We start from the raw sequence: 115,068 nt of genomic DNA, 5'->3' as shown, positions 1-115,068 counted from the left end.
TTTGTAAGTCAGTCCACCGAAAATCAGGTAAAGTGCTCCGCGAAGGGTTCTGCCGCTGCTAGAACAGTGAGCACCGGTATAACCGATGAGGAGTGCTAACCAGAATATTTTAAGGCCGGGCTCCTTTGATTTGTGATGGGAGTGGCCTTTTGTGGGCTCGGTTTCGGGCTTGGGCGTTTCTGGCTTGATTTCAGGTTCGGATTCGTTCTCCGGTGAATCTTCCGCTCCGTAGTTCGGGTTCGGTGCATCGCACCAGAGGCACTTGGGCATGTCGTCTTCGTATTTTCGCTTGCACTTTGGACAAATCATTATGCTTTTTTACCTTATGCTAATCTTTGAAATTCTCGACATCCCATTATCCAGAATTTCCTTTCGGATATATACACCTTGTTCGCGCGGTCTGGCCTTGAGCATCTGGCCGTTTACGCTGAAGTATTCCGTGCGGACGACCTTGCCTGCGAAATTGAGGTCGCGCGCGATACTGCCTGCGATTTCAGTCTTGCCGGTGTCAATTGTAGAGGTGTCCGGCTCCACATAGGGCTTGTCCGGGTCGTCTACCACAAGCTTGATTCTCGCCCGGCTCTTGCATCCGGTCTCGTTCGTGTAAACGACAGTGTAGTAACCGCTAAAGTCGCCGTCCACGTTCTTGAGCGAGTTTTCGCGAGTCGTCGACTTGAATCCGTTCGGGCCTTCCCAGTTCCAGATCTTGCCGTCCCAGGGGTGCGGGCCGAACTGCACCGTAGCGCCCTTTGCGACATTCAGGTCAAGCGTTTCGTTCCAGCCGCCATCATCGACCTTCACATAGGGAATAATCTTCGTGCCGCTGCAGGGGCCAACAACCTTCTTCCCGTCGCACACGCCTATGGAATCGGGAATATCGATTACCCGCGGTTCAAAGTCCGGAGTGGGGAAGGCCTTCATGAGTTTTGCAGTCTCTTCGGCGGTAACCGGGAGGATTGTCCCGTGGCGGGGCGTGAAGGCGCCGCTCGTCTTGGTGTCCTGCACGAACTTGAAGTTTTCGAGGTCGGGGCTGCTCGTGAACTGGTAATGCCCGTTCATGTAGCAGTCATACATGAGCACCCAGCTGTTCTGGTTGATTAGCTTGAACACGCCTGCGCCTTCCACGGCCTCGGTCGTCTGCTGCAGGGCCTTGCTCGGCTTGCTCCACTGCGAACCGCTGGCGGCTCCGCTCTTGGGCATGAGCGAACTTGCGGTCACCTTGCAGATGCCGCCGTCGCCTTCGTTCTTGTAGAAGGCGTGGTAGAACTTGTCGACTGGGTTGTAGACGATGTCCATGTCGATAGTCGACTTGCCGCGGTCAAAGAAGTGCTGCGGGTCGCCTTCCAAGTCGGTAAAGTCCTTGTTTGAGTAGGCATAGAATACCTTGTCGTAGCTGATGGTGCCATCGTTGGTCAGCAGGGAGAAGTACACGAGCGGGCGGCCCTTGGTGCCGTCACCGTTGTCGTAGGTGTCGTCCCAGAATGTTTCGGGGGCCCAGACACGGGTCACGTTCGCGAAGTTCTTGCCCTTGTACTTGTCGGGGAAATGTACGGTGGCGTGTTTCCAGCTGATAAGGTCGCGGGACTTCATGAGCACCATGCCGCGGTTGCTTGCCCAGCCCTCGGCGCTCTTCATGTCGGTGTTCACCATGTAGAACCAGCCGTCGGGAGCACGCAGCACATGCGGGTCGCGGAGCCCCTTCTTGATGCTTACCGTGTCGGCGGCCACCACGCGCTTTCCGTTGTTCATGGCGGTAAAGCTGTAGCCGTCGTTGCTCAGCGCGTAGTAGATATTCTCGTTGTCGTTGGCCGGGAAATACGCGAAAAGGTAGTTGGAGTAGGGTTCATACCCGTGGATGGAAACCTTGATAGCTACGTCCTGCGTCTTAGCTCTCATGGCGTCGTGGACGGTCGCCGTGAGGGTCACTTGCTTATTTTCGCCCACAAACCTGCCGTTGACGTGGCCGTCGTGGCCCAAAAATAGTGTGTCGCTGCTTTTCCAGGTGATGGGGAAGGTTTCCCCGGCAAGCTTTATGGTGTCGAGGAGGCTGAGGTCGGTATACAGGTCGTTGGCCGAGTTGCCTAAACTCCGGCTTACGCTGTCGACAGCGCGCCAGAAGGGGGTGATATCGTCCTGTGCAGAAACAGCGCCGGCACAAAAAAGAAGCGCTATAATTTCCCTTTTTACCCAAACCTTGGCCATCTTGGACTCCTTTTTACTTCCCTTAATATAATTTTTTTCAATTTGGCGTAATCCCCGTCGCAGATTTTTGTATTTACAAATAATCAATGCAAATAGCGATATAAAAGTAAGCTTTTGGTAATAAAACTGAGTCTGTCAAGGCATTGCGTTTTTTTTCCTTATTCCACTTTGGAATAAAACAGGCTGTCTTATTTTGTTTTTTGAACATATATTTGGGCATATGGAACAGGCTAGAGCCAAGATACTTGTAGTTGACGATACCAAGACCAACATTGAGGTCCTGGAAGGCGTTTTATCTGTACATTACGATGTTTTTGTTGCGAAAAACGGGCGCAAGGCAATCGAAATTGCCGAAAAAGTACACCCGGACCTTATTTTGCTCGACGTGATGATGCCCGAAATGAACGGTTACGAGACCATGAGGGTAATGCGCGCGCACGAGGACCTGAAGAATATTCCCGTATTTTTCCTGACGGCAAAATCCGATAGCGAGAGCGAGCAGATTGGGCTCGACTTGGGTGCTGTCGACTACATCGGCAAACCGTTTAGCCCGCATCTGGTGCTCTTGCGCGTCAAGAACCAGCTCGAATACAAGCGGCAGCGCGACCACTTGCACGACCTTGTGGAAGAACGTACCGCAGACCTGCGTAAGACCCTCAAGGTGATGCTGACGAGCCTCGGTTCGCTTGCGGAATTCCGCGACCCCGAAACGGGCGAACACATCAAGCGCACGCAGATTATTGTGCAGAGGCTTGCAGAAGTCCTGATGAACAACCCGAAGTACGCGCAGGCTATTCCGAACAGCCAGTACGTGGATTTCTATGCGACGGCGGCCCCCCTGCACGATATCGGCAAGGTGGGTATCGAGGACGAAATCCTGCGCAAGCCCGCAAGGCTTAACGAGCAGGAGCGCGAAATTATGCGCAAGCACCCGAAGATGGGTTACGACGTGCTCATGGATGCCACCAAGGAACTGCACGACAACCCGATGGTGAAGATTGCGGCTGATATCGCGCTTGCACACCACGAACGCTGGGACGGTCTCGGTTACCCGAACAAGCTCAAGGGCGAAGAAATACCCGTGGGAGCGCGCCTCATGGCGGTAGCCGACGTGTACGATGCCCTCGTGTCGAAGCGCCCGTATAAGGACCCTTACCCGCACAAGGTTGCCGTCGATGAAATTGTACGCGAAAAGGGGACGCAGTTCGACCCGGAAGTGGTCGATGCATTCCTTTCTATCGCCGATGAATTGCCCAAGCTTTACGAACAGTTCAAGGAAAATGCGAATTGACAAGAAACCTGGCAAATACAAAGCGCCGTAAGCTCAGCTGGCGTATTTCTTTTGTCTACACGATACCGCTCGTAGTCGCGACGGTAATGCTTGTCTTTGCGTTCCTTTTCTATCTCGAGAATACGCTCGTTTCTACGGCCTACAGCAGTTCCGAAATGATGCTCCACAAGACCGTGGAATCGTGTGAATCCATCATAAACAAGCGTCAGGGGGAATTCGCCAAGTACATTTCCAATGTGGGCACGGTAACCAAGCAGAACGCTAAATCGCTGCTCACGAAGCGCGTCCTGAAAAAGGACGACATGGTCGATATGTTCTTCGGTTCCTCCGACGGCGAATACATCAGTGCGCGTGGCATTGCGCTCGACAAGGGTGTATCTGAATTCCGCACCAAGGACTGGTACCTGGAGGCGTCCCGCAACAAGGGTATCGCCATAACGGGGCCGTCGTACCGCAAGTCAATAAACAAGAAGGTCATTACGATTTCACAGGCGGTTCGCGACAAGAACAACAACGTGAAGGGCGTTGTCGCCGAGGATGTTGACCTGGAAATTATCGAGAATTCCTTGAGCGAGGGTGTAGACAGGACAGAGGGTGGAGTTATCCTCCTGCTCGACAACAACAGCAACTTTATTGCGCATTACCCAGAACAGTCGAACCTCGGCAAGATTGACCTTGACAGCATCGCGACGCTGCTCGACATGATTTCGAGCCAGTTTGATGTCGATTCGCTCCTGATGTACGGGAACGGCAACGTGCTCCGTTTCGAAAAGACGAACAACCATCGCCAGAGTTTCGTGTTCATGGTTTCTGCCATGAAGAAGAACCCGTACTACGTTGTTCGCATTCTGCACCAGAACTCCGTCGTGACCAAGTTTAGCGAGCGCTTCAAGGGAATTAGGCTCGCCCTTATCATTGCAGTCATCGTGCTCATGTCGCTTGCGGGGCTATTGGCGCGAATCCTTTTCAAGCGGTTTATCGAGAAAGACCTTAAGGATAGCGTTAGCTCAAGTACCCTTTTCGATACGCTGCTTTCGAGCCCAAACATGACGCTTATCCTCACGAATGAGAACTTCGATATTTTGCAGGCGAGCAGCAACGTGGTGGAGTTCTTCACCGGCGGAATGGAAGACATCAAGGGCGAAGTCCTCTGGAAATACATATCTTCGGAGCAGTTCAAGAAATTTGCGCATCACGTTGCCCTGGGCGGGGAACTTCACCCGAGCGAACGCAAGACAGTCGTGATGGTCAAGAATTCGAAGGGGGAGGAATACTGGTGGAGCATCTTCTTCCAGTTCCTTTCCGAAGACGACGGCAGTATCCGCTACCTTTTCATGATTGACGATGCCACGAGCGGCATCCAGAAGGATACCATCCTCGATACCATCATGCTATCGGCGGACCGTTCGCTCCTCATGATTTTTGACCGTACGCTCCACATCAAATACATGTCGAAACAGCTGGGCGATATTTTCCAGAAGGATTGGCGCGAACTTCTCGGGCTCTCGCTTACCGAACTTGCTACCTGCGGCATTCCTGACAACGTAATGAAGGAACTGGTGAAGGCGTTCCGCGACCGCGAAACCTGGAAGGATTCCTTCATGATGCCTTCGAACGAAGGGCGTGGCGAAATCTGGTTCCGCGGCGAGGCGGTAACGCTCAAGGCCGAGGAGGCCGTTGTGGGTTACATGTTCTCCATGACGGATATTTCCGAGATTATCGAGGCCCGCGAGATAGCGGAACAGGCTACCCAGGCGAAGAGCGAGTTCCTTGCCAACATGAGCCACGAAATCCGTACCCCGATGAACGCGATTATCGGCATGGCGCACCTCATTGCCGAAACCGAACTTTCTGAACGCCAGCGCGGATTCGTGGAACGCATCAGCCATGCGGCAAAGTCCCTGCTCGGCATCATCAACAATATTCTCGACTTCTCGAAGATCGAGGCGAAGAAGCAGGAACTCGAGGTTACGCAGTTCGTTCTGCAGGACGTCATCAGCGAGGTGGCCGCCCTTGCCGAAGTGCGCATTGCCGGTCGCCCGATAGAACTGATTGTTGATGTCGACCCGGATATCCCGGAAATCCTGATGGGCGACCCGCTCAGGCTTTCGCAGATCTTTACGAACCTCGTGAACAATGCCACAAAGTTCACCGAGAAGGGCGATATCACGCTCCGCGTAGAACTTGAGAATATCACCGAGAAGAACGTGCGCCTTGCCTTCAGCGTAAAGGACACGGGTATCGGCATGACGCCCGAACAGCTCGGCAGGCTATTCAACGCGTTCACGCAGGCGGACGGCTCGACCACCCGCAAGTACGGTGGTACCGGCCTCGGGCTCGTTATTTCCAAGTCGCTTGTGGAACTTATGGGCGGCAAGATGCAGGTGGAAAGCACCTCCGGAGTGGGTTCGCGGTTCTTCTTCAGCATATCGCTCCCGATTGCCCCGAATGCGGGCGAACCCAAGTGGAAATCCGTCCATTCCTTCGACGGAAAGAACGTGCTGCTCGTGGACGACTGCGCGAACATGCGTGCGGTGCTCCGGCATATCCTTACCAAGCTCCACTGCGTCGTGGAAGAGGCGTGCTCTGCCGCAGAGGCGTTCGACTTAATCCAGGCACACGAAGAAGCGGGTGAGGCCCCGTACGACTACTTCCTTGTGGATTACAAGATGGGGCTCGAAACCGGGTTTGATTTTGCGAAGGGCATTCCCGAAAAGATGCAGATTATCCCGAAGATTCTCATGCATCCGCTTCACTTTGAGGAAAGCGAGCACGAAATGGCGCTCATGCTGGGCTACAACAGCTGCCTGCCCAAGCCCCCGCAGATAAGTTCCGTGCTTACCGCGCTCCAGGAATCCATCGGGCTTAAGCTCACTTACCAGCAGGTGGCAAAGAAGGAGAAACGCAAGGTTTACTTCAAACCCGCAAAGATTCTCCTGGTCGAAGACAACCTCATGAACCAGGAACTTGCCGTATCGCTCCTTAACAGCGTGGGCCTTACCACGATGATTGCGAACAACGGTAAGGAAGCGCTCGAACTCCTGAAGCCCAATTCGTTCGACCTCGTACTCATGGACCTGCAGATGCCTGTGATGGACGGCCTTACCGCCACGAAAGAAATCCGTGCGAAGGAAGAGGAATATTTCAAGAAGGTTCCGATTCTTGCGATGAGCGCACGAGCCTTCCAGAAGGACAAGGAAGAATGCTACGATGCCGGCATGAACTCGTATATCGTGAAGCCAATCGACCCGACGCTCCTGTACGAAGATCTGGCCAAGTACCTGCCGATTGCCGCTGAAGGAGCGGTTCCGCAGAACAAGACCGTCATTGCAGAGGACAACCAGCTGAGCGAAGACGAAGCGAATTTTGTCGCACAGTTCTCGAAGGTCCGCAACTTCGATGCGGCGGCGGGCTTGTACCACGCAAACAGCAACAAGAATATCTACATGAGAATCCTTCACGGGTTCGTGCGTGACTACAGCGGCAACAACTTTGAACTCCGCAAGCTTATCGAGACGGCGAAGTTCGAGGAGGCGACACGCATTACGCATACCATCAAGGGGCTCTGCGGTACAATCGGTTCTAGCCATGTGCAGTCGCTCGGTGCCAAGGTGGAGGCGACGCTCTCGCAGAAACAGCAGAATTTCGAGGAATACAATGTCTTTGAAGCGGCGTTGCATGACCTTATCGAAGACCTGAACGTGGTGCTGAACGACCTCGATATGGATCAGGCGCAGCTACCCGCGCAGAAGAAGGAAGACCCGCAGGCGGTAGAGAAACTCAAGAATGCGATTGCAGACCTCAAGGGCGCTCTCGACTCCTGCTCTTCGACGCAGTGCAAGAGAATCCTGGATACGCTGGAAGGCATCGCCTTTGCGAAGGATGTAGATGCCCTACTACAGAAGATTGTGAACCAGGCCGATGATTATGAGTTCAGCGAGGCGGCAGAAACGCTTGCTGAACTTGAAAAATCAGTAGGGTAGTTTGGATGTCATTCTGGAGCCGTAGGCGATAGAATCCAATGCGGTTTTCTATCTAAAAAATCATCGCCGCGATAAACGCGAGTGCCACGATAACGGCGGCCGCTATGGCGAGCGGGTTCGCCTTTTTCTTCTTGTTGCCGTATTCGTCCGTTCCGAATTCATTTTCCACAATTTCGTCGTAGTCCGGCGTTTCGAGGTCGGTAAATTCTGCGCCTTCTTTCCAGCCGGTATTGGCGTCGCTTCCGCAATGCGGGCAGAACGTGGCATCGTCTTTCAATTCAGAGTGGCAGTGAGGGCAGAGCATGGAGATGTGAGATGTGGAGTGTATAATGTGAAGTGTGTAATGTGGGATGATGTTGTCATGCCCGCGGCTTGTAGTGAGCTTGTCGAACTAAGGCGGGCGTCTTTTACTTGCTGAATTTATAACGGCCTAGCAGGTCGAAGTAGCGGGCCCTGGGGGAGATTTTGACGGGCTTGACTGTTTTGTGGAGGGTGGTTGTGTTTTGTTCTTCATTAAAAACAAATGTTTCCGAATAATAAAAATCACCTTCTTTTGTGGTCATTGAATAACCTTTTTCGTTGGAACTGTATAATAGCGTTTTTTGAATTTCTCCATTTTCTTCAATGTTATAGCATTTAGAATCATCGGTTGAATCAGCAACATAGAATATTTTTATTATACTTGTGTCAGATTCGTAAATAGAGGTTCTTTTTAAAATGACAGAATCTTGCTTTAAAATGTATTCATAATGCGATGTTAATTTGTTGCTGAAATAAAGTTTGGATACATAATTATTTGTCGCTTTTATTTGACCGCTTTTGATAACTTCGCCATTTCGATAGTTTTCAAATTTGAAACATATGGTATCTTGATTGCTACAATTATGGGTAATTGATTCCAAATTTTGTTTCTTTAAAACGGTTTCATTGGTGTCACTATAAAAGTAAATTGTTGAAGAATTTGTTTCACCTTGAAAGAGACTTGTCGTTTTTATACTATCCAGTATTTCATTACTGTAAAAATACTTGATATAGTTTTCTAATTCTGAATCTTTCGAATAGGTTGAGTCTATTTTGATGTCAAATATTTTGTGAATATCTTTGCTGTTTTCTAATTTGAAATAAGCATCCGTACATGTATTTGCCGAAGCTGCTTCATTCAAGGCGAAAACGGCAACAGAAACTAGAAATAATGATTTGCGAATCACGAAAGACCTCCTTAATTTGCTTTAAATATAATTTTTTTTAATAAAAATTCAGCGGAGAAGACATCAAAAAACACCCCGGATATTTCCGAGGTGTTTTTAAGCTTTTGGCTTTGTTGCGAGAGCGAGGCGATATCACATTTTTAATCTGCGATAGAGCCGAGCGGTCTCATTACAGCTTGTTGTTGGAACCAAGAACGTCGACGATCTTGTGTTCGTACATCTTCTGCATGTTTTCGCGAGCCGGCTTGAGGTACTGGCGCGGGTCGAAGTGTTCCGGGTGTTCGTCGAAATACTTACGGATAGCGGCAGTCATGGCCAAGCGGCTGTCAGAGTCGATGTTGATCTTGCAGACAGCGGACTTGGAAGCTTCGCGGAGCTGTTCTTCCGGAATACCGACGGCATCCGGGAGCTTACCACCGTGGGCGTTGATGGTATCGACTTCGTCCTGCGGGACAGAAGAAGAACCGTGGAGCACGATCGGGAAGCCCGGGAGCTTCTTTTCGATGGCGTGGAGCACGTCGAATGCCAGGGGAGGCGGAACGAGCTTGCCAGTCTTCGGGTCGCGAGTGCACTGTTCCGGCTTGAACTTGTAAGCACCGTGGCTGGTACCGATGGAGATAGCGAGGGAGTCGCAGCCCGTACGGGTAGCGAAGTCGATCACTTCTTCCGGCTTGGTGTAGTGAGATTCTTCAGCCTGGACTTCGTCTTCCACACCGGCGAGCACGCCGAGTTCAGCTTCGACGGTCACGTCGTGCTGGTGAGCGTATTCAACAACCTTCTTGGTGAGGGCGATGTTGTCTTCGTACGGAAGAGCGGAACCGTCGATCATCACGGAAGAGAAACCGTTGTCGATGCAGTCCTTGCAGAGTTCGAAAGAGTCACCGTGGTCGAGGTGGAGCACGATCTGCGGATTGGCGCAGCCGAGTTCCTTGGCGTATTCAACAGCACCCTGGGCCATGTAGCGGAGGATGGTGCCGTTGGCGTAGTTGCGGGCACCCTTAGAGACCTGCATGATCACCGGAGACTTCTGCTTGACAGCAGCCTGCACGATGGCCTGCATCTGTTCCATGGTGTTGAAGTTGAAAGCCGGGATGGCGTAGCCACCCTTAACAGCCTTTGCAAACATTTCCCTGGTGTTCACCAGGCCGAGTTCCTTGTAAGAAACTGCCATTTGTTTTACCTCTTGATTCTTTGGCGACTTGCATCGCCGGTTAAAAGTTACGGGGCTAAATTTAGCAAATTGGCGGGGGTTTGTCCACCAATTTCGTCGCCGTTCCGCGTATGCCTGTCCGATTTTCCTGTTTTTACTTGCGCGCCTTGCTGGAGGAATGTATATTAGTGGAGGTGTCTGGTTTTAAGGAGTATCTATGCTTTTCAAGAGAAGCCTGCTAGCGGTGTCGGCCATTGCCTTTATGGCGGTATTTTCGCATGCCGAGGTCACCTACACGCTCCACAAGTCCGCTAATCCGACTGCCGACGAGCAAGACGCCTACAAGCGCATTACGGCCGTGATGGATTCGGCGGTCAAGCTCTACAATACCTACTCGAACCTTTCGAAGTTCATCAACGTCTACTACGCGCCGGGCGTACCCACAGCCGAGGCGAGCAGCAACGGCGACCTCCGGTTTGGCGAAAACCGCAGTTACATGGTGGTGCCCACGGCCATGCACGAGATGGCGCACACTATGGGTGTCGGGACAACGTCGGAGTACGCGGCAACGTGCGTGGATGGAGTCTTCAGGGACGACAAGGTCCAGGCGAAACTTCGTGAAATGGATGGCCCGAATGCGGAACTCCATTGCGACCGTCAGCATATATGGCCGTATGGCCTGAACCAGGCGAGCGAGGCCAAGTCCGAGCAGGACCTGATAAACCACGTGCTTCTCGTGGAAACCATTTACCAGCAGTTGTTCAAGATCGCGTTTTTCAAGGAGGGGAGGATCAAGTCCCTCGGCGAAACAAAGAAATGCATGGGAATTACATCTAGCAATGCGCTCGAACTCATGGATTGTAGCGATACGGCTACCTTCGTGAAGATTTTCTCAGTGGGCGATAACCCCGTTACATACTACATTCAGCTCGGGAGCCGCGTCGTGGATATCCCTAACGAATCTACGGCCGCTGGCATTGTTGCCTCGACCTACGGCTACAACGGCGGGGCTCACCAGCGTTATACCTTTGACGATGCTGGAATCAATACGCCGAATGCCTTCTTGCTCAAGAACTACAAGAGCGGGCTCTACCTGCAGGCGGTGGGCACGCAGGTACAGCAGAACCGCAAGGTGGACCGCGACGAATCCTTCATCTGGAAACTCGAGGAGGCAGGCTCGAAGCCCGATACATCTTCTGCGGGCGATACGAGCGTCGTGGATACGGGCAAGGTCGTGCCGGAGGATTCTACCGGCGACACGTCATCCGTGAAAATCGTGCGCCTGCGGGATACTCGTGTAGACATCGCTCCGGCCAGGACGTTCGACCTGAAGGGGAGGAGTGTCCGCGGGCAACCGCTCGGCCGCAACCGCAATACGCATAAGGTTCTTTTCCAGAAGTAGAACGTCACACCGCAGTCGCGTAGCGACAAGAGTGTCCACTGGCACCTTCGGTGCTTACCCTCATACAAAAAAAACGGCTCGAGTGGAGCCGTTTTCTAAAAGTTTGTCGCGAGTTGATTACACGCCGAAGGCTGCATCTGCGGCAGCGGCATTTTCAGCGATGTTTTCGGGAGCGGCGGCCTCAGCCTGGGCTTCCTGAGCGGCGGCAATGGCTTCTTCAGTCACGTCGTTGCTCTTCTTTTCGCTCATGGAGAGCTTGCCTTCCTTGAACTTGTACATGGCAATCGTGGTCGGCTTCTTGTTCAGGTGGATGTAACCCTGGCTGGCCTGGTTGTTCACGAAACGTGCTTCCTGGGCCATCATCACGACAGCGCGGAACACAGAACCTTCGCATTCCTTGCTTGCGTAGATATCGTCAAGATAGACTCTCTGATCGGACATCGGGTACCTCCGAAAAATTTTAGAAGAGGGAGAGGGATTCGAACCCTCGTTACCGTAAAGTAAACACGCTTTCCAAGCGTGCGCCTTCAACCACTCGGCCATCCCTCCAGGATGTGAGGCCAAATATAGATTGATTTTTGGCTCTTGTCAACCGATTTTGGCCATTTTTTGCAAAAATTTGCGAAAAAAAAGATATTTCTTTCGTCTTTCGTCTAAAGTCTCACCTTCGGTGGGGCGTTCTTTCGTCTAGTTCAGTTCGTCCCAGACGACCTGCATGAGCGGTTCAAGCGTCCTGGGGGAGAAGTCGAACTTGATATTTGCGGCCTCGAAGAGTTCCTTCACGGGGCGGCTGCTCCCGAGGCTTTCGGCACGGAACAGGTCGTCGATGGCCTTTTTCGGGTCTTTCTTGAAGTTCGCCCACACCTGCAGGGCCCCAATCTGGGCGATTCCGTACTCGATGTAGTAGAACGGGCACTCGAAAATGTGGAGCTGCTTCTGCCAGAGGTTGCGGCGCACGGCCTCGAGCCCGGTGTAGTCCACGCCCGCATCGTAACGGTCCATGATTTCGGTCCATATATCGCTGCGGTCGCTCGCCGTATGTTCGGGGAAGTTGTAGAGCCTGTGCTGGAAGCTGTCGACGCTCGCGACCCACGGGAAGAGCCGTATAACGTCTTCGAGTTCGCCGATGGTGCTGCGTTCGATTGCATCGCGGTCATTGCCGTAGAAGGGCTTGAGGTTCGACATGCCGATGAGTTCCATGCTCATGCTCGCGACTTCGGCAAATTCTGCGGGTACGTCGCGGTACGGGAAAATCGGCTGGCCTGCAAGCGCGAACTGGTGGAACGAGTGTCCCGACTCGTGTAGCAGCGTGTATATATCGCGGTCCGTGCAGGCAGAATTCATGAAGATGAAGGGGAGGCGGCTCTCGTCAAAACCAATTTGGTAGCCACCCGGGGCCTTGCCGAGCCTGGAATCCGGGTCGATGAGTTTTTTCGCCTGCATCTCGCGGGCCCACTTGCCAGCCTGCGGGTGGATGCTCTCGAATATCTGGTCTACCTTCTCGATGAGTTCGTTGCCGGTAGCATAGGGCTTGAGCGGGGCGCGGTCCAGTGGGTCTACGTTCAGGTCCCACGGGCGCAGGCGTTCAAGGCCCATCTTCTGCGCGCGCTTCTTGTACATCTCCTTCTGGAGGGGGAGGACCAGTTTCTCGATGCTCTCGTGGAAGGCCTCGCAGTCGGCAGGGGAGTAGTCGAAGCGGTGCTTCGCGAGGAATATGTAGTCGATAAAGTCCTTGCAGTGTGCGTTTTTCGCCACCTGCTTGCGGATTGCAAAAAGGTTGTCGAACGACTTGTCGAGCGCGTCCTTGTCCTGGAGGCGGCGTTCCCACATCGTTCGCCAGGCACGTTCACGCAGCTCGCGGTCCGTGCGTTCCATGTAGGCGGCCATCTGCTGCATTGTCTTGGTTTCGCCGTCAAATTCGACGCTCATGCCGCCGGTAATCTTCTGGTACGCCTGGATTTCCTTGTTCTCTTCGGTCTCGAGCGCGATATTGTCGGGGGAGAACAGGTCCAGAGAAACCTGCACGCCCTTGAACCACTCGCCAAATTCGCCCTGGAGCGCATCCTTTGCCGGGTGGGCGACGAGCTTCTTGTTCAGCTTGTCGTCGTACTCGTTCATGATGGGCTGGATGTTCTCGACAAAGTCCGTGTAGGCCTTGGCGGCTTTCTCGTCGGCGGTATTGCAGGTCATCGCCACGTAGCGGCGGCAGCTCACTTCGCCGAGCACCGATTCAAGTTCGCTCCAGTCCAGAATCCACTGGCGGAGTTTCGCGGAATCTACGGGAATCTCGCGCTGCAGCAGGTGCCTGTAAAGTTTAGAAACCTCGTGGGTGTCATCGACGTTCAAGTTTTCGGGAACATACGTGCGGTTCATTTTTCCTCCGGTTAAAGCCCGCCGACCCAGTCGTTCAATATACTGTTCAGGATGGTCTGCCTTACGTTGTCTTCAATGGCGACCATTTCTTCGTGCGAAATCGTGCGGGAATCGTTGAAGTCAAAGGGCACGGATTCGCCTTCCGGGCCGAGCGCCACAACAAGCTTGCCTGTGGCCTTGACTTCCTTGATTTCTTTGAATTTGAAAATTCTCTTGTCCAGCGGGAGGCGCGTGGAAAGCCGCACCTTGTTCTCGCCGGGGATAAGCGTGACGGAATCCTTCAGTTCGAGCGGCAGGTCCATGAGCGTGTCGAGCGATACGTGTGCGGTAAAGTCACGCAGCCAGAGTGTATCGACGTCGGAATTTTTCACGTCGAGGACGACGCCCAGGTATGCGTACCCGAGATCGATGTTGACGATGCCCTTCGCGAGGTTCTGCACGAACGCGACGACATTCGGGTTCGGCAGGATTCCTCCGACAATCGCTCCGCCGAGCTGCTCGACGATGTCGGGACGGATCTCTACCGAGTCGAGCGTAATCTGCCGGAAATCCACCTTCATGTTGCGCATGATGCTCGCCGCGTCGAGTTTGCGCGTCACGGCGCAGCCGTCCATCAGGGCGACGGCGATGAGCAAAAGGCAGGCGATTGTGGCGATTTTCTTCATTTTTCAACAATATAATAAAAAGGACATATACTTATCGTGAGGCAGGCGCGGAATGTACAGCAATTGGCGTTTTTAATTAAATATCCCGTATTTTGGCGTTATTGTATTGCCGATAATGCGTATTATGTAAACTAGATATTGGGAATTTAATCAGGGAACGGAGGCTAGCCGCTTCTTGCCACCATTCCCCAGCGAATGTTGAGGATCCAGGCTCAAGGGCGGCGTTTTATTTTGAAACCTTCATTTTTGCATACCAACCTTATCGTTTCGAGCTCTTTGGTATGTAATTACAAAAAATAAATTTGGGGCTTACATACCAAATGCTGTATTTTGGTTATCTGGTATGTAAAAATTGAGGCATTTTGTCAATTTTTTGCCCTCAAAAAGATCTTTTTTCTGATTTTAGAGAAAAAAAGATACAATTTTTTGTCTTTTAAGGCTGATTTTACATATCAAAATGTGTTTTTCCTTCATTTAGTATGTAAAGTCAAAAAAGCCTGCGTTTTCCCCAGGAATCCCCTGCTTTAAATTGGCATATTTTTTGCTATCTTTGGCGCAGAAAATGTAAAACAGATGTCCCGCGGGCAGTATTCCGGCGGACAATTAAACAGGAAAGTATTGAAATGGCAGAAGATTTGAATCAGCAGGAACCGACCGCAGAAGAAAAGGCAAAATTCGAAAACGACGTGCTCAAGGCCGCCGAAGACGCTATGAAGATGGATGGTTCGACAGGCTCACCAACCGAGAACAAGGCCGACGCATCTGACCAGGGTGCTGGCGAAGCCCAGGACGAAGCAACCGCTGATAAGCCCGCCGAAGCCTCTGCCGAACAGCCGGCCGAACCTGCCGCGGCTCCGGACCCGACAGAAGTCCTGAAGCGGCAACTGGCCGACGCCAACGACCGCAACCTGCGCCTGATGGCCGAATTCGACAACTACCGCCGCCGCACCGCCAAGGAACAGCTCGAACTCATCGAGACCGCGAACGGCAAGCTCCTCGAAAAGCTCTCTGAAGTGCAGGACAACTTCGAGCGCGCCTTCGCAAGCGAAAACAAGGCCCAGGATTTGGAAGCCTTTGAAAAGGGCATGCAGATGATTTACAACCAGTTCGCGAAAATTTTGACCGACGCGGGCCTCGAGCAAATCGACCCGACAGGCGCGGAATTCGACCCGAACATGCACGAAGCCCTGATGCAGCAGCCCAGCGAAACCGTGCCCGAAGGCCACGTGGTCACCGTGTTCCAGAAGGGTTACAAGCTCAAGAACAAGATCTTGAAGACCGCGAAAGTCATCGTCTCTTCCGGAAAATGACACCCATTCGGCAAGCTCAGGGCAGGCTCCATGTCATCCTGAGCCCTTCGGCAAGCTCAGGGTAAACTCCGTCGAAGGATCTCCGAGCGACACTCCCCCGCTTTTTAGGCACAGCTACGCTTTGTACTGTGCCATTTTTTCGTGCAATTCCAAAAAATAGTCGAAATCGCTGTGGAAAAGCTTATCCTGAACCACGCGATATTTTTCCCATTCCGTGATGGCGTGGGCCTGGGCCACTTCCATCGAAATCTTACCCGCATTCGTCAAAAGTTCGTGTTCCGTTGCCTCAAGAATGCGGTCAAGGTGCCTCGCCCAGTCTTCCATCGTCATGGGAATGTGCCTTGCGGCCTGCATTTCTGCAAAATCCAGATAACCCGAGACAATCAGCTCCAGGGCCTTGAGTTCATCTTCTTCAAGATAATTCTTTGCAACAATTACGTCGGACTGAAGAATTTTGCCCTTTGGAGATGCCGCCCAGGTCTTTAACCCCATGTGCTCCTTTTGGCTGTCAGCCCGTTCTACAATGAGTTCCGCCGCCGTATGGCCGTGAATCGCCCAGTGGAGTTTGTTTTGGACTTTCTTGAAAAAATCCCGGGTGATTTTTGCAGAGGGATCGTAATCTAACGCAGTCGAATAGATATCGGTCACCTTCTGGTAAAAGCGTCGCTCCGACACGCGGATTTCTCGAATGGCTTCCAATTGCCGCTCGAAATAGTCTTCGGTAAGGATTGTCCCGAAATTCTTGAGCCGCTCCTTGTCCATGACCCAGCCCTGGATGGTGTAATCCTTGACAATTTGCCCCGCCCACTTGCGGAACTGCACCGCCCGCTCGTTGTTGACCTTGAACCCCACGGCAATAATCATCTGGAGGTTGTAGTGCATTATTTCACGGGAAACCTGTCGTGAACCTTCTGTTTGAACTATCCGAAAATTTCGGATAGTTGGATTTTCGGGCAATTCACCATCTGCCAGAATTTTTGAAATATGGTCATTAACCGTACGCACATCGACCCCGTACAGTTCTGCCATCATTTTTTGCGTGAGCCATACGTTTTCGTCTTCGTAACGCATTTCGACGCTCTGTTCGGAACCGCCCACGGCAGCCACATAAGTCAAGTATTCTGCAGCGGAACTGCAGATAGACACGGGATTGATTTTTTGACTATTTTTGCTCATTTGAACACTAATATATATAAATTGAACTCCCCTGTCAATAGCCGGAGGGGACAATTGTATAAGACTCAGGGGTTTTCTGTTCGTTGTGTAATGGTTGAATAACCATCACTTTTAAACTGTAAAATTTTAAACAAAAAATCAAAAAATCGGCATTCCATACGGAATGCTATTGAGGGTTATTATGTCCAAAAGAATTTGTCCCTTTTTTAGTTGAAAATCCAGGTCTCCAACTGGTGTAAATCTAGGCTATTAGCGCTTCATTGTCAAGTAATTTCATGCTCTTTTCCCGAAGTTTTTCGACAAGTTCGGGGATTTCCGCATAGCCGTCCAACCGTCTCCAGTTCTTTTCGCGGTGGAGGACCTCAGCGGCCATCCAGCGTTTGAACATTCCAATGTCCCTGTAGCGCTTCACGTTCTTCTCGATGGCGTCGAGACCGTTGAAGGTGGACTCGATTATGTTGGTCGTTATGAGCGACTTGCGCAGGAGCGCGGGGATGCCCAGCCGGTGGACCGTAAGCAGCCTCTCGCCGCCCTCGGAAAGCGATTTGGCGGCACTCGTGTTTATGCCTTCGAGCCACTCGTGGACCTTGAGAAGTTCCCTTCTCGCGTCCTCGTAGCCCACCATCCCGATGGCGTTGTTGTAGCGCCTGTCGAACTCGGCCCGGTACATCTCGGGCAGATGGGACTCGACGTTGCGCCTCTTGTGGATCACGCAGCGCTGGTGCTTGAGGTCCTTGCCGAAGCGGTCCTTGAGGGCGCGGTTGAGGCCCGTCCCGCCGTCGGTCACGAAGATGATGTCGGGGTGCAGGGCGAGGCCCCTGCTCTCCATGTCGGAAAGGAACGAACGGCACATTTCGGTGTTTTCCGAACTGCCCTGCCAGAGGCCAAGCACGCGCTTGTAGCCTTCCGCGTCAACGCCTATGGCGGCCATCACGACCTCGCCGCAGCGATGCATTGCGTCCATGAAGACGGCAACCGCCTCGAAGTCCTCCAGCCTGCGCTCGTTCAGTTCCTTCAGTTTCCTTGTGCATGCGGCAACGACCTTGCGCGACACCGACGACTTGCTTACGCCGAACGCCTCCCCGGCAGTCGAGAACACATCCTCGTAACGCCTCCCGGACAGGCCTGAGAGGCATGCGTGCAGCAGGTGCTCGGAGAACGCGTCGGGGTCTTTCAGACGGGCGTAGATACGCGATTTGACCTCGCCGTTTTCGTCCCTGAGCCTGGGTACGCGCACCTTCGCCTTGCCACCCGCGATGTACACGGAACCACCCTGGCTGGACCACTTCTTGAAGCCCTTCCTGGGGTGGTATGCTGCACCGCCGAGCTGTTCCCTTTCGGCCAGGAGTATCGCCTCCACGAGCCTTGCGCCCATCTCCCTCGACAGCGCGTCAAGGCAGCTTTTCCCCTGTTCGGCAAGGTCGGCCAGAACCACCCCGACACTGGTCGAAATGTCGATTTCTTCGCGGCGGACGATTGACAGTTTGGGGGTTCTTTTTGTACTTTTCATCATGGTGGTTATCCTCTTGCTTGGTGTTTTTTTGCTGAACCAAATTTACAAGTTGGAGACCACCTTTTTCTTTTTGGTTGCAGAAATTTCAACTAACTTTGGGGCATCTTCGTCCAAAAAGTTCAATAAGAAAAATTCCACCCGCAAGAACTACAAAATGGACGCCTAAAGGCGTCTACGGCTGCGTTCGGTCATGCCCAAACGCAAGCGTTTTGACGTCTACGACGTCCGTAGCTGCGGCTCGATAATGCAAAAACAAGTTTTTTGCGCTATCTCGCCTTGCATCCTTTTGTCGCGACACTCACTTGCACGCTACTGAATCTCTCGATAAACTCGATTGTTTTGTTAAATGAACATGGTAAAACAGGTCGGGATATGCTGCACCTGTTCGTTGTGGCCCAGGTCCTTGGTGTATATCAGGTAGCGGTCTTGTATCCGTTCGCTGAATTTTTTACAGAAGGCATCGAGCGAATCGTGTGTCCTGTATCCGGAGGACTTGACTTCGATAGGGCAAATCTTTTTCCCGCGCGAAAGGATGAAGTCAATTTCGTAATTGTGTTTTTCGTCTTGTGCCCAGGTGTGGTAAAAAAGCTTATCGCCCTTGGCCGTTAGCATCTGAGCCACAAGATTCTCGTAAACGTAGCCCAGGTTTGCGGACAGTTTATCCGAAAGCATTCGTTCGTAGATGACATTTTCGGTAAAGTTTTTGTCCCAAAATGCAAGTGTCACGAACAACCCCGTGTCGCAGACAAATAATTTGAACCGCTCTTGATTCTGTGTCAGGGCCATGCCCACATTGGGATCGTCGCAATGGTAGCAGACATTCACTGTTTTGCTGTCTTCGAGTTGTTGCAGCAGGCTGTTTTCTCCAGCTTTTCCGACTTTTCCAATGATGCTAGATGTCACGTAGCGGTTCGCTCCACGACTGAGTTGTGCGGGAATGCTTTCAAACAGTTTTGACATGTTCCCTGACGGGTCCAATTTCAAAAAATCTTCGGTGTAAAGCTTTATGATTTTACGTTTGATTGCATCGACCTTGCGCAGGTCGTTTGTTTCTAGATATTCGACGACGGCTTGTGGCATTCCGCCGACTAGCGCATAAAGCCGTAGGCCGCGCATGGTCGTCCTGAATGCGGCACCGAGCGGCAACTTCCTTTCGAAGAACTTGCTCAGCGCGGGTATGGTCACTTCGTCATTCATTGCCCAGCGGAATTCCTCGAAATCCATGGGGTGCATTTGTAGTCGGTCTTCTTCGCTGGGAATGGTGATACTTTCCGTATTTTTCTTGATGCTGATGAGCGACCCCGTTTCGATGTAGTCGTAGCGTCCGTCTGCGACCAGGTACTTTATGGCCTGCCGCGCGTTGGGGCATTTTTGGACTTCGTCGAAGATGATTACTGATTTGCGAGGTCTCAGTGACTTGTGGAAAATCGCCTGTAGTCGCAGGAAAATGAAGTCCAAGTCCATGAGGTCGTCGAACAGGGATTTGACTTCTTCGGAGGCCTTATTGAAGTCGATAAGGATGTATGTTTCGTACTCCCTAATGGCGAATTCTTCGACAATGGTGGATTTCCCGATTCGGCGGGCTCCTTCAATAAGTAAGGCAGTCCGACCCTTGCTTTCGGACTTCCATTCAAGCATTTTTGCGTAAATTTTGCGTTTAAATGTAAATTTCGGCATATTTTATCCCCCGAACATGTCTAAATATACATAAATTTTTCTTTTCCCGAAAATTTATTTTGAGCAAAACCACCTTTTCCCGCAAATTTTTACATTAAAAATTCGACTTTCCCCGTAAATTTATAATCCAGCAGTTTACGGCTGATTCGGGGCCGGAATAGCCCGACAGAGCCCCGACTTATTTTGCTCATTTGAACACTAATATATATAAATTGAACTCCCCTGTCAATAGCCGGAGGGGACAATTTGTGTGAAAATAAACTAAATTTGGGGTGTAGATTTTTGAGGTTACCGGAGGTCTTATGAATTACGTCATTGCGAGTGTAACGAAGCAATCCATCTTCTTGACTTTTTCCATTCTCCTAGCCCTGCTCGCAGCATGTGGCGATGAATCCTCTTCTTCTGTTTCGCCGGAACCTCGCCAGTGCGAGGAACAGAGCGATGACTGCGATAATGTAAGTTCTAGCAGTGAAAAAATTTCCAAAAATTCTTCTAGCTCGCAAAAGAGCGCCGATAAGGACAAGTCTTCTTCTAGTGAGAAGAGTGCGAAGGAATCCAGTTCTTCAACTGCAACTGTGAAAAATTCTTCTAGTTCTGCTGGCGACAACAAGAGTAGTTCTTCAATCAAAAAAGAAGACTCTAGCAGCAGCGAGGAGGTTAAACAGTCTTCTTCGAGTGTTGTTATGTCGAGCAGTTCTGTAGACATTGTCAAATCTAGCAGTAGCGGGATTGTTTTTGACACGGCACGATTCTGTACACCAGGGTATTCTTATTGTGATAGATCTCTTGGCGCCGATAGTGTTCAGGCTGGGGCTTATAAAAAATTTACCGACACTCGTAACGGTAGGACATATTATTACTTGACAATTAACGGTGTTGATAAGAATAAAAAGCCTGCCTCTGTTACGGTAATGGCAGAAAATTTGAATATTGGTGAAATGGTTGATGGTGAGGATGATCAAGAGAATGATGCGAAAATAGAACGCTATTGCTATGATAATGACACTACCAACTGCGACGAATATGGAGGTCTTTACCAGTGGTCAGAAATGATGCAGCTGCCGAGTCGTTGTAACACAGAAAGCTGTGCTGACTTGATTAAGCCCAATCACCAAGGCATTTGTCCGAAAGGTTGGCGCTTGTTGACTGAAGATGATTTCTATGTTGTTTTGCATGCAGATGGAAATAGACATGGCGCAGAAGATGTTCGCGCAACAAGTTTTGGTGGATATAATTATAGTGGATATAGTTTAATTGGAGCCGGATATAATTGGGTTCATGAATTTAGGCGATTGAAAGAAAGTTCTTATTGGTTCTATCCTGTGGAAGAGTCGGAAGATTCTGAAATGGGTGCACTTGCTGGATATCAAACAAAATCTTTGACTAGCAGTGGTTCGCAATATACGTATAAAACCAATGGTTTTTCTGTCCGTTGTGTAATGGTTGAATAACCAAACCTTAATTGTAAAATTTTAAACAAAAAACAAAAATTAGGCATTCCTGGGGGAATGCCATTGGGAGTTATTATGTCCAAGAAAAGCGTGCTAAACGAGTGTCGCAGAATCAAACTTGTTTGATTCTATGACCGAGTGACGCCGCGGACGCCGAAGGCGTCAACAACATCAAGAACAATAAGAAAAATTCCACCCGCAAAAACTACAAGATTGAAACTCTTGAACCGCGTCTGATGATGAGCGCCTAAAGAAAGCGACGGCGAATGACTGGCCGCTAAGCGGACAGTAAAGGCCGAAGACTGTAATTTCCGTGAGCAATAAATGCTTGGTATTAACCAAGCATATTTGCGAGAGTGAGGCGTAAGACGAACAGTCTTTGGGCTCGTGCGGAGCAGGCAGAGCCGGAGCGCTTTTTTCGGACATGAAAAGCTGATGCCGATTTTCATCGGCATGACGCGGGCGGAGAAAGGAGGTGCCGCATCAAGTGCGGCAAGACAACCGGAAATGAATGCCCTAAGGCGGAAGAAAATGTGTCGTTGAGCGAACATTCCGGAACGGTCATGTGAGCGAGATGAGCACATTTCTGGAGCCGAGGGCATTTGCAGCCAGGGCGTTACGGGCGCGGCGATTGAGCGCCCGTTCGAGGGGGTGCTGGAAGACGGCTTGGACGCGAGTAGAAAAGGAGATCCCGGGTCAAGCCCGGGATGACAATCAGCAGGACACGCGGACAAAGCGGCTGCAAGCAGGGGGCTGCCTCCCCCCCTTTTGAAAAAATGTCAATGACAAATTAACCCCGTGGTATTCCGCGGGGCTTTTCGCAATATATCTTTATCTCTGGTGTAAAACATGTTTGGAGATTAAGATGAAAAATATTTTATCCGTTACTTCTGTATTGGCTTTGGCTGGAATGGCCTTTGCCCAGCAACCAATCATTACAACCAACTACACGTGTGACCCGGCGCCCTATGTCCATGGGGATACGGTTTACCTGTACACGACCCACGACGAGGACAATGCCGAAGGGTTCGTCATGTACGACTGGCTGTTACACACGTCTACAGACATGGTCAACTGGACTAGCCACGGGGCTGTGGCCTCCCTGAACGATATCCAGTGGAGTACTAAGACCAATGGCGCTTGGGCCGAGCAGGTTGTGTTTCGCAATGGCAAATGGTACATGTACGTCCCCATTCACGGCAACGGCATTTCCGTCTTGGTGGCAGATAGTCCCTACGGCCCCTTCAAGGAACCTCTGAACAAGGCCTTGGTTTGGCAGCGGCAACATTGGAACGACATCGACCCCACCGTATGGGTGGATGATGACGGCCAGGCCTATTTGTACTGGGGAAATCCCGACCTCTATATGATCAAGCTTAACGAAGACATGATCAGTACTTCCGGCAATATTGTTACCTACCCCAAGATCAAGGATTACCAGGAAGGCCCTTGGCTCTACAAGCACGATAAACATTACTATATGGCTTTTGCTTCCACCTGCTGTGCCGAAGGCATCGGTTACGCCATGAGCGACTCCCCCACGGGCCCCTGGACCTACAAGGGCGACATTATGCCTCATTCCTCCCGCAGTAATGGAAACCACCCGGGAATTGTGGATTACAAGGGGAAATCATACGTTTTTGGCCATCATTACCAGCTTTGGCACCAGAAATCCGATAAAATGGGCCTTAAGTTCCAGCACAAGGAACGCCGTTCTGTTGGCGTTGCCGAGATGAAGTATAATGCCGACGGAACCATCCAGAAGATTGAGTGGTGGCCGGATAATGGTGTGGCCCAGCTGGAAGATTTTGACCCGTACAAGCGCGTGGAAGCGGAAACCATGTCGTGGGGCGAAGAAGTGAGGGTCCGTAAGAGCGGTGCTGCCGGCAATACGGTTCTCACCAATCTTTCCGAAGGTAAATACACCAAGATTAGCGGCGTGGAATTCGGTGACGCCGGCGCAGAATCCTTCTCGGCTTCCGTTTTGAGCGTTAAGAGGGCATCCTCCGTTACGGTTCGCCTGGACAAGGTGGATGGCCCCGTGGTTGCCAAGGCTGAATTCAGTAAGGACGGTCTGGTGACCGTGCCTGCCGAAGGTGCAGTTGGCAAGCATGATGTATTCTTCATGTTCGCAGGTGATTTCGAGGCAGACTACTGGGAATTCGAGGACAGCAAGACTTCCATTCCGCAGGGGCCGTTCTGCAGGGCGAAACTCAGCGACCCCGAAGCCAAGTGCGAATTGCCCGTGGTGGGCGCGAAGGTCGAGGGCACGGCCAACTTCATCGACTTCGAGAACTACGACGTGGGCGGTGCGGGCAAGGCCTACTACGACATGGATACCAAGAACCAGGGCGGCGAATACCGCGAAGACCGCGTGGACATCGTGAAGAACGGCGACGGATTTGCCGTGGGCTACACGCAGAAGGGCGAATGGCTGGAATACACCGTGAACGTGCAGGCCGGCGGGAAGCTCCCCTTCGAGCTCAGATACGCTAGCGGCATGGACAACACCGGCGTGCGCCTGTTCATGGACGACGAGCCGATTACCGACACGCTCGCGCTCACGGGCACCGGAGATTTCGACTCCTACGGCACCTTCAAGGGAACGACCACCAAGGAACTCACCGAGGGCGAGCACGTGCTCAAGGTGATGGTGACAAGCGACTACGTGAACCTCGACTGGATTGCCTTTGGCGAAAGCGAAGGCAGCGCTGAGGACATCCGCAACGGAACCACGGGCATCGTGCCGAAAATCGCCTCGGACGCGGCAAACGCATTCGCGAGGGCCGCTGGCAACTACAGGGTATTCGACCTGATGGGCTCCGAGCTCGGGAACATCCGCCTGAACGCCGGCGCGACACTCACAGACCTCAAGGCCGGACTCAAGACCGCCGGCTTCGGGAGCGGAGTCTATGTGGTCCGCAACCCCGCCGGAAAGACCCTGAAACTGCAAGCCGGGAAATGAGTTCTCGCGCATCTTAAACCGTGCGCAGCCTCCCCCGCATTTAAAAGCCCCGACCTCTCGTAAAGAAGGCCGGGGTTTTTAGCGTCAATGTTTAATGCAGTTTTACGCAAATTGCAGAATGTTGAATAAAATTGCAGTATTATTATTAAAAATTATTGCTTTTTGCAGTCAATAAATGTATATTTGTAAGGTAACAAAGGAGCATTAAATGGCACAGGCAACGATATCCGCACGCATCGACAGCAAGGACAAAGAAAGCTTTGACAAGTTCTGCAGCAATGTGGGGCTGTCCACTTCTGCCGCCATTTACATGTTCGTGAAAAATGTCATCAACGAGCGCCGCATCCCCTTTGAAGTCCGCGAGCCCTCCCCCCGCTACAACGCAAGCGATATCGAAGCCCTCAAGAAAGGCATCGAGCAACTTAACGCCGGGAAAGGTGTCGAACACGAACTCAGCGAATTAGAGTCAATGGAGAACGACTAATTGTTCATTGACATCCTTTCGTGCAAAGGACATTACGAAGACGTTTGACGATTAAGTCGGCTTATTGATTATATCCCCAATGAATATTGGGAGTTTTATATATCAAAAGCCGGCTTTTTTTGTTTGTTAATGTTCAACCCTATTGACGGATAATCAAAAATTGATTATTTTCAATCCTATGTTGGCAGTCGTGAAAAAGCCCCGTATTGAAATCCGCGCGAAGCACATCCCTGCTCCGCTTGTCAGGTTTTTGAAGGACACCTACAAACCTGAAAATGTGGCGGTCTGCAAGAACGAGGATTCCATTCCCTTCGAGGAGTCCGACTGGTTCAAGAATCTGGATTCCACTCCCGGTGAAATGATTGTCGCGAACCGCGATTTGCGCAACTGGTCGCAGGTCACCCTTGCCGAAAAACTCGGAATTCAGGTCCAGAACCTCTGCGCCATGGAAAACAGCCGCCGGGCGGTATCCCGCAAGATGGCGATAAAACTCGGCGAAATCTTCGGAACGGATCCCGCTGCCTTCTTTGATTTTAGCAAGTAAAGGGGGAAGCCTCCCCCTGGCTCGCACTTCGTTGCTCCCCACCCCTACTCCTAAGGGCTCTGCCCCTAAGACCCCTAATGACACATCAAACTGGGTTCGGCTTATTGAAGGCTTCTGATGAATTCTGGAGCGAAGTCGACGCCGTTTGGCCATGTGATTGTGTGCGCTTGCAGCGTGAAATCTTTAAAGGTATTGTCCAGTACACATTAACCAGTACTAGAAAAATTTAGACAAGAATTGTCCGGGTTCAATGGCGGAAACGGCGGATGCCCTAAAATCATCAATATTGCGCGTAACGATGTAATCGAGTTTTAAACGGGCGGCACATTGTTGTTGCAAGCCATCTTCTAGATCTTCGGTATACGGTTTTTCTGTAACAGTCATGAAATCCGAAGCCGTTTCAGGAATAACTGTAAAGAACTGGCAGAACATATTTACCAGCTTCAACCTTTGCTCTGCGGACATATCCTTGCGGAGAATGTAGTAGATGTCGCAAAGGGAATGTGCCGTAACAAAACCTAAATGGCTCTGCCTAATACATTCTGCGATAATTTTTTTTGACTCGAGGAAAAATGGTTCACGATGTTGAACCATGTCGAGAATGACATTTGAATCAATAAGCAGGTTCATCTAGAAATCCCTGCTTTCTTCGCGTTCTTTCTTGTAATCAATTTCGCGTTCTACTGAACCGGCGAATTCGTCAAGCAGGGCAAGACCAGCGGCCACATTAGTCGTTGACTTTCTGCGTTCCAAAATGCGGTCCAATTTTTGCCGAAGGACAACAATCTGAAACAGAGGAAGTTCTTCCACCTGGGATTCGAGTTCTGCAAAAGCTGCGTCCGACATAATCAAACCTCTTGTCTATACCAAATATACTCTTTTCTTTGCAGAAAAGCAAGCAATGGGCTTTGCTGTGTGGGGCGTTTTCAGTGTGTTTGGTCACGGGGTGGTTGTTTTGGGTATATTTAGGGGTGAGGTTATTTTAGTCCCTAAGGCAGCCAATCGGGACGACTTTTACACCGTCGGGTCTCGTATATGCCATTTGCCCACCCGTGACAACCATCAGCAGGTCCGGTTCACGAAGTTGAATTTGGTCGCTTTTCTTATTGTGCTCCCGTATAAGTTCCTTTAAAGTCGTCAGGTGCTTTGCTCCTTCCTCAATTTCGCGACTCCCCAGCTTAAATTCTATCAAGGCATAGCGTCCGTCATTCAAATGCAACACGGCATCGGCCTCGAGCCCCGTCCTGTCGCGATAATAAGAAAGTTCGCCACGTAGTTTTTGAGAATAGACCTTCAAGTCCCTAATGCAAAGCGTCTCGAAAACAAAACCGAAAGTTTTCAGGTCAGTGTAGAAGTATTCGGGAGAGACGCCCATCGCAGCGACGGCAATTGATGGGTCGGAAAATTCCCTCTTCTTCCCTGAACGGATAGATGTGGCGGAACGGATGGATGGGCTCCAGGCGTCCAGATCTTCTATGACGAATAGTCTGCGTAGCGCGTTTAAGTAGGAATCCAGTGTTATTATGGAAAAATTGTCCGATTCCGACAGAATGTCCTTATGGATGCTGGAGGTCTTTGCCAACGTTGAAATGTTCCGGGCGTACGATTTCAGGATAGCCTTTGTCCATTTGGGGTTCCTTTCGACTCCGTCAACCGTGGATATGTCTGTCTGGCAGATGTTTTCAAGATAGTCTTGCGCGACGACAAGTTGGGCATCATCGCCTTTCTTGAAAAGAGCGGCCGGCCACCCGCCACGGCAAGCGGCATGAATTAGTTGCTCTATCGAAAGGCCGGACATTATTCCGTCAATATCGCTTTCGGGGGCGTCGAACAGTTTTGAAAGTGATATTTGACCATTGGATTCCTGTGACTCGAAAAGACTCATGGGGAGCATCTTCAATCGTGATATTCTCCCTGTTCCCGAATGGATTGTCTTTGAAAGATCAAAACTGGAAGAACCCGTCAAGATAAAGAGCCCGTCTTCTCCCCTACGGTCCAATTGTCAAGTTTTGTTTTGTATTTTTGTTCATTTTTGTTTTGTATTTTTGGAAGAAAAATACCGAATTCTTTATAAAAGCGCATTTTTATAGCATTTTTCTTGAGATGTCGGTGCTTTTGGTCACGGGGTGGTTGATTTTGGGGTGGTTTTGGGTTATATTTAGGGGTGAGGTTTTTTATGCTGAAGAAGTTTGTTCTGGGGGGAATGGTTGTGGTGGCGGCGTTGCTTGGCAATGCTTGCGGGGACGACGGTTCGAACGATTCCCCGGCGGGGCCTGCGGATAGCGAGGTTACCCTCTCCTCCTCCAGCGAAAACGTGATTTCTGGCAACGGTTCATCATCAAGTGTCACCGAGAGCCCGTCGACTAGTTCTGGGCAGGCTCCGCAGTCGGCGGAGTCGGATGGGTCTTCGTCGAGCGAGAAGGCGGTCGGTGGCAGTTCTTCCAGTGGCGAAAAATCCTCGTCGAGTTCCGGCAAGGTAGAGTCCAGCAGCAGCGGCAAGGGAGAAAAGTCGTCATCGAGCGAGGTGGCGGCTGGCAGCAGTTCGGCGAAGGTTGAAGAATCGTCCAGTTCTGCCAAGGTGGATGAATCATCGAGTTCGGTGAAAAGCGCAGAATCATCCAGTTCCGTAAAGGTCGAGGAATCTTCAAGTTCCGAAAAGAACGAAGTATCCTCCAGTTCCGAGAATCCTGTAGAATCTAGCAGCAGCGAAAAGGTTGAGGAAAGCTCTTCAAGTGAGAAATCGAGTAGTTCCGCAGGAATTCCTTCAAAACTCTACGATTGCGAAAAATACAAGTGTGTCACAACAAAATATCTTAACCCTGATATTGAATATGGCGAATATTTGGATGTGCGAGACACTCAGGTTTATAGAACGGTGCAAATTGGAGAGCAAGTATGGATGGCTCAGAATTTGAACTATAAAAATGGTAATCAAAGTTTCTGTTTTGATTCAGACACCTTGTATTGCAAAGAAAAAGGTAGATTGTATACTTGGGAAAACGCCTTAAAAGTCTGCCCAGAGGGGTGGCATTTGCCGGATTCATCCGAATATAATGCGCTGATAGATTTTGTGGAAAAAAACAACAATGGCTTGCCTACAAAAAAAAGTTTAACATCAGGAACATTTAATATATTCGGTTTTAGTATAATACTTGGCTCGGGATATGTTGTAAGAGGAGAATATAGCAATGAAGGTGGTGGTAATGGCAATTCATACTTTTGGACCGCTTCCGAGACGGATGGGCTAGATTCTTCTAGACCGCCAGAAACATTTGCCAGAGCAAGAGGAATTCGAACGAGTTCAAACGCCTTGGTGAAACTTAGCTGGGAAAAAATTCATGCGCTCGCAATAAGATGAATTTGTCCCTTTTTTAGTTGAAAATCCAGGTCTCCAACTGGTGTAAATCTAGGCTATTAGCGCTTCATTGTCAAGTAATTTCATGCTCTTTTCCCGAAGTTTTTCGACAAGTTCGGGGATTTCCGCATAGCCGTCCAACCGTCTCCAGTTCTTTTCGCGGTGGAGGACCTCAGCGGCCATCCAGCGTTTGAACATTCCAATGTCCCTGTAGCGCTTCACGTTCTTCTCGATGGCGTCGAGACCGTTGAAGGTGGACTCGATTATGTTGGTCGTTATGAGCGACTTGCGCAGGAGCGCGGGGATGCCCAGCCGGTGGACCGTAAGCAGCCTCTCGCCGCCCTCGGAAAGCGATTTGGCGGCACTCGTGTTTATGCCTTCGAGCCACTCGTGGACCTTGAGAAGTTCCCTTCTCGCGTCCTCGTAGCCCACCATCCCGATGGCGTTGTTGTAGCGCCTGTCGAACTCGGCCCGGTACATCTCGGGCAGATGGGACTCGACGTTGCGCCTCTTGTGGATCACGCAGCGCTGGTGCTTGAGGTCCTTGCCGAAGCGGTCCTTGAGGGCGCGGTTGAGGCCCGTCCCGCCGTCGGTCACGAAGATGATGTCGGGGTGCAGGGCGAGGCCCCTGCTCTCCATGTCGGAAAGGAACGAACGGCACATTTCGGTGTTTTCCGAACTGCCCTGCCAGAGGCCAAGCACGCGCTTGTAGCCTTCCGCGTCAACGCCTATGGCGGCCATCACGACCTCGCCGCAGCGATGCATTGCGTCCATGAAGACGGCAACCGCCTCGAAGTCCTCCAGCCTGCGCTCGTTCAGTTCCTTCAGTTTCCTTGTGCATGCGGCAACGACCTTGCGCGACACCGACGACTTGCTTACGCCGAACGCCTCCCCGGCAGTCGAGAACACATCCTCGTAACGCCTCCCGGACAGGCCTGAGAGGCATGCGTGCAGCAGGTGCTCGGAGAACGCGTCGGGGTCTTTCAGACGGGCGTAGATACGCGATTTGACCTCGCCGTTTTCGTCCCTGAGCCTGGGTACGCGCACCTTCGCCTTGCCACCCGCGATGTACACGGAACCACCCTGGCTGGACCACTTCTTGAAGCCCTTCCTGGGGTGGTATGCTGCACCGCCGAGCTGTTCCCTTTCGGCCAGGAGTATCGCCTCCACGAGCCTTGCGCCCATCTCCCTCGACAGCGCGTCAAGGCAGCTTTTCCCCTGTTCGGCAAGGTCGGCCAGAACCACCCCGACACTGGTCGAAATGTCGATTTCTTCGCGGCGGACGATTGACAGTTTGGGGGTTCTTTTTGTACTTTTCATCATGGTGGTTATCCTCTTGCTTGGTGTTTTTTTGCTGAACCAAATTTACAAGTTGGAGACCACCTTTTTCTTTTTGGTTGCAGAAATTTCAACTAACTTTGGGGCATCTTCCAATAAGATGTATACAAAATTAGTTCTATTCATAACTAAGACATTTGACAGAATACGCTGGGCTCTCCCCCGGCGTTATTTTTTATGAAGGACCGGGGGTGTTAGGGGGCGGAGCCACCTAGGCGAGGGGGTGGAGAGCAACGGAGTGCGAACCAGGGGGATGCCTCCCCCTCCCCTCCTACACAGAGTGTTTTAATATGAAACACGCCGTTTTCGCCCCGATTTGGGGGCTTTTCTTGTTTCAGAACGAAACGAAATGGCCGTTTTTTGCCAGTTATTAGCATTTGGCACGGGTTTTGCTTATGTATGGGCGTAAAAATCGCCCCGTTCAGATTGATTCGCGGGCGGCAAGAATTTAAAAATAGGAGACTCATTATGAGCAAGATTATCGGTATTGACTTGGGAACGACCAACAGCTGCGTGTCCGTGATGGAAGGCGGCAAGCCGGTCGTGATCGCTAACGCGGAAGGTTTCCGCACCACCCCGTCCATTGTCGCTTTCGGCAAGAACGGCGAACGTCTGGTGGGCCACGTGGCAAAGCGTCAGGCCATCACCAACCCCGAAAAGACTATCTACTCCATCAAGCGTTTCATGGGCCGTACGGCCGGCGAATGCTCCGCTGCCGAAAAGAACATGCCCTACAAGCTGGTGGGCACGGGTTCTGACCCGGTGCGCGTGCAGGTGGACGACAAGCAGTTCGCTCCTCCCGAGATTTCGGCCATGGTTCTCCAGACCATGAAGAAGATTGCCGAAGACTACCTCGGCCAGCCGGTGACGCAGGCCGTGATTACGGTCCCCGCCTACTTTAACGACTCCCAGCGTCAGGCTACGAAGGACGCGGGCAAGATCGCTGGCCTCGAAGTGCTGCGTATCGTGAACGAACCGACGGCTGCTGCCCTCGCCTACGGTCTTGACTCCAAGAAGAGCGAAAAGGTCGCCGTGTATGACCTCGGTGGCGGTACGTTCGATATTTCCATCCTTGAAATCGACGACGGCATGTTCAGCGTGAAGGCCACCAACGGCGATACGATGCTCGGCGGTGACAACTTCGACGAAGTGATCATCGACTGGATCAACGACGAATTCAAGAAGGACAATCCGGGCATCGACCTGAAGAAGGACAAGATGGCCCTGCAGCGTTTGAAGGACGCCGCGGAAAAGGCGAAGATCGACCTTTCTGCCACGACTTCCACGAACATCAACCTTCCCTTCATCACTGCCGACGCTTCGGGCCCGAAACATTTGGACCTCACGCTCAGCCGTGCAAAGTTTGACCAGCTGACCGCCCACCTGGTGGAACGCTCCATGGAACCCTGCCGCAAGGCTATCGCCGACTCCGGCCTCTCCCTGAGCGAAATCGACGAAGTGATCCTGGTCGGTGGTTCTACCCGTATTCCGGCCGTTCAGGAAGCCGTGAAGAAGTTCTTCGGCAAGGAACCGAACAAGACTGTGAACCCGGACGAAGTGGTGGCTATCGGTGCCGCCGTCCAGGGTGCCGTGCTTAGCGGCGACTCCTCCGTGAAGGACGTGTTGCTCCTCGACGTGACCCCGCTTTCCCTGGGTATCGAGACTCTCGGTGGCGTGATGACCAAGCTCATCGACCGTAACACCACGATTCCGACCAAGAAGAGCCAGGTGTTCTCTACCGCCGAAGACAACCAGCCGGCCGTGACGATTCACGTGCTGCAGGGCGAACGCGAATTTGCCCGCGACAACCGTACGCTCGGCAAGTTCGACTTGACCGACCTTCCGAAGAAGCCGCGTGGCGTGCCGCAGATCGAAGTGACCTTCGATATCGACGCGAACGGCATTGTGCACGTGTCTGCCAAGGACAAGGAAACCGGTAAGGAACAGTCCATCAAGATTACTTCTTCTAGCGGTTTGTCTGAAGACGAAATCAACAAGATGGTGAAGGATGCCGAAGCCAACGCTGCCAAGGACAAGGAACAGCGCGAGCTGGTGGACATCAGGAACCAGGCCGAACAGATGGCTTACCAGGCTGAAGGTCAGCTCAAGGAATTTGGCGACAAGTTGCCGGCCGACACCAAGAGCCAGCTGCAGGCTGCTATCGACGACATCAAGGCCAAGAAGGACAACGGCACCAAGGAAGAGATCAAGGCCGCTATGGACAAGCTCCAGGGCATGATCAGCTCCATGGCCCAGGCCGCCGGTGCAAACCAGGCCCAGCCGGGTCCGCAGCCGGGTGCTTCTGAACAGCCGAAGTCCGACAAGAAGGGCGACGGTCCGGAAGTCGTCGACGCGGAAGTGGTTGACTAATAGGCGTGAGGTCGCTCGCAAGCTCGCTTTGAGGACGCTGCGCTCTGAGGAGTGAGCCTTGAAAGCGATCTCTTAAATGGTGTTTCCCCGTTTTTTGACCGGGAACACCTTTTTGCTATAGAATTTAACCTCAAAGGGGCTTTAGCCCCGACCTCAAAGTGCCTTTAGGCACGACCTCATTGCTCAAAGGGAGCCGTTAGGCGACCGACCTGCGAGCAAAGCGAGCGAAAAATGGCTGAAAAAAGAGATTATTACGAAGTTCTAGGCGTCGGCAAGGACGCGAGTGCTGACGAGATCAAGCACGCCTACAAGAAGCTTGCCATCAAGTACCACCCGGACAAGAACCCGGGCGACAAGGAAGCCGAAGAGAAGTTCAAGGAGGCTGCCGAGGCCTACGATGTGCTCAGCAACCCCGAGAAGCGTAAGCAGTATGACCAGTTCGGCTTCAACGCCCCCGGTGGCGGTTTTGGTGGCGGCGGATTCGGCGGCCAGGGATTCAGTTTCGAGGATATTTTCGCGAACTTTGGCGATATTTTCGGTGGCGGATTCAGTGGCTTTGGCGGCAGCCGTCGAGGCGGTCGCAAGGCCGGGCCTCCGCGCGGTAACGACTTGCAGATCAAGGTGGCGCTCAGCTACAAGGAAATCTTCGAGGGCTGCACCAAGAAGGTTCGCCTGAAACGCTACACGCCGTGTACGGAATGTAACGGCAAGGGCGGCCAGGACATCAAGACCTGCGATACCTGCCATGGAACGGGCCGTGTACGCCGTTCTACGGGCGGATTCTTCCAGATGATTACCGAGAGCGCCTGCCCCACCTGTAACGGCATGGGCGAAGTCATCGCGAAACCGTGCCCGCATTGCCACGGCGAGGGCCGTGTGCAGGAAACCGAAGAGATTTCCATCAAGATTCCGGCGGGCGTTGCCGAGGGCCAGTACCTGAACCTGCGTGGCGAAGGCAACTGCGGGCCTCGCGGCGGTGCCTGCGGCGACTTGCTGGCGGTCATTGCCGAAAAGCCCGACGACTTCTACACCCGCGAAGGCGACGATTTGCACTGCGAAATCAAGGTGCCGGTCCACAAGCTGGTGCTTGGCGGAACGCAGCGAATCCCGACGCTGGACGGTAGCGAAGTGCAGATCAAGATTGCGGCCGGCACTCAGGCCGGGAGCATCTTGCGCCTGCGCGAACAGGGCCTGTACCCGCTGAACAAGCGCGGCGACCGTGGAAGCCTCTACGTGAACATCGGCGTGGAAATCCCGAAGGACCTTAGCCGCGAAGAGAAGGAACTCTACCAGAAACTCGCGGAACTCAGGCACGACAAGGAAACCGCACAGGAAGAGTCTTTCCTTGAGAAGATGAAGAATCTGTTTAAATAGACGAAAGAACGCTCACTTCGTTCGCTACAGACGAAAGACGAAAGATTCCCCCGGCATTGACGTGTCGGGGGTGTTTTTTTACCCATTGACAAACGCTTTTTTATTATATATATTAAAAAGCGTTAATGAGGGTGCAAAATGCTTTTGGAATTCTTGAAATCAAAATTCGGGCCGGGAAAACCGATTTTCACCGAAGACGCCGAGCCGCTTGGGCTTTCGGCTGGTAATCTGCGTCAGCAATTCAAGAAACTGGTCGATGCGGGCGAACTTTCGAGGTTTGAACCGGGGGTCTATTTTTTGCCGGACCCCAACCACGAATATTACCCCATATCGTCGAACATGGTGGCCGAGTATAAGTATATCACCGATGGCAATGAAATTTACGGTTATTATTCGGGTTACACCTTCGCAAACCAGTTGGGATTGTGTCTGCAGGTGCCGTATAAAGAAGAAATCGTCACGAACAACACCACCGCCATCGCTCGCGAAGTGAAGGTTGGAAAAATCCCATTTTTCATCCGTCGCGCCAAGGTTGCCGTCACCAAGGAAAACCGCAACGTACTCCAACTTTTAGACTTGCTTAAAGATGTTGAAGAATATACGGACTACTGCTGTGAGGAAGAAGCGCCCGACATTATCCGCAGGCATATCTTGCGCAACAAAATTCTCCGTGCCGACGTAGATAAATACATCGAAAACTTCCCACTAAAAACATACAAGTATATCTACGACCTGAGGCTTTACGATGTACTTGCATGAAAATAGAGAAAGGTTCTTTATTTTCGACAATGCCAAATATAAGGACACCATAGCCTCCTTGCAGAAAATCATCGACCTAGGTGTTTTTGCGTAAAAATGTCACTTATTTAATATTTTTGCTGAAAGTAGCAAAAATATTAAATAGGATTTTGCATTTTCATAAAAAATCAGTTTTTTTATTTCCAAAAACATACAAAAGTAGCAAAAATATTAAATATGATAATCAAGCGTCCGAAATACTGAAGAATATTGTCAAGCCGCATTACGACGACGGAATTTTAGTTGTCGGCCTACTGGATTTTTTGATGCAAAAGGAATGGATCGCCTGAGTGACGTTTGGACGGTTTATAGAAGAGTTTTTTATAATTACATTCATGAACAAATTCATAGCCATCGTACTTTTAATATGCACCATCGCATTTGCGGACGAAGATGGCGTAGTCCCCGAAGTAGATAGGAAAAGACAAATTGACCCCGCCGTTATTTTGGGAGGTTTCGGATATTCCTCTCTAGACAGAATTGCAATCGAAGGATTTATTTTAAATGGAATTCAGCCGTTTAAAAACATAGGCTTATATCTTGAATTTTCCCCACGGCTAGATTTAAGGTTAGATGCTGATGAGTCATCTTATGGTAGCTTAAGTGTTTTTTTGATTGCAGGCATGGCAAATCTAATATTGCAAGCCAATGAAAGCAACAAAGAGGAAAAAGAAGAAATATCTGTTGCCTACTACATTGTTTTCGGATCATTATGGCTTTCTTCAGGTACATCCTATTATGCTCTTTTGGGAAACAACATGATTGGCCTATCCATATTCGAAAATCATCTATTTGAATGGTGGATAGACAAAGACGATTGGGATATGAGAGAAGTTGGATTTATGGAAAGCGTCGGCCTGCAGGCCAATTTACTTTTTATGTTTGTCGGTGGCGGTGTTCAGTTTGAAGTAACGAATAGACGGCGGAATCTCGGCGTTTTCTTTCATATAAAGCTTTTCCCCATATTTTTTGAAAGATTTCCCCATGAGTGACATTTTCTAGATTCTGGGGTGTTTAACAAGAGAAAGTTTTATAGAAGAACGTTTCTTTTGGATGGAGACACAATGAGAAAAGTGGTCATTTTGAATGCAAGCCCGCGCAAAGACGGAAACATCAGCCAGATGTTAAATATCATAGGTGATACCCTGTTTGAAAAAGGCACCGAGGTAACAATCATTGATGTCTGCAAGCTGGAATTTCGCCCGTGTATCGGTTGCATGAAATGCCGTAGCGCTCACGATTGCGTGATGCCAGAAGACGATGCGAAACGGATTTTGCGCCTGGTGCAAGAATGCGACGCCCTTGTGGTCGGTTCGCCTTGCTACTGGGGCAACATGACCGGGCAACTCAAAATGCTTTTCGACCGTTGGGTTTACGGCATGATGGACCACAGCGAACGCGATTACCCGATTCCACTGTTAAAGGGAAAGAAGGCTGTCATTGTGACGACATGCACTACCCAATGGCCATTCAACCTGATTTTCAAGCAGTCGGCCGGCACCGTCCGCGCCCTCAAGGAAATCCTCTGCTGGAGCGGATTCAAGATTGCAGGCGTGATTCAAAAAGGCGGAACAAACAAGAACAAAGGTCTTACACCCAAAGAAATCGCCAAGTGCAAGAAAATCGCCTTGTCACTTGGTTCGCATTAGAATTATAGGGAAACCTTCGCGGTATTCTTTGATGATTTCCGGGTGCATCTTGGCGTATTCGAAAATCTTATCGCCGAGGCCGTCCTGTACGAGATTTACGAGGGCCTGGCTCGGAACCGCGCCGATGCTTGGGCACGTGGGAGTGAGCGCGATGACGAGTTCGTCGTCTTTACGCATAATACGAAGCGGCCAGATGGAACAGTCGAAGGGCTTGTCTTCGGACTTTAAAATGCAGCCTTTGTGCGGGTCCAGGAAGGTGCAGGGTACTTCTTCTTCGGGATCGGCGGTTTTGTACCCACCAAGGACAATTTGTCCATTGCGGAACTCCCCCACCACGCCGTATTCGTTGGGCTTGCTGAGTTTTTCGGCGACTTCAGGCGGGAACAGCGGCGTTTCCCAGAGACTCTGCCTGCGGAAAGAGCAACAGAATTTGCAGGCGGCGCAGGATGATCTTGAAAGGACGCGAGAAAGCATCACTCCCCCACTCGAACGTGCATTTTATCGAGAATCGTTTGCGGGTAATATGAAAGTTTCGCCTTGCGGAGTCCTTCGATGTTAATGTCTTCTTCGCGGTTGATGGACTTCGCGCCTGCAGTTACGAGGCGCTCGGCAAACAGCTTGTTTATAATCGCGTACCCGCCATTCACCGCATATTCGTCGATGACTTTTTCGAAGTGTATATCCCATGCACCAGGAGCTATTTCGGAAGCCATGGTCATACTGACGGGCTTGCCTTCGACATACAGCACCGCCCCTTTCATGCCGAGAGCATCAAAGTTTTCCAACGCCTCGACGATGGCACAGTATTCCGCATTGCGCGATTTTTCGTCTTCGGAGCGTTCTGCAAGGGCGGCATCCGCACAGTCACAGGGTGTTTCTTGACCGGAATCGCCCGGAGCGGCATCGTCGATATTAAGCCAACGCTTTTCAACTTCAAGTGCATCGGTAATGTTGGCCGGTGTCATTTCGCGCAGTTCAAACTGCCCGTAGGTGCGTGTAAAGCGTGAAATGTGATTGCGTTTTTTGCGGTAAGTGTTCCCCGGCAAGTTAGCAAGGCTTTCGGCAGAATAGATGTAGTCGCTGTCGCCGCGGTTTTCTTCGAAATGGAGGGGCGGTTCTGCGTCGTTCGCCCCGGCGCTTGCAAAATATTCCCGCAAAATCTGTGCCCGCGGCTCGTCCACAAGGCAGAATTCCAACGGACGGCCCGATTTGTGGGCATCTTCGACAATAAGTGCAAGCGCCGCCGCTGCATCGCCCTCCCCAAGCGGGAAAGCGTACCCGCGACGGCTCCCAACACCGTTATAGTAGCGGAAGAGGAACCCGTCTTGCAGCGCAATCTGCGTGCCGTACTTTTGCCGTAGCAGGAAAATGTTCGCGAAGCTCGCGTCACTGCCGGTATAGCCCGAATCGACCACGGCCTTTGTCGCCGAAGCTCGATCAGAAAGTTCTGGGGTCTTAAAGTTTATCATCTTTCAGAAAATACAATTTTTTACGGCATAAGGAGCGGATTTCCTTATTTATCTTTTTTCTTAAACCGGAATGAAATTTTCTCATGTGCTCTTGGATCATACTTTGCGAGTGCATACACAAACGCAAACATGTAGATGATTAGGCATATAACGGCATGTAATGCTCCATCATCCTGTGATTCCGCTTTTTTGCCTATAAACAGAATTACAACCGAAGAAAATGGCACATACAAGCCCCAGAAAATCTTAAACGCCATTTGAATCAGGGTATTTTTTTCTTTTAACTTATAACTCCAGGCAACTAGACGAATCAATAGAAAGGACACTAGAAAAGTGTACGCATACATAATGACGATTACGGTGATCATCGACATAAAAACTCCTTATTTCGCGTCGCGCTGGAGTTGCGGGATAATTTCGGCAGACCAGTCCTCGAAATCGCCCACCTCGATGTGATCGCGGGCCTGCTGCATCAGGTGCAAATAGAAATGCAGGTTGTGCAGCGTCGAGAGCGTCCAGCCGAGGGGTTCCTTGGTCTTGAACAGATGGCGCACGTAAGCGCGGGTGTAGTCCCGGCAGCAATGACAGTCGCATTCCGGGTCAAGCGGGCTGCTATCATCGGCGAACTTCGCATTCTTGTAGCGGAGTACGCCTCTGCTTGTGTATACGAGGCCGTCTTGCGCATTCTTGGCGGGCAGAATGCAGTCGAACATGTCGACCCCGCGCTTGATGAGTTCCAGCAGGTTCCAGGGAGTGCCCACCCCCATCACGTAACGGGCGCGGTCGGCAGGCAGTAAATTCGTGCAGAAATCTGCGATTTCGTACATGGTTTCTACGGGTTCGCCAACGGAAAGGCCGCCCATCGCGTAGCCGTCGGGAGCGATTTCCTTGAGCGCGTCAATGGATTTTTGGCGGAGTTCCTTGTGCATGCCGCCCTGAACAATCCCGAAAAAGAATTGTGGGTAATCATGAACTGGCGGGTTCTCGCGTAGCCAATCCATCGCGCGCTTTGTCCAGGCCAGCGTGTAGTTGAGCGATTGCGAGGCCTCCTCGACGGTGCTCGGGTAAGGCGTGCATTCGTCGAAGGCCATGATGATGTCCGCGCCAATTTCGCGCTGCGCCTTCATCACCGATTCCGGAGTGAACATGTGGCGCGAGCCGTCCAGATGGCTATGGAATTCCACGCCTTCTTCGATAATGTGGCGCAGGTCCTTGAGGCTCCAGACTTGGAATCCACCGCTGTCAGTGAGCATCGGGCCGTTCCAGCCCATGAACTTCTGCACGCCGCCCATCTTGGCTACGAGTTCCGTGCCCGGGCGCAGGTACAGATGGTAGGTGTTAGCGAGAATGATCTGCGCCTGCATTTCGCGCAGGTCCCGCGACGAAAGCCCCTTCACGCTCGCAAGAGTGCCCACCGGCATAAAAATCGGTGTTTCTACGACGCCATGCGCCGTGTGGAGCCGACCGCGGCGGGCCTTGCACTTGTCGCTTGTCTTGAGGAGTTCGAAGGGATTCTGGTTCAATGATATACCTTTTTCAATGAATCTAGAAATTCATCGCCCAACATTCCGCTCGACTGCGGCATCGATAGCACTATGAACCATATCTTCTTCGGAAACATCCTCTTCAAGTACGCCGGCAGTCGCCCTAGGATCAGATAACCAACGTATTATTGTAGAATCACTTATATTCTGAATATTTGTCGTATCGGACGGACTAGACGAAAAAACGGTAGAATCTTGCGTAATTGCATTTGTTGAATCCGCCGGGGTCGCAGGAATAACGGCATCCCTACCCTGAGGCTCCGCCGGAACGGATAATGCCGCGGAAAGCCCCAAAAGGGCGACGAGCCTCGCCTTGGTTCTGGGGTTAAACTCGCCCACACATTCGACTTTTCTGCGTTCGATTTTCATCGTATTACCCGTTACTTTATAAACTACAAATTTTTACATATTATGTAGCGATTTTTTAACACGATAAACAATCCTAAATATGGTTCTTTGGCGTCGGCCTCGTACCGGCGTTTTACTATAATTAAAGCATATAATTCACAAAGAGGTTTTTATGTCCCGCTTACGCGTATTGGTCCTGATGGGTGGCCCGTCCACCGAGCACGATGTTTCCGTAGTGAGTGGCACCGGTGTTGTCCGCGCCATGAACCCGGAACGCTACAATATCCACCCCGTTTTGATTGACAAGGACGGCACCTGGCACTGGTCCGCCCGCGAACTTTCCCCGTACCAGAAGGACAACTTCTCGGTGAACTACTTCCGCAGCCTCGAGGGCTCGGCAGCCTGCACCAAGAAGTCCCCCGCCCTCTCCGAACTCCCGGCTGCCGACATCGCGTTCTTGGCGCTGCACGGCAAGTGGGGCGAAGATGGTCACATCCAGGCGATGCTCGAGAACTGGGGCATCCCGTACACGGGTTGCGGCCTGCTTGCCTCGGCACTTGCGATGGACAAAATCAAGTCCAAGGAAATCTACCGCGCAAACGGCATCCCGACCCCGCCGTACCGCGTCATCTGGAAGCACGACTTTGCGGGCGATACGCTCGTGAGCGTCGCCGACGAACTCGGGTTCCCGCTCGTGATCAAGGACCCGCTGGGAGGTTCTTCCATCGGCATTGGCATTGCGAAAGACATGGACGAGGCCGGCAAGATTGCGCAGGAATTGTTCAAGGATTCTAACCGCCTGCTGTGCGAGAAGTTTATCGCCGGCGGCGAAGCGAGCTGCGGCTACATCGAAGGCGAAAAGCCGCTCCCGCCCACCGAGATGCGCATGACAACCCGTGAATACTTCGACTTCGAGGCGAAGTACAACGGTGAATGCCAGGAAGTGACTCCCGCGGAATTCCCTGCCGAACTCACGGCCCGCATCCAGGAACTCGCCAGGAATGCTCACTTCGCGCTCGGCGGTGCAGGCTACAGCCGCACGGACGTGCGCATCGCGAAGGACGGCCAGATTTATGCCATCGAGACGAACACGCTCCCGGGCATGACCCCCACGTCGATTCTCCCGGCTCAGGCAGCCTGCAACGGCATTACCTACAGCCAGCTCATCGACATGATTATCGACAAGAGCCTCACGATTAAGAGATGACTATTGACTTATACGTAGATACTTCCCGGAAGGGCATCTCGATGGCGGTTGCGACCAGCGGCCAGCCTATGAATGCGCGAACTACGGATGCAAGCGCTCGCGTTTACGACGAAATCGTGAACACGGAGGCCCGCGGGGAAATTCTCGGGGAATCGCTCGACACGCTGCTCACGCGCGTGGGCGCGACTCTCGATGACGTGAAGCGCGTGATGGTGACGCTCGGGCCCGGCTCTTTCAGCGGGCTCAGGACCGGAGTGGCATTCTGCCAGGGGCTTTGCTTCAGCGGGAAGCGCGAACTCTACGGGGTCACGACCCTGCAGGCGCTCGCATGTTTTGCGCACGATGCCGCGGGCAATACACCTGCGTGTACCGATGCCGCGGGCAAGGAATGCGCCGAGATTGCAGTCATTATCCGCGCACGCACCGGGTTCTGGTACATGAGGCTGAACGGCGAGGAATTCTTCATCGAGACGCCCGAGGTTATCGAACGCATTAAAAATGCGAAAGTCAAGGCGATTGTCGCGGACGCCCCCGCACAGGAAGACGAAGCGCTCAAGGCTGCCTTTGCTAAAATTGGCGCAAGCGTTTCGCCCGATACGGGCAAGCCGCTCGACATGTGGGCCCCGCTGTTCAGTACCGTAAAGCCGTCGCTCATTCAGGAAGCGAACTACATTCAGCCGTCCTATTTCGAAAAGTTGAAATCGTAGCCCGCGGGCTTGCGGAAGGTTTGCCGATGCCCGTTCGCGAAATGAAAATAGATGACTTGCCGCAAGTCCTTCAAATCCAGAAGGCGCTTGCCTTCCAGGACTGGAACGAGCGGCAGTTTATTGCAGAAATCACGGCGAACTACGCCCTGTGCGTCGTTTACGTTGAGGCGGCGCTTCACACCCCGATTCTTGGTTATGCCATTTTCCACCTGATGGGCCCGGACAGCGAACTTCTGAGCATCGCCGCAAATGCACCGCACCAGCGCGCAGGAATCGGCACTGCGCTATTGAACGCGGGCCTTGCACATCTCGATTTCGCAAAAGGCGATAAAATGTTCCTCGAGGTTCGCGAAGGCAATACAAAAGCCCGCCGCTTCTACGAGAAGCATGGTTTCGAGCCATACGCAGAGCGCAAGAAGTACTATGCCGACGGTGAAAACGCAATACTTTATCAGAAATCAAAATAAGGGATGTACTCGTGACTAAGATTCTGATGCAGGACAAGAATACGCGCAAGAGGAGCCGCAAGGTTCTGGGTGCGATTATAGTCGTGGTATTTTGCTTGTTGGCCGCCATCTATGTCGTTGTGGAAAAGAGCGGCAAGTGGCTCGTGGTCAATGACGAGTTCGAACACGCCACCTGGGCGGTGATTCTTGACGGGCAATCCGCGAACATGGAAAGGAATGACTACGTGGCAGACCTGAAGGCTCAAGGGAAAGTCGATTCCGTGCTTATCCTCGGGCGGCGCGTCTACCGTGACAAGAGCAACGTGGACTTTTACGCCGAAGACTTCATGCGCCTCGGCAAGTTCAACCCCGCCACTATTTTCCTTGTCCGGCACGACGACCCTTCCACGCTGAGCGAGGCGTGCACGATTATTCCCTGGCTCAAGAAGCACAAGGCGGATACGGTACTCCTGGTTACGGCAGCGCCCGCCACCCGCCGTGCAAAGCGCATTTTCGAGACGCTTTCGGGTGAAAGCCCCGTGTACGTTACCGCAGACATCGATTATAAACAGCAGTATATCGCCGATGCGTGGATTTTCAACCGCGAGTCACGCAAGAGCTGGCTACGGGAATGGTTCGCCTATGCGCACTCGTTCTTTGACCTGGCAGGTGCATCTACCTTCACGGAAAGCGATTCCACGTATTTTTCGAAGATCCGTTCTATCGCCGACGAGGAGAAGGACGAACCGATTATTGACCTCGTGAGTTTCCAGCAGGAAGCCGAAAAGCCTGCCGCGCCCGCAGATACGGCCCAACCGCCTGCACCTGCGCCTTCTGCACCTGCAAGCGATTCTATCCCGAACAACTTAAAATAACTTTTTTAAATTGGTTATTATGAAAAAAGCACTCAAGATAACAGGCATCGTAATTGCGGCTCTACTCATTCTCGTGATTGCCGCGCTCAAGTTCGCTCCTGGAATTGTAAGGGGCTATATCGTTAACAACTCCGAGGACCTCATCGGGCGCAAGGTCGCCATCGAGAGCATTTCGCTCGACCCGTTCTCGTTTACGCTGAGCATCGACAGCCTTGCGGTGTTCGAGAAGGATGGCGAGACGCCGTTTGTATCCTTCGAGAAGTTCCGCGTGAACGTTGACCCGTTCGACATGTTTACGGGTACGGCCTCGGTGAGCGAAATCTACCTGAAGGGCCTGTATGCGCGAGTGCTTCAGCACGAGGACCGCTTCAACTTTACCGATATCATTGAGTTCCTTGCCAAGGGCGATTCTACTGCGCTCGATTCCGCCGCGATTGCAGCTGTGACCGATTCTGCTGCGGCGAAGGCCGATACGGCAAGCGCGGATTCTGCGGGCATGGTGAATGCGGCCGAGATTGCGGAAGGCCTCCCCTTCAACATTTCCGTAAAGAACATCGTGTTTGAGAAGGGCAACATCATCTACCAGGATACGAAGGTCGGTTCCAAGATTCATCTGCAGGACTTTTCGCTCAATATCCCTGCGGTGTACCTGAGCAACAAGCAGACCGACGTGGGTTTAAGCCTCAAGTTTGCCGACGGTGGTGACCTGAACGTGAAGGTAGAAGCGAACGCGGCGACAAACGACTTCAAGCTGGACGTGAACCTCAAGGACTTTGCGCTCGCCTGCGGAAAGCCGTACCTGAACGACTTTATCAACTACAAGGACTTTACAGGCACGCTCTCTGTGGCCGTGAATGTGGCGGGCAACCTGAACGACATTCTCTCTTCGGATATCAAGGGCACCGTTTCGCTCGATGGCGTCGTGCTTACCGAAACGAGCGGGCGTACGCTCGGCGTGAACCACGTGGGCGTGGGTATTGGCAAGGCGAACATCAACGAGAACAACTACGTGGTGGATTCCGTGGTGGTAGACGGTGCCTTTGCGCACATTGACCTGTACAAGAACGGGAAGACGAATATCGACGTGCTGTTGAAGAAGGGATCCGCCGATGAGCCGGATAGCGCGCAGCTTGCGGCCGACCAGCAACTGGTGCTTGGCGATGCGCCCGATTCTACTGCCGCCCCCGAGGTGAAGGAAGAACCTGCTCCTGCCGAAAAGTCCAAGCCGCTCAAGGCAAAGATCAACAAACTTCTTTTGCAGAACACGAAGGTGAGCGCGACCGACCATTCCATCACCAAGCCGTTTAACTACACGGTGAGCGGGATTACGGTGCTCGGCTCGAACATCAACTACGATACACCCTGTTCCATCAACGTGAAGGCGGCTTTCCCCGACGGCGGAAGCCTGAACGTGAAATACAAGGGAGCGCTCAGCAATATCGGCACGATGGATGCCTACGTGAGCGTGAAGAACCTTGCCCTGAAGCACTTCAGCAACTACAGCCACCACTACACGGGTTACCCGCTCAGCGCCGGCACGCTTGCCTTTGCGAGCGAGAACAAGATAAAGAATTTTGAACTCGACAGCAAGAACACCATCGACATCTACAACATCGATGTTGCGGACAAGGACCCGAATTCGAACCCGGAATTTATGGTGCCCATGAAGGTGGGCCTGTACATCTTGAAGGACAAGGACGACAAGATTCAGTTCGATATTCCGGTACACGGCAACCTGAAGGACCCGCAGTTCTCCGTGGGCAAGATTATCTGGAAGACGGTGATGAACCTGCTTATCAAGGTAGCCCTCTCCCCGCTTAAGATTGTGGGTAACCTCGCCTCTACCGGCGCGGGTGCCATCGGGCTTGACTTGGGCAAGAACGACGAAATCATCATCGACGCAACGGCCAAGACATTCACGAGCGAGCAGTACGCGAAGGCGTCCAAGATGACGGAAGCGCTCTCGAAGGACAAGAACCTGAAGCTCGTGTTCACGCAACTCTACAACGTGCGCAAGACTACGGAAGCCTACCGCACCGTAAAGCTCAAGACGGAATACTACAAGAAGACGCACGGCAAGGAGAATCTGACCGAACTCGACGAGCGGGCCATTGCCGAAATGAGCGACAGCGACGAGGGCTTTGTTGCCTACGTGAAGGAAAACGGCGACAAGCTCGACGTGAAGGCGCTCCGCAAGGAACTTTCTACCCTCGCCGAGGGCAGGAACCAGGACTTGCTGAAGGTCCTCACGCAGCAGAGCAGCGTGACCAAGAAGAATATCAAGGTCATTACTGCCCCGGCGAACCAGCTTTCGAGCCATCGCGGGAAGGCAATGTACAAGGTTTCCGTCGATGTGCAGTAATTTTGCGCTCGCCATTTTGCTAAATTTACCCGCGCTATGAGTGAAGAATTGTGCGCGAACCTCTCCAGCAAGGTTCAAGAGATTGCAAAGGCCCCCAAGTACCGCGGGGCAATTTTCCAGATTGAAGCCGACGAGAAGGGGCTTGCCCTTGTTGACGCGAAGGAATCGAGCCTGAAGGTCTACCTGATGGTTGACCCCGAATGCGACAAGATTCTGGAAACGCGCTTCTTCACATACGGCGGCCCCATATTTACCGCCCTCGCCGATACCTTCTGCAAGAAAATCCAGATGGTGACCATCGAGGAAGCGTGCGCGATTACTGCAGAGAGCCTGGAACAGGAACTCCGCGATAACCCTGATTCCCCCGCCATTCCGGCAAATGCGCCCGAGATTGGCCAGATGAACACGCTCATCAAGAAGGTCCTGGAAGCCTACCCCGAAAAGAAGGCGACCGCCATCCTGGTGCGCGAGAAGATGGAGCGTATCAAGTACCGCACGCAGACCGCCGAAGGCCGCGCCGAAGCCGACGCCGAATGGAATGCGCTCGCGAAGCACGAAAAAATCGAGAAGATCGAGGCCTGGCTGCACCAGTCCGTGCGCGGCATGCTGCAGGGCGACGGCGGAGACGTGGAAATTCTCGACCTCACGGACGATAACCGCCTTAAGATTCGTTACCAGGGTGCCTGTGCGGGCTGCGGTTCTGCGATGGGCGGCACGCTGTTCTACATCGAGGATGAACTCAAGAACAACGTGTACTACAACCTGATTGTGGAACCCGAGGACCCGCTCGACAACATCCAGCCGAACCCGAACCTCCCCGGCCTCGACGACAACAATCCTCCCGCAAGCCTGTTCTAGCCTAAATCGTGTAAAATTATATTATCCAAAGCGGCCAAAAACCGCGTTTTTTGCGTGTTTTACAAATATTACATGCGTTTTTACCATATAAAGTTATTTTTAGGCCGGGATGGTGTAAACCAAAAAATCAGAGGATGTCAAATGAAAAAGATTCTTGCAATTCTCGGCATGGCTGCAGTATCTGCCATGGCCATCAGTGCAAGCCGTGTTGGCCCTGTCAGCACGTACGGTGAACTCAAGGCTAACGGCGGTAAGCTCTCCGGCACTTGCCCCGATTATTCCAACCAGGCTGTTCAGGTGAAGGGCATGAGCCTCTTCTGGAGTTCGGGTGCAGACAGTTCCACGGTGTTCTATTCCGAAAAGGCTGTCAACGCGATGGTGAAGCAGATGAATATCGAAGTCATCCGCTTTGCTATGGGTGTCACCAAGGAAAAATTCGAGGACCAGGGCCGCGGATACCTGAGCAGTGAACAGGGAGCCATCTTGCAGAAGGGCTACCTCAAGAACGTGGTGAACGCCGCCATCGACAACGACATCTACGTAATTATCGACTGGCACATCGAAAGTTCCAACGGCAATACCAGCGAAGCTGTCAAGTTTTTCGAATATGCCGCACAGGAATATGGATTTGTAGTTTTTTTAATAGTGGGTTCATGAACAACCATATTCATTACCGGTTAAGTTAAAATATATCCTTTTTTCTTGTTAAGTGGTATACCCTTGTGGTCTAGGCAGCCTGTTTTGACAGCCTATATTCCACCGGTGTCATGTAACCGAGCGAACTATGGAGCCGTTTCCGGTTGTAGAACAGCTCGATGTACCTGAAAACGGCCTCCCGCACGTCTTCGATGTCCTTGAAGTCTCGCCTGTAGGCCATCTCCTTCTTGAAGCTTGCGAAGAAGCTTTCCATGCAGGCGTTGTCGTAGGGGCAGCCCGGGGCGCTCATCGAGGGCGTTATCCCATTCTCCGAGAGCATCGTGCGGTAGCCCATGCTGCTGTACTGCACGCCACGGTCGGAATGGAAGATTAGTCCGTCGTGATGGCCGCGTTGCATGATGGCATTGGACAACGCGCGCTTGACAAGTTCCGTGTCGATGTTCTTGCTCACGGCATAACCCACCGCCTCCTTGTTGCATAGGTCAAGTACCACGGCAAGGTACACCCAGCCAAGCGTAGTCTTGACGTAGGTGATGTCGCCGGCCCAGACGGCGTTCAGACTGTCGGGATCGAACTTCCGCTGCACCAGGTTCTCGCTGTACATGGAGTCACATTTGCCCTTGCGGTAGGGTTTCCATTTCTTGAGCGTGACCGGATAGAGACCGTTCTCGCGCATGATGCGGCGCAGTTTCCACACCTTTACCTCGTCACCCTTGTCATGGAGTGCCGCCTGCATCTTCGGGCAACCGTACACGCGGTGGTTTTCTTCGAAGGTGTCGCGGACCTTCTGGACAAGCCGTTCTTCGCGGGCCTTCTTCTCGGCACGTTTTTCCTGCTGGCGCGACCACTGGTAGTAGGAACACTGCGGTATTCCTAGGGCTCTGCACATCTTCCTGACTGAGTATTTCTTGCGGTTCACGTGTATCGCCTCGCATTTCAGTCGTGTGGTCGCATAAAGATGTGCAGGGATTTTTTTAGGATCTCTACCGTCTCCTTCTCGTCCGCAAGCTCCTTTTCACGCTTCTTCAGGAGTTTTTCCAGTTCCCTGTTCTTGGCGGCGAGTTCCTCGACGGACACCTTGCGGATTCGCCGTTCCTCGCGGTAGCTCGGCAGGTTGTGTTCCTTGCGGTACTCGTTTACCCACCGACCGACTGTATTGGGCCCGATTCCGAGTTCCTTGGCTATTTGGTTTGCTGACTTTTCGCCTTTCAGGACCAGCTTGATGACCTGTTCCCTTGTCTCGGAGCTATAGTTGATTTTTGCCATTGTTTTACCTTTTGGGGGTTGCGCAATGAATATAGTAGCTTATGCTACCCTCTTATTAAACTCCTGCATGGTCCAATACGGTTCCTACAACAACGTGATTTTCGAAGTCTGGAATGAACCGACCAGCGCCAGCATGAGTACTGTCGCCTCTCATGCAAACTCTGTGATTGCCGCAATTCGTAATTATTCCGACAACCTCGTGCTTGTGGGTAGCCCCGAATGGTCTAGCCATCCGGAACAGTGTGCCACTGCAGGCATTCAGGACTCGAAGAAGAATTTTGCCTGCACGCTCCACTTCTATGCGGCAACGCACCAGGTGGGTGACTATGGCTACAACAGCCGTGCTGCAGAGGCCATATCCAAGGGTGTTCCCGTGTTCGCTTCTGAATGGGGCACTGTTGATGCCAATGGTAACGGAAGCATAGATCAGAATTCCAGCCAGTCCTGGGTGTCCTGGATGAACCAGAACAATGTTTCCTGGGCCAACTGGTCCGCTTCTGCAATTAATGAAAAATCTGCGGCCTTCCAGAATCTCGCTATCGACAACGGCCTTACCTTCACGACCTCCGGCAACATGGTCAAGGGCTGGATGAACGGCTCGAGCGGTTACAAGGATTGCGGCCTCCAGAACGGCAACGGCAGCGAAAATAGCGGTTTCTCTACGGGTGTTGCGAACGGTGCAAAGACTGACATTATTGATGACCTTGAAGATGGTGACCGCTTTGCCTACACGGGCGGATGGTGGTCTGCATTCGCAGATTCCGACGACGATACCGATGGCCAGGGCAAGACGAGCATTAGCAACGGCAAGTGGGAAAACGACTTTGGCAAGCAGGTCTACGATGTGTTGATGCCGTCTAGCGGTGGCAAGAATACCTCCAAGTACATGGCCGGCATCGAAGGCATCAAGCTTTCTCAGGGCAACTACAAGTACGCCCCGTATGTGGCGATCGGCTTGAACCTCAAGCGCGACACCACTGAAATTGACCTCTCTGCCTGCAAGTCCATAAGCTACAAGTTTAAGGGCGCGAGCCACAACTTCCGCGTTGAAACTTCCCTTGTAAAGAACTGGAACTTCCACCACGTGAACAAGGACGGTTCTGCGGAATGGAAGGAAGTTGAACTCACTTGGGACCAGTTCACTCAGGAAAGCTGGGGCGATGACGCTCAGCACTTCAGCCTAGACAAGGGCATGAACAAGGTGCAGCGCTTCGCCTGGGAAGTCAAGGGCGCTCTCGATGTTCCTGATGAAGCGAACCAGCCGAAGTACAACTACCTCTATGTCGATGACGTGCGCTGCAACGGCGTGAGCGTCACGGCCATCTCCGGAAACACCTCGACTCCGACATCCTCCTCTTCGAACGCAAAGTCTAGCTCCAGCAAGGGCGGAAACTCCAGTTCCAGCGATATTTCTATCACCAGTTCTTCTTCTGAGTTCGTTCCTCCGGTATCTTCCTCTGTCGTAATTGCCGACCTCGTCTTTATCGACGATGTTGAAGATGGCGATGAAGTTGCCGCAACGACCGGAACCTGGTATGCCTACACCGACAAGGAACCAGGCGGACAATCCTCCATTACTAACGTTTATGACCCGGCCCTCCCCGGCTACGTCGTGAACCTTTCCGCAACGGTTGACCCGACCAACGGAACCGCAGGCTTTGTAGGCCTTCAGGGCATTGTGTGGAACCAGGCCGATTACGAAGAAGCTCCGTTTGTGGCTCTCGGATTGAACCTGATGGCTGATACGTCGCTTGGCGCAGACCTTTCTGGCTGCAACGCCTTCTCTTACCGTTACAAGGGCGCACAGCACGTGATTAAGGTGCAGGACGGCTCTGTAACCGATTACGCTTATCACCAGCTCAAGATCGATTCCTCGTCTGTATGGACAGAAGTCATTGTTCCGTTCGAAAAACTCGAACAGCCTGTTTGGACAAAGGCTCCTAAGGACATGAACTTCGCTTCCGTCAAGAAAATGGCTTGGGAAGTGGTCGGCTACAAGAACTTCGACATGCAGCCGGCAATTCCCTTCCTCTACGTGGATGACCTGAAGTGCGTGAATGCGACTGTCGGCATCAAGTCCATCGCCCGCGCTTCTGCACAGGGCCTCAAGCTTGCCTCTCAGGGTTCTTCGCTCAACATCTCTGTTGCGAAGTCTGGCTACGTGAAGGTCCAGGTGTTCGACCTGACTGGCCATAGCGTCAAGAGCGTCTCCGAGAACATGCAGGCTGGTGCCCACGCGGTTTCTCTCGAGAACCTGACGGCAGGCAGCTACATCGTCCGCGTGCAGGCTGGCAGCGTAGTCAAGTCCGCCCGCATTACGCTCAAGTAATTCCGAACCAGATTCCTAGAATCTGGTAACCATCAGAAGCGACCGCAAAGTCTAAAATTCAGAAAAACAAACTCTGGTTTGACTTTGCTCTCGCGACAGCCCCCAGTTGATACTGGGGGCTTTTCGCTCACAGCCCCTGGCGCTCTCTGTTAAATCTTTTTGTTATATTTATAGACGGAAAAAACATAAAAAAGGAAATTGTATGTCCGAAGAACTCGTCTTGAAATTCGTTGACCCCGTGCCGATGCGCTACGGTGAAAACTCCCACCAGTCCGCTGTATTCTACCGCGACCCGACCTGCACCGAAGCAAGCCTCGCCACAGCAAAGCAGCTCTGGGGCAAGGAACTTTCTTACAACAACATCGTGGATGCAGATGCCGCCCTCGAAATGGCCCGCGAATTCAGCGATGACAATGCGGTCGTCATCGTGAAGCACATGAACCCGTGCGGACTCGCTACCGGCAAGACACTGCGCAACGCTATGGAAGCCGCCTGGGAAGGCGACCCGGTGTCGGCCTTCGGTTCCGTGATTGCCGTGACCCGCAAGGTGGACCTGAAAACCGCCGAATTCCTGAAGGGCAAGTTCGTCGAAATTCTTCTCGCCCCGGCTTTCGACAAGGATGCTCTGGAATTTTTGAAGAACAAGTCCAAGGACATTCGTCTCCTTGAAGTGGGCAAGATCAAGAAGGCAACCCGCTGCAAGGTCTATAAGCACGTGATCGGTGGCATGCTGGTTCAGGACCGCGACGTCGACGTTTACGAAAAGTTCGAATGCGTCACCAAGAAGAAGTTCGCAAAGAACAAGGAAGCCCTCGCCCGCTTCACTTGGATCGTGACCAAGCACACGAAGTCTAACGCCATCGTCATGGGTTACGAATACGCCCGCGGCTACTTCCAGGTCATCGGCCTTGGCCCCGGCCAGCCAAACCGCATTGATTCTAACCTCCGCCTCTGCCAGCCCCGCGTCCGCGACAACGTGGCCCGCATGAAGGCCGCCCAGAAGTTCTTCAACGAAAAGGGCAAGTGCATCGACAAGGCCGGTCTCAAGGCTCTGGAAAAGAAGGTGTTCAGCGAAGTCGTGATGGGCTCCGACGCCTTCTTCCCGTTCCCGGACAACGTGGAAGCCGCAGCCAAGGCTGGTGTCCAGTACATCGTGCAACCGGGTGGTTCCAAGAAGGACAACCTCTCCATCGAAGCCTGCGACAAGCTTGGCGTGGCCATGGTGTTCACCGGCATGAGGCACTTCCGCCACTAAGGGTTTGCGTATGCCTCCCGTGTCGCAGAAAGAAACGAACCAGAAGGAAAAGGACCTCTACTACGCGGTCCTCTCCTTCCTGAAGTCTGTCCGCAAGGCAGGCCGCACGACCGATGTCGAGTGGCGCGAATACAAGGAAAAGCTCCTGAAGATTGCGCCTACGCCCGATATGGGCAAGGCCGCCGACATGTGGACCATGGACAACCTGGACCAGTTCAGCCCCGACAACAAGCAGTTGCCGCCGCTCAACGACATGGACTACGTGGCGAACATTTCGCCCAAGTTCGCGTCGCAGCTGATGGAAGCGATGTACTACGGGATGCTCAACCTGACGCAGGCGAACCTGATTTCGGACGAAATACAGGATGCCGACCCGGAGTGCGTGTCTACCGCCTCGCTCGAGGAACTGCTCGTGAAGCTCTGGATAGGCAACGCGAAAAGCTACCGGAAAGTGGTGGCTAACTAGACGAAAGAACGGACCTACGGTCCTACAGACGAAAGACGAAAGGATTTAGTAGGAAGAATGACCTATAAAGTTCGTGTCATAGGTGGTGGGCTTGCAGGCTGCGAGGCGGCTTTGCAGTTGGCGAGCCGCGGTTTCAAGGTAGACCTGTACGAGATGCGCCCGGTCAAGAACACTCCCGCCCACAAGGACGGCCACCTGGCGCAGTTAGTTTGTTCCAACAGCTTCAAGGCGCTGGGCGTCACGAGCGCACACGGGCTTTTAAAACAGGAACTCACGATGCTCGGGAGCTTTCTGCTGGATAGCGCCCGGGAGGCTGCCGTACCCGCTGGCGATTCCCTGACCGTGAACCGCGATATCTTCAGCGAATCGGTAGAAAAGAAGATTGCGGAGAACCCGAATATCACGCTCCACCGCGAAGAAGTCACGAGCCTTGAAGGCGACTGCCCTACCCTAGTTGCGGCGGGGCCGCTGGCCAGCGACGCGCTCGCCGACGATATCTTCAAGCGCCTGGGTAGCGAGCGCCTCCATTTCTTCGACGCCATCGCCCCTGTGGTAGAGACCGACAGTATCGACTTTGACCACGCCTTCTACATGAACCGCTGGGAAAAGGGCGAAACGGCGGACTTTATCAACTGCCCGCTCGACAAAGAGACCTACACAGAGTTTGTACGCAAGCTGTGCGAAGCCGAAGCCGTGGAGCCGCGCCCCTTCGAGAAGAACGAACTGTTCGAGGGCTGCCTGCCCGTCGAAGAAATGGCCCGCCGCGGTTACGAGACGCTCCGTCACGGCCCGATGCGCCCTATCGGTCTCGGGCTAGGCAACAATGGGCACCTGTGGTATGCGGTCATCCAACTCCGCGCCGAAAACAAGCAAAAGACGCTCTTCAACATGGTGGGCTTCCAGACGCGCCTCAAGTGGGGCACGCAAAAGGAAATCTTTACGATGGTTCCCGCCCTCCGGAACGCCCGTTTTGCCCGCCTCGGCTGCATGCACCGCAACACGTTTATCGAATCGCCCAAGTTCCTGGACGCAACGCTACGCCTGCGCCCAGACCTCCCCTGCGCCCAGGGAATTCCGCCCACATGGTTTGCGGGCCAGATTACCGGCAGTGAAGGCTATACCGAAGCGGTCGCAACCGGCTGGTACGCCGCCTGGAACATGGCGCAGACAATCCTGCACGGGCATGCGGACCCGCTCCCGAACGAGAGCTGCATCGCATCGCTCATGAACCGCCTTGTGGAAGAAAACGAGGACTTCCAGCCCATGAATTTCAACTTCGGGCTACTCCCCAACCACGAAGGCCTCAAGAAAAAGAACAAGAAGGAAATCCTTGCGGCTCGAGCCGAGCAGGCCGTCCGCCAGTGGATTGCCGAACGCAAGTTCTAAAAAGCACAAAAAAGACCTCTCCGCTAGGAGAGGTCTTCGTGGATGATGCAGGGGTCGAACCTGCGACCCGCTGATTAAGAGTCAGCTGCTCTACCAACTGAGCTAATCATCCATTGTCGCTTGGACGGGGTCAATTATAGAATATAATTTGCCGACTGTCAAGTGGTGAAAACGCTTTTTTTCAAAAAAATTCTTTCGTCTCTCGTCTTTCGTCTTTCGTCTAATCTATATTATGTATATGAGCCTCAATTCGAACCGTGTAGATGCCTATCTGGCGTTTTTGGGGGTGGAACGGAACCTTTCTCCGGCCACCATCCAGAGCTACCAGGAGGATTTGCGGCATTTTGTGGGCTGGCTCGACGAAATCGGGCTCGACCTGAAGGCCCTAACCCCCGAAAAGCTGGACGAATTCCTGACGCTCACCGCCGGGCAGGTGGAATACTCCCCCACGTCCATCGCGAGGCATTTTTCGAGCCTGCGCGGGTTCCTCAAGTACATGCAGAAGGAGGGCGAATACGACTACAGCACCGAATCGATGCTTGAACGCCCCAAGCTCGGGCATTACCTGCCACAGTACTTGACCCGTGAGGAGGTCAACAGCGTGTTCGAGAGCGCAGCAAACGGCAAGAACCCACTGCGCGATACGGCGCTTTTTGAACTCATGTACAGCGCGGGGCTCCGCATCTCGGAGACCCTCGGAATAAAACTATCGCAGTTGGATCTCGATAACGAATGGCTCACCCCCATCGGTAAGGGCAACAAGCAACGTCTGGTGCCCCTCGGGAGCAAGGCGAAGGAAAACCTGAAGGCCTGGATTGAGGATGGCCGCCCCCTCACCCACCCGACCACGGACAATATTATCCTCAATTCCAGGGGCAAGCCCATGACCCGCATGGGGGCCTGGAAAATCGTGCAATTGCATACCGCACACCTAAGCAAGCAGGTTTCGCCGCACACCTTCCGGCACAGCTTTGCCACGCACTGCCTGGAGGCAGGCATGGATCTGCGCGTGCTGCAGGAACTCCTCGGGCATGCCGATATCAGCACGACGCAAATTTATACGCACATCGACAAGGAATTCATCAAGCAGGAACACCGTCAGTTCCACCCGCGTGAAAATGGCTCCATTACCTCTGGATAAAAAAACTATAATTGACTTTGTATGGGAAAATAAAGGAGTCAATTATGAGGAAAGCCTTTTTCTCTTTTTTCCTTGTGGCCGTTGTCGGAGCCGCAATGTCATTTATAGCCTGCGGTGACGATGATTCATCCGGTCGCGAGGTTATAACGGAAGTCAACTCGATTTTCGAACTCGGAACATGTGGCGAGGATAACGAGGGCGATACAGTATACGCCAAGGAACAGGATGCGGAGTACTACTGCCACGAAGCGAAATGGTCGCCTGTTGCCACCCCCGTCTCATCCAGTTCCGCAAAATCTTCTAGCAGCGTTGCGAGTTCCTCGTCCATGACCAAGGCGGAACTCGATAAATTTACGGAACTGTGTAAGGCTTCCGGCGGTACCGCGAAAGATGGGGCCTGTGTCTGCAAGAGCGAACTCTGCGATATCGGTGCTGTCTGTAACACCATCACGGGCGTCTGCGGCAACCAGAGCAAGCCCTCCGACATATCGTCGGATTCCAAGGCGAGTTCCTCCTCGACCGCAACTACATTCGCCGACTTGTGCAAGGCTTCTGGCGGTACGGCGAAAGACGGCGCCTGTGTCTGCGACGAAGTTTCCTGCGACGAAGGCGTTCTCTGCAATACGAAGACCAAGGAATGCGCGAACAAGGACGCTGTTGAAATTGAGTGCGACGACAGTTACAAGAATACCTGTTCTAACAGTCTTTTGGGCGTCGGGATTGTCAAGGAATGCGTGAAGGGCGTTGTCGTGAACCGCTCGTGCACGGCAGTATCTTGCAACGAAGAGGGCACGGACTGCGGCGAATGCCTCGACGACGTGCAGACCTGTACCGAGGACAAGAACTTCAAGGCGACCGTCACCCGCTGCGAAAAGGGCAAGAAGGTGACCGAGAGCTGTAACGGAAAATCCTGCGACCCGCGCGACAACGGTTGCGGCGAGTGCACGAACTACGAACACACATGCACCAACGATGACGAAGGAAAGGGAACCGTTTACGAGTGTGTTGCAGGCGAAGCCAAGAAGGCCGTTTCCATATGCGGCAACAAGTCGTGCCGTACCGACAAGGCCATCTGCGGCGAATGCCTGAACGGCGAATTGAGGTGCGACAACGACATCAACAACAATGCCGTCATGTACAGGTGCGTCGACGGACAATGGGAACGGCTCCATAACAAGTTCGACCCGCTCGACAAGGAGTATTACAAATGCCCCGTCGCTTGTAGAGAAGGCTACCCTATAGATGGACCATGCAGGAGTTTAATAAGAGGGTAGCATAAGCTACTATATTCATTGCGCAACCCCCAAAAGGTAAAACAATGGCAAAAATCAACTATAGCTCCGAGACAAGGGAACAGGTCATCAAGCTGGTCCTGAAAGGCGAAAAGTCAGCAAACCAAATAGCCAAGGAACTCGGAATCGGGCCCAATACAGTCGGTCGGTGGGTAAACGAGTACCGCAAGGAACACAACCTGCCGAGCTACCGCGAGGAACGGCGAATCCGCAAGGTGTCCGTCGAGGAACTCGCCGCCAAGAACAGGGAACTGGAAAAACTCCTGAAGAAGCGTGAAAAGGAGCTTGCGGACGAGAAGGAGACGGTAGAGATCCTAAAAAAATCCCTGCACATCTTTATGCGACCACACGACTGAAATGCGAGGCGATACACGTGAACCGCAAGAAATACTCAGTCAGGAAGATGTGCAGAGCCCTAGGAATACCGCAGTGTTCCTACTACCAGTGGTCGCGCCAGCAGGAAAAACGTGCCGAGAAGAAGGCCCGCGAAGAACGGCTTGTCCAGAAGGTCCGCGACACCTTCGAAGAAAACCACCGCGTGTACGGTTGCCCGAAGATGCAGGCGGCACTCCATGACAAGGGTGACGAGGTAAAGGTGTGGAAACTGCGCCGCATCATGCGCGAGAACGGTCTCTATCCGGTCACGCTCAAGAAATGGAAACCCTACCGCAAGGGCAAATGTGACTCCATGTACAGCGAGAACCTGGTGCAGCGGAAGTTCGATCCCGACAGTCTGAACGCCGTCTGGGCCGGCGACATCACCTACGTCAAGACTACGCTTGGCTGGGTGTACCTTGCCGTGGTACTTGACCTATGCAACAAGGAGGCGGTGGGTTATGCCGTGAGCAAGAACATCGACACGGAACTTGTCAAGCGCGCGTTGTCCAATGCCATCATGCAACGCGGCCATCACGACGGACTAATCTTCCATTCCGACCGTGGCGTGCAGTACAGCAGCATGGGCTACCGCACGATGCTCTCGGAGAATGGGATAACGCCCTCGATGAGCGCCCCGGGCTGCCCCTACGACAACGCCTGCATGGAAAGCTTCTTCGCAAGCTTCAAGAAGGAGATGGCCTACAGGCGAGACTTCAAGGACATCGAAGACGTGCGGGAGGCCGTTTTCAGGTACATCGAGCTGTTCTACAACCGGAAACGGCTCCATAGTTCGCTCGGTTACATGACACCGGTGGAATATAGGCTGTCAAAACAGGCTGCCTAGACCACAAGGGTATACCACTTAACAAGAAAAAAGGATATATTTTAACTTAACCGGTAATGAATATGGTTGTTCATGAACCCACTATTAAAAAAACTACAAATCCAAGATAAGATGATAGACCAATGCGACATAGACCAATGTTCTGATTGTGATCCCTGCTGGGGTGAACCCATGATTGAAGGAGCCCCCTCCAATCCAAACCCCTGCTACAACGAGGAACGTTGCAAACAAATTCTCAAGGACGAAGACCCCGACTACCCGCCGTTCAGAAGTTTCGAGACGAAACAGAAATGGAAGGACCTGATTCCTAGCAAAAAGATGGTAGCAAAACAAGTTCACGGGTACAACTGGAAGGATTATAGTGCTTCCACTATCGAAGAACGCGAGCAAGATTTTGATTTCGACCTGACAAACGAGACGGGCCGCGTGTCGTGCAACGCCCTGGGAACCTACTTCGGCGAATGCAACAATTCCCTGCAGACCTGCATCAACACAAGTTATCACAAAGGCGGATTCATGGTGGTCTGCGCTAACGGCGAGCTTTTCGACGCCGATGGCAATAACGACGGAATCGCTTGCAATTGCGAAATAACGGAAAGCAACGCCGAAGGATGTTGTTACACCAGAAGTGCCTGCTTCAAGCAGACCAACTGGGCTAGAGACCGCTGCGCTAAGCCCCAGAGCACCGCTGCCGACGAATAATTTCAACGCCATTTCAAGCAGAAAGGAACCGCAAGGTTCCTTTCTGCATTCGAGAAGATGCTCCGCTCCGTCCGGAATGGCACCGTAAAGCAAGTGCGGATTGCACGGTAGAATTATGGCACGTTTCTCACAAATGTTCCATCTTTCTTATAGATGGACAATCCGTCATGCCTTATCACATCACTTCCCAATACATCCTGACATGAATAACTCAAATTTTCTAAATCAAAGCGACATGTACCTAGAGAATACGTATCAATCTGCCAATTCTTTATATTCCAACGAACTAAAGCGATTAACTCCGAGCAATGAATTCCATCTTTAGAATAACATTGATGTTTGCGGGAAACGCTCCCAGCAAAGAATTGTTCCGCGCTCCAACTTCCATACTGATAGGTAAAAGAAACCAAAGTATCTAGTCTTTTTTCTATAACTTTACGAACATGTTCCACGACAGCAGAGTCCATGACGCAAGGTTCTGCAAATCCGTCCTTGTAACACATGTCAAAGGCTATTAAGGAATCTCGCACACTTTCTTTCACATAGATTTCTTTTTCATACACTGAATCAAGCAATGCAGAAAGTTCATCTTTTGCACCAAAATCTTCGCCAATCAAGAAATCATATTTCCTTGGCCAATATTTAGCAGATGGCTTCATCTTTTTAGAGACAACAACATTAGCATACAAAAAATCGCACTTCACGCTATCTTTGGAAGCACAAATTGCATCATAGGATCCATCTTCATTCTGATAAAGATGAGAAAAGCCTGCAGCACCAGAGTTAAGCACCATATTTGCATATGAAATATGATTCACCCTTGTTTCCAAATCTTTTACAGAATCACGAGAATTAAAATTTTTAAGAATTCGAACAAGTAATGAGGTGTCTAAATCGCAGGGATACCACAGGTTCTCTCCTTCTACACTCGTCGAACACGCCTTGTACAGTAACGCTTTGCGGGGTATAGTGTCAATAAAATCGGCTCTGTTAGAGTGCGAATTAATCCAAGAAGAGCAATATTCCAAACTGTTGTGATACTGTTGTTCCGAGATTCCGGGACTCACTTCATTAGGGCACCATCCCGAAGGAGAGCACTTTGGCTTTGGGTGACACCCCGCCAAAACCGCCAAAAACAAAAGAACCAGAACTCTATAAAGCATACATCACCCGCAAACAAGCGCTCCTCACCCATAATTTTACTAAATTTGAGCCGTTCAAATTATAAACCAAGGATTAACAATGAGCAAGAATTATAAGATTGCAGTGCTTCCGGGCGACGGTATCGGCCCCGAAGTCATGAAAGAAGCTGTCCGCGTGCTGGACGTGGTTTCCAAGAAGTTCGGCTTCGACGTGAACGCCGAATGGGCAAACGTCGGTGGTGCCGCCTATGACGAGAGCGGTTCCCCGCTGCCGGAAAGCACCCTCAAGCTGGGCGAAGCTTCTGACTGTATTCTTTTCGGTTCCGTGGGCGGCCCGAAGTGGGAACACCTCCCCCCGAACCTGCAGCCGGAACGCGGTGCTCTCCTCCCGCTCCGTAAGCACTTCAAGCTTTTCTGCAACCTCCGCCCGGCCCGCGTCTACAAGGAACTTGCTGGTGCATGCCCGCTCCGCGCCGACATCGTTGGTGACGGCTTCAACATCCTCACTGTCCGCGAACTGACAGGTGACGTTTACTTTGGCCAGCCGAAGGGCCGCGAAGGCGTTCCGGGCTCCAAGGAAGAAATCGGTTTTGATACCATGAAGTACAGCCGCTACGAAGTCGAACGCATTGCCCGCTTCGCCTTCGACGCCGCTATGCTCCGCAACAAGAAGGTCGCTTCTATCGATAAGGCCAACGTGCTCACCACGAGCGTGCTCTGGCGCGAAGTCGTGAACGAAGTCATCAAGGATTACCCGGAACTGACTCTCGAGCACCTCTATGTGGATAACGCTGCCATGCAGCTCCTGAAGCGCCCGCGTGAATTCGACGTGCTCCTCTGCCCGAACCTCTTCGGCGACATCCTCACCGACGAATGCGCCATGCTCACCGGTTCCATGGGTCTCCTCCCGTCCGCATCTATCGCCGAAGGTTCCTTCGGTCTGTACGAACCGGCCGGTGGTTCCGCTCCGGACATCGCAGGCAAGGGTATTGCAAACCCGCTCGCACAGATCCTCTCCGTGGCATTGATGCTCCGCTACACCTTCAAGGAAGAAGCAGCAGCCAAGGCTATCGAAGCTGCCTGCGAAAAGGTCATTGCCCAGGGCTTCCGCACTGGCGACATCTACCAGGAAGGCTGCACCAAGGTGGGCACCACCGGCATGGGTGACGCGATTATCGCTGCTCTCAGCTAATAAGCAAACGACTATATGCAAAAAGGGCCGCACAATGTGCGGTCCTTTTGTTATACAGATAATGTCAAGCGGTCTCTTGTGAGCCACAAGCTCCATGCGTTAAGCTGGAGCGGTGGCGAGAGCGAGTGAGAAACCGGAGGTTTCATCACCCGAAACGACGAACGAGCGGTCTTAATTACAGCCGGTGCCGAGCGTGCCTTCGAGCACGGATTCGCATTGCGCAGCCATCGCAATGGCTTCGTCACTGCCGGCAGGGAATTCAAGGCATTCGCCCATGACGCCCGGGATGTCGCAGGAGACCATGTCGCCAGAGGGTGCAGCTGCAGAGCTCGAAGAAGAGGTTTCTTCGACATCAGCGGAACTGGAACTTTCCGGTTCGACTTCAGCGGGAACCTTCTGCTTGCAGTAGTTCTGTTCGCTGGCAAACACCTCTTCCTTCGTCTTGGAATTGCCTGAAGAAGATGCGTTGATGAAACCTTCCATCGAGCAGAATTTGGTCATACCGATATCGGAGAAATTCTTGGAGAGGCATTCCACGTACGACATCGGGTGGATTTCGTACTTGCGGCTCATGAAGCATTCTTCTTCTTCGTCGTATGCAACGACGTACTTCACGATGGCGCTGTCGGAACTATTCCAGCTCTCGTCGAGGTAGGAGTAGGTCCATTCGGGGTCGTCGATGGTAAAGTTACAGCTGGACTTTGTCTGGAGCGGGAACACTTCGAAAGCAGTGCCGTTCACGGCAGCCTGGCAGGCCTTCAGCACAGATGCATGCACGGTCTCGCGTGCATTGCTAGCAAAGTAACCCTTCTCCGTACGGGTAGAAACGAGCACAGCAGCGCTACCGCCTTCGCAGGTCTCTTCGCCGGCAAGTTTCCCGTCCATGGACTTGGGGTGCGTCGCGGTAGAGTCGTTCATGCTCATCAGGCGGCAGTAGATATTTGCCGTCTGGCCCGTAAAGCGGATAGAATCGCGAATGACAAGGTCTTCGCCCTGGATTTCAAACACGGTACGGATGCTCGCAGAATTGTTGCCATCGTTACCCCTGTAAGAAACAGCCCATGCATTGTCCGTTGCGGCAAACGTGCAGGGTTCCGCCTCTTCGACAGAAGCGCTGGACTCTGCGGGGCTGGAACTGCCGCCATTGCTGGAACTGGAAGAAGTGCCGTTGTCATCGCTGGAGTCCGGAGCGCCGGTACCTTCGCTGCTAGAAGAGAGCGTCGTATCCGGGTCGTCGTTCGATGCAGGCGAAAAACTGCTGGAATCGTCACCGCAGGCGACAAGGCCGATAGCGGTAGCAAGAGAAAGACCAAAACCTAATTTCGAGATATTCATATTTTCTCCTTTTAAAAGAATGACGGGCAAAATGTAAAAAAATTCCGGAGGAACAGTGCCTCCGGACATACATTTCCGTTGTATGTAAGGACAACGAATCAGTCGCGGTCGTCGAATGCCTGTGCCTCTTCGGGCTCCTCGACGGTCCATTCGCGAATGTGGTCCGCAAGTGCCTTCTGGCCGTCCTTCTCGAGTTCGTCGGAGATGCCTTTCAGGATTTCTGCATCCTGTGCAGGCAAGTCCTTCTCGTACATGTCGATGTACTGCTCGAGAATGCCGTAACGCTTCATTCCGGCCAGGAGTTGCATAAATTCCATGTCGATGTTCCCGCCGCTGCGGAAACTGGAATGTTCCCTGAGGAGCGTATCGGCCTGCTTCTCGTCGACCTGCTGGCAGAGGCGCGCGAGATTGATGACCTTCGGGTAACTTTCGTACAGGCGCATTGCAATCTTGACACAGTCGGACTTGCGGCCTTCCTTGTCGGCAATTGCCGCCATGAGGTCGAGGTAGGCTTCCTCGTCTTCGGAACCGGGGTCGCGCACGTCGCCGAGCCACTGCTTGGCAAGCTCGATGTTGCCCGCGACAAAGCACTCGTTCGCGATATCGATAAGCGTCGCGTTGCTCTTGTCCGGGTCCTTCAGGAGGGCAGCCTTCGTATAGCGTTCGTAGTCGCCGAGAGCATCTGCCATGTCGGTCAGGGCGTCGAGAACGTCCTCGCGGTTCTGCATTTCCACTTCTGAGACCGTCGCGATAAGCTCGTCAACAAGAGCCTTCGCGCGTTCGTCGGGCAAAACCTCGTTGAGCGAGAGGAACAGGACCGAGCGGCCTTCCCCACCCACGTGACGGAGCGCCAGGTCGTGAATCAGGTCGGCAATGTAGTCCTTGTCATCGTACTGGCTTGCAAGTTCCACGAAAAAGGTGCCCGCATCGTAGAAGAGGCTTTCCCAGTCGTCACGTTCCTCGTCGTCCGCCTTGAACGAGAGAAAATCCGTACGGAGCGTCCACGCGAGCAGTTCTAGCTGCAGGCGAACATCCTTGAAATCCTCGATATCGTCAATAGTCTGCGCGATAAATTCGTACAGTTCGTCCGGGCGGTGCAGCAGGCGGCTCTGCCCGCTAATAATCTGCGTGAGCGTCTCGCGAATGCGGTCTTCCTTACCGCGGAATGCGGCAGCTCCGCTATTCGATTTCCAAACTTTTTTCTTCTTTGCCATGATGTTAAATGTAGAAACATTTACCGCATGCGGGCCTTCGCGAGCTTAGCACGCTTTTGTTTTCGGCGGAGCCTGCGGCGTTCGCGGCGTGCACTACGGCGCCGCTCATCCATCATCTTCACCTGCTGCAGAACATCCATGAAGCGTTCGACAGCGAATGCCTTATTGAGCCTCTTGCGCGTCACGTAATCGAGCAGGCACACACACAGCAGAAGCGAACCCACAAAAAAGGCAAGAGCCACAGGCCATACAATCACCGAAAAATGGCTCGCAACAAACCCGAATGCTGGCGGCATCATGATGGAACCCAGATACGAACCCGCCATCTGTATGCTGATGGCACGACCCGAAAGTTCTTCACCGAACCGCGCAGGAGTGGCATGGATAAGCGACGGGTAAACGGGAGCGCACCCGAAACCAAGCAGGCAGATGCAAACCGGCGTGACCCACGGCGGGAGCGGGAATACGAGGACAAGGCAGCCGACAACGACAATCGCGATACCCGCATGCACAAGGCGCATGTCGGTAAACCGGATGGCGAAAATACCGCTGAGGATGCGCCCTACCATTACGGAAGCGAACATGAGTGAAACGGCGAGCGCGCCCACCTCGGGTTCGAAACCGCGGGCTACCAGGTACGTACCGCACCAGAGGCTCGTCGATATCTCAAGCGAAGAATAGAAGAAGAACGTCAGGAACGAGAGTTTCATTCCAGGGACGCGCAAGGCGGCCCGCAATGAGATATCGGGAATACTGGATGTTTGTTGCAGGCGGGAATCGCCTCGCTCCCTCCGCTTCCAAAGCGGGAGCGAAACAAGCATCATGACCGCGATGACGCCGAGCAACAAAGCCACCAGTTCGTAAGCGCCGCGCCAGCCGAACCCGAAGAAGGCAGAACCCGCAAGCAGCGCGGGGCCAAGGCACGCGCCGATTCCCCAGCTCGCATGCAGCCAGTTCGTGTGTTTCGTTTCCAGATGGATTGCCGCAAAGTTGTTCATCGCGACGTCGATTGCCCCCGCACCGATTCCCATCGGGATTGCAAACAGGCACATCATCCAGAACGCAGGCGAAAAGCCGTACCCTGCGGATGCGACAGCCGTCAGCGCGATACTCACGAAGACGAGTTTGCCCGTACCGAACTGGCGCAGGAGTTTTGGCGTGAGGAGGCTAGAAACAATCGTACCCGCGCTCACGATAATTGAGAGGAGACCCGCAGCCGAAAGCGGGGCATGCAGGTCGCGCTGCATCAGCGGCCAGGCCGCCCCTAAAACCGTATCCGGAAGCCCGAGGCCGATAAAGGCCACATATATGACAATCAGGAGAAACAAGCGCTACACCACGAAACCATTCTATTTCTTTTCCCGAATCCGCTTGTACAGGCTTTCGGCCTTCTCGGTATCGCCCGCGTTCGAGAACACGTGGCCCACGTTCTCGGCACCGATGCGGCCCTGGGAACTGCCCGCAAGCCAGGCCTTCATGTAGCATTCGAACGCTTCGTCGTAGCGCTTCTGGTTAAAGTAAATCTGCCCCAAATCCAAATTGAGGTCGCCCTTGCCCTTGTTGTGCCGCAGGCCTTCTTCCAGCGTGAAAATCGCCATCCACGGGGAATTGTTCTGCACGTACATCTGCGCGAGGTAGCGGCGGGCCGAGACGTTCTCGGGGTCCATCAGCAAACCGTTTTCCATCTCGTTCAGGGACTGGCGCGTGGAATCCATGCTGCGGTAATAATACGCCATCGTGAAATGCACATCGGCACCCGCGGTAGCCGTCATCTGGAGCGCATTCTGGAGCGTCTTGATGGCGTACTCGTAGTCGCCCAGCTTCTCGTAGACTTCGGCAAGCCCGTACCAGGCATCCATGCGGTCGGGGTTCAGCTGCAGCGCCCGCTCGAAGTTCTTCTGCGCGAGCGTCCAGTCGCGGCCCTTCAGGTAGCATTCCGCAAGCGCAAAGTGCACATGGTCGGATTCCACCCCGAGTTCGATGGCGCGCCGGTATGCCGCAATCGCATCGCCCGGAGAATCTGCGAGGTAATAGAGGTCACCGAGCAGCATCCACGCCTTCTCGAAATTCGGCAGGAGTTCCACGGTGCGCTTGTAGGCGACCATCGCGACCTGCTTGCGGTCAAGTTGCACCAGCGCGTTGCCTAAGTTGAACCATGCGAAAGGTTCGTAACGGCCCTCATCGATGGCGGCACGGTAGAGCGGGACCGCTTCCTTGTATTTTCCCTGGTCGTAAAGCTCGTTCGCCTTGAAGAAGTAATCCTCCGCCGCGAAGAGCGGCACGGCAAGCAACAGCAAACACAACAACCTATTTAACAAAGCGGAACTCCTTTGTGGCCTTCTGTGCCACGGGATATCCGCCAAGCTGAGCGGGGCTGAACTTCCACTGGCGAACTGCCTTCAGGGCCTCGTTCTCGAAGCCGTAACCCGGCGGGTCGAGGCTCATCACGTTCGCCTGCGCCACGTCGCCATACACGTCGATGACAACCATTACCTTCACGTAGCCCGAAATGCCGAGTTTTTTTGCGCGTTCGGGAAACTTCGGCTGAACTTCCTTCAAGACCTGCGCCTGTTCGTCCACCTCGCCCGCCTCGTACACGACGTTTTCCATCGAGCCCGTACCCACGGCCACGCCGTCGCCTGCGGCACCGCGCGCAAGCGAAAGGTCCATCTGGAAATTCTGGCTGCGGCTTACACCCATGTTCGAGGAAATCTTGAACGGGTTCGGGTTCACGATGGTGCGTATAACCTTCTGTTTCACCTCGGGCTTTTTCTCGCTCACGAGCACCTCGACTTCCGTCACGGTGTCGAGTTCCTTCTCCGTCTTTACGCCCCTGTCGAAGAACAGCGCGTTCAGCACCGGCACGGCAAGGAAGAACACCGCGCTCACCGCAAAGGAGAGCACGAATGCCGCCGGGAACCGGAAATATTTAGCGAGAAAGTCGAGCATGATTTAGACGATAGACGATAGACGATAGACGATAGATAAGCGGGGCGTTGCGGGGGCGGCGACTGAGCCTCCGCTAGAAGGGGTAGCGAGCAACGAAGTGCGAACGAGGGGAAGGCCTTCCCCTTTAAAAATCTTTCGTCTTTCGTCTACAGCGAAGTTGCAGAGCAACGGAGCGTTCATTCGTCTAAGCATCACTCCTCCTTGTTCGCGGAAATGGAAACCTTGCGGACTTTAGCCAAATTGCATTCGTCGAGAATGTCCACCACCACGCCGTTGGGGGCGTCGCGGTCGCTCACGATAATCACGGGGCGGTCGGGCGCTTCGGCCATCATCTGGCGCAATACCGTATTCAGGGTCGAGAGGTTCACCTGAGTCTCGTTGATGTGGATTGTCCCCTGGCGCGTCACGCCAATCAATATGCTTTCCTTCGCCAGTTCCTTCGCGGAACTCGCCTTCGGCTTCGTCACATCCACGCCGGTTTCGCGCGTGAAGGTCGACGTCACCACGAAGAAGATGAGCAAGATGAACACGATGTCGAGCATCGGGGAAATGTCTATCTTGCCGGAATCGCTAGAACGTTTACGTATGAAACTCATTTTTCCTCCTCCGCGGAATTTTCCGCGATGGAATCGGCCGGCCCTGCCGCGCCATTTTCAAACACAAAGGATTCGTACTTGAGCGCTTCGCTCCACGCCTGCTTTTCGACCTTCTCGACACAGCCCGAGAGGAAGTTGTAGGCAAGCATCAGCGGGAACGCCACGAGCAGGCCCGCCTGCGTGGTAAGCATGGCCTCGGAGATGCCGTCGGCAAGGAGTGTCGGGTTTCCGAACCCGAAAAGCTTGATGGTATCGAATGTATGCGCCATGCCAGAGACCGTACCGAGCAGGCCAAGCATCGGGGCCAGTGCCGCGCATGTAGAAATCGTCTTGAGCGAGCGCGAGAGGTTCACGGATATGCGGTGGCGCGTCTCTTCCATCGCGTTACGCACGGCAACGGGGCCTTCTGCCCGGTGGTCGCGCACGTCGCATGCAAGCGCGTAAAAGTAGCCGTAGGGCCTGCGGGCAAGTTTAGCGAACGCGACATCCTCGCCCTTCTTTTTCAGGTTGTTCCAGAACCCGCCGAACACGCCGTTCACGCTGCCGCCCTTGAGCATGAAGTAATAGCCGTAGCGCTCGAGCATCAGGAACCAGCCGAACCACCCGATAACGAATATGGGCGCAAGCACCCATCCTCCGCGGAAGAGCACGGCCATGGCGGCTTCGATTACAGATATTTCGCTTACGGTTTCCACAGGGATTCCCGCTTACTTTTCCTTGATCCAGAGCGCATTCAGCACGGCGAGCCCGGCACTTTCCATACGGCTGCGAACGGCGTCGGCGCGGTTCACGAGGAAGGTATGGAGCAGTTGCAAGGGAATCGCCACAATCAGGCCCGCTTCCGTAGTCACGAGGGCAATGGAAATGCCACCCGCAAGGAGTTTCGGGTCGGATGTACCGTGCATCGTAATCACGTCGAAGAGTTCAATCATGCCCATCACGGTACCCAGGAGCCCGAGCAGCGGGGCGGTCGCCGCAATCACGGAAATCCAAGTGAGCCCGGATTCCAGCTTCGGGACATCGGCGGAGAAGAGTTCCTCGAGCGCCTTCTCGGCACCCTCGCGGCCGGCGTAGTTCTTGGAAAGCACGGTGCGCAGCACCTTCCCCACTTCGCCGTGCGTCTTTCCCGCAAGCGAGCGTGCCGTATCGATGTCGCCCGCCTTGAGGGCCTTCAGCACGCGCCTGTTCGCGATACCGCCGAAGCCCCTCACCATGAGCCACACAAAGCGCCAGAAGGCTATAAGCAGGCCGATGGCAAACAGCGCTACAATCGGGTACATGATAATGCCGCCGTCCTTGAAGAACTGCCTGAGCTTGTCCTTCCAGGTAGTTTCCTGGTGGTTCGCGAGTTCAGACGAAAGTTCCGTACTCAGGAGCACGTCGACCGGCACCATCACGAACGCGGAATCGTTCACGTTCGCAAACACGGTCGCGATATTCTTCTTCGCTTCGGGAGCAAGGTTTTCTTGCCAGCTGTAGGCGCGCTTCTTTTCGCCCGCAACGGGGAGCATCATTGCCGCCGCGTGCAGGCCGTGAATGTCGGCGACGTTCGCCATCTGCACGGCATACAGCCCGCCGAGGCGCATGCGGTCGCCCTGCGCGACGGCAGAGCCAAACACGAGTTCTGCCTTCTCAACGCTTGTCTCGCGGGTAAAGGCCATCTCGGCGCGGGCCGCGTCGAGCACGCCCTTCGCAATGCGGAGCGGGTCGTCCTTGTAGAGGCCCATCTCTTTCTTCACCTTGTTCTGCACTTCCACGCGTTCCGCCATCTTGAAAGGCACGCCCTGTTCCTGGAACTTCGCGAGCGTCTCAAGGCGTTCCGGACCGGCAGCCAAGGACAGGAATTCGGCACGTGCCTTTTCGGCCTGTAGCTTTACCTGGGCCAAGTCCTCGCGGGCCACGCGCACGTCCTCGAACAGGCGGGCACGTTCCGACATCAGGGCATCGACCTTCTCCTTGCTTTCCTGGTACTTGTCGTTGAACATCTCGCGTTCCTGGTTTGCCGTCTCGCGGTCCTTCCAGCGGGCGGCAACTGCCATGTCGCGTTTTTTGCGGGCTTCTTCCAGGTCGGCCTTCGCGCTGTTGAGTTCAGCGCGCTTCTTTACCGCATCGATGTCGGAAGGCTGCTGGGCATAGACTGCGGGCGCAACGAGAACAAATAAGACGAAAGACGAAAGACGAAAGACGAAAGATAGCCTACTCAGCAAGTTTTCGCCAACATCATTTCCAGAAACATTCTTTCGTCTATCGTCTGTAGCGGAGTTGCATAGCAACGAAGCGTTCTTTCGTCTAAACATCATTCACCCTCCTTCGGGAAGGCGACCGGTATGGTCACGAGCCTCGGAGCGGTCTTCCCTTCGGCGACCTTCATCACGTCCTTCAGTACGGTACGCATCGCGAGGTCGTCGGACACGTTCTTCCAGGCGTAACCGCCATCGGGAGTCCTCGAAAGCCAAAGCACGTCGTTGCCATCGTTGCTCACGAATACGGAGGCTACTGCACCGTAGCGCAGGTACGTTCCCGGTACGCTGCGGGCATCCACCTGCAAAAAGCCTTTGTAGACCTCGGTCGTGTAGCCCAGGCGGATGCGGTCATAGAACACCTCGAGCGTGCGGTTCAGGGCATCATCCGCCTCTATAACACCCTTGTGGAGCTGTTCGGCAATTTCCCTGACGCTCTTTACCGTTTCCTCGTTCCTGTAGGGGAAGTCCGACTCGAATACGGGCACGAGCGAATCGATGACCTTCGCCAGGGATTCGTTGTACTTCGCCTTGCGGCTTTCGTACCAGCGGATGGTACCCATCGTCTTCTGGCGTACCTCGGCAATGTGCCCGAGTTCCGCCTTCAGGGAATCGATTTCGGCCTTGAGCGTCTTGTTCTGGCTCGAGAGCGCCTGCACCTTCTTGCGCCCGACTTCGACAAATTCCGCATGGCGCTTCTTTTCGGCGTCGTGCATGTTCTTTTCGCGGGCGGTTTCTGCCTCGACCGCCTTTATCTGGCGGCGTACGCTTTCCACCGTTTCCTGGGCGCCAGCCATTACGGCGACAAGCCCGATACATACGAGTAGTTTCGAGAATCTAAAATTCATAAGCGAAAAATACAAAAATGTGCCCCTAAAAAACAAAGATCCCCGCATAATGGCGGGGATGAGAAAACGGATTAGGAACCGTGTCGCAGATTACTTCTTGGAATCCTTGAAGTACTGAGCGGTGTTCTTTGCGCCGGCCTTCTTCAGGGCCTTGATCAGGCGGGTGTAACCTTCGTTCGTGGCCCAGTCGAGCACAGAGTAGCCCTGGTCGCACTTGGCGTTCACGTCCACCTTCTTGTCGATGAGGAACATCATGGCGTCGTAGTTGCCGTTCTTCACGGTCCAGTGAATCGGGAGGTAGCCATCCGGGCCACGGTTCTCGAGCGGAGCGCCTGCATCGGCGAGTACCTGGAGCATGTCGACCTTGCCGGTCTTGGCGGCGATAAGCACTGCAGTGCCGAGGCTTGCCGGGTCTGCGCCTTCCTTCTTGAGCTGGTCAATGAGAAGCTTCACCACATCGGCGTTGCCCATCATCACGGCGTTGTCGAGCACGGCTTCACCGTTGCTGTTCTTGACGTTCGCCTTTGCGCCGTTGTTGAAGAGGTAGTTCAGCACCATCATGTTGCCCTTGTTTGCAGCAATGGCCACGGCGTTGTTACCGTTGTCGGCGATGGCGTCGATTTCGAAGGAGGCCTTCAGGAACACGGTCATCATGAGCGTATCGCTGTTGAATGCGTAATTGATGAAGTTGTTTGCATTGAAAGCGATGTGGCTGTTTTCGAGAGCCTTGCGGACGCCCTGGGGGTCGGCTTTGGCGAGGAAGGCCTGCACGGAGGCCGGATCCTTAAAGTTTACATCGTCACCGCAGGCGACAAGGGAAAATGCAAGACCGAGACCGCAGAGTCCAAGAAGGGTTTTCTTCATTTTTTTACTCCAAAAAAGGTGTTTTTGTTCTTATGCCTCTAAAATTACACTTTTTTTAGCCAATTTATTCACAAAAAAAAATTTTTTTCCAAAATTTTTTAAATTTCCGCTCATGAGTAAATTTTTCTTTGCCTTAGCACTCGGCGCAGCCGCGATTTGCAACGCCGACACCGTCTTTATCGACAATTCCATGGCCGCCGACAACAAGAGCGACATCAACGAATACGAGGAACGCTTCGCCATCGGCCCCTACATCGAATTCACGAACATCAAGATGGACAACGTGAACTGGGACTACACGGTTAACGGCCGTAAGTACAATATCGATGTGAACAATACGTTTACTTTCGGCGGTACGGGTATCCTTCCCTTCAACAACTACGTCGGCATCTATGCCATTCTCGCCTACCAGTTCCTGGGTGTTTCTTACAAGGACAGGAACCTCAAGGAAGCCTACGCAGTACAGGAGCAGATGGAAATCGAATATGACGGCTGGAACGTGCCCGTCGAGAAGGACGACATCGAAGGCCACCACAAGATTCACATCGCGCTCGCGCAGATTGGCGTGGATTTCGGCGTTCCGCTGTACAGCAGCTACAACTACCAGTTCATGTGCAAGCTCTACGGGTTTGTGGGCGGCATTACCGGCAAGACGTTCTTCCAGAACGATTCCAAGTACTTAGCTCCCGCAATCTGGGGATACACCTACGGTGCGGGCCTGCGCGTTGCGTTCCACGCCTTCACGCTCGCCGGCGGCATCCGCAATACGCACGAATACTTCCACACCTACTACGAGCAGCCCATTTCGGACAAGAAGGAAAACGAGGAGTTCATGCTTGACTTCGACGCCTTCCTCCAGCCTTACGTAAGCGCGACAATAGATTTGTTCTAAATAATTTAAGGCGCCGTTTAGGCGCCCACGCAAATTTAAGGCTTTTTAATCTTGAGTTTATCGCCGGGCTTGATCTTTGTGTCCTTGAGCCCGTTCCACTTCATTATGTCTTCCTTGGTCGTCTTGTAGCTCTTGGCTATGTCAAACAAGGAATCGCCCTGCTTCACCGTGTAGGTGATGAATTTTTCGGCCTGTGCGCCGGAATTCTCCTTCGAGGCAGGTTTTGCAGCCCCCTTCGCGCCACGCACCACGAGCGTATCGCCCGGATGGATATTCGAGTTGGTTAGCCCGTTCCAAGCCATCAGGTCATCGACCGTGCAGGAGAACTTCTTCGAGATGTAGTAGAGGTTGTCGCCCGATTCCACCACGTAGGTATTGCCCTTCGTGGGAGCGACCTTCTCGGATGTCTTCTTCGCCTTTTCCGCCTTCTCGTTAGCCTTCTTGCTATCGGCCTTCGGTTCGGGCTTTGCGGGCTTCTTGGGCGGCGTGTAGGCCGGAATTACGAGTGAATCTCCGATGGTAAGCCTGCGGATAAACCCGCTGTTCGCTTCCATCAAAAGGCGCGTCGGTATGGAGAGCGCCTCGGCAATGTTCGCGTAGGTATCACCCGCCCCCACCACGTAGCGTTCCCCCTTCTTGAGGGTAATCTTCTTCACTTCGTCTGCGGGCTTGAGCTCGGGCTTAGACACGAAAATCGTATCGCCGGGCTTTACGACCGCGCTCGGTTCCATCTGGTTCCATATACGCAGGGATTCCTGCGAGACGCCGAACTGGCGGGCGATAGATGCGAGGTTGTCGCTCAGTTCCACCACGTAGGTGCGTACCTTCATGGGCTTCTTGCCCGATGACTTCTTCGGGCTCACCTTGATAGGAATCAGGAGTGTCTTGCCCTGGCGCACGCGGTCGTTCTTGAGGTTGTTCGCGAGCTTGAGTTCCGTGACGGTAATGCCGTACTGCTTGGCAATCGCCCCCAGGTTCTCGCCCTTCTTGACCCTGTGGTGGTGCCAGCTGGAGAACGAGTTCTTCTGCATGCGGTCATAGCCCTCGACAAAAGCAGAGCGGGTACCGAACGGCAGGCGCAGCAGGTAAGAATCCACGTTGGGCGGCGTACACCACATCACGAGTTCCATGTTGAGCGTGCGGAGAGTATCTTCGGGGACATTCAGGAGTTTCGCCACTTCTTCGAGCGAGAAGGAGTCGAACACCGTCACGGTATCGAACTGCGGGCGGAATGTCTGCTTCACGTTGATATCGTACTGTTCCGGGTAATGACCGATGACCATCGCCGCGAGGATACGCGGAACGTAGTGCATCGTCTCCTTCGGGAGTTCCAAATCCCAGTATGTCACGGCCTGCGTGGTATCGTGAGTGGAATCTGCCTTCCATTCGCGGATTTCGCGACGGATACGGCCTTCACCGCAGTTGTAGGCAGCCATGGCCAAAAGCCAGTCGCCAAATTCATTATACAGGTAAGAGAGGTAGTTGAGTGCAGCCTCGGTGGCAAGTTCCGGGTTTCGACGCATGTCCACCCAGTAGTCGACGCTCAGGCCGTAGCGTTTGCCCGTCTCGGGAATAAACTGCCACAGGCCCGAAGCCTTCGCGCGGCTGTAGGCCTTCACCTTGAAGCCGGATTCCACGAGGGAAAGGTATATGAGGTCGCGGGGCATGTTGTGCTCGGCGAGCTTCGCGTAGACAAGCGAATCGTAGGCGGTCTTGCGGCTGAGCGACCCTTCGGTAAAGCTTTTTGCCTTCGAGGTGAGGTAGAATACCTCCTGCAGCACGCGCTCGTTGAACTTAATGGGGAGCGTGAACTCGTTCACGTCGAGGGAATCGAGCTGGTCCTCAAGGCTCATGAGGGAGGCACTGTCGGCAAGGACGCTTTCGTCCTGGAATATGCCATCGAGCGGGCCTTCGTCGGCACCCGTCACCTCGTTGGGGTAAACTTCGTCGAGCGCACGCACCAATAGCACGGACATCTTGAGCCTGTAGAGGGAATCCTCCTTAGGGCTCACGTTCGCGTAGGTAGAATCGAAATGTTCTGTAACAAGGTTGCGGAGAGAGCGGTTCAGGTAACGGCGAGCCTGGTTCCATTCCTGGTTGTCCATCGCCTGCAATGCGTACTGGTAGTTTTCCCACGAGGGGCGCATGGCAAGCGAATCGGAAACCTTGAACCGGAGCGACCATTCGGCAAAAGACAGCGTATCGCTCACAGGCGCTTCTTGCACCTGCACGTCGGCCAAACCGCTATCGGCCTGGTTTGGAGCACAGGCTAACAGGACGGATGTAGCGAATACGGCTAAAAGATAGCCAACGGGCCTGCACCAGCGGATCACTGGTCGTAGTCCAGGTCTTCGGCGTAATCGGACCAGATCTGGTCGCGCTTGAAGGAAGGCTGGTCGAAGTCCACTTCCTCGTCGACTTCTTCCTCTTCCTCGATTTCTTCCTCTTCTTCTTCGTTGGAGAAGGGCATCGGGGCATCAAAACCATCACCTTTAGGGCGGCGACCACAATGATAGGCGAACTGTAACATAATACCTCTTGTTTCAGTTTAACACGCGCGCCATGCCATACAGGATAACCCCGCACATCACAAGGGCGGCAACCATCTGGAGAATGATTATCACGCGGTTCACGCGATAAGCCTTCTGTGCCTTCCTATGCCACGCGGGAAGATTCTGTTTTTGTCTGGACGCGAGACTCACGGAGGCAAATATATACATAAACTTGAAAAAGCAACAAGAAAAATCAAAAAAAAGTTAAATTTTTTGAGGATTATGAAGAAAATCCTGCTCTCACTGCTGTTTATAGCCCAAATCCTGTACGCCCAAATTGGCATCGGGCAGGATATGGAGGGCGTCCGCGTGCCTACCGCGAACACCTTGAGCCAGGGTTATTTCTTTATTTCGGGCAGTTACGAGGCTATAAGCGACGGGCATGCGCTCGCCATGAACGGCTACACAATCGACGACGGCTCCGACATTACCCCGCTCGACAAGAACACGCCCTCCTCGGGCGGCTCGCTTACGCTCGGGTTCGGTGCGACTGACAACCTGGAACTCTCGCTCATGCTCCCCCTCTACTACGAGGGCACCATCGACGGTACGGAACTTGACGGTTTCGGCGCAGGCGACCTGTATGCGGGAATCAAGTATTCCTACCCCATTCCGGGCGTTCCGGTCAATCTCGCGTTCGTAAGCGCCCTCACGCTCCCCACGGGCGCTAAATCCATCGGGTTTCGGCCCAGGCACCAGTGGTTCATATACGATAACCGCAATTCGTACGCCTACACGGCAGGCAAGTGGGGCTTGTTCATAGAAGGAATCGTTTCGGTAAACATCTTCGACTATGTCTACTGGAACAGCTATGCGGGCTACTTCCACGTGTTGAATGCAAAGAACTACACCGTGGTCTGGGGTTCCGGGTTCGAGATATTCCCGAAGAAGATGGTTTCGGGCGTGCTCGAGATGACTGCAGAAACATCGCTGTTCCGCGACAATCCCGTCAAGGAACTCATGAACGACGTGTTCCGCGTGACGCCCGCGGTGAAGATTCATTTGCCCGATATGCTCAACCTGATGCTCGGCATGGACGTTGGTTTCGATTTCGTGCGCAAGGCGAACCTCGACAACAGCATAGAGGTAAACCGGAGGTACGAAGACAAGACGCTCAAGTACAACATTCGCGGTACGCCCGAGTTCGCGATGGTCCTCGCCGTCACCAAGACGCTTGACTTTAGCCGCAAGGATGCCGACAATGACGGTGTGATTGACCGCCATGACCTGTGCCCGAACACCGAACTGGGGGTCGCGGTCAACAGCAGGGGTTGCCCCGTGGATAACGACCAGGATGGCGTGCTCAACATATTCGACAACTGCCCCGAGACCCCGCGCGGCGTAACCGTAGACTATTTCGGATGCCCCGTAGATAATGACGGTGACGGCGTACCGGACTATCTGGACCAGTGCCAGGCGACGCCCAAGGGTACGGCTGTCGATAGCACTGGATGTATGCGCGACAGCGATGGCGACGGCGTGGACGACAACCATGACAAGTGCCCGAACTCGCTTTCGAGGGACAAGGTGGACGAGGACGGCTGCCCGCTCGACGATGACCACGATGGCGTACTGAACGACCGCGACGAGTGCCCGCATACCCCGCGCGGATACTCAGTCGACCTTCGTGGATGCCCGCTCGATTTTGACCATGACGGCGTTCCCAACGATATCGACATGTGCCCGAACAGCGTCGAGGGCGAAACTGTGGACGAGGACGGCTGCCCCGCCGACAACGACCGCGACGGCGTCGCTGACAGCAGGGACAAGTGCCTCGACACCCCTAGAGGATTCCCGGTAGACGAGAACGGATGCCCGCGCGACCACGACGAGGACGGCGTGCCCGACGCGCTCGACAAGTGTCCGAACTCGCCCGCACACGCTCCCGTGGATTCTGTCGGATGCCCGATTGACTCGGACAACGATGAGGTGTACGACTACATGGACAAATGCCCGGGAACGTTCCCGAACGTGATTGTCGGGCGTGACGGATGCCCGCTGAACTCAAAGAACAACCTGAACTCCATCGCCGCGCTCGTGAAGTTCAAGAACAATTCCGAAACGCTGCTGAACTCGAGCTACACCGCACTGAACGATGTTATCTACCTGATGCGCAAGTTCGTGTTCGACCTCGAAATACTGTGCAGCACCCCCGCGGGAGAAGAGGTCTCGAACCTGCAGGCGCAGGCGATTGCCGATTACCTCATCGAGAAGGGAATCGACAAGAAGCGCATCCACGCGCAAGGGTTCGGGGCGAAACTCCCGCAAGGCGAAGAATTCAAGAACTGGAACAGGAGCGGCGTGCGGCTCATCCCCATAATGTACGCCGAAGAAGAACAGAAATGATAAACACGACCCTCTGCTATATTGAGCAAGACGGCAAGTACCTGCTGCTCCACCGCGTCAAGAAGAAGAACGATATCAACAAGGACAAGTGGATTGGAATCGGCGGGAAATTCGAGGAAAAGGAATCGCCCGAGGACTGCATCCGACGCGAGGTCATGGAAGAAACCGGACTTACTCTTGTGCACCCGCGCTACCGCGGTATCGTGACATTCATCAGCGACGGCATGCAGGAAACGGAATTCATGCACCTGTTCACCGCAACCGAATTTGCGGGTACAATCAAGGAATGCGACGAGGGGACTCTCGAGTGGGTGCCCAAAGAAGACGTGATTCGCCTCCCCCACTGGGACGGCGACCTCATATTCCTCGCCCTGCTGGAACGGGGCGAGCCGTTCTTCTCGTTAAAATTGACGTATGCGGGATCGACGCTTACCGAGGCCCTGTTGAACGAGAAGCCCGTATTCGTCAAGGATTTTATTTAACTAGTTTATAATGTTTGCTTCAAGGAGCACTTCGCACGCTCACACAATCACTTCGTTCCAGTGTTCGCTTTGCAAAGTGCCCCTCTACGCAAAGACTACGATATTTGTTCCGGACGGAAATAGTTTATCGCAGGATATTTGAGAAAAGACGGGTTCTGCAGAATCCCTTGTGACTGTTAGTCCCTTCGGGATTCTACGAAAATCAATTCTGATATTAAACTGCGGGAAGGAGTTCCCACACGCTCACACAATCACTTCGTGCGAGTATTTGCTTTTGTATTTATAAGAAGCGAGCACTACCACTTCGCGAGCGCGTTCGCGATAATCAGGTCCTGCAGCTTCTCGATGGCGCGGGCCTGGCCGTGCCTTTCTTCGGATTCGTTCTTCTGGATATCGTACACGCCGTCGGCAGAGAGCGACTTGTTCTCGTAGATAATGCGTTCCTTCACGTTGTCGTAGAACTTCACGCTCACGCGGATGGTCACGCGGTACGTTTCCACGTCGCTATTGCTGTTGTAGTTCTCGGGCTTGTTCGCATAACTCAGGAGCGTAATCTCGAAATCGGCATTCGCTTCCTCGTTCACGAGGCGGATGCCGCCAGCGTTCTTCTTGAACATGTCGACAACCGCCGTATGCAGGTCATTTGCCAGCACCGGGTCGAGGGCCTTGTCTTCGACATCGTGAATCTGCACCGTCTTGATGTGGCTCGGGAGCGTACTTGCCGTAAAGCTGTAGCAGCCCGAAAAAGCAAGCGTAAGCAGGCACAGGCTAACACATGCAAGCAACCGGGTAAAGACCTTTCCGTTGAACAAGAACATATTGCAAATGTAGCATATTTTGCAGGCAAAAACATTTTTATATTAAAAAGAAAAGGCTTCACTGAAAATGGCATGTTATTCATACAAGGTCGCAGGGCACGTTTTCTCTCTGGAATCCGGGCTCGAAATTGCCCCGCTGCTCGACAACTACGCGCCGTTCGCCTATGCAGGCGACGAATCCGCGCTGTTTTCCCTGAAAATCGAGAAGGGCGACTCCCCCGCATTTACCGAAGAGACCAGGCAGGACGAGGAAGGCCAGCAGATTATCTGCGGGCACACGCAGGGCAACGACGCCGTATTTGAATTCAGGCTGCAGAACAGGATTTGCGGGACGCTTGTTTGCGAAGGAGAATACCGGCGGGGAACGCTCTACCTCACCGAATTCGCCCAGAAATTTTCGATAAACAACTCTCTGATGGTTTTCTACGCTCTTGCGACGGCCCGCCACAAGACGGCTCTATTCCATTCGGCCGTAATAAAGCATGAAGGCTACGGGTACATGTTCCTCGGCAAGAGCGGCACGGGAAAGAGCACGCACGCGCGGCTCTGGCTCGAGAACATCGAGGGTACGGAACTCCTGAACGACGACAACCCGGTGGTGCGCGTCTTCGATAACGAAATCCGCGTGTTCGGTTCGCCTTGGAGCGGCAAGACGCCCTGCTATAAGAACGATTCTTGCGCCCTCGGGGGCATCGTGCTCTTGAGCCAGGCTCCCTACAACAAGATTGAGCGGTTACGTGGGATAGAGGCTTATGCAGCCCTCGTGCCGAGCATCTCCGGCAAGCGCTGGGACAAGCAAATCGCCGACGGGCTTCACGAAACCGAAAATGCACTTGCGATGAGGGTGCCTACCTGGTACCTGGAATGCCTTCCCGACGCGGATGCGGCCAATACCAGCTACAACGCCATAAGGGTACAGGAAGCATGAACGTTTCGGACGACGAAATTCTCGCGGAAGCCATCCGGCTTGTAGCGGAAGGAATCCCGGTTACCTTCCCCGTGAACGGTAGGAGCATGCTCCCGTTTATCGCGGGTGGCCGTGAAAGCGTCGTCCTGGAAAAGGCGATTGCCCCGCAGGTCGGCGATATCGTGCTTGCGTTTGTCGAAGGCAACCGCTACGTCATACACCGCATATTGAAAATCGATGGCGAAAGCGTGATTCTCATGGGCGATGGAAACCTCTACGGGGTTGAACATTGCAAGGTTACGGATATCAAGGCGCAGGCCACTTATGCCGTGAACAGCAAGGGTAAACGCCGCTCGCTCGTTTCAAGGCAATCGAGGCGACGCGCATCGCTCTGGTGCAGGCTCAGGCCTGTCCGGAAATGGTTACTATTGTGTTATAGAATTTTAGAAAAGGTAAAGGCATTATGAAACTGAAAAGCGGATTCGTGCTGCGCGACGTGTGCGGCGAACAGGTGATTATGGGCGAAGGTATCGGCGCTCTCGATTTCGGGCGGCTCCTGTGCCTCAACGAGACGGCAGTATTCCTTTGGAAAAAGGCAGACGCCGCGGGCGAATTCAGCGTCGATTCTCTTGTCGAGGCCCTTTGCGAAGAATACGACGTGAGCGCGGAACAGGCCAAGACGGATGTTGCCGCCATCGTCGAAGAATGGAAAAAGGTCGGCGTCGTAGAATGAAATACGCGGCCTGGCTATGGCGCAATACGCGCGGTACACGGCTAAACGCCCTGGTACGCATCGGGATCGGTTCGGTCCAGGTGGTGCTCGGGCTTTTGATGGTATGGCTCTCCAAGAAGTTTATCGACGAGACCATACGCATGGGAACATCGCGCGAAATCGCGTGGATGATTGCATTCCTCGTGCTTACCGTCGTGGGGCGAATCCTGCTCCGCCAGGTCTACTACTACATGACAACGGTCACCGTCACGCGCAAGTCTAACGCGCTCCGGCTCGACCTCTTCGGCAGGTATTTCTCGAAGCACCTCTTTAGCGAGCACGACTTCCATTCCGGCGACATAACCTCGCGCCTCACGAAGGACATCGATTCCGTAGCGATGGTCATTGCCGACACGCTCCCGCAGATGGTCGTTACGGGCTTGCAGTTGCTGGGCGCATTCCTGCTGATGCGGTTCTTCGATGCGCGACTCGCCTGGGCGCTCGTGATATTCACGCCGTTCGCGATTGTCATCGGGAAGTTTATCGCCCACCGCCTCAAGAACATGACGCACGATATCCGCGAGAAGGAAAGCAATATCCAGATGCATGTGCAGGAAGGCGTGGAACACAATGCGGTGCTACGCTCACTCGGGAGCGAACAGTGGATGACTGAACGCCTCGGCACCATGCAGAGCGAACTCGAAAGCGGCGTGCAGCGCAGGACAAAGTTCTCGACCGTCACGCGGTTCATGCTCGGGTGCGCCTTCGGCATCGGCTACCTGATGGCATTCGTGTGGGGCGGTATCGGGCTCAGGAACGGCGTAATCACGTTCGGCGTCATGACATCGTTCCTGCAGCTGGTGGGGCAAATCCAGCAGCCGATTCTCACGCTACTCAATATGACCCCGCAGGTCGTGCACTCCACCGCAAGTATCGACAGGCTCGAGGAAATCCGTACAGGCGACGATGTTGCTGGCAACGCGCTTGCGGTAAGCGACGCGCCTGCGGCGAACGGCGAGGAATCAAACGACGCTGTATCAAACGGTTCTCTGTTAAACGGTGCTGCATTAAACGGCGCGGCCGGGGTGCGGTTCGAGGATGCCACGTTCAAGTACGCGAAGGGCGACCGCGAAATTGTATCGCACTTTACGCACGATTTTAAACCGGGTACAAAGACAGCCCTCCTGGGCGAAACCGGCGCCGGGAAGACGACCCTCTTCAGGCTCATGCTCGGGTTTATCGAGCCTACCGGCGGGCACGTCTCGGTATATGCGGCGCAGTCTAACTCGGGCGACAAGCCTGCAGCGGCCCCCGCATGCAACAACGAGTTCCCCGCAGGCAAGGCGACGCGGGCGAATTTCGTATATGTCCCCCAGGGCAACACGCTCATGAGCGGCTCCATCCGGTACAACCTGCTCCTTGCAAAGCCTGGCGCGAGCGACGAGGAACTCAGGGCGGCTTTGCATACCGCCTGTGCAGACTTCGTGCTAGATTTCCCCCGCGGGCTCGATACCGAAATCGGCGAGCGGGGCGCGGGCCTCAGCGAGGGCCAGGCACAGCGTATCGCGATTGCCCGCGGGCTACTCCGCCCGGGCAGCATCCTCTTGCTCGACGAAATCAGCGCATCGCTCGACGAAGAAACCGAACGCGAGCTGTACACGCGCCTCTTTGCCGCCTCCCCCGAAAAGACGATGATCTTCATCACCCACCGTAGCGCAATCTGCGAGCTGTGCGACGAGATTGTACGGGTTTGACGCTGTAATTTTGCTAAATTTACCCGCGTAAAATTTTTATCATCCGAGGCATAAAATGCTTGACATCAAGAAAATCCGCGAAAATCCGGAATACTACATTGCTGAAACCGAAAAGAAGTACACCACAGTGAGCCTGAAGGACGTGCTCGCCATCGACAACGAACGCCGCCCGCTCCTCACCGAAGTGGAACGCCTCAAGAGCGAACGCAACGCCGAATCCAAGAAGATTGGCGACCTCAAGAAGAAGGGCGAGAACGCCGACGAGGCCGTAGCCGCCATGCGCGCACTCGGCGACAAGATTGACGAACTCGACAAGAAGCTCAAGGATTTGGACTACAAGCAGACCGAAATGCTCATGCACGTGCCGAACATCGCCCCGCGTTCCCCGGAAGGCAAGGACAGCAGCGACAACGTGGTGGAGAAGGACGGCCCGATTCCGTTTGACTACTACACCAAGAACGATGACTTTGCCCGCGTGGACCACAAGACCCTCGGCGAACGCCTCGGCATTTTCGACTTCGAACGTGGCGCGAAGATTTCCGGTTCCGGCTTCCCGGTTTACCGCGGTCTCGGTTCCCGCCTGGAACGCGCCCTCATCCAGTTCTTCCTCGACGAACACCAGAAGGCTGGCTTCGAGGAATTCACTCCGCCGTATCTCGTGACCCGCAATACCATGCGCGGCACGGGCCAGCTCCCGAAGTTCGAAGAAGACATGTACCGCTGCGACAAGGACGACGACCTGTTCCTCATCCCGACCGCAGAAGTGCCTCTGACCAACCTCTATGCCGGCGAAGTGATTCCGGAATCCGAACTCCCGAAGCGCATCTGCGCCTACTCCGCCTGCTTCCGCCGTGAAGCCGGCTCCTACGGCAAGGACACCCGCGGCCTTCTCCGCTTGCACCAGTTCAACAAGGTGGAAATGGTCTACTTCGCCCACCCGGAACACAGCTACGAAGACCACGAAGAACTCACCCGCTTCGGCGAAATGCTCCTCGAAAAGCTCGGCCTCCCCTACCACCGCTTGGCCCTCTGCAAGGGCGACCTCGGTTTCGGTGCCGCCAAGTGCTACGACCTCGAAGTCTACGCCCCGGTCGAAAAGAAGTGGCTCGAAGTCAGCTCCTGCTCTAACTTCGAAGACTACCAGGCTCGCCGCGCCAACATCAAGACGAAGATTAACGGCAAGAACACGTTCGTGCATACGCTGAACGGTTCCGGCCTCGCCACCCCGCGCGTGATGGTGGGCATCTGCGACAACTACCAGCAGAAGGACGGCTCGCTGTTGATCCCCGAAGTGCTGAGGCCGTACATGGGTGGGCTTGAGGTTATTAAACCGAAAGCCTAACCATGTGTGAAGATTTTTCGTCAAGAAAAATCTGAGTGCGAGGTTTCGCAAGAAACCTTGCCTGCTCGTTAGGGCGGAATGGAACGCATCGAACCCAAGAAGTAATGCGACAAGGGAGGGCAAGCCTTCCCGCTAAAAAATTTCCCCGCCTCTCATGAAGCGGGGTTCTTTTTTACTCTTAACTATTCTGCCGTGGAATCTTCCGGGGCTTTTTCTGCTTCCGGGTTCGGTTCTGTATGCGGCTTGTCGTCAGCATCCTTGTTCTTGAGGCAGCGCACCGAGTAGGCGTACGTCTTCTTCTTGCTGTAGTCGCCCAGGAACTCGTCGTTATCGTAATAGAGGTTCCAGTACGGCGCGTGCGAAGGATTGTTGCTTTCATCTGCAACCCAAAAGTCGGCGTCGTGCCCGAGTTCCCTGAACACGCCCTGCGCATTGCGGAAACCGGATGCCATCGCGCCAAAGCCGAAGCGGTCCGTGCCCGCAGGCCATTCCTCGCTGTACTTCCAGGAGAAGGCCATCTTCAGCGCAGTTCCGCTCCTTTCATTGGGGAAGCGGTTGTTGTTCTTCATGTAAGAGACAAGCGTGTTGAAGTCGGCATCCTTAGGCATGTGGAAACCTTCCGGGCATGCGCCCCTGTGTTCCTTCTCTATCACGCCTGCTGCAGACGCCGTCGCATAAGACTTGTCGAGCGCCATCGCGGAAGTCCAGGTGTAGAGCCTTCCGAACACCTTGCAGTTCTCGTGCTTGTCTTCGTAGCAGTAACTGCCGTGCGTGGCGTAGTTCAGGTTTTGGCCCATCCAGATTTGGTTTCCGATGTGCACCAGCCTATAGAGATGTCCATCACGCTTGTCGCAGAGCATTTCTTCGGGAGCGTTCTCGCAAAACACCGGCGCACGCGGAGCAGACGACGAGGACGATTCGACAAGCGAGGATTTTTTCACCACAACCTTCTCGCTCGAAGAAGATTCGATGGACGAGGAAGTCGCGACCGTTTCCAAAGACTCTGGAACAACCACGCTATCCTGACTTGCAGCAGCGGTATCTGCCAGTGCAGGATGGAACGCAGATTCGTCGCGATATACGAGCGGAACCGGAGAAGGAATCTCCCGCTTAACAACTTTTTTTTCTGTCTTGTTTTCGGTAGCAGCCGTTTGCAATTGCGCTACAGACTGCTTTGCAGGCTCGTTTTGCTCACAGGAAACCATACCCCCAGCAATGGCGAGGAGCGATCCTAACAAAACTATTCTTTTTATTTCCTGCACACGAATAATATACCCATTTTTGTGACGCAGCGCACACTTAAAAAGTAAAAAAAGCGCAAATTGGGGTGCTTTTTTGACTAGGAATTGGAATATTCGGGTAAAGAATTCACGCTTTTAAAAGTCTTGCCCACGGGGTCTAGAACAAAATAACGTGTAGCGTCGCCCAGCGCAAGCATCACGTATTTCGGCGTAAGAATCTTCAGGTAGCGGTTCAACTGCACCTGCAACTCGGGCCAGGTGTATTCGCCTGGAGCCTTGCATTCCACCATGAGCCACGGCCTGTCGATGGACGCACCCTCGCGGAAATTGCTGACCACGATATCGGCACGCTCGTCGGATTTAGGGTCTACAAGCCCTAGCGGGAACTCGACCGTGATGGCGTGCTCGGGAACCTTGACCACATCGAGCAAGAAGCGTATAGTTGCCTGCCGCACGTGTTCTTCGGGAGTCGCGGGCACATCCTTCTTGCGTATCGGGTCGTAGAGCGTTTCTTGCATGGGTAAAATATAAAAAGGGAGAGCGCAAGCGCTCTCCCAAAGTTTCTGTCTGTGAAGCAAGAATTACTTCTTTTCTTCAGCAGCGGCCGGAGCGGCAGCAGCGGCGGCAGCCGGAGCGGCTTCAGCAGCAGCTTCGTCCTTCTTCTTGGACTTGGAGGTAATCGTGAAGATAACCGTGCGCGGGAGGCTGGCGAGTTCGCAGCCTTCCGGAAGCTTGAAGGACTTGGCGTAGAACGTCACGTTCGTTTCGAAAGCGGAGATGTCCATTTCGAGAACGGTCGGGATAAAGCCCGGCTTGGCGGCGAGGTAGATGTAGCGGGATTCCTGAGAGAACACGCCACCCTGAGTCTTGACGCCGACCGGAAGGCCGTTGAGCTTCACCGGAACGCGGACCTTGATCTTGGAGTCGTCGCTGATCTTGATGAAGTCGATGTGGGTAATCGCCTGCGTGATGGCATCCTTCTGGTAGTTGTAGATGACAGCGGGATTGCCGGCCTTGCCGTCGATCTCGAGGTCGAGAAGGGTGTAACGCTTGCCCGGGGCGAGAACCTTGCGAACATCAATAGCGCTGACGCTGATATTCACAGACTCCTGACCCTTACCATAATAGACGGCCGGAATCTGGCCAGCCTTACGAAGGCGGGCGTTGTCGCGGCTCTTGCCTAGCACTCTCGAGGTTGCTGCGAGTTTTGTGAGTTCCATTTTTTACTCCAATTTGAGTTTGAATGTTAAAAAGTTCATTGGGGTAGCTGGATTCGAACCAACGAATAACGGAATCAAAATCCGTTGTCTTACCACTTGACGATACCCCAATGGTGGCGCAAATATAAAAAAATTATTGATTTTTTTAAAGGGAAAAGGCTTTGTTTCTGGTTTAAAAAAGACTTTTTGATATTAAACTGCTGCTGGGAGGGGCCCCCGCGAGCCCACTACGTGTGCCAGAATTTTGTGAGGGCGATGTAGCGGGAGTAGGGCTTGAGGGTTTCGGCGGCGGTTTCGGCGGTGGTTCTGTCGGCAAAGATTCCGAAGACCGATGCGCCGGAGCCGCTCATGAGGGCGACCCTCGCCCCGAGGTCCAAGAACTTGTCCTTCATCGCGCCTACCAGCGGGTGCTTCGGGAATACGGAAACCTCGAACGCATTGAAGAAAGCGCCTGAATCGAGCAGCGGCCCGCCGAAAGAACGTTCCGCATCGGATGCAGTTTCCCATGCGAGCTTGTAGCCTTCCCAGCGGTCGGGCCCGGACTTGGGGACTCCCGCATAGGCATCCTTGGTGGGGACGCTGTCGTGCGGGGTCGCGATAAGCAACACCTCGCCCGCAGGCAGGTCTAACGGGGAGATAAACGATAAACGTTCGCCGATGCCCTCGGCGAAAGCCGTGCCGCCTCTGACCAAGAAGGGGACGTCGGCCCCGAGCTTTGCCCCGATGCGTTCCAGTTCCGCAGGCGGCAACCGCAACTCCCAGAGGCGGTTCAGCGCGCGGAGCGCCGCTGCTGCATCGGCGGAACCACCGCCAAGGCCTGCACCGAGTGGCATTATCTTGTCCAAAAAGATATCCGCACCCAGGTCGTTGTTGCCTACATGTGAACGCAGTGCGACCGCCGCCTTGTACACGAGGTCCGATTCCACGGGGTATTCCTGCGGGTTGCTGTACTCCAGGTGGATTTCTCCATCGTCGCGGGCGCTGAATTCAAGCGTGTCGCCGACATCTACTGTCTGGAAAACCGTTCCCAAATCATGATAGCCATCCTCACGCTTGCGAATGACATCAAGAAAAAGATTGATTTTAGCGGGAGCAAATTCTTTAATCGTCATTTCAAACTTCTCACTTCACACTACACACTTCACATTACCTAAAAGCGCCGGAGCGTTCGAGTTGCATGAGTTCGTCCATGCCGATAAGCATCGCGCGGGGCTTGGAATTGCCGGTACTGCGGGCGCACAGGCCCATACCGTAAAGCTGGTCCACGATCTTGCCTGCACGGCTGTAGCCCACGCTGAAGTGGCGCTGCACGGCAGAGGTAGAAAGACCGTTCCCGCATTCAATGGCCCACTTGGCCACTTCGAACAGGAGTTTGTCCTTCTTCTCGTTCATGGCGGCATTGCCCTCGTCGTCATCGCCTTCCCCGCCAGCTTCCTCGACCTCGAAGGTTTCAAGCTGCGGGTAGCATACGTTCTGGTTGCTGCAGGCATCGGCAAGTTTTTCCGCTTCCTCGTCGCTCAGGAATGCACCGTGTACGCGCACCGGGTCGGGTGCATTCACCGCCTTGAACAGCATGTCACCGCGGCCAAGCAGTTTCTCGGCACCGGCGTGGTCCATCACGGTACGTGCGTCTACCTGGGAGGCCACCTTGAAGCTGATACGCGTCGGCAGGTTCGCCTTGATGTTACCGGTTATCACCTTCACCGACGGGCGCTGGGTTGCAAGCACCAAGTGGATACCCACGGCGCGCGCCTTAGCAGCGAGTCTCGAAACGTTCTTCTCGATTTCCTTCCCGGCGACCATCATGAGGTCGGCCATCTCGTCGATAATCACGACGATAAACGCCATGCGGTGGCCGCGGTCCGTATCGGGCACGTCTTCGGGAAGCAGGCCGGCATCGAACTTCTCGTTGAAGCCGTTGAGGTTACGCACCTTCGCCTTCGCGAGCACTTCGGTACGGCGGTCCATCTCGTAGCAAAGCCATTGCAGCGCCTGGATAGCGACTTCGGGCTTGGTAATCACGGGAGCGAGCAGGTGCGGAATGTTCTCGTACATCTTGAGTTCCACCGCCTTCGGGTCCACGAGAATCATGCGCAACTCGTCGGGAGTCTTGCTCAAAAGCATGCTCGCCATGAGGGCGTTAATGCACACGGATTTACCGGAACCGGTCTGGCCCGCAATCATCAGGTGCGGGGCCTTCGCCAGGTCCATCGCAAACGGCTCGCCGGAAATATCTTTACCGAGGGCCATGATAATCTTGTCGGGCGTGGGCTTGAAGGCCTCGCTCTCGAAGATATCGCGCCCGAAGATGGTCTGCATCTTGCGGTTCGGGATTTCGATACCCACGGCGCCCTTTCCAGGAATCGGCGCGAGAATGCGGATAGAAACTGCCTTCAGGGCCATCGCGAGGTCATCTTGCAGCGCGCTGAACTGGCTTACCTTCACGCCCGGGCCCGGTTCCACCTCGAAGCGCGTAATCACGGGGCCAGTCTCGCAGCCGACCACCTTCCCCTTCACCTTGAAGTTCTCGAGCTTTTCCTCGAGCATGCGGCCAATCGCATTGAGTTCTTCCACGGTGTAGTCCGCAGGCTGCGGGTCGTGCGCGTCGAGAATCTCGTCCACCGTCGGAATGCGGTACGGGTCGTAATGCACCGTCGGGTCAGGCTGCGGAATCCCGTTCGCGGCACCGCCCACGGTCGTATTGCCCGAAGAAGATGTACCAATCTGGTTCGGGGCCACGTAGCTCGGGTCCTGCCCCATGGTCGGGTCGTGCTCCACGTCGTCGCTCGTGACAATCTCGGGCATAAACGTGTCATCGTCCGCAGATTCGCCCTCCGTGCTTCCTGATGCCGTAGAATCAAAGCCACCCGCAGTCGCATCTTCATCCGGGGATTCACTACCCGGGAACCCGCCGATAGTTCCATTCGCCTGGGTTGTCCTGGCTCCCGCGACAAGCGTCGGTTCGGAGGCTGCGCCCGCGGCAACGGTAGCGTCTTCCGGAGCGGCAGCCGGGCGGCCTGCAGGCTCATCGCCGGGCTGTCCGCGCACGGCACCCTTCACCACGAGGTTGCCCTTGCGCTCGTTTTCCCACTTGATTTCTTCTCGGGCACGGCGGATTTCCGCAATCTTGTCCTTGATATCCTTGATTTCCAGCGCGCTCATGTTATGGCCGTTATTACGCAGCTGCTGTTCAAGTCGCAAAATCTCGGGATCCTCGCCCGAAAAGTCCGGCGTGGCCGCTTCTGCCGGAGCCATGGTCCTTGCGGGTGCTGCCGGCATCGTAGCATTCATCATCGGTGCAATTGTCGTTTCGCCCGAACCGGCCTCGTCCCCGCGATCCATCAAGGGAGAATCCATCCAGTTCTTGCGGGCACTAAAGGGTTTCAGTTCCCCGCGGCGCTTGATCTTGTAGCCGTCGGGTTCACGGAAGAGCGTGTCGTCGTCTATCAGCGAAATCCCGCGGCGCAGGGGCTTCGAGGGTTCCACGTCGGTTTCTTCCGGCTCGTCGCCATCCTCGCCTTCTTCCTGCTTTTTGCGGAACAGGCCCACAAACCAGCGCGTCCCGCTTGCGATAAACGCAAAGTGGCGCGGACGAAGCCCGAACGAGAGCACAAGAATGAGCACGAGCACCGTAAGGAGCAGCAGAAGCGGAGCCACGAACGAGACCTTCCCGAACACGGGAATGGCGATGTTCTGGCAGAAGAACTGACCCACGATGCCGCCGTTCATCATCATCACATCGCGGCCGACTTGAGCCAAGCCGTAGGTCTTGAGCGCCATGAGGCACGAAAGGTCGAGCGTAAGCAGGGTGCAGCCAATCGCGAAACTCAGTATATGCGGGCGCACGGAACGGATGGCGACGAAGAGTCCCCAAAGCACAAGGCCTGCAATAAAGGCTACAACCGGGAGCTTGCCGAAAACGAAACAGAAAAAGTCGGGAATCAGCTTGCCGAGATAGGGGCCAAGCCAGTTCCCGTCCGAGCCGCTATACACCGAACTGACGCACCCGAGCAAGAGGATTACGCCAAAAGCAACCAAGAACCAGCCCGCAAGCAAGGCGATAAACGGGGTTTCGGGCTCAACAGGGGACTTTCCCTTCGATTTAGTACTTGTTTTTTTAGAGGATTTCTTTTTTTGTGCAGCCAAAATGTGCTCCTGGGGCAATACCTTCGGAAATATACATTTTATTCTTTTGTTATACTTGATTACATGAATAAAAAAATATTGAAAAAGATTAAGAAGATTCTCGTCGGTACGGCGATTACAAGTATACTTGTCTTTCTCATTCTTCTCCTCGGAAATTCGCAGGACCCCTACATCGACGTCACGAAGACGGCGGCGCAGGACATGGAGAACATCTTCTACGACCAGTTCTTCAAGATTAAGACCGGAAAGACCTTTGAAAAGTTGGAAAAAGATGGCAAGGTCTCGATGAGCCACAGCTTTGAGCCTAACATCATGATTGTCGATATTGACGAGAACGCACTAACCAAGCTAGGCAACTATAATGAATGGGACCGATCCATCCACGCAAATGTCATCAAGAACCTGAGTGAAGGCGGCGCATCTGCGATTGGCTTCGATATTTTGTTCAAGAGTGCCGACTTCGGCCAAAAGAAGGCCGAGCAGACGATTGGCATCTTGAACTCCCTCGATTCCACAAAGCCGTGGGACACGCTGTTTTCGGACATCCGTTCGCACTACAACTTCGACTCCCTCATGATCAAGGACATCAAGGAGAGCGGGAACGCCATCGTGTGCTTCATGATGGACGACTCGACCTCGTTCAGCCACAAGTCCGTATGGGAAAAGCTTGCCACCTACGAGCGCGCCGAGGAACTCGGGTTCAGTTCCACGTTCGACAACTCGCAGGTTGATTCCATCACCCACGTTGAACCCAAGACGCTCCTCGACAACATCTATCCCGAACTTGCCAAAGCCGGCGCCCGCATGGGTTCCGTGAACGCCTACCCCGACGATGACGGCGTGGTGCGTCACGTGTCGATGCTCTACCGCTTCCCGAACCCCTACGCCTATCCCGATGTCCCGAGCCGCGTGTACTCTACCATGTCGCTCATGACGGTGATGCACCTGTTCCACCTCGACCCGAAAGACGTTAAAATCAAGATGGGGCAATACATCGAGCTCGGCAAGCCCTTCGGCATCTACCGCGATTCCACGGGCATATTCCACACGACGTTCCCGCAGTTCAGTTACCCGATGTTCACCGAACTGCGCAAGTTCCTCAAGAACAAGGACGCCCAGCAGATTGCGACAGACGAAATCATCGATATTTCCAAGAAACTTATCGCGAAAAAGAACAGCGACGGGAAAATCCAGATTTCGCTCTTTGACGGGCAGGCGCTCGACGAGGACGTTTCTGAACTGCTTTTGAAGATTGCCGACAAGATTGACGGGGATTCCCTCCTCGCCATTCCGGAAGGCGAATCGCTCGAAGTGTTCGAAGGGGTTACCATTACCCGCGAGGAAGATGCGGAAATCAACAACCTCTTCCTCGTGACCGACGCAAAAAGCGAGGAGGAATTCAACATAGTCCCCTCCACGCTCAACACGCTGCGGTTCTTCAGGGATTCTCTCAAGGTCCTTCACGAAAACGAACTCAAGCACCTTTCCATCGACATGGACGTGCGCTACGACAAGGCCGAAAAGAAATGGAAATCTAGCCTCGTCATCCTGACCGACAAGGTCATCCGCGATATTATGAACGCCCCGAACGAGAAGGTGGACAACCTCAAGTCCGGCGAGGAGTTCCGCTTTGGCCCCGTAAAGCGCGTGCCTATCGACAACTACGGCCGCTACCTCGTGAACTACATCGGGCGATTCAATACCGACAAGGAAAGCCGCCCGTTCCAGCACCTCTCCTACTACGACGTGACCAAGAACCGTCACGACCAGGCGATGTTCCAGGGCAAGGTCTTCATCCTCGGTTCTGCCGCTCCGGCCCTGTTCGACTTTGTGCCGGGTCCTCACGAAGAAAACAACCCGGCGGTGCTCATACACGCGACTATCATCCAGAATATCCTGAACGACAACTATATCGTGAACCTCGCCGAAAATCACCAGCAGGTCATTGTAATCCTGCTCGCCATTCTCTGCATGTTGCTCGGCCTCTTCATCAAGAGCTACATCTCAATTGCCATTTCGATGATTCTCATGGGCCTGTATGCATTCATCGCGTTCCGCTACTTCCAGGACGGCCTCTACATCGGTGTTTCCAAGCAACTGCTCGCCATGCTGCTCACGAACATCGCCGCATTGATTGTGCAATTCTACTACGAAAACAAGGAAAAGCGATTCCTCGACAACGCGTTCAAGCAGTACATTTCGCCTGAACTGATCGATGAAATGGTGAACAACGAGATTATGCCGACCCTCGGTGGCGAAAAATCGAACATCACCGCATACTTTACCGATATCGCAAGCTTCTCCACGTTCTCCGAAAAGATTGGCGACCCGAGCCGACTTGTGGACCTGTTGAACGAATACCTCACAGCAATGACAGACACGCTACTGGGCAACAAGGGTACGCTAGACAAGTACGAAGGTGACGCCATCATCGCGTTCTTCGGTGCACCGATGCCTCTGGAAAACCACGCCCAGAGCGCCTGTAGCGCCGCCTGCGACATGCAGAGCAAGCTCATGGCGCTCCGTAAAAAGTGGGCAAGCGAAGGCGACAAGTGGCCGAAGGTGGTGCACGATATGCACATGCGCATCGGTATCAACTCGGGCGACATAGTGACGGGCAACATGGGTTCTACCATGCGCAAGAACTACACCATGATGGGCGATGCCGTGAACCTTGCCGCACGACTCGAGAGTGCGGCCAAGCAGTACGGTGCGTACATACAAATTAGTGAAGATACGCAGAAGCACCTAGAACCGGGCCTGTTCATCTACCGCTCGCTCGACACCATCCGCGTAGTGGGCAAGAGCCAGCCCGTCAAGACGTTCGAACTTCTCTCCAAGACCGGCTGCGAGAACGAGGAAACACTCCTCAAACTCGTGGAAATCTGGGAACAGGCACGTGCGGCATACCTCGCCATGGAATGGGACAAGGCCATCGAACTGTTTACGCAGTGCCTGGATTACGAGCCGCACCTGCCCGAACGCGACCCGGGAAGCAAGAGCTGCCCGAGCCTCGTGTATATCGAGCGCTGCAAGACGTACAAGGAAAACCCGCCTGTCAAACCTGGCGAACAGTGGGACGGTGTGTTTACCGCTACTAGTAAGTAAATATTGTTTGCTGCGAGGTTCACTTTACACGTTCACACATTCACTTCGTTCGAGTGTTCACTTTGTAAAGTGCCCCTCTACGCAAAAAAAAGATTGCTCTGGCAGAAAATAGTTTGTAGCAGTAAACTACAGTTTTCGGGCGCTGGCGAAGGCCTTGTGACTGTTAGTCCCTACGGCCTTCGACGAGACTCGGGTTTAAAATAAACAGCTTCAATAATGTTTATAAGGCAAAAGAGATCCCCGCCTTTGCGGGGATGACAGCGGATTATTTGTGTGGGCGCCTAGCGGTGCTTATAAAAACGTCATACCGAAGAGCCGAAGGCACAAGGGTATCCATTTAGCGCAACAAAAAAAAGTATCCATATTATATGGATACTCTTGCCTTGCTACGCAAGGCTTCGGTATGACACTGCGTGTCAGTTGAATTCAATGTTATCGATGAGTCGTGTCTTGCCGAAGAAGGCGGCGACGAGCACGACGACCTTGTCGGTCGGCTTGAGCACGCCCGAATACTTCTGCAAGTCATTCTGGTTCACGATTTCCACGAACTGCACCTGGCCACGGCTCAGCACAATCGACTTCACCACGATATCGCGGAGTTTCGACACTCCCCTCTCGCCGGCAAGGTAGGCTTCCTTCGCCTCGTTCAGGCCGCGCGAAATGGCGAGCGCCTGCTTGCGTTCGTCAACAGAAAGGTACTCGTTACGGCTAGACATCGCAAGGCCCGTAGATTCGCGCACGATAGGCACGCGGTGAATCTCGATATCGAAGTTCAGGTCCTTCACCATGCGCTCGATAAGGAAGAGCTGCTGGTAGTCCTTCTCGCCGAAATAGGCGTGGTTCGCCTTGCTGATCAAGAAAAGCTTAGAAACGACGGTCAACACGCCGCGGAAATGCCCGGGCCTGTAGGCACCGCAGTAAAGGCATTCGAGCGACTCGTCGCGGACCAGCGTGAGCGGGTCACCGTTCGGGTACATCTCGGCTACACTCGGTGCAAAAACATAATCCGCCCCGAGCGAGGCTGCGAAATTTGCGTCGGCCTCGAGCCTCTTGGGGTACTTGTCCAAATCCTCATTCCTGCCGAACTGAATCGGGTTCAAAAACACGCTGACAACCGTAATGTCACAATCTTTCACGGAAGCCTTGATAAGGGCACCGTGGCCATCGTGTAGCGCCCCCATGGTAGGGACAAGACCGACTTTCTTTCCCTCCTTCTGAAACGGCTTGAGTGTTTCGCGGAGAGATTCGATTGACTTGATGATTTGCATATAACCTTCTTAATTTCCTTCTGGGACAAAGTAAGTCGTCTGCTGTGGGCAGGCTGCGATAGCATCTAAAACAAGCTTCAGATGGTTCTCGTTGTGGACAAAGTCTATGTGGTCGGTGTTAATGATAAGCACCGGCGCGTACGGGTAATGCCAGAAATGCAGGTCGAACCTGCTCTGGAGATCTTTCAAGTAGTTGCCCTCGATGTTCCTTTCCATCGGGCGGCCGCGCATCTTGATGCGGTTTAACAGTGTGGGAATGCTCGCCTGCAGGTAAACCACCAGGTCGGGTCTCGGCACATCGCGGTCGAGCGTCCTGGATATCTGCTCGTACATCGCGAACTCGCTGTCCGAAAGGTTCTGGGCCGCAAATATGGCGTCCTTGTCGTAGGTGTAGTCGCTCACGATAAGGTCGTGGAACAGGTCGCTCTGCATGGCGTAGTTCTGCAACTGCTTGTGGCGGTCGAGCAAGAAGAACAGCTGGGTCTGGAACGCGTAGGGCTCCGGATTCTCGTAGAACTTCTCGAGGAACGGGTTCTCGTCGAAGTTTTCCTCGATGCAGAGTCCGTTCCAGCGTTCGGCGATAATCCGCGCGAGGGAGGTCTTCCCTGCCCCGATGACGCCTTCTATGGCGAGAAAATGTACACCTTTTTCGGTCAGCATTAGGGTTCCTCCGCGGTTATGGTCCGGAACGGAATCTTCGATTCCTTTTCCAAAAGCTGCGCAAGCAAGTCCTTCACGGTAACGTTGCTCAACGGGTCCACCCAGTCGGGTGCGATGTCGTTCAACGGTACAAGCACAAACTGTCTATTGGGGATTTCTACATGCGGGATGGTCGGGCGGCCAGCCATGACCCTGTTCCCGAAATAGAGCAGGTCCAAATCGATTTCGCGTGAATTCCAGTGCCCGCGGGGTTTACGCCCGAGCACGAGTTCCGCACCCTTCAGGTAATGGAGCAGGCGCTTCGGTTCACCGTCGTACCAGAAACTCACCACCTGGTTAAAGTACGGGCCCTGGCCTTCTGGGCCTACAGGCGGAGTTTCGTATATAGGACTTTCGAGCCAGCCTCCCGAGGAAATACGGGACAGCATATCGCGCCCCTCGGCAAGTCTTGCATACCGGGGAGCGAGATTTGAACCCAAAGCAATAAATACGCGGTTTAATGAATCCACGACCCCAATATAGTTTTTTCAAGGTGTCAATTTACTGACATTCTGGAGCAAAAAATGTGTTTTTTATGGAATTTCTTGAAAACTTGACGATTTTACAAAAAAAAATACCGCACAGAAGGCAATTTTTTTGACAGACTTTTCAATTTTTTATATTTTATACGTGATTCCCATGGGAATCGAATATTCCCATAAATATTTCAGCAAAGGGATTTTTTTCTCCCTTTTTTCTCGTTAAACAGTTTATCATTTCACAATTTCCCATAAAAACAACTAGACAAAGGAACGTAGAGTGCCTAGAACAAAGAAGGTTCAAGACGAACCGAAATTACTTTCCGATACCATCGACCTGGACAAATCTATCGACTATGAAAAACTTGGCGACCTCGCTGCACCCATTCCGGGCGTAGACGCGGCAGAAGGTGCCCCCAAGCGCCGTGGACGCCCCGCCAAGAAGGCCAAGGGAGACGATGTCCCGAACGTGGCTGCCGAAGCCCCCGCACAGGAAGCTGCTCCGGTAAAAAAGGACCGTACGGAAAAGAGCGATAATCCGGTCCAGGCAGAAACAAAATCTCAGGCCGAACCGTCTAGTGAAAGCGCCCCGCAGAACAATGCGCCCGCAGCCCCGGCAGATGCCCCGCAGAACGGCGAAAGCAAGCAGGCCCAGCAGCAGGGCGGCCAGAACAACCCGCAGAACAATGGACAGAATAACGGCCAGAATAATGGCCAAAACAACGGACAGAACGGCGGGAAGTTCAACAATAACGGGAACTACAATAACAACGGCAAGTTCAACAACAATGGCAAGTTCAACAAGTTCAACAAGAACAAGAACCGCCACAACAGGAACCTCCCGCAAGACGACTTTATTGACGAGAGCATCCAGCTGCCCCCGCCGCCTCCCGAAGTAGTGGCGGCCGCAAAGGCAAAATGGCGTGAACTCCGCGGGCTCCCGATGTTCGAACTGCAGCAGCGCGCCGAAGAACTCGGCATCGAAGACTGCAAGAAGATGCGCAAGCAGGCGCTCGTGTACAGTATCCTTTCTTCTACCGGTGGCGAGGAGACTCCCATCTACACGGAAGGCGTGCTCGAGATTATCCCGGAAGGCGGCCACGGGTTCCTGCGTAACCCCGACCACAACTATCTCGCCGGCCCCGACGACATCTACATCAGCAGGAACATCATCCGCCGTTACGACCTCAAGATGGGCGACACCATCACGGGCCAGGTGCGCCAGCCGCGCGAAGGCGAGAAGTATTTTGCCCTGATGCGCATCGACACGGTGAACTTCGAACCGCCCGAGAAGACGAAGCGCCGCGTCGCATTCGAATACCTCACCCCCATCCACCCGATCGAGAAACTCAATCTGGAATGGAAGAAGGACGAATTCAGCACGCGTATCATGAACCTCTTTACCCCCATCGGCAAGGGCCAGCGCAGCATTATCCTCGCTCCCCCGCGCACCGGTAAGACGGTTTTGCTCCAGAACGTGACGCAGGCGCTCACCGTGAACCACCCCGAGGTGAAGCTCATGGTGCTCCTGATTGACGAACGTCCCGAAGAAGTGACCGAAATGAGGAAGCTCATCGACCGTCTCAAGATCGATGCGGCAAACGCCGGCAAGAACATCCAGGCCGAAGTGCTCGCCTCTACGTTCGACGAACCGCCCGAGCGCCACATCAAGGTGGCCGACATGGTCCTCGAGAAGGCAAAGCGCCTCGTGGAACACGGCAACGACGTGGTGATTTTGCTCGACTCCATCACGCGCTTCGCCCGCGCGAATAACGTCGTGATTCCGCATTCCGGCAAGATTCTCTCCGGCGGTGTGGACGCTAACGCCATGCAGCGCCCCAAGCGCTTCTTCGGTGCTGCCCGCAAGATCGAGAACGGCGGCTCCCTCACTATCATCGGTACGGCCCTCATCGAGACCGGTAGCCGCATGGACGAAGTGATTTTCGAAGAATTCAAGGGTACGGGCAACATGGAACTCGTGCTCGACCGCCGCATCGCCGAAAAGCGCATCTGGCCGGCCATCGATATTTTCAAGTCCGGTACCCGCAAGGAAGAACTGCTGCTTAGCGACGAGGAACTGCGCCGCGTCTGGGTGCTGCGCCGCTACCTGCAAGATATGACTACCGTCGAAATCATGGAATTCATGCGCGACAAGCTCAAGATGTTTGAGACGAACCGCGACTTCCTCACGTCCATGAACGGATAAGTATAAATGTGAGATGTTTGATGTGAAATCGAGCATCTCACTTTATTATATTGGATTTTAAAGAGGTATATAAAATGAACCAGAAAATTTTCTTTGCGGGCACGGGCAACATGGGCGGCGCAATCCTGCGCGGGCTCCTGAATGCGAAAGTTGACCCCAAGTCCATCTTCTTCTTTGACCCGAGCGATGCTGCCGCGGCTGCGGTAAGCGCACTCGGCTGCGTCCGCGTGAAGAACTTCGCGGAAGGCGTCAAGAAGGCAGACATTACCTTCCTCTGCGTTAAACCGCAGATTTTCAAGCTTGTCGCACCGGAATGGAAGAACGCCGTCAAGGCCATCAAGGGAGTCAAGACTTTCGTGAGCATTATGGCGGGTGTCGCCCGCAAGAACCTCACCGAAGTTCTCGGCGCAAAGAACCAGGTGCTCCGCGTGATGCCGAACCTGCCGCTCACTGTCGGCAAGGGCACCGTGGCGCTCGCAACGGACGGCGTCAACGAGGCGACCCTCAAGGCTGCCGAAGAAATCTTCGGGAACATCGGGGTCACCTGCCGCGTCGCCGAAAGCCTCATGGACGCCGTCACCGGACTTTCCGGTAGTGCCCCTGCCTACGTGTTCGAGTTTATCGAAGGCCTTACCCGCGGTGGCGTAAAAGCCGGTTTAACCCGCGATGTGGCCCTCAAGCTCGCCCTCGGGACTATCGAAGGCAGCGTCGAGCTCGTGAAGCAGTCGGGCAAGAGCCCGAGCGACCTCTGCGCGATGGTCTGCTCGCCCGCCGGCACGACGATTGCAGGTGTTGACGCCCTCGAAGAAGGTGCCTTCCGCTCGAGCCTCATCAAGGCCGTGGTCGCCGGTACCGAACGCTCCAAGGAGTTAGGAAAGTAACAACCAACAACGTTATTCTGAGCCTGTAAAGGCGATATAGAATTGTCAGCAACTTGTTGCTTTACAATTCTTAGGTTCGTAGGAGCGGAATCCAGTCAAAAAATTCAATTCTGGATCCTTCGACTACGGGCTACGCCCTCCGCTCAGGATGACACAATAAATATGTCCTCGATTGACCTTTTCTCGCAAGATACAGCAACGTCCTCGTTCATACAGGACGTTCTTTCTTCTGTCGACTATGCCGTCACGCAAAAAAGCATCGGGGACATCCAGGGGAATATCTCCCCTATCGTCATCTGGGACATGGATTCCTTCGGGGGCGAAAGTACCGCGGCGCTTACCCGCATACGCACGACTAGCCCCGATACCATGATTCTCGCCTACGCCGAAAACCCGGAAGAATACGGCGGCATTCCCGGCAACCTCTACGACATTTTTCTCTCGGTGGAATCGCTCCGGCTGCACCTGATGAGCAAGATTGCCCGCCTCAAGGAAATCCAGAAGGCTCGGCAGATATTCAACGATCGCATGAGCCACCTCGTGGGCAAGAGCGAATCGATGCAGGCCCTCCGCAAGACGGTCGAACGCGCCATCCTAAGTTCGGGCCCGGTGCTCATCCAGGGTGAATCGGGCGTCGGCAAGGACCTGGTGGCAAAGGCAATCGCCTGCATGTACGACAAGTTCGTGGTGGTGAACTGCAGCGCCATTCCCGAGACGCTATTCGAGAGCGAACTCTTCGGGCATACGCGGGGCGCGTTTACCGGAGCGCAGAACGAACGCATCGGGCTCTTTGAAGACGCGAACGGCGGTGCCATATTCCTGGACGAAATCGGCGACATGCCCCTGCACGCCCAGGTGAAACTGCTGCGCGTTATCCAGAACAAGGAAATTCGCCCGATTGGCGCAAACAAAACCCGCCATATCGACGTGCGCATAATCGCGGCAACGAACCGCGACCTGCGCGAAGAAATATTCGAGAAACGTTTCCGCGAAGACCTGTTCTACCGCCTGAACGTGATTCCGGTGCATATCTCCCCCCTGCGCGAACGCAAGGAAGACGTAGAAGACATCGCGAAGTATTTCATAAAGCAGTACGCCCCCGCAGGTGAGCCCTACACGCTCTCGCCCGATGCTATCGAAAAACTGCGGAACCACGACTGGCCCGGAAACATACGCGAACTCGAAAACGTCATCCAACGCACGCTCTGCTTTACCAATCCGGGAATTATTACGGCAGACGACCTGCAAATCGAGGAAATGGCCTCGCACCCGCAATACCAAGGCCAGGGCATCGCCCCTACAGGTATCAAAAGTTACGAAGATTTCCAGCAAATGCAGCAACAGCAAGAAATCGCCTTCCTGAAATCAAAGATTCACGAATGCGGCGGGTCGGTCAGCCTTGCGGCCGAAAAGCTCGGGATGTTACGCACCACGCTCTACAACAGGCTTTCCCGCCTCGGCGTGAACGTCAAGGAACTGCGCTAGTCCGCGCGGGCCCAGTCCAGAAGGCCGCTCTGTTCGGCAGAACCTGCTGCGGCGACTTTCACTTCCCCACCATCGATTACCATGATGCGGTCGGCATACCGGAGCGCATATTCCACCGAATGCGTCGAGACAACGATTCCCATCCCGCGCGAGGCGGCAAGGGAACGCAACGTACGGAACAGCGCGTGGCTGCGGGGAATATCCAAAAACGCATTCGGCTCGTCGAGCAGGAGCGCGTTCACGCTCTGCGCAATCGCCTCGGCAAGGTACACGCGGGTGCGCTCGCCATCGCTCAGTTCGCAGACCGCACGGCCTGCAAAGCGCTTTACGTCGAGCGATTCCATGGATTGCTCGATAATCGATTCATCTTCGGCAGAACGCCCGTCGAACACACCCGCATAGGGGGTACGCCCGAGGCTCACGAACTCGCGGACCGTCATGCGGTCGGGGGGTGTCATGTTCATGCGCATGAGCGTCACCTGCTTCGAGAGTTCCTGCAGGGTGTAGCCCTTCTCGCGGTCATGAACGTCGCGGCCCTGTATCGCGACACTGCCCGCGACCGGCCGGAGCATCCCCGCAAATGTCTTGAGCAGCGTGCTCTTGCCGCAGCCGTTCTCGCCCATCAGTGCAACGACCTCGCCCGCTTCGAGCGCGAAGTTGAACGCCTTCGCAAACGGACTGCCCGCCGCATACCCGAACTGTAGGGCCTTGGCCTCGAGAATCACGCTCATAGCGCACCTCCGCGGTTACTGCCTTTCAGGAGTACATACAAAATAACAGGAACGCCCACGATGCTCAATACCGCATTGAGCGGAATCGATACCGGGAACAGGCCCGCGAGCAGCGCGAGGAACGCACCGCACAACGAAACACCCGGCAACAGAACGCGGTGATTCGAGGTGCGGAAAACCATGAAGGCCAGGTGCGGGACGGCGATACCGATAAACGCCACGGGGCCGCAGTAGGCGGTAGTGGCACCCGCGAGGATGCTCGACCCGAGCAGCACCAATATGCGGGAACGGCGCACGGCAACGCCCAGCCCGCGTGCAAAGTCGTCGCCCATGCGGACCACGTTCAGGTACCGCATCGAGACAAGCACGAGCGCAAGCCCCACCGCACTCGCGGCAATGAACCCGGGAACAGCCGGGAGCGTAAGGCGCGTAAACCCGCCAAGCCCCCACGACACGTAGGCTTGCAGGCTTTCCGCATCGGCGCCTGCCACAAGCACGTTCACAAGCGCGTTCACGAAGTAGCCGACCATGAGCCCCGCCACAAGGAGCACCGACGCGTTCTTGAACCTCGAGGCGAAGACCAATACCACCTGCGTCACGAGTATTGCCCCAAGCGATGCCGCCCCGAGCACGCCGAACGCGCCGAACCCGAAACCGGCAAGGAGGGCAAGCGCCACCCCGAGACTCGCCCCGCTGCTGATGCCGAGCACGTAGGGGCCGCACAGCGGGTTACGGAAAACGGTCTGCAGGCAGAGGCCCGAAACGGAGAGCGACGCACCCGCAAGTACGGCTGCGAGCGCCCGCGGGAACCGCAGTTCCCACAGGATTTTCGCATGGAAAGGTTCCGCCCTGTCGGGGCTAAGCAGCGCAACGGCAAGGTCGGAAAGGGAAACGTCGACCGGACCGGACACCAAGGTCCAAGCAAAAAGAACCAGAACGCCAATAAATAGCGTTCCGAAACAAATCAGGTTACGCCGCATGAGCGGTCCTTATTTCTTGGATTTGGCGCTAGCCTGGTCCTGCTTCTTGAGCTTTTCGGTTTCCTTCTGGTCGCGAACGTAGTTCTCGGGAGGAACGTTCTCGAAGCCCTGGAGAGCGTTGAGCCAGTTGTCGTTCAGGTCGCGGAACTCGAGCTTTTTCAGGTTGTGCTTGAGCGTATCGCCCGCAATCTTGAAGGTCACGTAGTCCCAGCGGATGACCTGACGGTCGCGGAAGACTTCGCGGGTCACCATGGAGGAATCGTTGTCGAAACGGTAACGGGCCTTGTACGCGTAGTCACCCGTCTTCTGGTAGCGGTCGGCGGACGCGTAGGTGCGGGTGGCACCCGTAAGCGTGTCGTTCATGTTGAACTGGAGTTCAGCATCGCGGAATGCATGGCCGTGGGCAACGATAGGAGTACGCCACACGCCGTTGACCTGGTCCTTGACCTTCTTCTGGAAAAGTGTATCGACCTTCCAGTGGTCGAAGTTACTCTTGTCGTACTTGGCACGCTGGACATACTTGCCCGCCTGGATCATCTTGCGCACGCTGTCGGCCTTCGCCTTCGCAAGGCTATCGGTATTGGCCTTCGGGGCGGTGGACTGGTTAGCGGAGTTCAAGGAATCCAGCTTGTGCTGAATCATTTCGTCGAGGGTCGCCTGCGCCCCACGGGATGCGACGACGGAATCGACAGGTTGTTGAGCAAAAGACACCCCGGCAAAAGCAAGGGATACGAACGCTGCGAAAAAGCACTTATGTATAGACAAAATCATCGCTTTAAATTTAGTTAAAGGATTGGAAAAATGACCACCAAAATCACAAAAAAACGGCATAAAAAAGCATACTACACAAAATAAGGCAACAATTTTATATTTGTGGCATGCTCGATTACACCCAAGTACCCAGCCCCTGCTTCGTCCTGGACGAAAAAAGACTCGTAAAAAACATGGAAATTCTGGACGATATCCAGAAAAAGACCGGAGTCCACATCATCTGCGCCCTCAAGGGGTACAGTTTCTGGCGGTCATTCCCCCTCATCGGGAAGTACCTTGCCGGAGCCACGGCCTCGAGCCTGAACGAGGCGCGCCTTGCCCGCGAGGAGATGAACAAGCAGGTGCACGTGTTCGCGCCGGTGTATTCCGACGACGAAATCGACGAAATTCTCTCGCTTGCCGACCACATCAGCTTTAACAGTTTTAGCCAGTGGGCGCGGTTCAAGGAAAAGACCCTCAAGGCGGGCGTCAGCGCGGGCATACGCGTGAACCCGGAATTTTCCACAGTCGAGACCGATATCTACAACCCGTGCGGCAAGCATTCGAGGCTCGGGGTGACCGAAGCCGAATTCAAGCCCGAACTGCTGGACGGGATCGAGGGGCTGCACTTCCATGCCCTGTGCGAGCAGGATGCCGACGCGCTCGAAGGCGTGCTCGCCGCTTTCGAGAAGCACTTCGGCAAATACATCGACCGCATGAAGTGGGTGAACTTCGGCGGCGGTCACCACATTACCCGCAAGGATTACCACAGGGACGAACTCGTGCGCATCCTCAAGGGGTTCATGGAACGACATCCGGGAGTCGAGGTTATTATGGAACCGGGGGAAGCGGTCGGCTGGCAGACCGGCGAACTGGTGACGACGGTCGAGGACATCGTGCACAACGAAGTCGATATCGCCATCCTGAACGTGTCCATCAGCGCGCACATGCCGGACTGCCTCGAAATGCCCTACAGGCCCGCCGTTACGGGCTCCGGAATGCCCGGCGAGAAGGCGTTTACATACAAGTTAACCGGATGTTCGTGTCTTGCGGGCGACCAGCTCGGGGATTTCTCCTTCGACAAGCCGCTCCAGGTGGGCGACAAGCTTATCTTCGAAGACATGATTCACTACACCATGGTGAAGACTACATTCTTCAACGGGGTAAGGCACCCGAGCATCGGCAAGTTCGACATGGAAGGCAAGTTCCACCTGCTGCACAAGTTCACGTACGAGCAGTTCAAGGACAAACTTTAATAATTGATGATTGATGATGGATAATGATGTTGCGGGTTGCGAGATGTTTGTTGCAGGGTGCGGGATGTTTGTTGCGGGAAGGATGTAATGATTTTTAACAGCGAAGAAGAGACGTACAACTGGGCTGTGGAATTCGGGAAGTCGCTCAAGCCGGGCGATATGGTCGCGCTGTACGGGAACCTCGGCGCGGGCAAGACGGTGATGAGCCGCGGGATATGCAAGGGCCTCGGGTTCGAAGGTTCGGTCTGCTCCCCCACCTACACCATTCTGCACGAATACCCGAACGACCCGCCGCTCTTCCACTTCGACCTTTACCGCCTTGAACCGGGTGCGGAACTGTACGAGGTCGGGTTCGACCACGACTACCTTTCCAGGGGAATCACGCTTATCGAATGGCCCGAAAGGCTCGAAAACCAGACCGCAGATGTCACGCACAAGATAACAATTGAAATTATCTCCGAGAATGTACGCAAGGCGACTCTTGAATTGTTCGACGGGGCGCGTCAGAAGTAGCCTTATTCATAAGAGTTTCTATATTTGCGCTCAAAGGAGACACAAATGAAACAAATCTTATTCTGCCTACTGCTTTGGGCAGGCTTTGCCGCAGCGAATACATGTACCGAAGCGGTGCTTAAACTTTACAAGGGATCATTGGACATCAAAAAAGGTGAAGCCTATCACGACTCATCTTATTTCATGGAAAACTATTATAAAGAAAATCCCTGGTCCCATAAACGGTATTATACCAACGGGAAACCTGATAGCTTAGTTATGGACCCTATGGATGGAGAAAGCCTCAGAATTACTCATTACTATTGGAATATTGATGAAACAAAACTTTCTGGCAAAGGTTCAGAACTTGTCTTTTTTCAAGAAGCTTCGGGTGATACAATCGTACTTAAAGAGAAAATTTATTCCGATGGAGAATTTGAAAGTTCCACTATAGTAAAAATAACGGACTCGTATATATCCACATTGGATGAACAAGACCATTCCTTTCAAGAACTTTTTTTCTCAAACGATACTTTATTCGAAAAAAATGTTTTTGATTATGATTCTGAAAATTCTAGACCCGAAATATTTTTTACGGTTGGCGATTCCACAAATGAATTAAAATGCTACGAATACAGAATGGAAGACGACAAGCCAGAACTATATGAGACCATAGAGATAATCAATACAGACAACGGGTACATGCTAAAATTTCTAGAAGAATCATCTACGGGATATTACTTGCGCGAATTCTTCTTTGTGAATAACGAAGAAGGCACAACAGGCCTCCGTAAGCAGCGTCCGGCCGTAAAGATTTCTCCAAAGGCCAGGTATTTTGATTTGCTGGGACGTTATAAGTATACTCGATAAAAATGGGCATCATCGAAATCGTCATCATCGCAATAGCGGAAGCCATGGACTGCTTCGCTGTCGCCATCGCCACCGGGCTTTCCAAGTCGGGAATCCGCTATAGCCGCGCGATGCTCCAGGCAGTGAGTTTCGGCGTATTCCAGGGCGGCATGACTCTCCTCGGGTACTTCCTCGGGAGTTTCGCCGAACGCTGGTTCAGTTCCGTAGGCACGCCCATCGCCTGTACCATCCTCTGCATTCTGGGTGGCCGCATGATATGGGGCGCATTCCGCGGGGACGCTGGCGAAGAAGAGGGCGAAAAGATTGCAGCGAAGAACCTCACCATCGCAAACATATTGCTCCTTTCGGTAGCGACAAGCATCGATGCCTTTGCCGTAGGGATTACCTTCGCGTTCATAAATGCGAACATGGCGCTTGCCACCTCCGCAATCGCACTGGCGAGCTTTGCCATGGGCGTCATCGGGTACGAGATAGGCAGGCACGCCGCCAAGCGCTTCAAAACGAAAATCCCCGAGATTATCGCGGGGATTATTCTAATCGCCATCGGCGTGAAGATGCTGTTCTAGCTTACGCCTGCTCGTAGGTCCACTTCACGTGGTCCATCATAAAATCGTGCGCATCGAAGGCAAGGCCAAACTGGTCCTTAATCTTGCTCACGTCAAAGAGCATCGGGTCGTCGCCCCAGCCGAGGTCCTTCTCCACAATCTTCGACTTGCAGCCGGGCTTCAGGGAAATCATCATCTCTGCAATTTCCTTCCAGCTCATCCAGACCTCGCCCAGGCCAAGGAAGATTTCTTCGTTCTTGTCGCTCTCGAGGACCTTCATGTAGAGTTCCGCCTGCTGGCTCGCGTGGATGAACTGCGTGCCGTCGTTCTTGACAATCTCGATATCGCGGTCATCCTTCACGGCGCGGGCCATGTCGAAGAAGCGGCGATCAGGCTGGGAACAGCCGTCGGGGAAAGCGGGATTCCCGAAGGTGTAGCCCGGGCGGATGATGTTCCTCTGCATGGTGACCTGCGGGAAGTTCTTGCCGTAGCCCTGGCGGAAACCGAGCACGTAGGCCTCGCCCGCCGCCTTGGTGGCACCGTACAGGTCCATCGGAAGGTTGCTCGTAACTTCGCGCATCACCGGGCGCATGCGGCCCATCGCGGCGGTGCTGCTCGTCTGGATGAACTTCTTGCAACCGGCCTTTGCCGCCATTTCCAAAAGCATTACAGTCGCGCGCGTGTCGTTCATGAGCATGGTGCTCGGGGTTTCGCCCCAGCCGAGCGCAATGTGGATGCAGGCGTCACAGCCCTTGAGGCCTTCGCCCATCTTGTCGAAATCGGTAAGCGAGGCCTCGACAAAGCTCACGTTGGGTTTTGCCGCAAGCGAGGGCACCTTGTTCGGGTGGCGGGTCGCGATGACGACATCGTGCCCCCGTTCAAGAAGCGCCTTTACAACGTAGTGACCAATAAAACCTGTTCCGCCGGTAACGAAAACACGCATAGAAAACCTCACTATTTAAACCCGTACGTTCAACCCGCACGTACTCCCCTAAAAATAGTATGATTTTATAGAAAGGAACTATACAATAAGTGAAAAAGTCACGTAGTTGTGCGGGCAGTTTCGCCCGACTTGCCCCTGCGGACTGACTTACGCGGAGTGCGGTGGACGTGAGGGCGCTTATCGCCCGGATGTAACGGCATAACCTTCGCCGTTGCCGAAAGCGTGTGGTCCAACCTGTTCTCCTCCAGCGAGGAGCACTGTCCTGTCAAAAGTCTGCTGTCAATTGCCATAAATCGTACCTGTGAAAAGCGAAAATGGATAAGAGGGGTGTCTATTCAAGATAATTTATTTTTTTATTTGTCAACCATTCTTTTTTTAAGGTATATTTGGTGCGTTAAAAATCCCCAAAAAAAGGAAATCTTATGAGAAACTCGCTCAAGCTTGATGGTCCGGTCAAGACCTACCTCGACGAAAACGAACTCCCGAAGGCATGGTACAACGTGCGTGCCGACATGAAGAAGAAGCCTGCGCCACTCCTGAACCCGGGTACCGGCAAGCCGGTGACCTTCGAAGACCTGCAGCCCGTGTTCTGCGACGAACTCATCAAGCAGGAACTCGACAACGACACCCGCTTCTTCGAAATTCCCGAAGACATTCTCACGTTCTACAAGATGTACCGTCCGTCGCCGCTGGTCCGCGCCTACTTCCTCGAGCAGGCGCTCGGCACTCCGGCACACATCTACTACAAGTTTGAAGGCAACAACACCTCGGGCTCCCACAAGCTCAACTCCGCCATCGCTCAGGCATACTACGCCAAGAAGCAGGGCCTCAAGGGCGTGACGACCGAAACGGGTGCAGGCCAGTGGGGTACCGCCCTCTCGATGTCTACGGCATTCTTCGGCATCGACTGCCAGGTCTACATGGTGAAGGTTTCCTACGAACAGAAGCCCTTCCGTCGCGAAGTCATGCGCACCTACGGTGCAAGCGTGACCCCGTCGCCTTCCATGACGACCGACATCGGCAAGAAGATCAACGCCGAATTCCCGGGCACCACCGGAAGCCTCGGCTGCGCCATCTCCGAAGCCGTGGAAGCCGCCGTGAAGCAGCCGGGTTACCGCTATGTTCTCGGTTCCGTGCTGAACCAGGTGCTCCTCCACCAGTCCGTCATCGGTCTCGAAACGAAGGCCGCCCTCGACAAGCTCGGCGTGAAGGCCGACCTCATCATCGGTTGCGCCGGCGGTGGTTCTAACCTCGGTGGCCTCGTGAGCCCGTTCGTCGGCGAAAAGCTCCGTGGCGAAGCCGACTACGATATTCTCGCCGTTGAACCGGCAAGCTGCCCGAGCTTCACTCGCGGTAAGTACGCCTACGACTTCTGCGATACCGGCAAGGTCTGCCCGCTCGCCAAGATGTACACGCTCGGTTCCAGCTTCATCCCGTCTGCCAACCACGCCGGCGGCCTGCGCTACCACGGCATGAGCACCATCCTTTCTGAACTCTACGACCAGAAGGTGATTCGTGCAACGTCCGTCGAGCAGACGAAGGTGTTCGAAGCCGCCAAGCTCTTCGCCCAGACCGAAGGCATCCTCCCGGCTCCGGAATCCAGCCACGCCATCCGCGCGACGATCGACGAAGCGCTCAAGTGCAAGGAATCTGGCCAGGCCAAGAACATCGTGTTCGGCCTCACCGGCACGGGCTACTTCGACATGGTCGCCTACCAGAAGTTCAACGACGGCGAAATGAGCGACTACATCCCGACGGATGAAGACATCGCGAAGAGCCTCGCCCAGCTTCCGCAGGTAAACGGCTAATTATGGTGTCATCCCCGCGAAGGCGGGGATCTTCCTCTAATTTAAAAGGCCCCGGATAGAATCCGGGGCTTTTTCATATTGTCATCTCTGACACACCCACGATGTCATCCCCGCGCAGGCGGGGATCTCGACTACAAGCAGTGTGCGCGCAAATCCTCATCGCTCAGAGTGCTGAGGTATGCAGGCGGTACGTCGAGGACGGTCTTGCAACCGGTCACTCCGTTAGCCTTCATGCGGAGAGCGGCGCGGGCGTAGGCCACGAGAACGCTCGTCGTGAATTCCGGATTGGAATCGAGCTTCAGGCTGTATTCAATCACGTGAGTGTGTTCCTTGTTCATGCCGGTCTTGCCGGTACGAATCACGAAACCGCCGTGAGCGAGGCCGCTGTGGTTCTTGTTGAATTCTTCTTCGCTGATGAAGTTTACCGTGGTGTCGTATTCGTCGAAGTAGTTCGGCATCGTCTTGATGGCGTTTTCGATATAGGCCTTGTCGGCACCTTCTTCGGCCACCACGTAAACCAGGCGCGTGTGCTTCTGACGCGTGGTGAGTTCCGGCATGGAACCGCTACGCACGGCTTCGAGAGCCGCTTCCACCGGGCAGGTGTACTGCTTCGCGTTCTTCACGCCCTTGATGCGGCGGACAGCGTCGCTGTGGCCCTGGCTAACGCCCTTGCCCCAGAACGTGTAGTCCTTGCCTTCCGGAAGGATGGACTGGGCGTACACGCGGTTCAGGCTGAACATGCCCGGGTCCCAACCCACAGAAATCATCGCGATGTTGCCGGCGGCCTTGGCGGCAGCGTCAACGGCGGCGAAGTGCTGCGGAATCTTGGCGTGCGTGTCGAAGGAATCGATCACGTTGAACATGGCGGCGTACTTCGGGGTGAGCACCGGCAGGTCGGTAGCGGAACCGCCACAGATGATGAGCAGGTCCACCTTGCCTTTCCAGGCTTCCATTTCAGAGACGTTCAGCACCGGAACGCCCGCCGTCTGGATCTTGACCGTGGAGGGGTCACGACGCGTGAAAACGGCGACGAGTTCCATATCCGGAGCCTGCTTCACGGCGCATTCCACACCGCGACCCAGGTTACCGTAACCGAGAATAGCAATCTTTGCCATAACAATATCCTTGTTAAAAATTTTTGCGTAGAAAATATAGGAATTAGACGAGAGACGATAGACGAGAGACGAGAGATTGTCGCAATAATACTGCGCGAACCGCCATTTTTTTCTTTCGTCTTTAGTCTGTAGGCTTGAAGAGCCGTTCTTTCGTCTATAAAAGGGGGAAGGCTCCCCCTCGGCGGCACTGCGTTGCCACCTCCCCCCTCGAGCGGGCCCTCAAACGCCGGCCCGCAACGCCCCGGCTTTGTTGCGAGTCTTACAAAAAGAAAAATTAAGACTCTTTTTTTTTACGAATCACCGTTCATAAAAAATGGAAAAATAGGAACCGGCGTTCCCTTTATGCTTTCAACAAATCCGTTTGTAGCGCAAAAAAACATACCAAAAAAAGCCGGAGCCAAATTCAATAAAGAAAGTCTGCATACTTTTCCGATTCCAACCCAATCTTCAGGAACAAAAAACAAAAGGATTGCAAGAACCAATGATGTCAAAAAATTCAACAAAGAACTTCCGATAAAAACGTTAGCATATTTCTTTCCCGTGACAAGCGTGCAAAAAAACATAAATCCGTAAAAAGGGACAAGCGACAATATCCATACAAGGACGCTATTCCAAAAAAATGTACTCAACATTCCGCCCCAAAAAACGACAAATGGAATTACAAATCCAATCAAAATCTCGGTCAAAGTAAAATTTTTTCTCTCTAAATCATTCCCACATTCTGGATCTATAATAATCGTGCTTTTGGTAATATTTATTTCTATGTTTTTTTCATTTTTCATGGCAGCCCCTATTTCACGTCATTAAAATACATTATTTTAGTGTCAAAAATTATCATTAATTATTTTCCAGGGCGTATAAGAGAATCAAATAATTCTCGATCTTAAGGGCTTTGCCCTAAGGCAATGGCTTCAACTTTACTACGAAAATGCATTGCGTTTGTGCTGATAACTATATGTTTAATAATAAGAACAAAATTGAAAATGCCTCTAACTGGTCAAAAGAGCGCCTCGTTGCGGAACTCGAGAAAGGCTACAATGACATGCTGAAAGGTCGCATCACGCCCTTGTACGAAATATACGCTAAACTCTCTGAAGCCATCTCCGAAATCAAAAACGGATCACAAGGGGCTGATGCGGAAAAATTCATCAAGGATCGATGAATTCACCCTTCCAACGTAACAATTTCTACCAGCGAAACGCTTTTTTTGCATTAAATAGGTTGCATTTAGGTGCGTTTTTATGTATATTATATGAAAAGAGGTTGCTTTTATGTCACAAACTACCTTTAGTATCCGAATGGATGACAACCTGAAAAAAGACTTTGACAAGCTTTGCGAGGAGTTCGGCATGTCGATGACCACGGCGATAAATGTCTTTGCTCGTGCCGTTGTGCGCGAGAAGAGGATTCCTTTCGAGGTTTCGTCCACAAAGGCTCCTGCCTATGCCGCCGACAGGCGTGTTTTCTACAATGCAAATCCAGTCGCGAGCCGCATGTCGATGGTGATGCGCCAGCTTTCTGCCGAGGCTGAAAGAGCAGGGGCCGCCGACATGACTCTAGACGAAATCAATGCTGAAATTGATGCAGCCAGGAGCGGTCGATGAAGTATTATGCGGTCATTGACACGAATGTCATTGTTTCCGCTTTGCTGAAATGGAACTCTGTTCCTGGAGTCGTATTGCAGGCAGTTTTCAATGGATTTGTTGTTCCTGTATACAATGATGAAATTCTGAATGAGTATCGCAATGTTTTGAATAGGCCGAAATTCGGTTTTTCTTCAGAGTTGATTTCAGAAACCATATCCCAGATGGAATCCTTGGGTGTTATGGAAAATGCTTTGGAAACTGTTGCAGAAGCCATGCCCGATCCAAAGGACATTGTCTTTTATTCCATTGCGCTTTCTCATGGCAAAACAGCCGAAACGCATCTTGTAACGGGGAATGTCAAGCATTTCCCTGCAAATCCGATTGTCGTCACGCCGCGACAGATGTTGGACATTCTGTGTATGTAGTAAAAACCCCGGCCTTCGTTACGAGAGGTCGGGACTTTTTAAATGCGGGGAAGAACGCAATCCTTTTATATTCCCGTACTTCCGAACCCGCCGCGGTCGGCGCCGTCAAGCGGGCCTTCCTCGAAAGTAAGCGTGGGCTGCTGCTCCATGATGCGGAACTGAGCGATGCGGCTCCCCTTCTCGATGGTCACGTCGCGGGTGGCGTACACCGGCATTTTCCACCAGTCGTTCGCTCCGCAGTAACTCGAATCCACCACGCCCACGGAATTCGCCTGCAGAATGCCAAAATTCTTGAACGTAGAACTGCGCGGAGCAATGTGCGCCTCATAACCCTCGGGCAACTTCATCGCGACCCCCAGGTGAATCAAGCGGAACTCCCCCGCCTTGAGCGTCACGGTCTCCGCCGCCGCCAGGTCAATCCAGTCGGACTTGCCGCCCACGTACGTGAGGCGCGTGATAGAATCGTCGAGATATTGAATCTTAATCTTCTGTGAAGCCATGAGCCAAATATACAATTTTTATCTTTGACTATATGAATTCGAGTACGAGGCCATCTCCGGAACTTCTCTTGCCCGTGGGTACGCGAGAGATGCTCGAGGCCGCCGTCGCTAACGGCGCCGATGCCGTTTATTTCGGGATTCCGCACTGGAACGCGCGCGGGCGCACCGAGGACTTTTCGCTCGAAGACGTCGGCGAGATGATCCGGTATGCGAGGGTGCGCGGCGTGCGCACGTTCCTCGCGATGAACGTGCTCGTATTCGAACGCGAACTGCGGGAACTGCCGGAATTCCTCGCGAAGGTGATTTCGCTGGAACCGGACGCCTTCATTATCCAGGATATCGGGCTTGCGCGCCTGATACGCGCCATCGCGCCCACGCAGGAGATTCACGCGAGCACGCAGATGACGCTCGCAAGCGCCGAAAGCGTGAACCTGGCGGCAAAACTGGGGTTCAATCGCGCCGTGCTCGCCCGCGAACTCTCGCTCAAGGAAATCGCGCGCATCAAGGATGCGACCCCGCTCGAGCTCGAGGTTTTCATTCACGGCGCGCTATGCGTGAGCTATTCGGGGCAGTGCCTCACCAGCGAGAATTTCGGCGGCCGCAGCGCAAACCGCGGGCAATGCGCCCAGAGCTGCAGGCTCCCCTACCGCATATTCGTGGACGGCAAGGAATACCGCGATACGGATGCGCAATACCTGTTCAGCCCGCACGACCTGTGCGCCCTCCCGCGACTCGGCGAACTGGAAGAAATCGGCGTGAACTCGCTCAAGGTGGAAGGCCGCCTCAAGAGCCCGGAATACGTGGCGGCGGTCGCGCGTGCCTACCGCAAGGCGCTGGACCGTACACCGCTCGAGGCAAGCGACAAGGAACCGCTCGAAGTGCTGTTCAGCCGCGGGCTTCGCACGGGCTGGCTCGACGGCGACAACCACCAGGAACTCGTGGACGGCACGTTCAGCAACCATCACGGGATGTACCTCGGGACGGTCGTGCGCGTGGAGCGCGGGTGCGTCGTGGTGGAACTGGACGACGGTTTTGTTGCAGGCACGGGGCCGCGGCCGGGTGACGGAATCCTCTTCGAGGAACCGAGATTCGCGCAAAGCGCCGGTGCGAGACTCTACGCCTCGCAAGTCGTGCACGAGCACAAGGGCAAGCCATCTACGCGCGGGTGCTGCCCGCAACTCCTGAAGATGGAATTCGGGCGAGATTTCGACACGCGGCAGGTCGCCCGCGGGATGAAGGTGTACAGGAACGACTCCCCCGCGCTGGAAAAGGAACTGCGCAAGACGTTTACCGACCGCGAGCAGGCGAAGCGCATTCCCGTGAAGATGCTGCTGGAAGGTTGCATTGGCTCGCCCCTGTCGCTTACCGTGCAGGACTACAGCGGACATTCCGTGACGGCGCAGGGCGACACCCCCATCGAAGAAGCCCGGAACAGCAGTGTGGTCGCGGGTAAATGCGATGCGGGTAAAAGCGACACTCTCAACGATGGTAAAAAAGGCGCGGGTAAAAACGACGCGGGTAACAAACTGCGCGACCTCGCACAGAAGGAACTTTCGGCTCTCGGATCGACCGCCTACAGGCTCGACAATATCTCAGTCAGCGTCGCGCCAAATGCGTTTATCGCCGGAAAGATGCTCCGCACGCTCCGCCAGAAAGCAGTGGAAGCGCTCGACAACGCACGCAGCGAATGGCACGAACTGAACCCGAGCGCCAATGCGGGAAGAGCACTGCTCAACAGCGTGAAGTTTGCGAACGTCAAGACCGTCGCGCAATCCTCAACCGGCAACAAGATCCCCACCTTGGTGGCCATGCGCACTAAACAACAAGTTGTTAAGTGCTGTCCGCCCGCCTTCGCGGGGATGACAATTGAACCGGCGGGGATGACAAAAGACCCGGTTATTTCGGTGCTCGTCCGCAGCCCCGAGCAAATCCCTGCGCTCGAAGGACTCGACATAGACAACGTTGTCATGGATTTCGACTGGGGCGTAAAATACGACGAGCCGCTGGAACAGATCCGCGAACTCGGTTTCAGGGCAGGCATGGCCACGCTCCGCATCCACAAGCCGGGCGAAAGCCACTACCTCAAGAACATCCTGCGGCTCTGCCCTGATTTTGCGCTGGTCCGTAACCTCGGCGCACTCTCCATCCTCAAGGAAAGTGGCATTCCGCTCGCGGGCGACTACAGCCTGAACGCCGCAAACTGCCTGAGTTACGACTGGTTGCTCTCGCAGGGGCTGCAGACGCTCCATCCCTCGTGGGACCTGAACTCCACGCAACTTTTCGACCTGCTGGGCGATATCGACGGGAACCGTATGGAACTCACACTCCACCAGTACATGCCCGCATTCCATTCCGAATACTGCGCGTTTGCCCGTGCGCTCACTACCGGCAGGCGGTTCCCCGAATGCGGCAAGATTTGCACCCAGCATAAGGTTGAAATTCTCGACCACAAGGGCGAGCGACACTTCTTGCAATCCGATGCCGAATGCCGCAACACGCTATTCGTTGGCAAACCGCAATCGGCCCTAAAACTCTTAGCGGACTTGCGCAGCGCCGGAGTGAATCATTTCCGCCTCGAAATGCTCCAGGAAGACGCAGCGACCGTACGCAAGAAGGCGCTCATCTACACGCAGGCCATCCGCGGGAAGATTTCCATTGAAGAAGCCATCCGCCTCGCCGGCGTCGAGGAGAAATACGGCCTTTCCGAAGGCCAACTCTTCAACGAAAGCGTCTGGCACGACCGCAAAAAAAATGACGCCGGCAAATAAGCCGACGCCATAATTAAGCCATAATTACGCGAACTAATCAGCGCAGTACAAGTTGTACAGGGCATCCCTGGAGAGGTTCTTGTACGTATCGGCATCCTCCATAACTAAGAATTTACCATCGCAAGAACCGCTTGTGTCACTGGGATCAAGATCAAGCAACATCTGGCAAGACTCGGCATCGCCCAAATCAGTCTTGGTAACAGCGACAGCCTTGCCGGTGTCCCACTTGACAGTCATCTCGCCGCCACCTTCACCGTTCTGAATGACCCAGGTGTCGTCGGACTTCTTGAAGTTGCAGGTATAGTCGCCATCGCCGCCATTGCCCGGTCCAACGTCACCATCGCCGTCTGTAGAGCCTTCATCATCATCGGCACCCGTATCGGTTTCGTCGTCATCGTCGCTGGGTTTTGTATCCTTGCCCCACGATGCCGGTTCTGGGCAAGCCTTCGTCGCGGCTCCGGCATATTCCTGGAATTCCTCTGTGGTCACGGTTACTTTAGTTTTAACCGTATAAACGTTATCTTTACAAGTCATTTCAGCATCTTCATCGTCAACTTCATCCGGTACAGGACCAGCACATACATCAGGATGTCCAGAACCATATTCATAACGAGATGTCATGGTTCCATCTTCGTTATGGGTATATGTCATCGTAACCGAGTAGGGTCCGGCATTCTGCTTGACAACGACCTTCGTATCCGTAATGTCGCAGGTATAGAGTTCGTCATCACCTCCAGCACTTGTTCCGCTATCATCGTCGCCACAGGCGGTCAGGCAGGCCATTGTGGTCAAGGCGAGTGCGCCGGTCCAAAGCAATTTCTTCATATTTACTCCTTGAATTATGTGTTTAAGAAGAATATAAACAAAAAAGAAGAAGCATGCACAAATTTTCACAACATACTTCACTTTTCGTGCAAAAATTTGTCCTTTATCACGTTGCAAACCGCTTTTTTCTATATTTAGCCTACTTTTTTACCCCCTCACACAAAGGAACATCATGAAAATCGCCGACAAGACCGTAGTCCAGATGCACTACACCCTCACCTCCGACGAAGGAGCCGTCATCGATTCCTCCGAAGGCCGCGAACCGCTCCAGTACATCCAGGGCGCCCACATGATTGTCGTGGGGCTCGAGAACGCGATGGTCGGTCACGAGGTCGGCGACAAGTTCGACGTGAAGGTCATCCCCGCCGAAGGCTACGGCGAATACGACGAGCGCATGACGCAGGAAGTCCCGGTCGACGTGTTCCAGGGTGTCGAGAAGGTCGAGGCCGGCATGATGTTCTACGCCCAGACCCCCATGGGCCCGATGCCCATCCGCGTGAAGTCCGTCGCGGGCGACAAGGCCGTGATCGACGCGAACCACGAGCTCGCAGGCAAGAACCTGAACTTTGCGATCGAAGTCGTGAGCGTGCGCGAGGCTACCGAAGAGGAACTCAACCCGCAAGGCCACTGCTGCTGTGGCGGCAACGGCGACGGCGAATGCAAGTGTGGTGAAGAAGGCCACGAGTGCGAATGCGGCGGCGAAGGCAAAAAAGAAAACTGCGACGGCCAGGGCGGCTGTGGCTGCC

At 53.8% G+C, this 115,068-nt stretch carries 108 protein-coding genes, 3 tRNA genes and 1 pseudogene (2 of these 112 running past the window's edge); 55 read left to right on the top strand and 57 right to left on the bottom strand.

The features are described from left to right. Both CRO08_RS06515 and CRO08_RS06510 read right to left on the bottom strand, forming a co-directional pair. Positions 1–309 carry the 5' end (the start) of a hypothetical protein gene (locus CRO08_RS06515; protein WP_097035509.1) on the bottom strand. It extends 705 nt beyond the left edge of the window, so only the first 309 of its 1,014 coding nucleotides appear in the window; the start codon lies at positions 307–309; its stop codon lies beyond the left edge, outside the window. Between the two features lie 9 nt (positions 310–318). Then, a complete protein-coding gene (locus CRO08_RS06510) occupies positions 319–2,202 on the bottom strand; it encodes a glycoside hydrolase family 43 protein (RefSeq protein ID WP_255252261.1) in 1,884 nt (627 codons plus the stop codon). 220 nt (positions 2,203–2,422) lie between these two features. Here CRO08_RS06510 and CRO08_RS06505 point away from each other — a divergent pair, with 220 nt between their 5' ends. Together CRO08_RS06505 and CRO08_RS06500 are read left to right on the top strand one after the other, a co-directional pair. Beyond that, positions 2,423–3,493, top strand: coding sequence for an HD domain-containing phosphohydrolase (locus tag CRO08_RS06505; protein ID WP_097035508.1), 1,071 nt, complete (start codon positions 2,423–2,425; stop codon positions 3,491–3,493). After that, positions 3,490–7,476, top strand: coding sequence for a response regulator (locus CRO08_RS06500; protein ID WP_097035507.1), 3,987 nt, complete (start codon positions 3,490–3,492; stop codon positions 7,474–7,476). Before CRO08_RS06505 ends, CRO08_RS06500 begins: the two co-directional genes overlap by 4 nt. A gap of 52 nt (positions 7,477–7,528) precedes the next feature. On the opposite strand, the gene CRO08_RS06495 is transcribed toward CRO08_RS06500, so the two are convergent. The 3 genes from CRO08_RS06495 to CRO08_RS06485 all read right to left on the bottom strand — a co-directional run bounded on the left by CRO08_RS06495 (position 7,529) and on the right by CRO08_RS06485 (position 9,855). Next, positions 7,529–7,780, bottom strand: a complete 252-nt coding sequence (locus CRO08_RS06495) for a zinc ribbon domain-containing protein (protein WP_097035506.1) — start codon at positions 7,778–7,780, stop codon at positions 7,529–7,531. A 103-nt stretch (positions 7,781–7,883) separates the two neighbouring features. After that, on the bottom strand, positions 7,884–8,684 hold the full coding sequence (locus CRO08_RS06490) for a hypothetical protein (RefSeq protein ID WP_097035505.1): 801 nt from the start codon (positions 8,682–8,684) through the stop codon (positions 7,884–7,886). A 169-nt stretch (positions 8,685–8,853) separates the two neighbouring features. After that, positions 8,854–9,855, bottom strand: coding sequence for a class II fructose-bisphosphate aldolase (locus tag CRO08_RS06485; RefSeq protein WP_072978447.1), 1,002 nt, complete (start codon positions 9,853–9,855; stop codon positions 8,854–8,856). Positions 9,856–10,051: 196 nt separating this feature from the next. On the opposite strand from CRO08_RS06485, the gene CRO08_RS06480 reads away from it, so the two are divergent. Continuing rightward, positions 10,052–11,236, top strand: coding sequence for an RICIN domain-containing protein (locus CRO08_RS06480; RefSeq protein ID WP_176495077.1), 1,185 nt, complete (start codon positions 10,052–10,054; stop codon positions 11,234–11,236). Positions 11,237–11,353: 117 nt separating this feature from the next. On the opposite strand, the gene CRO08_RS06475 is transcribed toward CRO08_RS06480, so the two are convergent. The 4 genes from CRO08_RS06475 to CRO08_RS06460 all read right to left on the bottom strand — a co-directional run bounded on the left by CRO08_RS06475 (position 11,354) and on the right by CRO08_RS06460 (position 14,274). Then, positions 11,354–11,677 (bottom strand): hypothetical protein, encoded by a 324-nt coding sequence (locus CRO08_RS06475; RefSeq protein ID WP_097035504.1) that lies wholly within the window; start codon positions 11,675–11,677, stop codon positions 11,354–11,356. Positions 11,678–11,700: 23 nt separating this feature from the next. After that, positions 11,701–11,785 (bottom strand) — tRNA-Ser (locus CRO08_RS06470). A 138-nt stretch (positions 11,786–11,923) separates the two neighbouring features. Next, positions 11,924–13,609 carry a M3 family oligoendopeptidase gene (locus CRO08_RS06465; protein ID WP_097035503.1) on the bottom strand — a complete coding sequence of 562 codons (1,686 nt, stop codon included), beginning with the start codon at positions 13,607–13,609 and terminating at the stop codon, positions 11,924–11,926. An 11-nt stretch (positions 13,610–13,620) separates the two neighbouring features. After that, positions 13,621–14,274 (bottom strand): hypothetical protein, encoded by a 654-nt coding sequence (locus CRO08_RS06460; RefSeq protein ID WP_097035502.1) that lies wholly within the window; start codon positions 14,272–14,274, stop codon positions 13,621–13,623. A gap of 623 nt (positions 14,275–14,897) precedes the next feature. Here CRO08_RS06460 and grpE point away from each other — a divergent pair. Then, complete coding sequence (gene grpE / locus CRO08_RS06450) at positions 14,898–15,584, top strand: nucleotide exchange factor GrpE (RefSeq protein WP_097035500.1); 687 nt, start codon at positions 14,898–14,900, stop codon at positions 15,582–15,584. Positions 15,585–15,698: 114 nt separating this feature from the next. On the opposite strand, the gene CRO08_RS06445 is transcribed toward grpE, so the two are convergent. The 3 genes from CRO08_RS06445 to CRO08_RS06435 form a co-directional block, all read right to left on the bottom strand. Beyond that, positions 15,699–16,760 carry a virulence RhuM family protein gene (locus CRO08_RS06445; RefSeq protein ID WP_097035499.1) on the bottom strand — a complete coding sequence of 354 codons (1,062 nt, stop codon included), beginning with the start codon at positions 16,758–16,760 and terminating at the stop codon, positions 15,699–15,701. Positions 16,761–17,001: 241 nt separating this feature from the next. After that, positions 17,002–18,273, bottom strand: a complete 1,272-nt coding sequence (locus tag CRO08_RS06440) for an IS256 family transposase (protein ID WP_097034567.1) — start codon at positions 18,271–18,273, stop codon at positions 17,002–17,004. A 342-nt stretch (positions 18,274–18,615) separates the two neighbouring features. Then, positions 18,616–19,911, bottom strand: coding sequence for an ATP-binding protein (locus CRO08_RS06435; protein WP_217990569.1), 1,296 nt, complete (start codon positions 19,909–19,911; stop codon positions 18,616–18,618). Positions 19,912–20,252: 341 nt separating this feature from the next. Between CRO08_RS06435 and CRO08_RS06430 the strand changes: the two genes are divergently transcribed. From CRO08_RS06430 to CRO08_RS06410, 6 genes and pseudogenes are all read left to right on the top strand, one after another. Continuing rightward, positions 20,253–21,401 carry an FISUMP domain-containing protein gene (locus tag CRO08_RS06430; RefSeq protein WP_097035497.1) on the top strand — a complete coding sequence of 383 codons (1,149 nt, stop codon included), beginning with the start codon at positions 20,253–20,255 and terminating at the stop codon, positions 21,399–21,401. A gap of 170 nt (positions 21,402–21,571) precedes the next feature. Continuing rightward, the gene (locus CRO08_RS17595; protein WP_097035741.1) at positions 21,572–21,652 is read left to right on the top strand and encodes an LEPR-XLL domain-containing protein; all 81 of its coding nucleotides are present in this window, start codon (positions 21,572–21,574) and stop codon (positions 21,650–21,652) included. A gap of 614 nt (positions 21,653–22,266) precedes the next feature. Continuing rightward, positions 22,267–23,568: pseudogene (locus tag CRO08_RS17590) on the top strand (family 43 glycosylhydrolase); the annotation flags it as partial. A 165-nt stretch (positions 23,569–23,733) separates the two neighbouring features. Next, the gene (locus CRO08_RS17585; protein WP_369684798.1) at positions 23,734–24,366 is read left to right on the top strand and encodes a carbohydrate-binding protein; all 633 of its coding nucleotides are present in this window, start codon (positions 23,734–23,736) and stop codon (positions 24,364–24,366) included. 208 nt (positions 24,367–24,574) lie between these two features. Then, a complete protein-coding gene (locus tag CRO08_RS06415) occupies positions 24,575–24,850 on the top strand; it encodes a type II toxin-antitoxin system RelB/DinJ family antitoxin (RefSeq protein ID WP_097035496.1) in 276 nt (91 codons plus the stop codon). A gap of 190 nt (positions 24,851–25,040) precedes the next feature. After that, complete coding sequence (locus CRO08_RS06410) at positions 25,041–25,394, top strand: helix-turn-helix domain-containing protein (RefSeq protein ID WP_176495076.1); 354 nt, start codon at positions 25,041–25,043, stop codon at positions 25,392–25,394. Positions 25,395–25,610: 216 nt separating this feature from the next. Here CRO08_RS06410 and CRO08_RS06405 read toward each other — a convergent pair whose 3' ends face one another. From CRO08_RS06405 to CRO08_RS16695, 4 genes are all read right to left on the bottom strand, one after another. Continuing rightward, complete coding sequence (locus CRO08_RS06405) at positions 25,611–26,024, bottom strand: PIN domain-containing protein (RefSeq protein ID WP_097035494.1); 414 nt, start codon at positions 26,022–26,024, stop codon at positions 25,611–25,613. Then, positions 26,025–26,240 carry a hypothetical protein gene (locus tag CRO08_RS06400; protein ID WP_097035493.1) on the bottom strand — a complete coding sequence of 72 codons (216 nt, stop codon included), beginning with the start codon at positions 26,238–26,240 and terminating at the stop codon, positions 26,025–26,027. A 136-nt stretch (positions 26,241–26,376) separates the two neighbouring features. Next, the gene (locus CRO08_RS06395; protein ID WP_217990568.1) at positions 26,377–27,279 is read right to left on the bottom strand and encodes an ATP-binding protein; all 903 of its coding nucleotides are present in this window, start codon (positions 27,277–27,279) and stop codon (positions 26,377–26,379) included. A gap of 77 nt (positions 27,280–27,356) precedes the next feature. Further along, complete coding sequence (locus CRO08_RS16695) at positions 27,357–27,971, bottom strand: hypothetical protein (protein ID WP_141398263.1); 615 nt, start codon at positions 27,969–27,971, stop codon at positions 27,357–27,359. A gap of 22 nt (positions 27,972–27,993) precedes the next feature. Between CRO08_RS16695 and CRO08_RS16690 the strand changes: the two genes are divergently transcribed. Beyond that, positions 27,994–28,752 (top strand): FISUMP domain-containing protein, encoded by a 759-nt coding sequence (locus CRO08_RS16690; protein WP_141398262.1) that lies wholly within the window; start codon positions 27,994–27,996, stop codon positions 28,750–28,752. 48 nt (positions 28,753–28,800) lie between these two features. On the opposite strand, the gene CRO08_RS06385 is transcribed toward CRO08_RS16690, so the two are convergent. Beyond that, positions 28,801–30,072: an IS256 family transposase gene (locus CRO08_RS06385; protein ID WP_097034567.1), complete on the bottom strand. Its 1,272-nt coding sequence runs from the start codon at positions 30,070–30,072 to the stop codon at positions 28,801–28,803. Between the two features lie 483 nt (positions 30,073–30,555). Between CRO08_RS06385 and dnaK the strand changes: the two genes are divergently transcribed. From dnaK to CRO08_RS06350, 5 genes are all read left to right on the top strand, one after another. After that, positions 30,556–32,457, top strand: a complete 1,902-nt coding sequence (dnaK, locus tag CRO08_RS06375) for a molecular chaperone DnaK (RefSeq protein WP_088638097.1) — start codon at positions 30,556–30,558, stop codon at positions 32,455–32,457. A 231-nt stretch (positions 32,458–32,688) separates the two neighbouring features. After that, positions 32,689–33,831: a molecular chaperone DnaJ gene (gene dnaJ / locus CRO08_RS06370; RefSeq protein WP_073323829.1), complete on the top strand. Its 1,143-nt coding sequence runs from the start codon at positions 32,689–32,691 to the stop codon at positions 33,829–33,831. A 138-nt stretch (positions 33,832–33,969) separates the two neighbouring features. Further along, positions 33,970–34,590, top strand: coding sequence for a type IV toxin-antitoxin system AbiEi family antitoxin domain-containing protein (locus CRO08_RS06365; RefSeq protein WP_097035489.1), 621 nt, complete (start codon positions 33,970–33,972; stop codon positions 34,588–34,590). 374 nt (positions 34,591–34,964) lie between these two features. Next, on the top strand, positions 34,965–35,621 hold the full coding sequence (locus CRO08_RS06355; RefSeq protein ID WP_141398261.1) for a hypothetical protein: 657 nt from the start codon (positions 34,965–34,967) through the stop codon (positions 35,619–35,621). A gap of 72 nt (positions 35,622–35,693) precedes the next feature. Beyond that, on the top strand, positions 35,694–36,278 hold the full coding sequence (locus tag CRO08_RS06350; RefSeq protein WP_097035486.1) for a flavodoxin family protein: 585 nt from the start codon (positions 35,694–35,696) through the stop codon (positions 36,276–36,278). On the opposite strand, the gene CRO08_RS06345 is transcribed toward CRO08_RS06350, so the two are convergent. Genes CRO08_RS06345 through tgt form a run of 4 tightly spaced genes read right to left on the bottom strand, consistent with a single transcriptional unit; the run spans position 36,261 to position 39,276 of the window. Then, entirely contained in the window at positions 36,261–36,752 is a 492-nt protein-coding gene (locus CRO08_RS06345; protein ID WP_097035485.1) for a hypothetical protein, read from the bottom strand. The two genes, CRO08_RS06350 and CRO08_RS06345, sit on opposite strands and share 18 nt — an antisense overlap. Continuing rightward, positions 36,752–37,747, bottom strand: a complete 996-nt coding sequence (locus CRO08_RS06340; protein WP_097035484.1) for a DUF2156 domain-containing protein — start codon at positions 37,745–37,747, stop codon at positions 36,752–36,754. Before CRO08_RS06340 ends, CRO08_RS06345 begins: the two co-directional genes overlap by 1 nt. A gap of 44 nt (positions 37,748–37,791) precedes the next feature. After that, positions 37,792–38,121: a hypothetical protein gene (locus tag CRO08_RS06335; RefSeq protein WP_141398260.1), complete on the bottom strand. Its 330-nt coding sequence runs from the start codon at positions 38,119–38,121 to the stop codon at positions 37,792–37,794. Positions 38,122–38,130: 9 nt separating this feature from the next. Continuing rightward, positions 38,131–39,276: a tRNA guanosine(34) transglycosylase Tgt gene (gene tgt / locus CRO08_RS06330; protein ID WP_097035482.1), complete on the bottom strand. Its 1,146-nt coding sequence runs from the start codon at positions 39,274–39,276 to the stop codon at positions 38,131–38,133. A gap of 535 nt (positions 39,277–39,811) precedes the next feature. On the opposite strand from tgt, the gene CRO08_RS06320 reads away from it, so the two are divergent. From CRO08_RS06320 to CRO08_RS06290, 7 genes are all read left to right on the top strand, one after another. Then, entirely contained in the window at positions 39,812–40,846 is a 1,035-nt protein-coding gene (locus tag CRO08_RS06320; RefSeq protein ID WP_097035480.1) for a D-alanine--D-alanine ligase, read from the top strand. Then, entirely contained in the window at positions 40,843–41,553 is a 711-nt protein-coding gene (tsaB, locus tag CRO08_RS06315; protein WP_097035479.1) for a tRNA (adenosine(37)-N6)-threonylcarbamoyltransferase complex dimerization subunit type 1 TsaB, read from the top strand. The genes CRO08_RS06320 and tsaB overlap by 4 nt, the downstream gene beginning before the upstream one ends. Before the next feature lie 26 nt (positions 41,554–41,579). Then, positions 41,580–42,020 (top strand): GNAT family N-acetyltransferase, encoded by a 441-nt coding sequence (locus CRO08_RS06310; protein ID WP_097035478.1) that lies wholly within the window; start codon positions 41,580–41,582, stop codon positions 42,018–42,020. A gap of 11 nt (positions 42,021–42,031) precedes the next feature. Then, the gene (locus CRO08_RS06305) at positions 42,032–42,874 is read left to right on the top strand and encodes a YdcF family protein (protein ID WP_141398259.1); all 843 of its coding nucleotides are present in this window, start codon (positions 42,032–42,034) and stop codon (positions 42,872–42,874) included. Positions 42,875–42,893: 19 nt separating this feature from the next. Next, complete coding sequence (locus CRO08_RS06300) at positions 42,894–45,236, top strand: DUF748 domain-containing protein (RefSeq protein ID WP_097035476.1); 2,343 nt, start codon at positions 42,894–42,896, stop codon at positions 45,234–45,236. Positions 45,237–45,272: 36 nt separating this feature from the next. Beyond that, complete coding sequence (locus CRO08_RS06295; protein WP_097035475.1) at positions 45,273–46,094, top strand: NifU family protein; 822 nt, start codon at positions 45,273–45,275, stop codon at positions 46,092–46,094. 141 nt (positions 46,095–46,235) lie between these two features. Beyond that, positions 46,236–46,751: a cellulase family glycosylhydrolase gene (locus CRO08_RS06290; RefSeq protein ID WP_101956414.1), complete on the top strand. Its 516-nt coding sequence runs from the start codon at positions 46,236–46,238 to the stop codon at positions 46,749–46,751. Positions 46,752–46,821: 70 nt separating this feature from the next. Here the strand turns inward: CRO08_RS06290 and CRO08_RS06285 are convergent, their stop codons facing one another. Together CRO08_RS06285 and CRO08_RS06280 are read right to left on the bottom strand one after the other, a co-directional pair. Next, a complete protein-coding gene (locus CRO08_RS06285) occupies positions 46,822–47,670 on the bottom strand; it encodes an IS3 family transposase (RefSeq protein WP_176495013.1) in 849 nt (282 codons plus the stop codon). Positions 47,671–47,687: 17 nt separating this feature from the next. After that, on the bottom strand, positions 47,688–48,017 hold the full coding sequence (locus tag CRO08_RS06280; protein ID WP_097034692.1) for a transposase: 330 nt from the start codon (positions 48,015–48,017) through the stop codon (positions 47,688–47,690). 25 nt (positions 48,018–48,042) lie between these two features. Here CRO08_RS06280 and CRO08_RS06275 point away from each other — a divergent pair, with 25 nt between their 5' ends. The 4 genes from CRO08_RS06275 to trmFO all read left to right on the top strand — a co-directional run bounded on the left by CRO08_RS06275 (position 48,043) and on the right by trmFO (position 53,453). Continuing rightward, a complete protein-coding gene (locus tag CRO08_RS06275) occupies positions 48,043–50,346 on the top strand; it encodes a cellulase family glycosylhydrolase (protein ID WP_097035473.1) in 2,304 nt (767 codons plus the stop codon). A 202-nt stretch (positions 50,347–50,548) separates the two neighbouring features. Next, a complete protein-coding gene (locus CRO08_RS06270; RefSeq protein WP_097035472.1) occupies positions 50,549–51,601 on the top strand; it encodes an IMP cyclohydrolase in 1,053 nt (350 codons plus the stop codon). 10 nt (positions 51,602–51,611) lie between these two features. Then, positions 51,612–52,067, top strand: coding sequence for a hypothetical protein (locus CRO08_RS06265; RefSeq protein ID WP_072812152.1), 456 nt, complete (start codon positions 51,612–51,614; stop codon positions 52,065–52,067). 57 nt (positions 52,068–52,124) lie between these two features. After that, a complete protein-coding gene (gene trmFO, locus CRO08_RS06260; protein WP_097035471.1) occupies positions 52,125–53,453 on the top strand; it encodes a methylenetetrahydrofolate--tRNA-(uracil(54)-C(5))-methyltransferase (FADH(2)-oxidizing) TrmFO in 1,329 nt (442 codons plus the stop codon). Between the two features lie 39 nt (positions 53,454–53,492). On the opposite strand, the gene CRO08_RS06255 is transcribed toward trmFO, so the two are convergent. Beyond that, positions 53,493–53,565 (bottom strand) — tRNA-Lys (locus CRO08_RS06255). A gap of 126 nt (positions 53,566–53,691) precedes the next feature. On the opposite strand from CRO08_RS06255, the gene CRO08_RS06250 reads away from it, so the two are divergent. The 5 genes from CRO08_RS06250 (at position 53,692) to CRO08_RS06230 (ending at position 57,810) form a co-directional block, all read left to right on the top strand. Continuing rightward, complete coding sequence (locus CRO08_RS06250) at positions 53,692–54,594, top strand: tyrosine recombinase (RefSeq protein ID WP_097035470.1); 903 nt, start codon at positions 53,692–53,694, stop codon at positions 54,592–54,594. A gap of 95 nt (positions 54,595–54,689) precedes the next feature. Further along, positions 54,690–55,868: a hypothetical protein gene (locus CRO08_RS06245; protein ID WP_097035469.1), complete on the top strand. Its 1,179-nt coding sequence runs from the start codon at positions 54,690–54,692 to the stop codon at positions 55,866–55,868. A 44-nt stretch (positions 55,869–55,912) separates the two neighbouring features. After that, entirely contained in the window at positions 55,913–56,242 is a 330-nt protein-coding gene (locus CRO08_RS06240) for a transposase (RefSeq protein WP_097034692.1), read from the top strand. A 17-nt stretch (positions 56,243–56,259) separates the two neighbouring features. Next, positions 56,260–57,108 (top strand): IS3 family transposase, encoded by an 849-nt coding sequence (locus CRO08_RS06235; protein ID WP_176495013.1) that lies wholly within the window; start codon positions 56,260–56,262, stop codon positions 57,106–57,108. A gap of 171 nt (positions 57,109–57,279) precedes the next feature. Then, entirely contained in the window at positions 57,280–57,810 is a 531-nt protein-coding gene (locus CRO08_RS06230) for a hypothetical protein (protein ID WP_097035468.1), read from the top strand. Between the two features lie 113 nt (positions 57,811–57,923). Here CRO08_RS06230 and CRO08_RS16960 read toward each other — a convergent pair whose 3' ends face one another. Continuing rightward, entirely contained in the window at positions 57,924–58,973 is a 1,050-nt protein-coding gene (locus CRO08_RS16960; protein WP_176495075.1) for a hypothetical protein, read from the bottom strand. Between the two features lie 79 nt (positions 58,974–59,052). On the opposite strand from CRO08_RS16960, the gene leuB reads away from it, so the two are divergent. After that, the gene (gene leuB / locus CRO08_RS06220; protein ID WP_097035466.1) at positions 59,053–60,144 is read left to right on the top strand and encodes a 3-isopropylmalate dehydrogenase; all 1,092 of its coding nucleotides are present in this window, start codon (positions 59,053–59,055) and stop codon (positions 60,142–60,144) included. A 171-nt stretch (positions 60,145–60,315) separates the two neighbouring features. On the opposite strand, the gene CRO08_RS06215 is transcribed toward leuB, so the two are convergent. From CRO08_RS06215 to CRO08_RS06170, 10 genes are all read right to left on the bottom strand, one after another. After that, entirely contained in the window at positions 60,316–61,479 is a 1,164-nt protein-coding gene (locus CRO08_RS06215) for a hypothetical protein (protein WP_097035465.1), read from the bottom strand. Positions 61,480–61,577: 98 nt separating this feature from the next. After that, positions 61,578–62,693: a hypothetical protein gene (locus CRO08_RS06210; RefSeq protein ID WP_073113871.1), complete on the bottom strand. Its 1,116-nt coding sequence runs from the start codon at positions 62,691–62,693 to the stop codon at positions 61,578–61,580. 20 nt (positions 62,694–62,713) lie between these two features. Continuing rightward, positions 62,714–64,021 carry a sugar MFS transporter gene (locus CRO08_RS06205; protein WP_097035464.1) on the bottom strand — a complete coding sequence of 436 codons (1,308 nt, stop codon included), beginning with the start codon at positions 64,019–64,021 and terminating at the stop codon, positions 62,714–62,716. Between the two features lie 21 nt (positions 64,022–64,042). Next, a complete protein-coding gene (locus CRO08_RS06200) occupies positions 64,043–64,990 on the bottom strand; it encodes a lipopolysaccharide assembly protein LapB (RefSeq protein ID WP_255252258.1) in 948 nt (315 codons plus the stop codon). A 10-nt stretch (positions 64,991–65,000) separates the two neighbouring features. Beyond that, positions 65,001–65,642 (bottom strand): energy transducer TonB, encoded by a 642-nt coding sequence (locus CRO08_RS06195; RefSeq protein WP_097035462.1) that lies wholly within the window; start codon positions 65,640–65,642, stop codon positions 65,001–65,003. Positions 65,643–65,833: 191 nt separating this feature from the next. Beyond that, positions 65,834–66,238: a biopolymer transporter ExbD gene (locus tag CRO08_RS06190; RefSeq protein WP_072812130.1), complete on the bottom strand. Its 405-nt coding sequence runs from the start codon at positions 66,236–66,238 to the stop codon at positions 65,834–65,836. Beyond that, a complete protein-coding gene (locus CRO08_RS06185) occupies positions 66,235–66,933 on the bottom strand; it encodes a MotA/TolQ/ExbB proton channel family protein (protein WP_255252257.1) in 699 nt (232 codons plus the stop codon). The genes CRO08_RS06190 and CRO08_RS06185 overlap by 4 nt, the downstream gene beginning before the upstream one ends. 12 nt (positions 66,934–66,945) lie before the next feature. Then, positions 66,946–68,538: a MotA/TolQ/ExbB proton channel family protein gene (locus CRO08_RS06180; protein ID WP_255252256.1), complete on the bottom strand. Its 1,593-nt coding sequence runs from the start codon at positions 68,536–68,538 to the stop codon at positions 66,946–66,948. Continuing rightward, positions 68,535–69,326 (bottom strand): DUF3450 family protein, encoded by a 792-nt coding sequence (locus CRO08_RS06175; protein WP_097035459.1) that lies wholly within the window; start codon positions 69,324–69,326, stop codon positions 68,535–68,537. Before CRO08_RS06175 ends, CRO08_RS06180 begins: the two co-directional genes overlap by 4 nt. Before the next feature lie 90 nt (positions 69,327–69,416). After that, a complete protein-coding gene (locus tag CRO08_RS06170; protein WP_097035458.1) occupies positions 69,417–70,190 on the bottom strand; it encodes an ankyrin repeat domain-containing protein in 774 nt (257 codons plus the stop codon). Positions 70,191–70,302: 112 nt separating this feature from the next. On the opposite strand from CRO08_RS06170, the gene CRO08_RS06165 reads away from it, so the two are divergent. Further along, positions 70,303–71,082 carry a hypothetical protein gene (locus tag CRO08_RS06165; protein ID WP_097035457.1) on the top strand — a complete coding sequence of 260 codons (780 nt, stop codon included), beginning with the start codon at positions 70,303–70,305 and terminating at the stop codon, positions 71,080–71,082. A gap of 35 nt (positions 71,083–71,117) precedes the next feature. On the opposite strand, the gene CRO08_RS06160 is transcribed toward CRO08_RS06165, so the two are convergent. The 3 genes from CRO08_RS06160 to CRO08_RS16955 all read right to left on the bottom strand — a co-directional run bounded on the left by CRO08_RS06160 (position 71,118) and on the right by CRO08_RS16955 (position 73,784). Then, positions 71,118–73,292: a LysM peptidoglycan-binding domain-containing protein gene (locus CRO08_RS06160; protein WP_255252255.1), complete on the bottom strand. Its 2,175-nt coding sequence runs from the start codon at positions 73,290–73,292 to the stop codon at positions 71,118–71,120. A gap of 119 nt (positions 73,293–73,411) precedes the next feature. Next, on the bottom strand, positions 73,412–73,612 hold the full coding sequence (locus CRO08_RS16685; RefSeq protein ID WP_139258684.1) for a hypothetical protein: 201 nt from the start codon (positions 73,610–73,612) through the stop codon (positions 73,412–73,414). Between the two features lie 13 nt (positions 73,613–73,625). Continuing rightward, complete coding sequence (locus tag CRO08_RS16955) at positions 73,626–73,784, bottom strand: hypothetical protein (RefSeq protein WP_175547222.1); 159 nt, start codon at positions 73,782–73,784, stop codon at positions 73,626–73,628. 72 nt (positions 73,785–73,856) lie between these two features. Here CRO08_RS16955 and CRO08_RS17495 point away from each other — a divergent pair, with 72 nt between their 5' ends. Together CRO08_RS17495 and CRO08_RS06150 are read left to right on the top strand one after the other, a co-directional pair. Then, a complete protein-coding gene (locus CRO08_RS17495) occupies positions 73,857–75,980 on the top strand; it encodes a thrombospondin type 3 repeat-containing protein (RefSeq protein ID WP_176495074.1) in 2,124 nt (707 codons plus the stop codon). Next, a complete protein-coding gene (locus CRO08_RS06150) occupies positions 75,977–76,462 on the top strand; it encodes an 8-oxo-dGTP diphosphatase (protein WP_073113866.1) in 486 nt (161 codons plus the stop codon). The genes CRO08_RS17495 and CRO08_RS06150 overlap by 4 nt, the downstream gene beginning before the upstream one ends. 296 nt (positions 76,463–76,758) lie before the next feature. Here the strand turns inward: CRO08_RS06150 and CRO08_RS06145 are convergent, their stop codons facing one another. Then, complete coding sequence (locus CRO08_RS06145; protein WP_097035455.1) at positions 76,759–77,280, bottom strand: LptE family protein; 522 nt, start codon at positions 77,278–77,280, stop codon at positions 76,759–76,761. Between the two features lie 67 nt (positions 77,281–77,347). Between CRO08_RS06145 and CRO08_RS06140 the strand changes: the two genes are divergently transcribed. Genes CRO08_RS06140 through serS form a run of 5 tightly spaced genes read left to right on the top strand, consistent with a single transcriptional unit; the run spans position 77,348 to position 81,995 of the window. Continuing rightward, a complete protein-coding gene (locus CRO08_RS06140; RefSeq protein ID WP_217990567.1) occupies positions 77,348–78,208 on the top strand; it encodes a hypothetical protein in 861 nt (286 codons plus the stop codon). Beyond that, positions 78,205–78,654, top strand: coding sequence for a S24/S26 family peptidase (locus tag CRO08_RS06135; RefSeq protein ID WP_097035453.1), 450 nt, complete (start codon positions 78,205–78,207; stop codon positions 78,652–78,654). Before CRO08_RS06140 ends, CRO08_RS06135 begins: the two co-directional genes overlap by 4 nt. Beyond that, positions 78,651–78,920: a PqqD family protein gene (locus CRO08_RS06130; RefSeq protein WP_072812113.1), complete on the top strand. Its 270-nt coding sequence runs from the start codon at positions 78,651–78,653 to the stop codon at positions 78,918–78,920. Before CRO08_RS06135 ends, CRO08_RS06130 begins: the two co-directional genes overlap by 4 nt. Then, positions 78,917–80,653, top strand: coding sequence for an ABC transporter ATP-binding protein (locus tag CRO08_RS06125; protein WP_176495073.1), 1,737 nt, complete (start codon positions 78,917–78,919; stop codon positions 80,651–80,653). The genes CRO08_RS06130 and CRO08_RS06125 overlap by 4 nt, the downstream gene beginning before the upstream one ends. 55 nt (positions 80,654–80,708) lie before the next feature. Further along, positions 80,709–81,995, top strand: coding sequence for a serine--tRNA ligase (serS, locus tag CRO08_RS06120; protein WP_097035451.1), 1,287 nt, complete (start codon positions 80,709–80,711; stop codon positions 81,993–81,995). A gap of 182 nt (positions 81,996–82,177) precedes the next feature. On the opposite strand, the gene CRO08_RS06115 is transcribed toward serS, so the two are convergent. From CRO08_RS06115 to CRO08_RS06090, 6 genes are all read right to left on the bottom strand, one after another. After that, on the bottom strand, positions 82,178–83,200 hold the full coding sequence (locus CRO08_RS06115) for a fibrobacter succinogenes major paralogous domain-containing protein (RefSeq protein WP_097035450.1): 1,023 nt from the start codon (positions 83,198–83,200) through the stop codon (positions 82,178–82,180). Between the two features lie 134 nt (positions 83,201–83,334). Then, positions 83,335–83,754 (bottom strand): type I restriction enzyme HsdR N-terminal domain-containing protein, encoded by a 420-nt coding sequence (locus CRO08_RS06110; RefSeq protein ID WP_072812104.1) that lies wholly within the window; start codon positions 83,752–83,754, stop codon positions 83,335–83,337. Between the two features lie 63 nt (positions 83,755–83,817). Beyond that, positions 83,818–84,456 (bottom strand): 50S ribosomal protein L25, encoded by a 639-nt coding sequence (locus CRO08_RS06105; protein WP_097035449.1) that lies wholly within the window; start codon positions 84,454–84,456, stop codon positions 83,818–83,820. A gap of 38 nt (positions 84,457–84,494) precedes the next feature. After that, positions 84,495–84,566 (bottom strand) — tRNA-Gln (locus tag CRO08_RS06100). A gap of 117 nt (positions 84,567–84,683) precedes the next feature. Next, complete coding sequence (gene ispE / locus CRO08_RS06095; protein ID WP_255252254.1) at positions 84,684–85,568, bottom strand: 4-(cytidine 5'-diphospho)-2-C-methyl-D-erythritol kinase; 885 nt, start codon at positions 85,566–85,568, stop codon at positions 84,684–84,686. Positions 85,569–85,602: 34 nt separating this feature from the next. Then, positions 85,603–88,602: a DNA translocase FtsK gene (locus tag CRO08_RS06090; protein ID WP_097035448.1), complete on the bottom strand. Its 3,000-nt coding sequence runs from the start codon at positions 88,600–88,602 to the stop codon at positions 85,603–85,605. Between the two features lie 63 nt (positions 88,603–88,665). Here CRO08_RS06090 and CRO08_RS06085 point away from each other — a divergent pair, with 63 nt between their 5' ends. Beyond that, the gene (locus CRO08_RS06085; RefSeq protein ID WP_097035447.1) at positions 88,666–91,710 is read left to right on the top strand and encodes a CHASE2 domain-containing protein; all 3,045 of its coding nucleotides are present in this window, start codon (positions 88,666–88,668) and stop codon (positions 91,708–91,710) included. 416 nt (positions 91,711–92,126) lie between these two features. Here the strand turns inward: CRO08_RS06085 and panC are convergent, their stop codons facing one another. The 3 genes from panC to folK are packed head-to-tail and all read right to left on the bottom strand — an operon-like array spanning position 92,127 to position 94,147. Further along, positions 92,127–92,978, bottom strand: coding sequence for a pantoate--beta-alanine ligase (gene panC / locus CRO08_RS06080; protein ID WP_097035446.1), 852 nt, complete (start codon positions 92,976–92,978; stop codon positions 92,127–92,129). 9 nt (positions 92,979–92,987) lie between these two features. Continuing rightward, the gene (locus tag CRO08_RS06075; protein ID WP_072812093.1) at positions 92,988–93,638 is read right to left on the bottom strand and encodes a deoxynucleoside kinase; all 651 of its coding nucleotides are present in this window, start codon (positions 93,636–93,638) and stop codon (positions 92,988–92,990) included. Beyond that, positions 93,638–94,147 (bottom strand): 2-amino-4-hydroxy-6-hydroxymethyldihydropteridine diphosphokinase, encoded by a 510-nt coding sequence (gene folK, locus CRO08_RS06070; protein WP_072812092.1) that lies wholly within the window; start codon positions 94,145–94,147, stop codon positions 93,638–93,640. The genes CRO08_RS06075 and folK overlap by 1 nt, the downstream gene beginning before the upstream one ends. A 289-nt stretch (positions 94,148–94,436) precedes the next feature. Here folK and rho point away from each other — a divergent pair, with 289 nt between their 5' ends. The 3 genes from rho (at position 94,437) to CRO08_RS06055 (ending at position 98,728) form a co-directional block, all read left to right on the top strand. Next, positions 94,437–96,362 carry a transcription termination factor Rho gene (gene rho, locus CRO08_RS06065; protein WP_369684795.1) on the top strand — a complete coding sequence of 642 codons (1,926 nt, stop codon included), beginning with the start codon at positions 94,437–94,439 and terminating at the stop codon, positions 96,360–96,362. Positions 96,363–96,436: 74 nt separating this feature from the next. Continuing rightward, the gene (gene proC, locus CRO08_RS06060; protein ID WP_072812090.1) at positions 96,437–97,243 is read left to right on the top strand and encodes a pyrroline-5-carboxylate reductase; all 807 of its coding nucleotides are present in this window, start codon (positions 96,437–96,439) and stop codon (positions 97,241–97,243) included. 162 nt (positions 97,244–97,405) lie between these two features. Continuing rightward, positions 97,406–98,728 (top strand): sigma-54-dependent Fis family transcriptional regulator, encoded by a 1,323-nt coding sequence (locus CRO08_RS06055; protein WP_097035445.1) that lies wholly within the window; start codon positions 97,406–97,408, stop codon positions 98,726–98,728. Here the strand turns inward: CRO08_RS06055 and CRO08_RS06050 are convergent. From CRO08_RS06050 to CRO08_RS06040, 3 genes are read right to left on the bottom strand one after another with little or no spacing between them, the layout of a single operon-like run. Continuing rightward, positions 98,725–99,459 (bottom strand): ABC transporter ATP-binding protein, encoded by a 735-nt coding sequence (locus CRO08_RS06050; RefSeq protein ID WP_097035444.1) that lies wholly within the window; start codon positions 99,457–99,459, stop codon positions 98,725–98,727. The genes CRO08_RS06055 and CRO08_RS06050 overlap by 4 nt on opposite strands. Further along, a complete protein-coding gene (locus CRO08_RS06045) occupies positions 99,456–100,439 on the bottom strand; it encodes an iron ABC transporter permease (RefSeq protein ID WP_097035443.1) in 984 nt (327 codons plus the stop codon). The genes CRO08_RS06050 and CRO08_RS06045 overlap by 4 nt, the downstream gene beginning before the upstream one ends. 9 nt (positions 100,440–100,448) lie before the next feature. After that, positions 100,449–101,210: a hypothetical protein gene (locus CRO08_RS06040; RefSeq protein WP_097035442.1), complete on the bottom strand. Its 762-nt coding sequence runs from the start codon at positions 101,208–101,210 to the stop codon at positions 100,449–100,451. 107 nt (positions 101,211–101,317) lie between these two features. Between CRO08_RS06040 and nspC the strand changes: the two genes are divergently transcribed. The 4 genes from nspC to CRO08_RS06020 all read left to right on the top strand — a co-directional run bounded on the left by nspC (position 101,318) and on the right by CRO08_RS06020 (position 104,373). After that, complete coding sequence (nspC, locus tag CRO08_RS06035; protein ID WP_097035441.1) at positions 101,318–102,445, top strand: carboxynorspermidine decarboxylase; 1,128 nt, start codon at positions 101,318–101,320, stop codon at positions 102,443–102,445. Between the two features lie 87 nt (positions 102,446–102,532). Then, positions 102,533–102,958: a tRNA (adenosine(37)-N6)-threonylcarbamoyltransferase complex ATPase subunit type 1 TsaE gene (gene tsaE, locus CRO08_RS06030; protein ID WP_097035440.1), complete on the top strand. Its 426-nt coding sequence runs from the start codon at positions 102,533–102,535 to the stop codon at positions 102,956–102,958. 45 nt (positions 102,959–103,003) lie between these two features. Further along, complete coding sequence (locus CRO08_RS06025) at positions 103,004–103,807, top strand: hypothetical protein (RefSeq protein WP_097035439.1); 804 nt, start codon at positions 103,004–103,006, stop codon at positions 103,805–103,807. Between the two features lie 2 nt (positions 103,808–103,809). Continuing rightward, the gene (locus CRO08_RS06020; RefSeq protein WP_097035438.1) at positions 103,810–104,373 is read left to right on the top strand and encodes a manganese efflux pump; all 564 of its coding nucleotides are present in this window, start codon (positions 103,810–103,812) and stop codon (positions 104,371–104,373) included. Position 104,374: 1 nt separating this feature from the next. Here CRO08_RS06020 and CRO08_RS06015 read toward each other — a convergent pair whose 3' ends face one another. Continuing rightward, complete coding sequence (locus CRO08_RS06015; RefSeq protein WP_097035437.1) at positions 104,375–105,295, bottom strand: NAD(P)-dependent oxidoreductase; 921 nt, start codon at positions 105,293–105,295, stop codon at positions 104,375–104,377. 98 nt (positions 105,296–105,393) lie between these two features. Then, the gene (locus tag CRO08_RS06010; RefSeq protein ID WP_097035436.1) at positions 105,394–105,585 is read right to left on the bottom strand and encodes a hypothetical protein; all 192 of its coding nucleotides are present in this window, start codon (positions 105,583–105,585) and stop codon (positions 105,394–105,396) included. 132 nt (positions 105,586–105,717) lie between these two features. On the opposite strand from CRO08_RS06010, the gene CRO08_RS06005 reads away from it, so the two are divergent. Then, positions 105,718–107,103, top strand: coding sequence for a TrpB-like pyridoxal phosphate-dependent enzyme (locus CRO08_RS06005; RefSeq protein ID WP_097035435.1), 1,386 nt, complete (start codon positions 105,718–105,720; stop codon positions 107,101–107,103). Between the two features lie 131 nt (positions 107,104–107,234). Here CRO08_RS06005 and CRO08_RS06000 read toward each other — a convergent pair whose 3' ends face one another. Continuing rightward, positions 107,235–108,218, bottom strand: a complete 984-nt coding sequence (locus CRO08_RS06000) for a diaminopimelate dehydrogenase (protein ID WP_097035434.1) — start codon at positions 108,216–108,218, stop codon at positions 107,235–107,237. Positions 108,219–108,508: 290 nt separating this feature from the next. Beyond that, complete coding sequence (locus CRO08_RS05995; RefSeq protein ID WP_097035433.1) at positions 108,509–109,000, bottom strand: hypothetical protein; 492 nt, start codon at positions 108,998–109,000, stop codon at positions 108,509–108,511. Positions 109,001–109,173: 173 nt separating this feature from the next. Here CRO08_RS05995 and CRO08_RS05990 point away from each other — a divergent pair, with 173 nt between their 5' ends. From CRO08_RS05990 to CRO08_RS05980, 3 genes are all read left to right on the top strand, one after another. Continuing rightward, on the top strand, positions 109,174–109,380 hold the full coding sequence (locus CRO08_RS05990; RefSeq protein ID WP_097035432.1) for a hypothetical protein: 207 nt from the start codon (positions 109,174–109,176) through the stop codon (positions 109,378–109,380). Positions 109,381–109,489: 109 nt separating this feature from the next. Then, complete coding sequence (locus CRO08_RS05985; protein ID WP_097035431.1) at positions 109,490–109,822, top strand: type II toxin-antitoxin system RelB/DinJ family antitoxin; 333 nt, start codon at positions 109,490–109,492, stop codon at positions 109,820–109,822. Next, positions 109,819–110,229 carry a putative toxin-antitoxin system toxin component, PIN family gene (locus CRO08_RS05980; RefSeq protein ID WP_097035430.1) on the top strand — a complete coding sequence of 137 codons (411 nt, stop codon included), beginning with the start codon at positions 109,819–109,821 and terminating at the stop codon, positions 110,227–110,229. The genes CRO08_RS05985 and CRO08_RS05980 overlap by 4 nt, the downstream gene beginning before the upstream one ends. 65 nt (positions 110,230–110,294) lie before the next feature. Here the strand turns inward: CRO08_RS05980 and CRO08_RS05975 are convergent, their stop codons facing one another. Further along, complete coding sequence (locus CRO08_RS05975; RefSeq protein WP_097035429.1) at positions 110,295–110,729, bottom strand: dUTP diphosphatase; 435 nt, start codon at positions 110,727–110,729, stop codon at positions 110,295–110,297. Positions 110,730–110,761: 32 nt separating this feature from the next. Between CRO08_RS05975 and CRO08_RS05970 the strand changes: the two genes are divergently transcribed. After that, entirely contained in the window at positions 110,762–113,497 is a 2,736-nt protein-coding gene (locus tag CRO08_RS05970) for a U32 family peptidase (protein ID WP_255252253.1), read from the top strand. Positions 113,498–113,530: 33 nt separating this feature from the next. Here CRO08_RS05970 and CRO08_RS05960 read toward each other — a convergent pair whose 3' ends face one another. After that, positions 113,531–114,322 (bottom strand): hypothetical protein, encoded by a 792-nt coding sequence (locus CRO08_RS05960; RefSeq protein ID WP_097035427.1) that lies wholly within the window; start codon positions 114,320–114,322, stop codon positions 113,531–113,533. 172 nt (positions 114,323–114,494) lie between these two features. On the opposite strand from CRO08_RS05960, the gene CRO08_RS05955 reads away from it, so the two are divergent. Then, on the top strand, positions 114,495–115,068 hold the 5' portion of the coding sequence (locus CRO08_RS05955; RefSeq protein ID WP_097035426.1) for a peptidylprolyl isomerase. Its footprint extends 26 nt past the window's final position; 574 of the gene's 600 nt are visible here — the first part of the coding sequence; its start codon is at positions 114,495–114,497; its stop codon lies off the right edge, out of view.

The sequence above is a fragment of the Fibrobacter sp. UWT3 genome (assembly GCF_900230125.1).
Classification (GTDB): Bacteria; Fibrobacterota; Fibrobacteria; order Fibrobacterales; family Fibrobacteraceae; genus Fibrobacter.
Note: the sequence above shows the minus strand (reverse complement) of the source record. Positions and strands in the feature narration are given on the sequence as shown.

Excerpts from the sequence above, each read along its gene's own strand:
- CRO08_RS06040 (WP_097035442.1), bottom strand. The coding sequence starts at position 101,210 with ATGATTTTGTCTATACATAAGTGCTTTTTCGCAGCGTTCGTATCCCTT.
- CRO08_RS06190 (WP_072812130.1), bottom strand. The coding sequence starts at position 66,238 with ATGAGTTTCATACGTAAACGTTCTAGCGATTCCGGCAAGATAGACATT.
- ispE (WP_255252254.1), bottom strand. The coding sequence starts at position 85,568 with ATGACGATTAAAGAATTTGCTCCCGCTAAAATCAATCTTTTTCTTGAT.
- CRO08_RS06215 (WP_097035465.1), bottom strand. The coding sequence starts at position 61,479 with ATGAATATCTCGAAATTAGGTTTTGGTCTTTCTCTTGCTACCGCTATC.
- CRO08_RS06445 (WP_097035499.1), bottom strand. The coding sequence starts at position 16,760 with ATGAGCAAAAATAGTCAAAAAATCAATCCCGTGTCTATCTGCAGTTCC.
- CRO08_RS06355 (WP_141398261.1), top strand. The coding sequence starts at position 34,965 with ATGAACAAATTCATAGCCATCGTACTTTTAATATGCACCATCGCATTT.
- CRO08_RS06275 (WP_097035473.1), top strand. The coding sequence starts at position 48,043 with ATGAATATAGTAGCTTATGCTACCCTCTTATTAAACTCCTGCATGGTC.
- CRO08_RS06510 (WP_255252261.1), bottom strand. The coding sequence starts at position 2,202 with ATGGCCAAGGTTTGGGTAAAAAGGGAAATTATAGCGCTTCTTTTTTGT.
- CRO08_RS06150 (WP_073113866.1), top strand. The coding sequence starts at position 75,977 with ATGATAAACACGACCCTCTGCTATATTGAGCAAGACGGCAAGTACCTG.
- CRO08_RS06395 (WP_217990568.1), bottom strand. The coding sequence starts at position 27,279 with ATGAGTCTTTTCGAGTCACAGGAATCCAATGGTCAAATATCACTTTCA.
- CRO08_RS06245 (WP_097035469.1), top strand. The coding sequence starts at position 54,690 with ATGTCATTTATAGCCTGCGGTGACGATGATTCATCCGGTCGCGAGGTT.
- CRO08_RS06415 (WP_097035496.1), top strand. The coding sequence starts at position 24,575 with ATGGCACAGGCAACGATATCCGCACGCATCGACAGCAAGGACAAAGAA.
- CRO08_RS06025 (WP_097035439.1), top strand. The coding sequence starts at position 103,004 with ATGAAACAAATCTTATTCTGCCTACTGCTTTGGGCAGGCTTTGCCGCA.
- grpE (WP_097035500.1), top strand. The coding sequence starts at position 14,898 with ATGGCAGAAGATTTGAATCAGCAGGAACCGACCGCAGAAGAAAAGGCA.
- CRO08_RS17585 (WP_369684798.1), top strand. The coding sequence starts at position 23,734 with ATGGATACCAAGAACCAGGGCGGCGAATACCGCGAAGACCGCGTGGAC.
- dnaJ (WP_073323829.1), top strand. The coding sequence starts at position 32,689 with ATGGCTGAAAAAAGAGATTATTACGAAGTTCTAGGCGTCGGCAAGGAC.
- panC (WP_097035446.1), bottom strand. The coding sequence starts at position 92,978 with ATGCAAATCATCAAGTCAATCGAATCTCTCCGCGAAACACTCAAGCCG.
- CRO08_RS06435 (WP_217990569.1), bottom strand. The coding sequence starts at position 19,911 with ATGCTTGAATGGAAGTCCGAAAGCAAGGGTCGGACTGCCTTACTTATT.
- CRO08_RS06055 (WP_097035445.1), top strand. The coding sequence starts at position 97,406 with ATGTCCTCGATTGACCTTTTCTCGCAAGATACAGCAACGTCCTCGTTC.
- CRO08_RS06345 (WP_097035485.1), bottom strand. The coding sequence starts at position 36,752 with ATGCTTTCTCGCGTCCTTTCAAGATCATCCTGCGCCGCCTGCAAATTC.
- CRO08_RS06125 (WP_176495073.1), top strand. The coding sequence starts at position 78,917 with ATGAAATACGCGGCCTGGCTATGGCGCAATACGCGCGGTACACGGCTA.
- CRO08_RS06240 (WP_097034692.1), top strand. The coding sequence starts at position 55,913 with ATGGCAAAAATCAACTATAGCTCCGAGACAAGGGAACAGGTCATCAAG.
- CRO08_RS16960 (WP_176495075.1), bottom strand. The coding sequence starts at position 58,973 with ATGCTTTATAGAGTTCTGGTTCTTTTGTTTTTGGCGGTTTTGGCGGGG.
- CRO08_RS06005 (WP_097035435.1), top strand. The coding sequence starts at position 105,718 with ATGAGAAACTCGCTCAAGCTTGATGGTCCGGTCAAGACCTACCTCGAC.
- CRO08_RS06075 (WP_072812093.1), bottom strand. The coding sequence starts at position 93,638 with ATGCTGACCGAAAAAGGTGTACATTTTCTCGCCATAGAAGGCGTCATC.
- CRO08_RS06010 (WP_097035436.1), bottom strand. The coding sequence starts at position 105,585 with ATGGCAATTGACAGCAGACTTTTGACAGGACAGTGCTCCTCGCTGGAG.
- leuB (WP_097035466.1), top strand. The coding sequence starts at position 59,053 with ATGAGCAAGAATTATAAGATTGCAGTGCTTCCGGGCGACGGTATCGGC.
- CRO08_RS06460 (WP_097035502.1), bottom strand. The coding sequence starts at position 14,274 with ATGAAGAAAATCGCCACAATCGCCTGCCTTTTGCTCATCGCCGTCGCC.
- CRO08_RS06505 (WP_097035508.1), top strand. The coding sequence starts at position 2,423 with ATGGAACAGGCTAGAGCCAAGATACTTGTAGTTGACGATACCAAGACC.
- CRO08_RS06050 (WP_097035444.1), bottom strand. The coding sequence starts at position 99,459 with ATGAGCGTGATTCTCGAGGCCAAGGCCCTACAGTTCGGGTATGCGGCG.
- CRO08_RS06440 (WP_097034567.1), bottom strand. The coding sequence starts at position 18,273 with ATGATGAAAAGTACAAAAAGAACCCCCAAACTGTCAATCGTCCGCCGC.
- CRO08_RS06115 (WP_097035450.1), bottom strand. The coding sequence starts at position 83,200 with ATGGTTTCCTGTGAGCAAAACGAGCCTGCAAAGCAGTCTGTAGCGCAA.
- CRO08_RS06270 (WP_097035472.1), top strand. The coding sequence starts at position 50,549 with ATGTCCGAAGAACTCGTCTTGAAATTCGTTGACCCCGTGCCGATGCGC.
- CRO08_RS06405 (WP_097035494.1), bottom strand. The coding sequence starts at position 26,024 with ATGAACCTGCTTATTGATTCAAATGTCATTCTCGACATGGTTCAACAT.
- CRO08_RS06135 (WP_097035453.1), top strand. The coding sequence starts at position 78,205 with ATGAACGTTTCGGACGACGAAATTCTCGCGGAAGCCATCCGGCTTGTA.
- CRO08_RS06110 (WP_072812104.1), bottom strand. The coding sequence starts at position 83,754 with ATGCAAGAAACGCTCTACGACCCGATACGCAAGAAGGATGTGCCCGCG.
- CRO08_RS05980 (WP_097035430.1), top strand. The coding sequence starts at position 109,819 with ATGAAGTATTATGCGGTCATTGACACGAATGTCATTGTTTCCGCTTTG.
- CRO08_RS06140 (WP_217990567.1), top strand. The coding sequence starts at position 77,348 with ATGGCATGTTATTCATACAAGGTCGCAGGGCACGTTTTCTCTCTGGAA.
- CRO08_RS06130 (WP_072812113.1), top strand. The coding sequence starts at position 78,651 with ATGAAACTGAAAAGCGGATTCGTGCTGCGCGACGTGTGCGGCGAACAG.
- CRO08_RS06320 (WP_097035480.1), top strand. The coding sequence starts at position 39,812 with ATGTCCCGCTTACGCGTATTGGTCCTGATGGGTGGCCCGTCCACCGAG.
- CRO08_RS06335 (WP_141398260.1), bottom strand. The coding sequence starts at position 38,121 with ATGTCGATGATCACCGTAATCGTCATTATGTATGCGTACACTTTTCTA.
- CRO08_RS06020 (WP_097035438.1), top strand. The coding sequence starts at position 103,810 with ATGGGCATCATCGAAATCGTCATCATCGCAATAGCGGAAGCCATGGAC.
- CRO08_RS06465 (WP_097035503.1), bottom strand. The coding sequence starts at position 13,609 with ATGAACCGCACGTATGTTCCCGAAAACTTGAACGTCGATGACACCCAC.
- CRO08_RS06230 (WP_097035468.1), top strand. The coding sequence starts at position 57,280 with ATGATTGAAGGAGCCCCCTCCAATCCAAACCCCTGCTACAACGAGGAA.
- CRO08_RS05970 (WP_255252253.1), top strand. The coding sequence starts at position 110,762 with ATGAATTCGAGTACGAGGCCATCTCCGGAACTTCTCTTGCCCGTGGGT.
- CRO08_RS06385 (WP_097034567.1), bottom strand. The coding sequence starts at position 30,072 with ATGATGAAAAGTACAAAAAGAACCCCCAAACTGTCAATCGTCCGCCGC.
- dnaK (WP_088638097.1), top strand. The coding sequence starts at position 30,556 with ATGAGCAAGATTATCGGTATTGACTTGGGAACGACCAACAGCTGCGTG.
- CRO08_RS06015 (WP_097035437.1), bottom strand. The coding sequence starts at position 105,295 with ATGCGTGTTTTCGTTACCGGCGGAACAGGTTTTATTGGTCACTACGTT.
- CRO08_RS06105 (WP_097035449.1), bottom strand. The coding sequence starts at position 84,456 with ATGGAACTCACAAAACTCGCAGCAACCTCGAGAGTGCTAGGCAAGAGC.
- CRO08_RS06195 (WP_097035462.1), bottom strand. The coding sequence starts at position 65,642 with ATGCTCGACTTTCTCGCTAAATATTTCCGGTTCCCGGCGGCATTCGTG.
- CRO08_RS05975 (WP_097035429.1), bottom strand. The coding sequence starts at position 110,729 with ATGGCTTCACAGAAGATTAAGATTCAATATCTCGACGATTCTATCACG.
- proC (WP_072812090.1), top strand. The coding sequence starts at position 96,437 with ATGAACCAGAAAATTTTCTTTGCGGGCACGGGCAACATGGGCGGCGCA.
- CRO08_RS06250 (WP_097035470.1), top strand. The coding sequence starts at position 53,692 with ATGAGCCTCAATTCGAACCGTGTAGATGCCTATCTGGCGTTTTTGGGG.
- CRO08_RS05985 (WP_097035431.1), top strand. The coding sequence starts at position 109,490 with ATGTCACAAACTACCTTTAGTATCCGAATGGATGACAACCTGAAAAAA.
- CRO08_RS06000 (WP_097035434.1), bottom strand. The coding sequence starts at position 108,218 with ATGGCAAAGATTGCTATTCTCGGTTACGGTAACCTGGGTCGCGGTGTG.
- CRO08_RS06175 (WP_097035459.1), bottom strand. The coding sequence starts at position 69,326 with ATGAATTTTAGATTCTCGAAACTACTCGTATGTATCGGGCTTGTCGCC.
- CRO08_RS06085 (WP_097035447.1), top strand. The coding sequence starts at position 88,666 with ATGAATAAAAAAATATTGAAAAAGATTAAGAAGATTCTCGTCGGTACG.
- CRO08_RS05960 (WP_097035427.1), bottom strand. The coding sequence starts at position 114,322 with ATGAAGAAATTGCTTTGGACCGGCGCACTCGCCTTGACCACAATGGCC.
- CRO08_RS06210 (WP_073113871.1), bottom strand. The coding sequence starts at position 62,693 with ATGGCAAAGAAGAAAAAAGTTTGGAAATCGAATAGCGGAGCTGCCGCA.
- CRO08_RS06300 (WP_097035476.1), top strand. The coding sequence starts at position 42,894 with ATGAAAAAAGCACTCAAGATAACAGGCATCGTAATTGCGGCTCTACTC.
- CRO08_RS06310 (WP_097035478.1), top strand. The coding sequence starts at position 41,580 with ATGCCCGTTCGCGAAATGAAAATAGATGACTTGCCGCAAGTCCTTCAA.
- CRO08_RS06365 (WP_097035489.1), top strand. The coding sequence starts at position 33,970 with ATGCTTTTGGAATTCTTGAAATCAAAATTCGGGCCGGGAAAACCGATT.
- trmFO (WP_097035471.1), top strand. The coding sequence starts at position 52,125 with ATGACCTATAAAGTTCGTGTCATAGGTGGTGGGCTTGCAGGCTGCGAG.
- CRO08_RS05990 (WP_097035432.1), top strand. The coding sequence starts at position 109,174 with ATGTTTAATAATAAGAACAAAATTGAAAATGCCTCTAACTGGTCAAAA.
- CRO08_RS06265 (WP_072812152.1), top strand. The coding sequence starts at position 51,612 with ATGCCTCCCGTGTCGCAGAAAGAAACGAACCAGAAGGAAAAGGACCTC.
- CRO08_RS06475 (WP_097035504.1), bottom strand. The coding sequence starts at position 11,677 with ATGTCCGATCAGAGAGTCTATCTTGACGATATCTACGCAAGCAAGGAA.
- CRO08_RS06295 (WP_097035475.1), top strand. The coding sequence starts at position 45,273 with ATGAGTGAAGAATTGTGCGCGAACCTCTCCAGCAAGGTTCAAGAGATT.
- CRO08_RS16685 (WP_139258684.1), bottom strand. The coding sequence starts at position 73,612 with ATGTTACAGTTCGCCTATCATTGTGGTCGCCGCCCTAAAGGTGATGGT.
- CRO08_RS06045 (WP_097035443.1), bottom strand. The coding sequence starts at position 100,439 with ATGCGGCGTAACCTGATTTGTTTCGGAACGCTATTTATTGGCGTTCTG.
- CRO08_RS17495 (WP_176495074.1), top strand. The coding sequence starts at position 73,857 with ATGAAGAAAATCCTGCTCTCACTGCTGTTTATAGCCCAAATCCTGTAC.
- CRO08_RS06145 (WP_097035455.1), bottom strand. The coding sequence starts at position 77,280 with ATGTTCTTGTTCAACGGAAAGGTCTTTACCCGGTTGCTTGCATGTGTT.
- serS (WP_097035451.1), top strand. The coding sequence starts at position 80,709 with ATGCTTGACATCAAGAAAATCCGCGAAAATCCGGAATACTACATTGCT.
- CRO08_RS06165 (WP_097035457.1), top strand. The coding sequence starts at position 70,303 with ATGAGTAAATTTTTCTTTGCCTTAGCACTCGGCGCAGCCGCGATTTGC.
- nspC (WP_097035441.1), top strand. The coding sequence starts at position 101,318 with ATGCTCGATTACACCCAAGTACCCAGCCCCTGCTTCGTCCTGGACGAA.
- CRO08_RS06280 (WP_097034692.1), bottom strand. The coding sequence starts at position 48,017 with ATGGCAAAAATCAACTATAGCTCCGAGACAAGGGAACAGGTCATCAAG.
- CRO08_RS06180 (WP_255252256.1), bottom strand. The coding sequence starts at position 68,538 with ATGATGTTTAGACGAAAGAACGCTTCGTTGCTATGCAACTCCGCTACA.
- CRO08_RS05995 (WP_097035433.1), bottom strand. The coding sequence starts at position 109,000 with ATGAAAAATGAAAAAAACATAGAAATAAATATTACCAAAAGCACGATT.
- CRO08_RS06430 (WP_097035497.1), top strand. The coding sequence starts at position 20,253 with ATGAATTACGTCATTGCGAGTGTAACGAAGCAATCCATCTTCTTGACT.
- CRO08_RS06480 (WP_176495077.1), top strand. The coding sequence starts at position 10,052 with ATGCTTTTCAAGAGAAGCCTGCTAGCGGTGTCGGCCATTGCCTTTATG.
- tsaB (WP_097035479.1), top strand. The coding sequence starts at position 40,843 with ATGACTATTGACTTATACGTAGATACTTCCCGGAAGGGCATCTCGATG.
- CRO08_RS06400 (WP_097035493.1), bottom strand. The coding sequence starts at position 26,240 with ATGTCGGACGCAGCTTTTGCAGAACTCGAATCCCAGGTGGAAGAACTT.
- CRO08_RS06290 (WP_101956414.1), top strand. The coding sequence starts at position 46,236 with ATGAAAAAGATTCTTGCAATTCTCGGCATGGCTGCAGTATCTGCCATG.
- CRO08_RS06495 (WP_097035506.1), bottom strand. The coding sequence starts at position 7,780 with ATGCTCTGCCCTCACTGCCACTCTGAATTGAAAGACGATGCCACGTTC.
- CRO08_RS06170 (WP_097035458.1), bottom strand. The coding sequence starts at position 70,190 with ATGAAGAAAACCCTTCTTGGACTCTGCGGTCTCGGTCTTGCATTTTCC.
- CRO08_RS06340 (WP_097035484.1), bottom strand. The coding sequence starts at position 37,747 with ATGATAAACTTTAAGACCCCAGAACTTTCTGATCGAGCTTCGGCGACA.
- CRO08_RS06350 (WP_097035486.1), top strand. The coding sequence starts at position 35,694 with ATGAGAAAAGTGGTCATTTTGAATGCAAGCCCGCGCAAAGACGGAAAC.
- tsaE (WP_097035440.1), top strand. The coding sequence starts at position 102,533 with ATGATTTTTAACAGCGAAGAAGAGACGTACAACTGGGCTGTGGAATTC.
- CRO08_RS06485 (WP_072978447.1), bottom strand. The coding sequence starts at position 9,855 with ATGGCAGTTTCTTACAAGGAACTCGGCCTGGTGAACACCAGGGAAATG.